Source organism: Paraburkholderia sp. EG287B (assembly GCF_040965595.1).
GTDB lineage: Bacteria > Pseudomonadota > Gammaproteobacteria > Burkholderiales > Burkholderiaceae > Paraburkholderia.
On the sequence record NZ_JBFRCG010000019.1, the window covers coordinates 56,729 to 168,820 of the forward strand.

98 protein-coding genes and 3 pseudogenes (1 of these 101 running past the window's edge) are annotated in these 112,092 nt (G+C 64.3%); 62 read left to right on the forward strand and 39 right to left on the reverse strand.

Features of this window, described 5'->3' with window-relative positions; genetic code table 11:
• The 6 genes from AB4Y40_RS31610 to AB4Y40_RS31635 form a co-directional block, all read left to right on the forward strand.
• A protein-coding gene (locus AB4Y40_RS31610; protein ID WP_368691218.1) for a hypothetical protein crosses the window boundary here: on the forward strand, window positions 1–12 show its end. It extends 624 nt beyond the left edge of the window; only the last 12 of its 636 coding nucleotides appear in the window; the start codon falls outside the window, past its left edge; the stop codon is at window positions 10–12.
• A gap of 160 nt (window positions 13–172) precedes the next feature.
• Window positions 173–382: a hypothetical protein gene (locus AB4Y40_RS31615; RefSeq protein ID WP_368691219.1), complete on the forward strand. Its 210-nt coding sequence runs from the start codon at window positions 173–175 to the stop codon at window positions 380–382.
• Between the two features lie 97 nt (window positions 383–479).
• Window positions 480–1,814: a hypothetical protein gene (locus tag AB4Y40_RS31620; protein ID WP_368691220.1), complete on the forward strand. Its 1,335-nt coding sequence runs from the start codon at window positions 480–482 to the stop codon at window positions 1,812–1,814.
• A gap of 1 nt (window position 1,815) precedes the next feature.
• Entirely contained in the window at window positions 1,816–2,103 is a 288-nt protein-coding gene (locus AB4Y40_RS31625) for a PAAR domain-containing protein (protein ID WP_368691221.1), read from the forward strand.
• A 10-nt stretch (window positions 2,104–2,113) separates the two neighbouring features.
• The gene (locus tag AB4Y40_RS31630) at window positions 2,114–3,571 is read left to right on the forward strand and encodes a hypothetical protein (RefSeq protein WP_368691222.1); all 1,458 of its coding nucleotides are present in this window, start codon (window positions 2,114–2,116) and stop codon (window positions 3,569–3,571) included.
• A gap of 406 nt (window positions 3,572–3,977) precedes the next feature.
• Complete coding sequence (locus AB4Y40_RS31635) at window positions 3,978–5,393, forward strand: sugar efflux transporter (protein WP_368691223.1); 1,416 nt, start codon at window positions 3,978–3,980, stop codon at window positions 5,391–5,393.
• 82 nt (window positions 5,394–5,475) lie between these two features.
• Here AB4Y40_RS31635 and AB4Y40_RS31640 read toward each other — a convergent pair.
• A pseudogene (locus AB4Y40_RS31640) lies at window positions 5,476–5,868 on the reverse strand (hypothetical protein); the annotation flags it as partial.
• Window positions 5,869–5,909: 41 nt separating this feature from the next.
• Window positions 5,910–6,389: a hypothetical protein gene (locus tag AB4Y40_RS31645; RefSeq protein WP_368691224.1), complete on the reverse strand. Its 480-nt coding sequence runs from the start codon at window positions 6,387–6,389 to the stop codon at window positions 5,910–5,912.
• 751 nt (window positions 6,390–7,140) lie between these two features.
• Between AB4Y40_RS31645 and AB4Y40_RS31650 the strand changes: the two genes are divergently transcribed.
• The 5 genes from AB4Y40_RS31650 to cyoD all read left to right on the forward strand — a co-directional run bounded on the left by AB4Y40_RS31650 (window position 7,141) and on the right by cyoD (window position 12,894).
• Window positions 7,141–8,685 (forward strand): NADH-quinone oxidoreductase subunit M, encoded by a 1,545-nt coding sequence (locus AB4Y40_RS31650; RefSeq protein WP_368691225.1) that lies wholly within the window; start codon window positions 7,141–7,143, stop codon window positions 8,683–8,685.
• Between the two features lie 339 nt (window positions 8,686–9,024).
• Window positions 9,025–9,912, forward strand: a complete 888-nt coding sequence (cyoA, locus tag AB4Y40_RS31655) for a ubiquinol oxidase subunit II (protein ID WP_069267482.1) — start codon at window positions 9,025–9,027, stop codon at window positions 9,910–9,912.
• 7 nt (window positions 9,913–9,919) lie between these two features.
• Window positions 9,920–11,953: a cytochrome o ubiquinol oxidase subunit I gene (gene cyoB / locus AB4Y40_RS31660; RefSeq protein ID WP_368691226.1), complete on the forward strand. Its 2,034-nt coding sequence runs from the start codon at window positions 9,920–9,922 to the stop codon at window positions 11,951–11,953.
• Complete coding sequence (cyoC, locus tag AB4Y40_RS31665; protein WP_133184817.1) at window positions 11,953–12,564, forward strand: cytochrome o ubiquinol oxidase subunit III; 612 nt, start codon at window positions 11,953–11,955, stop codon at window positions 12,562–12,564. The genes cyoB and cyoC overlap by 1 nt, the downstream gene beginning before the upstream one ends.
• Window positions 12,565–12,894 (forward strand): cytochrome o ubiquinol oxidase subunit IV, encoded by a 330-nt coding sequence (gene cyoD, locus AB4Y40_RS31670; RefSeq protein WP_324159288.1) that lies wholly within the window; start codon window positions 12,565–12,567, stop codon window positions 12,892–12,894.
• Between the two features lie 121 nt (window positions 12,895–13,015).
• On the opposite strand, the gene AB4Y40_RS31675 is transcribed toward cyoD, so the two are convergent.
• Window positions 13,016–13,666, reverse strand: coding sequence for an SGNH/GDSL hydrolase family protein (locus AB4Y40_RS31675; protein ID WP_368691227.1), 651 nt, complete (start codon window positions 13,664–13,666; stop codon window positions 13,016–13,018).
• 115 nt (window positions 13,667–13,781) lie between these two features.
• Between AB4Y40_RS31675 and AB4Y40_RS31680 the strand changes: the two genes are divergently transcribed.
• The 4 genes from AB4Y40_RS31680 to AB4Y40_RS31695 all read left to right on the forward strand — a co-directional run bounded on the left by AB4Y40_RS31680 (window position 13,782) and on the right by AB4Y40_RS31695 (window position 16,835).
• Window positions 13,782–14,384 carry a TetR/AcrR family transcriptional regulator gene (locus AB4Y40_RS31680; RefSeq protein WP_368691228.1) on the forward strand — a complete coding sequence of 201 codons (603 nt, stop codon included), beginning with the start codon at window positions 13,782–13,784 and terminating at the stop codon, window positions 14,382–14,384.
• 147 nt (window positions 14,385–14,531) lie between these two features.
• Window positions 14,532–15,215, forward strand: coding sequence for a type 1 glutamine amidotransferase domain-containing protein (locus tag AB4Y40_RS31685; protein WP_368691229.1), 684 nt, complete (start codon window positions 14,532–14,534; stop codon window positions 15,213–15,215).
• A 180-nt stretch (window positions 15,216–15,395) separates the two neighbouring features.
• Window positions 15,396–16,493 (forward strand): NADH:flavin oxidoreductase/NADH oxidase, encoded by a 1,098-nt coding sequence (locus AB4Y40_RS31690; protein ID WP_368691230.1) that lies wholly within the window; start codon window positions 15,396–15,398, stop codon window positions 16,491–16,493.
• A 42-nt stretch (window positions 16,494–16,535) separates the two neighbouring features.
• Window positions 16,536–16,835, forward strand: coding sequence for a putative quinol monooxygenase (locus tag AB4Y40_RS31695; protein WP_368691231.1), 300 nt, complete (start codon window positions 16,536–16,538; stop codon window positions 16,833–16,835).
• A 102-nt stretch (window positions 16,836–16,937) separates the two neighbouring features.
• On the opposite strand, the gene adhP is transcribed toward AB4Y40_RS31695, so the two are convergent.
• Window positions 16,938–17,966: an alcohol dehydrogenase AdhP gene (gene adhP, locus AB4Y40_RS31700; protein ID WP_368691232.1), complete on the reverse strand. Its 1,029-nt coding sequence runs from the start codon at window positions 17,964–17,966 to the stop codon at window positions 16,938–16,940.
• A 227-nt stretch (window positions 17,967–18,193) separates the two neighbouring features.
• Between adhP and AB4Y40_RS31705 the strand changes: the two genes are divergently transcribed.
• The 4 genes from AB4Y40_RS31705 to AB4Y40_RS31720 all read left to right on the forward strand — a co-directional run bounded on the left by AB4Y40_RS31705 (window position 18,194) and on the right by AB4Y40_RS31720 (window position 28,104).
• Entirely contained in the window at window positions 18,194–20,548 is a 2,355-nt protein-coding gene (locus tag AB4Y40_RS31705; protein WP_368691233.1) for a tetratricopeptide repeat protein, read from the forward strand.
• Between the two features lie 225 nt (window positions 20,549–20,773).
• Window positions 20,774–26,671 (forward strand): excinuclease ABC subunit UvrA, encoded by a 5,898-nt coding sequence (gene uvrA, locus AB4Y40_RS31710; protein WP_368691234.1) that lies wholly within the window; start codon window positions 20,774–20,776, stop codon window positions 26,669–26,671.
• 305 nt (window positions 26,672–26,976) lie between these two features.
• On the forward strand, window positions 26,977–27,207 hold the full coding sequence (locus AB4Y40_RS31715) for an H-NS histone family protein (protein ID WP_254315634.1): 231 nt from the start codon (window positions 26,977–26,979) through the stop codon (window positions 27,205–27,207).
• Window positions 27,208–27,525: 318 nt separating this feature from the next.
• Window positions 27,526–28,104, forward strand: a complete 579-nt coding sequence (locus tag AB4Y40_RS31720) for an NnrU family protein (RefSeq protein ID WP_368691235.1) — start codon at window positions 27,526–27,528, stop codon at window positions 28,102–28,104.
• Window positions 28,105–28,272: 168 nt separating this feature from the next.
• Here the strand turns inward: AB4Y40_RS31720 and pcaG are convergent, their stop codons facing one another.
• Window positions 28,273–28,860, reverse strand: a complete 588-nt coding sequence (gene pcaG / locus AB4Y40_RS31725) for a protocatechuate 3,4-dioxygenase subunit alpha (RefSeq protein ID WP_368691236.1) — start codon at window positions 28,858–28,860, stop codon at window positions 28,273–28,275.
• Window positions 28,861–28,863: 3 nt separating this feature from the next.
• Window positions 28,864–29,568: a protocatechuate 3,4-dioxygenase subunit beta gene (gene pcaH / locus AB4Y40_RS31730; protein ID WP_069267444.1), complete on the reverse strand. Its 705-nt coding sequence runs from the start codon at window positions 29,566–29,568 to the stop codon at window positions 28,864–28,866.
• A 142-nt stretch (window positions 29,569–29,710) separates the two neighbouring features.
• Here pcaH and pcaQ point away from each other — a divergent pair, with 142 nt between their 5' ends.
• On the forward strand, window positions 29,711–30,727 hold the full coding sequence (gene pcaQ, locus AB4Y40_RS31735) for a pca operon transcription factor PcaQ (RefSeq protein WP_368691237.1): 1,017 nt from the start codon (window positions 29,711–29,713) through the stop codon (window positions 30,725–30,727).
• A gap of 41 nt (window positions 30,728–30,768) precedes the next feature.
• Here pcaQ and AB4Y40_RS31740 read toward each other — a convergent pair whose 3' ends face one another.
• On the reverse strand, window positions 30,769–31,431 hold the full coding sequence (locus AB4Y40_RS31740) for a helix-turn-helix domain-containing protein (protein WP_368691238.1): 663 nt from the start codon (window positions 31,429–31,431) through the stop codon (window positions 30,769–30,771).
• A gap of 354 nt (window positions 31,432–31,785) precedes the next feature.
• Here AB4Y40_RS31740 and AB4Y40_RS31745 point away from each other — a divergent pair, with 354 nt between their 5' ends.
• A complete protein-coding gene (locus tag AB4Y40_RS31745; RefSeq protein WP_368691239.1) occupies window positions 31,786–31,989 on the forward strand; it encodes a hypothetical protein in 204 nt (67 codons plus the stop codon).
• A 205-nt stretch (window positions 31,990–32,194) separates the two neighbouring features.
• Here AB4Y40_RS31745 and AB4Y40_RS31750 read toward each other — a convergent pair whose 3' ends face one another.
• The 3 genes from AB4Y40_RS31750 to AB4Y40_RS31760 form a co-directional block, all read right to left on the reverse strand.
• The gene (locus AB4Y40_RS31750; protein WP_368691240.1) at window positions 32,195–32,701 is read right to left on the reverse strand and encodes a metal-dependent hydrolase; all 507 of its coding nucleotides are present in this window, start codon (window positions 32,699–32,701) and stop codon (window positions 32,195–32,197) included.
• 131 nt (window positions 32,702–32,832) lie between these two features.
• Window positions 32,833–33,189 (reverse strand): sugar ABC transporter ATPase, encoded by a 357-nt coding sequence (locus AB4Y40_RS31755; RefSeq protein ID WP_069267449.1) that lies wholly within the window; start codon window positions 33,187–33,189, stop codon window positions 32,833–32,835.
• A gap of 194 nt (window positions 33,190–33,383) precedes the next feature.
• A complete protein-coding gene (locus AB4Y40_RS31760; RefSeq protein WP_368691241.1) occupies window positions 33,384–34,547 on the reverse strand; it encodes a porin in 1,164 nt (387 codons plus the stop codon).
• A 670-nt stretch (window positions 34,548–35,217) separates the two neighbouring features.
• On the opposite strand from AB4Y40_RS31760, the gene AB4Y40_RS31765 reads away from it, so the two are divergent.
• On the forward strand, window positions 35,218–35,739 hold the full coding sequence (locus AB4Y40_RS31765) for a hypothetical protein (RefSeq protein WP_342923819.1): 522 nt from the start codon (window positions 35,218–35,220) through the stop codon (window positions 35,737–35,739).
• A gap of 18 nt (window positions 35,740–35,757) precedes the next feature.
• On the opposite strand, the gene AB4Y40_RS31770 is transcribed toward AB4Y40_RS31765, so the two are convergent.
• Complete coding sequence (locus tag AB4Y40_RS31770; protein ID WP_342923818.1) at window positions 35,758–36,192, reverse strand: hypothetical protein; 435 nt, start codon at window positions 36,190–36,192, stop codon at window positions 35,758–35,760.
• 219 nt (window positions 36,193–36,411) lie between these two features.
• On the opposite strand from AB4Y40_RS31770, the gene AB4Y40_RS31775 reads away from it, so the two are divergent.
• The 4 genes from AB4Y40_RS31775 to AB4Y40_RS31790 are packed head-to-tail and all read left to right on the forward strand — an operon-like array spanning window position 36,412 to window position 39,728.
• Window positions 36,412–37,113 (forward strand): CDP-alcohol phosphatidyltransferase family protein, encoded by a 702-nt coding sequence (locus AB4Y40_RS31775; protein ID WP_368691242.1) that lies wholly within the window; start codon window positions 36,412–36,414, stop codon window positions 37,111–37,113.
• Window positions 37,110–37,913, forward strand: a complete 804-nt coding sequence (locus AB4Y40_RS31780; protein WP_368691243.1) for a 2OG-Fe(II) oxygenase — start codon at window positions 37,110–37,112, stop codon at window positions 37,911–37,913. Before AB4Y40_RS31775 ends, AB4Y40_RS31780 begins: the two co-directional genes overlap by 4 nt.
• Entirely contained in the window at window positions 37,910–38,920 is a 1,011-nt protein-coding gene (locus tag AB4Y40_RS31785; protein WP_368691244.1) for a flippase-like domain-containing protein, read from the forward strand. Before AB4Y40_RS31780 ends, AB4Y40_RS31785 begins: the two co-directional genes overlap by 4 nt.
• Before the next feature lie 28 nt (window positions 38,921–38,948).
• Window positions 38,949–39,728, forward strand: coding sequence for an NTP transferase domain-containing protein (locus tag AB4Y40_RS31790; protein WP_368691245.1), 780 nt, complete (start codon window positions 38,949–38,951; stop codon window positions 39,726–39,728).
• Between the two features lie 39 nt (window positions 39,729–39,767).
• Here AB4Y40_RS31790 and AB4Y40_RS31795 read toward each other — a convergent pair whose 3' ends face one another.
• A complete protein-coding gene (locus AB4Y40_RS31795) occupies window positions 39,768–39,911 on the reverse strand; it encodes a hypothetical protein (protein ID WP_368691246.1) in 144 nt (47 codons plus the stop codon).
• A 46-nt stretch (window positions 39,912–39,957) separates the two neighbouring features.
• Here AB4Y40_RS31795 and AB4Y40_RS31800 point away from each other — a divergent pair, with 46 nt between their 5' ends.
• The 3 genes from AB4Y40_RS31800 to AB4Y40_RS31810 all read left to right on the forward strand — a co-directional run bounded on the left by AB4Y40_RS31800 (window position 39,958) and on the right by AB4Y40_RS31810 (window position 44,123).
• Window positions 39,958–41,361, forward strand: coding sequence for an MFS transporter (locus tag AB4Y40_RS31800; protein WP_368691247.1), 1,404 nt, complete (start codon window positions 39,958–39,960; stop codon window positions 41,359–41,361).
• Between the two features lie 136 nt (window positions 41,362–41,497).
• Window positions 41,498–43,228 (forward strand): gamma-glutamyltransferase, encoded by a 1,731-nt coding sequence (gene ggt, locus AB4Y40_RS31805; protein ID WP_368691248.1) that lies wholly within the window; start codon window positions 41,498–41,500, stop codon window positions 43,226–43,228.
• Window positions 43,229–43,577: 349 nt separating this feature from the next.
• Window positions 43,578–44,123, forward strand: a complete 546-nt coding sequence (locus AB4Y40_RS31810; protein ID WP_368691249.1) for a LuxR C-terminal-related transcriptional regulator — start codon at window positions 43,578–43,580, stop codon at window positions 44,121–44,123.
• A gap of 18 nt (window positions 44,124–44,141) precedes the next feature.
• Here the strand turns inward: AB4Y40_RS31810 and AB4Y40_RS31815 are convergent, their stop codons facing one another.
• From AB4Y40_RS31815 to AB4Y40_RS31825, 3 genes are all read right to left on the reverse strand, one after another.
• Window positions 44,142–44,333, reverse strand: coding sequence for a hypothetical protein (locus AB4Y40_RS31815; protein ID WP_368691250.1), 192 nt, complete (start codon window positions 44,331–44,333; stop codon window positions 44,142–44,144).
• 34 nt (window positions 44,334–44,367) lie between these two features.
• Window positions 44,368–46,071, reverse strand: coding sequence for an FAD-dependent oxidoreductase (locus tag AB4Y40_RS31820; protein WP_368691251.1), 1,704 nt, complete (start codon window positions 46,069–46,071; stop codon window positions 44,368–44,370).
• 178 nt (window positions 46,072–46,249) lie between these two features.
• Entirely contained in the window at window positions 46,250–47,068 is an 819-nt protein-coding gene (locus tag AB4Y40_RS31825) for a helix-turn-helix transcriptional regulator (protein ID WP_368691252.1), read from the reverse strand.
• A 229-nt stretch (window positions 47,069–47,297) separates the two neighbouring features.
• Between AB4Y40_RS31825 and AB4Y40_RS31830 the strand changes: the two genes are divergently transcribed.
• Window positions 47,298–48,320 carry a VTT domain-containing protein gene (locus tag AB4Y40_RS31830; RefSeq protein ID WP_133184787.1) on the forward strand — a complete coding sequence of 341 codons (1,023 nt, stop codon included), beginning with the start codon at window positions 47,298–47,300 and terminating at the stop codon, window positions 48,318–48,320.
• 39 nt (window positions 48,321–48,359) lie between these two features.
• On the opposite strand, the gene AB4Y40_RS31835 is transcribed toward AB4Y40_RS31830, so the two are convergent.
• Window positions 48,360–49,787 carry an MFS transporter gene (locus AB4Y40_RS31835; protein WP_368691253.1) on the reverse strand — a complete coding sequence of 476 codons (1,428 nt, stop codon included), beginning with the start codon at window positions 49,785–49,787 and terminating at the stop codon, window positions 48,360–48,362.
• A 288-nt stretch (window positions 49,788–50,075) separates the two neighbouring features.
• Between AB4Y40_RS31835 and AB4Y40_RS31840 the strand changes: the two are divergent.
• Window positions 50,076–50,709: pseudogene (locus tag AB4Y40_RS31840) on the forward strand (aldo/keto reductase).
• Window positions 50,710–50,736: 27 nt separating this feature from the next.
• Here AB4Y40_RS31840 and AB4Y40_RS31845 read toward each other — a convergent pair.
• The 7 genes from AB4Y40_RS31845 to AB4Y40_RS31875 form a co-directional block, all read right to left on the reverse strand.
• A complete protein-coding gene (locus AB4Y40_RS31845) occupies window positions 50,737–50,913 on the reverse strand; it encodes a hypothetical protein (protein ID WP_154677984.1) in 177 nt (58 codons plus the stop codon).
• Between the two features lie 570 nt (window positions 50,914–51,483).
• A complete protein-coding gene (locus tag AB4Y40_RS31850; protein ID WP_368691254.1) occupies window positions 51,484–52,185 on the reverse strand; it encodes a carbonic anhydrase in 702 nt (233 codons plus the stop codon).
• Window positions 52,186–52,529: 344 nt separating this feature from the next.
• Window positions 52,530–53,363 carry an ABC transporter ATP-binding protein gene (locus AB4Y40_RS31855; protein ID WP_368691255.1) on the reverse strand — a complete coding sequence of 278 codons (834 nt, stop codon included), beginning with the start codon at window positions 53,361–53,363 and terminating at the stop codon, window positions 52,530–52,532.
• 37 nt (window positions 53,364–53,400) lie between these two features.
• Window positions 53,401–54,234 (reverse strand): ABC transporter permease, encoded by an 834-nt coding sequence (locus tag AB4Y40_RS31860; protein ID WP_368691256.1) that lies wholly within the window; start codon window positions 54,232–54,234, stop codon window positions 53,401–53,403.
• A 42-nt stretch (window positions 54,235–54,276) separates the two neighbouring features.
• Window positions 54,277–55,140 (reverse strand): ABC transporter permease, encoded by an 864-nt coding sequence (locus AB4Y40_RS31865; protein WP_368691257.1) that lies wholly within the window; start codon window positions 55,138–55,140, stop codon window positions 54,277–54,279.
• Window positions 55,141–55,161: 21 nt separating this feature from the next.
• Window positions 55,162–56,238: an ABC transporter substrate-binding protein gene (locus AB4Y40_RS31870; protein ID WP_368691258.1), complete on the reverse strand. Its 1,077-nt coding sequence runs from the start codon at window positions 56,236–56,238 to the stop codon at window positions 55,162–55,164.
• Window positions 56,239–56,529: 291 nt separating this feature from the next.
• Window positions 56,530–57,777: an MFS transporter gene (locus AB4Y40_RS31875; RefSeq protein ID WP_368691259.1), complete on the reverse strand. Its 1,248-nt coding sequence runs from the start codon at window positions 57,775–57,777 to the stop codon at window positions 56,530–56,532.
• A 107-nt stretch (window positions 57,778–57,884) separates the two neighbouring features.
• Here AB4Y40_RS31875 and AB4Y40_RS31880 point away from each other — a divergent pair, with 107 nt between their 5' ends.
• Window positions 57,885–58,766, forward strand: coding sequence for a LysR substrate-binding domain-containing protein (locus AB4Y40_RS31880; RefSeq protein WP_368691260.1), 882 nt, complete (start codon window positions 57,885–57,887; stop codon window positions 58,764–58,766).
• 480 nt (window positions 58,767–59,246) lie between these two features.
• Entirely contained in the window at window positions 59,247–59,645 is a 399-nt protein-coding gene (locus AB4Y40_RS31885) for a BON domain-containing protein (protein WP_368691261.1), read from the forward strand.
• Between the two features lie 172 nt (window positions 59,646–59,817).
• Here AB4Y40_RS31885 and AB4Y40_RS31890 read toward each other — a convergent pair whose 3' ends face one another.
• A complete protein-coding gene (locus AB4Y40_RS31890) occupies window positions 59,818–60,771 on the reverse strand; it encodes a LysR family transcriptional regulator (RefSeq protein WP_368691262.1) in 954 nt (317 codons plus the stop codon).
• A gap of 345 nt (window positions 60,772–61,116) precedes the next feature.
• Between AB4Y40_RS31890 and AB4Y40_RS31895 the strand changes: the two genes are divergently transcribed.
• On the forward strand, window positions 61,117–62,643 hold the full coding sequence (locus AB4Y40_RS31895) for a CoA-acylating methylmalonate-semialdehyde dehydrogenase (protein ID WP_368691263.1): 1,527 nt from the start codon (window positions 61,117–61,119) through the stop codon (window positions 62,641–62,643).
• A 51-nt stretch (window positions 62,644–62,694) separates the two neighbouring features.
• Window positions 62,695–63,585: a 3-hydroxyisobutyrate dehydrogenase gene (gene mmsB, locus AB4Y40_RS31900; protein WP_368691264.1), complete on the forward strand. Its 891-nt coding sequence runs from the start codon at window positions 62,695–62,697 to the stop codon at window positions 63,583–63,585.
• Window positions 63,586–63,648: 63 nt separating this feature from the next.
• Here the strand turns inward: mmsB and AB4Y40_RS31905 are convergent, their stop codons facing one another.
• The gene (locus AB4Y40_RS31905; protein WP_368691265.1) at window positions 63,649–64,704 is read right to left on the reverse strand and encodes a phytoene/squalene synthase family protein; all 1,056 of its coding nucleotides are present in this window, start codon (window positions 64,702–64,704) and stop codon (window positions 63,649–63,651) included.
• Between the two features lie 71 nt (window positions 64,705–64,775).
• Between AB4Y40_RS31905 and AB4Y40_RS31910 the strand changes: the two genes are divergently transcribed.
• The 3 genes from AB4Y40_RS31910 to bamA all read left to right on the forward strand — a co-directional run bounded on the left by AB4Y40_RS31910 (window position 64,776) and on the right by bamA (window position 68,613).
• Window positions 64,776–65,522 carry a hypothetical protein gene (locus tag AB4Y40_RS31910; protein WP_368691266.1) on the forward strand — a complete coding sequence of 249 codons (747 nt, stop codon included), beginning with the start codon at window positions 64,776–64,778 and terminating at the stop codon, window positions 65,520–65,522.
• Between the two features lie 238 nt (window positions 65,523–65,760).
• Complete coding sequence (locus AB4Y40_RS31915; RefSeq protein WP_028205068.1) at window positions 65,761–66,159, forward strand: hypothetical protein; 399 nt, start codon at window positions 65,761–65,763, stop codon at window positions 66,157–66,159.
• Window positions 66,160–66,297: 138 nt separating this feature from the next.
• Window positions 66,298–68,613, forward strand: coding sequence for an outer membrane protein assembly factor BamA (gene bamA, locus AB4Y40_RS31920; RefSeq protein ID WP_368691267.1), 2,316 nt, complete (start codon window positions 66,298–66,300; stop codon window positions 68,611–68,613).
• 49 nt (window positions 68,614–68,662) lie between these two features.
• Here bamA and AB4Y40_RS31925 read toward each other — a convergent pair whose 3' ends face one another.
• Entirely contained in the window at window positions 68,663–69,613 is a 951-nt protein-coding gene (locus AB4Y40_RS31925; RefSeq protein ID WP_368691268.1) for a LysR substrate-binding domain-containing protein, read from the reverse strand.
• Window positions 69,614–69,730: 117 nt separating this feature from the next.
• Between AB4Y40_RS31925 and AB4Y40_RS31930 the strand changes: the two genes are divergently transcribed.
• The 3 genes from AB4Y40_RS31930 to AB4Y40_RS31940 all read left to right on the forward strand — a co-directional run bounded on the left by AB4Y40_RS31930 (window position 69,731) and on the right by AB4Y40_RS31940 (window position 72,791).
• Window positions 69,731–70,906 carry a M20 aminoacylase family protein gene (locus AB4Y40_RS31930; RefSeq protein ID WP_368691269.1) on the forward strand — a complete coding sequence of 392 codons (1,176 nt, stop codon included), beginning with the start codon at window positions 69,731–69,733 and terminating at the stop codon, window positions 70,904–70,906.
• A gap of 63 nt (window positions 70,907–70,969) precedes the next feature.
• Window positions 70,970–72,295: an MFS transporter gene (locus AB4Y40_RS31935; protein WP_368691270.1), complete on the forward strand. Its 1,326-nt coding sequence runs from the start codon at window positions 70,970–70,972 to the stop codon at window positions 72,293–72,295.
• A 121-nt stretch (window positions 72,296–72,416) separates the two neighbouring features.
• The gene (locus AB4Y40_RS31940) at window positions 72,417–72,791 is read left to right on the forward strand and encodes a hypothetical protein (protein ID WP_368691271.1); all 375 of its coding nucleotides are present in this window, start codon (window positions 72,417–72,419) and stop codon (window positions 72,789–72,791) included.
• A 211-nt stretch (window positions 72,792–73,002) separates the two neighbouring features.
• Here AB4Y40_RS31940 and AB4Y40_RS31945 read toward each other — a convergent pair whose 3' ends face one another.
• A complete protein-coding gene (locus AB4Y40_RS31945; protein WP_368691272.1) occupies window positions 73,003–73,200 on the reverse strand; it encodes a hypothetical protein in 198 nt (65 codons plus the stop codon).
• On the opposite strand from AB4Y40_RS31945, the gene AB4Y40_RS31950 reads away from it, so the two are divergent.
• The 3 genes from AB4Y40_RS31950 to AB4Y40_RS31960 are packed head-to-tail and all read left to right on the forward strand — an operon-like array spanning window position 73,199 to window position 79,453.
• A complete protein-coding gene (locus tag AB4Y40_RS31950; protein WP_368691273.1) occupies window positions 73,199–74,830 on the forward strand; it encodes an efflux RND transporter periplasmic adaptor subunit in 1,632 nt (543 codons plus the stop codon). The genes AB4Y40_RS31945 and AB4Y40_RS31950 overlap by 2 nt on opposite strands.
• A gap of 3 nt (window positions 74,831–74,833) precedes the next feature.
• Window positions 74,834–77,998, forward strand: a complete 3,165-nt coding sequence (locus AB4Y40_RS31955) for an efflux RND transporter permease subunit (RefSeq protein ID WP_368691274.1) — start codon at window positions 74,834–74,836, stop codon at window positions 77,996–77,998.
• A 3-nt stretch (window positions 77,999–78,001) separates the two neighbouring features.
• Window positions 78,002–79,453 (forward strand): efflux transporter outer membrane subunit, encoded by a 1,452-nt coding sequence (locus AB4Y40_RS31960; RefSeq protein WP_368691275.1) that lies wholly within the window; start codon window positions 78,002–78,004, stop codon window positions 79,451–79,453.
• A 67-nt stretch (window positions 79,454–79,520) separates the two neighbouring features.
• Here the strand turns inward: AB4Y40_RS31960 and AB4Y40_RS31965 are convergent, their stop codons facing one another.
• The 4 genes from AB4Y40_RS31965 to AB4Y40_RS31980 form a co-directional block, all read right to left on the reverse strand.
• Window positions 79,521–79,745 carry a hypothetical protein gene (locus AB4Y40_RS31965; protein ID WP_368691276.1) on the reverse strand — a complete coding sequence of 75 codons (225 nt, stop codon included), beginning with the start codon at window positions 79,743–79,745 and terminating at the stop codon, window positions 79,521–79,523.
• Window positions 79,746–79,899: 154 nt separating this feature from the next.
• The gene (locus AB4Y40_RS31970) at window positions 79,900–80,265 is read right to left on the reverse strand and encodes a hypothetical protein (RefSeq protein ID WP_028205078.1); all 366 of its coding nucleotides are present in this window, start codon (window positions 80,263–80,265) and stop codon (window positions 79,900–79,902) included.
• Window positions 80,266–80,521: 256 nt separating this feature from the next.
• Window positions 80,522–81,097, reverse strand: coding sequence for an ankyrin repeat domain-containing protein (locus tag AB4Y40_RS31975; RefSeq protein ID WP_368691277.1), 576 nt, complete (start codon window positions 81,095–81,097; stop codon window positions 80,522–80,524).
• A 191-nt stretch (window positions 81,098–81,288) separates the two neighbouring features.
• Window positions 81,289–82,680 carry a short-chain fatty acid transporter gene (locus AB4Y40_RS31980; protein ID WP_368691278.1) on the reverse strand — a complete coding sequence of 464 codons (1,392 nt, stop codon included), beginning with the start codon at window positions 82,678–82,680 and terminating at the stop codon, window positions 81,289–81,291.
• A 501-nt stretch (window positions 82,681–83,181) separates the two neighbouring features.
• Between AB4Y40_RS31980 and AB4Y40_RS31985 the strand changes: the two genes are divergently transcribed.
• Window positions 83,182–83,838 carry a peroxiredoxin gene (locus AB4Y40_RS31985; protein WP_069269301.1) on the forward strand — a complete coding sequence of 219 codons (657 nt, stop codon included), beginning with the start codon at window positions 83,182–83,184 and terminating at the stop codon, window positions 83,836–83,838.
• Between the two features lie 107 nt (window positions 83,839–83,945).
• Here AB4Y40_RS31985 and AB4Y40_RS31990 read toward each other — a convergent pair whose 3' ends face one another.
• From AB4Y40_RS31990 to AB4Y40_RS32000, 3 genes are read right to left on the reverse strand one after another with little or no spacing between them, the layout of a single operon-like run.
• Complete coding sequence (locus tag AB4Y40_RS31990; RefSeq protein ID WP_133184759.1) at window positions 83,946–84,809, reverse strand: ABC transporter permease; 864 nt, start codon at window positions 84,807–84,809, stop codon at window positions 83,946–83,948.
• 17 nt (window positions 84,810–84,826) lie between these two features.
• Window positions 84,827–85,621, reverse strand: a complete 795-nt coding sequence (locus tag AB4Y40_RS31995) for an ABC transporter ATP-binding protein (protein WP_368691279.1) — start codon at window positions 85,619–85,621, stop codon at window positions 84,827–84,829.
• A 37-nt stretch (window positions 85,622–85,658) separates the two neighbouring features.
• Window positions 85,659–86,678 (reverse strand): ABC transporter substrate-binding protein, encoded by a 1,020-nt coding sequence (locus AB4Y40_RS32000; RefSeq protein WP_368691280.1) that lies wholly within the window; start codon window positions 86,676–86,678, stop codon window positions 85,659–85,661.
• Between the two features lie 197 nt (window positions 86,679–86,875).
• Here AB4Y40_RS32000 and AB4Y40_RS32005 point away from each other — a divergent pair, with 197 nt between their 5' ends.
• The 8 genes from AB4Y40_RS32005 to hutG all read left to right on the forward strand — a co-directional run bounded on the left by AB4Y40_RS32005 (window position 86,876) and on the right by hutG (window position 96,111).
• On the forward strand, window positions 86,876–87,553 hold the full coding sequence (locus AB4Y40_RS32005) for a response regulator (RefSeq protein WP_110384766.1): 678 nt from the start codon (window positions 86,876–86,878) through the stop codon (window positions 87,551–87,553).
• Between the two features lie 18 nt (window positions 87,554–87,571).
• On the forward strand, window positions 87,572–88,981 hold the full coding sequence (locus tag AB4Y40_RS32010) for a sensor histidine kinase (RefSeq protein WP_368691281.1): 1,410 nt from the start codon (window positions 87,572–87,574) through the stop codon (window positions 88,979–88,981).
• Window positions 88,982–89,088: 107 nt separating this feature from the next.
• Entirely contained in the window at window positions 89,089–89,802 is a 714-nt protein-coding gene (gene hutC / locus AB4Y40_RS32015; protein WP_342925242.1) for a histidine utilization repressor, read from the forward strand.
• A 396-nt stretch (window positions 89,803–90,198) separates the two neighbouring features.
• The gene (gene hutU, locus AB4Y40_RS32020; RefSeq protein WP_368691282.1) at window positions 90,199–91,887 is read left to right on the forward strand and encodes a urocanate hydratase; all 1,689 of its coding nucleotides are present in this window, start codon (window positions 90,199–90,201) and stop codon (window positions 91,885–91,887) included.
• Complete coding sequence (locus tag AB4Y40_RS32025) at window positions 91,884–92,582, forward strand: HutD family protein (protein ID WP_368691283.1); 699 nt, start codon at window positions 91,884–91,886, stop codon at window positions 92,580–92,582. The genes hutU and AB4Y40_RS32025 overlap by 4 nt, the downstream gene beginning before the upstream one ends.
• On the forward strand, window positions 92,582–93,814 hold the full coding sequence (gene hutI / locus AB4Y40_RS32030) for an imidazolonepropionase (RefSeq protein ID WP_368691284.1): 1,233 nt from the start codon (window positions 92,582–92,584) through the stop codon (window positions 93,812–93,814). Before AB4Y40_RS32025 ends, hutI begins: the two co-directional genes overlap by 1 nt.
• 14 nt (window positions 93,815–93,828) lie before the next feature.
• Complete coding sequence (locus tag AB4Y40_RS32035; protein ID WP_368691285.1) at window positions 93,829–95,247, forward strand: formimidoylglutamate deiminase; 1,419 nt, start codon at window positions 93,829–93,831, stop codon at window positions 95,245–95,247.
• Window positions 95,248–95,289: 42 nt separating this feature from the next.
• A complete protein-coding gene (gene hutG, locus AB4Y40_RS32040) occupies window positions 95,290–96,111 on the forward strand; it encodes an N-formylglutamate deformylase (protein WP_368691286.1) in 822 nt (273 codons plus the stop codon).
• 72 nt (window positions 96,112–96,183) lie between these two features.
• On the opposite strand, the gene AB4Y40_RS32045 is transcribed toward hutG, so the two are convergent.
• Window positions 96,184–97,704, reverse strand: coding sequence for an FAD-dependent oxidoreductase (locus AB4Y40_RS32045; protein WP_368691287.1), 1,521 nt, complete (start codon window positions 97,702–97,704; stop codon window positions 96,184–96,186).
• A gap of 331 nt (window positions 97,705–98,035) precedes the next feature.
• On the opposite strand from AB4Y40_RS32045, the gene AB4Y40_RS32050 reads away from it, so the two are divergent.
• The 3 genes from AB4Y40_RS32050 to AB4Y40_RS32060 are packed head-to-tail and all read left to right on the forward strand — an operon-like array spanning window position 98,036 to window position 103,867.
• The gene (locus tag AB4Y40_RS32050) at window positions 98,036–99,613 is read left to right on the forward strand and encodes an efflux transporter outer membrane subunit (RefSeq protein ID WP_368691288.1); all 1,578 of its coding nucleotides are present in this window, start codon (window positions 98,036–98,038) and stop codon (window positions 99,611–99,613) included.
• 37 nt (window positions 99,614–99,650) lie between these two features.
• A complete protein-coding gene (locus tag AB4Y40_RS32055) occupies window positions 99,651–100,802 on the forward strand; it encodes an efflux RND transporter periplasmic adaptor subunit (protein WP_368691289.1) in 1,152 nt (383 codons plus the stop codon).
• Between the two features lie 11 nt (window positions 100,803–100,813).
• Window positions 100,814–103,867, forward strand: a complete 3,054-nt coding sequence (locus AB4Y40_RS32060) for an efflux RND transporter permease subunit (RefSeq protein WP_368691290.1) — start codon at window positions 100,814–100,816, stop codon at window positions 103,865–103,867.
• A 15-nt stretch (window positions 103,868–103,882) separates the two neighbouring features.
• Here AB4Y40_RS32060 and AB4Y40_RS32065 read toward each other — a convergent pair whose 3' ends face one another.
• The 4 genes and pseudogenes from AB4Y40_RS32065 to AB4Y40_RS32080 all read right to left on the reverse strand — a co-directional run bounded on the left by AB4Y40_RS32065 (window position 103,883) and on the right by AB4Y40_RS32080 (window position 105,529).
• Complete coding sequence (locus tag AB4Y40_RS32065; RefSeq protein ID WP_028208948.1) at window positions 103,883–104,047, reverse strand: zinc ribbon domain-containing protein; 165 nt, start codon at window positions 104,045–104,047, stop codon at window positions 103,883–103,885.
• Window positions 104,048–104,133: 86 nt separating this feature from the next.
• A complete protein-coding gene (locus AB4Y40_RS32070) occupies window positions 104,134–104,289 on the reverse strand; it encodes a hypothetical protein (protein ID WP_342925275.1) in 156 nt (51 codons plus the stop codon).
• Window positions 104,290–104,610: 321 nt separating this feature from the next.
• Window positions 104,611–104,719: pseudogene (locus AB4Y40_RS32075) on the reverse strand (oxidoreductase); the annotation flags it as partial.
• 45 nt (window positions 104,720–104,764) lie between these two features.
• A complete protein-coding gene (locus AB4Y40_RS32080) occupies window positions 104,765–105,529 on the reverse strand; it encodes an SDR family oxidoreductase (RefSeq protein ID WP_368691291.1) in 765 nt (254 codons plus the stop codon).
• A 138-nt stretch (window positions 105,530–105,667) separates the two neighbouring features.
• Here AB4Y40_RS32080 and AB4Y40_RS32085 point away from each other — a divergent pair, with 138 nt between their 5' ends.
• From AB4Y40_RS32085 to AB4Y40_RS32110, 6 genes are all read left to right on the forward strand, one after another.
• Window positions 105,668–106,579: a LysR family transcriptional regulator gene (locus AB4Y40_RS32085; protein WP_368691292.1), complete on the forward strand. Its 912-nt coding sequence runs from the start codon at window positions 105,668–105,670 to the stop codon at window positions 106,577–106,579.
• 287 nt (window positions 106,580–106,866) lie between these two features.
• The gene (locus tag AB4Y40_RS32090) at window positions 106,867–107,520 is read left to right on the forward strand and encodes a cysteine hydrolase (RefSeq protein ID WP_368691293.1); all 654 of its coding nucleotides are present in this window, start codon (window positions 106,867–106,869) and stop codon (window positions 107,518–107,520) included.
• Between the two features lie 197 nt (window positions 107,521–107,717).
• The gene (locus AB4Y40_RS32095; protein ID WP_368691294.1) at window positions 107,718–107,981 is read left to right on the forward strand and encodes an acetamidase/formamidase family protein; all 264 of its coding nucleotides are present in this window, start codon (window positions 107,718–107,720) and stop codon (window positions 107,979–107,981) included.
• 262 nt (window positions 107,982–108,243) lie between these two features.
• Window positions 108,244–108,528, forward strand: coding sequence for a DUF3303 family protein (locus AB4Y40_RS32100; protein WP_342925270.1), 285 nt, complete (start codon window positions 108,244–108,246; stop codon window positions 108,526–108,528).
• A gap of 409 nt (window positions 108,529–108,937) precedes the next feature.
• Window positions 108,938–110,731 (forward strand): radical SAM protein, encoded by a 1,794-nt coding sequence (locus AB4Y40_RS32105; RefSeq protein ID WP_368691295.1) that lies wholly within the window; start codon window positions 108,938–108,940, stop codon window positions 110,729–110,731.
• Window positions 110,732–111,144: 413 nt separating this feature from the next.
• Window positions 111,145–111,420 (forward strand): hypothetical protein, encoded by a 276-nt coding sequence (locus tag AB4Y40_RS32110; protein ID WP_368691296.1) that lies wholly within the window; start codon window positions 111,145–111,147, stop codon window positions 111,418–111,420.
• Window positions 111,421–112,092: the final 672 nt, after the last annotated feature.

The window sequence follows — 112,092 nt, forward strand, 5'->3', positions numbered from 1 at the left end:
GGAGAAGCATAAATGGAAGGATAAGAATCAGAATTTACGTGATTACCCGGACGCAAACGTCGAAGCGCATGAGTGTGGACATTATTTCAACTTTCCAGACGAATATTACGATCGGGGCGGCTGGCTTCACGAATCTTATATTGATGATAAGGAGTAGATCGATTTTTCATTGGTGGATGCGAAAGCAGGCGCGATGGTGTGGCAAGGACATTCGCAAACCGATGCAACATTCGTTGGTGCCAATGTGATGGGGGACGGCGCCAATGCGGCGTTGCAGGATGGCCGGGTTACGGCAGCTATCAAACCGTATTATCTGGAATATGTGCGGCGGCAGTTCTCGCTTGCAACGAACAGGTTGTGGAGGGTTGGCTATGACTCGTGATTCATGGATTAAACGGTTGAGACTTGTAGCCATCTGCTTGTCTCTGGTTGGAAGTTATGCACATGCAGAAACTGCAAGGGACACGGTGGACCAAGCGATGCATTTTGCCTATACGACAAATGGCGCTGCCGATGGCAGCATCAATAGATATGGAAACAATGAAATCTCGGTTTCCGGGGATGTGCTGACGGTCCAAATTGGTGATTCTGACAACAACAGGAACATTAGTGGGGTTGGTATATTTCAGTTAAAACTCTCAAATAAGAATCTGGAAGATGCCAGGCAGCTCGCGAAGTTGCTGTGTTCTCAAAAAGATCCGCATAGCGACGTGACGCTTCCTACTCTCTATGGCGCGAAATGCGACGGGGAGATGCGGAGTAGCTACATTAATGATTTCAGTCGTCCCGTGGTTAACCAGATAGTTCAGTTGGTGGACTCACTCACGAATGCAGGGGTTCAGAACGGGAGAAAACTTGTGAAACTCGACCTTTCAGTGGTTTCGATTGATCGCGAAAAGGATGGGTTTCTGGTGTCCGCAAGGTTTAGCAATAGCGGCGAGCATCCTATCAAGTTCAAGACACCCGACAGGTGGAATACCAGAATGGGTCGTGATATGGATATCCTGGGTGTGAACGGCTATCGCGTGGGCAGCGCAGGAAATGATGACGATCAACTTGGGCTGGCATTGGCTGGCAAGCTTCTTGTCGATCCGGAACAGTTTCCAGATGGGGAAGTCAATCTTGCGCCACATAGTTCCGTCGTAGTCAAAATGAAAATTGACTCCATCAGCAAATTCTCTGCTGGCGCATACGACTTGAACATTGGCGCATTCATGAACATCAAGGTCATCGGATTCCAGTCCAGCCTGTTGCAGGTCGATTTCCATTCGGACTACAAGAACCCCACCCGTATCACGTTCGACCGCGACTACCCCTCGACACCCCAGGAGCGCGAGCAGTGGGAAGCGATGCACAAGGCAGAGATGTCGTGGCAGCCGGTCAAGCCGGGGCAAACCTTCGCCGAAGACGGCTTGTACCGCGCCGTGCGTACTGGCAACGGCCATCGCGGTCTGTTGCTCAAGCCGTTCAAGGCCGGGGAGGTGGCGCCCACCGGGCGCGTGACGATGCCGATGCAGGAACTGCCCGATGTCAACATCGACGGGCGGGTGCAGTGGGTGTGGGAAGCGATCGCGCCAACGCCCGTCAAGCCATGGTCATTCGACATGATCGCGGACACCGTGCAGTTCTGCGAGCCCGGCGCTGAGTGTCCACGCAGCGGACGCTGGGTCAGACGCATCCAGTCGGATGACCTGTACGGGAGGGCTCCCACCCGGTACGACATCGCCAGCCTCGTGACGCGACGCCGGGGCGAGCGCATGCCCAAGCGCGACGAAGGCACGGGCAGGACCGATTGGGAATGGGTGGGAGCCTGACATGAGCGAACGCGCCCACATCTATGAAGGCGACCATACGACCACAGGCGGGACGGTGATCGATGGCATCGATGGCACCGGCTACAACGGACGCAGGATGGCCTACCTCGGCGCAGCGGTACGCTGCCCCGCGTGCGGCACCACCGGCAGGATCGAGCGCAACGGCGCGCGCTTCGAGCAGGAGTTCTACGGCAAGGTGCCCGCGCTGGAGAACGACTATTGCGCATGTGCCTGCAACCCGAAACCCCTGCTGCGTGCATCGCGAAGCGGTTGGGTTGTTGAAGCTTGACGGAGGCCGGATGAGTTTTCGCTGGGATCAGCGCATGCCGGAAGAATGGCCTGCTGTGAAGCCGCCGCCCGTATGGCTCTATATCTGCCTATTCATCGTCGTTCATGGCGCCGCCCTGGTCATCGTGTTGGCGGACTGGCCGAAAGGCGCGCCCATTTGGTCGGAAAAGCTTTTTCACGGGGCGTTTGCGGTTCCGTTGACGCTTTCGATGGCAATCTGTTTCATGCTGCACATGGTCCTGTATGACGGGCCGGCAATGCAGGCAGCAGCTCACAACACGAAACGCTGGCACCAGATAGCTAACTGGCAGCGGCAGGTCCGCTCGGGTGTCGCCGTGCTCGATAGCGTGGTACTCGCTCCGGAACCGGACCTCGCCGTGCGCATGCTGGGGCTCGAGGGAAAGCCACCGGAGAATCCGGGCAAGGTCAAGGCGCTGGATCTCGGCGCTGGCGAGGAAGGCACACCGCGCCTTCACAGTGTGCTTACGCAACTTTTGGCGCCGCTGTTGCCACGCCTCGCGACGGCGATGCGCAGCGACTCCTTCGAAATCGTGATGCAGTGCGACCAGCCGGAACTCTCGCTTGACGTCCAGCAGGTCTGGAAGCAGATGGAACTGCCTGGGGTGCCCCGCGTCAGGTCGCTGGACAACAGCATGGACGTCGGGTTTGCGGATCACTGGTTCAAGGACTATGTGCAGCCTGCCTACCCCTATGTCTCATACAACGTTGACCGCACGCCGAAATACCGTCTGCTGCTCGCGTGGCATCTGAACAAGGAGGGGCCGGACGCTGCGCCGGCCCATTCAGAGGCGGCGGTGGCGCTCTTGCTGGGTTCGCCCGCGCTCATGCGGGAGAAGAAGGATCTGAGACAGCAAGCGTGGCTGTTCCGCCAGATGACCAGCGACGCCGACCAGGTGGACAGGTCGCTCTCCCTGCTGCTCGACGCGGGGCAGGTGCCACGCGAGCGCATTCATCACTTCTGGCATAGCCGCCTCAAGGGCATTGCCCAGCACGGGACGATGGGCGCGGTACGCGAAAGCGGTCAGACACTCGAAGAACACGCGCTGGAGCAGGCGGTCGGACCGCAGGCACCCGTGGCGCGGTGGCTGCTCCAGGCGCTCGCCGCGAAGATGGCGCACTTCGGGCAGGGGCCGCAACTCATCGCACTGCCTCATGAGCAGGGCGTTGCACTCAATCTGGTCGCAAAGGAACCCGCTCCGGTGAACGTGCCGTGGCAAGAGGAGTACGAGTACTGCCCGGTGTTCGGCCCCGCTCTCGGCATGATCATTTCACTCTGGACGTTTGCGATGCTGGTCTCTCCGAACAAGCTGTGGGGCACCTTCGAGACGGTTGTCACCTGCGGGGCCGTTTTCCTGCTGATTGCGGTTTTCGTCGTCCGCCATCCCCGGCTCGTCGCATCGATGGCGAGATCGACCGGGGAATATGTGGCGGGCGCTATCGGGTTCTGAAAAAGGGGCAACGTTGTTTGCGGGCACGCGAGAAAACAAGCCATTCCCCATGCGCCGCCGAAAAACCTTTGTACGACAAGGACTTGACGCGGATGTCCAGGAGTTGCTCACAGGGCTCTCAACAAAATCTGTGGAAAACCCCCCGCGCCTTTCCCCCCAAAACGCCGCCGCTGCAACAAACGGCAACGCTGCGCACAATCCGATTCGCATCAAGCACTTGGTGCAGTCGTCCCAGGGTTACGCACAAAGCTGTCCACCAAAGTTGTGGATAGCGCACCCAGATGTTGATCGCGGCTGCTTCAACCTTGCACAGTGTGGGAGTTCGGCCCGATAATCGCCGTCGATATGGCCGTCGCGTGACCGCGCGTGCACGGGCAACTCTCTTCTCGCCACTACCCGCCGCGCCGTGCTCAAAAACTCGCGCTTTGCCGGTCTTCTGCGTATTCCTGGTTTCCTGCCACTCGCCGGCGCCACCCTGATGCTCGGCGTGGCAATGTCCTTCACCGCGCCTTACCTCTCGCTGTTCGGCGTCGAACGCGCCGGCATGACGCCGTTCCGGCTCGGCGTGTTCATGACCGCCATCGCCACGAGCGGCGTGATCGCAAGCACGGCAGCGGGCCGCTGGAGCGACGCCACCGGCAAGCACCGAACCCTGCTGCTCGTCTCGCTGTGCGCGGCCACGCTCGGCTATCTCTGCCTGTGCGTCGTCCGCGACTACCGGCTGCTGCTGCTCGTAGGCGTTGCGTTCATCGGCGCGGGCGGTTGCGCGCTCTCGCTCGTGTTCTCGTTCAGCCGCGCGGCGCTGCCCGCGCGCGACGACGCCGAGCGAACCCTCGCGAGCGCGACGCTGCGCACGATCCTCTCCGCCGCGTGGGTGTTCGGGCCCGCGGTCGGCGCGCTCGTGCTGGCCGCCACGAACTTCTACGGGCTCTTCCTGTTTGCGGCGGCGAGCTTCGCGGCTTGCGGCACGATCGTCTGGCGCATGCGCGAGCCGCACCACGACGAACACGCCACGCAACATCTGATGGCGCGTCCCACCGCCGGCGAAGTCGCGCAGGAGATCGATGCGGAAAGCGCGGCCCGGTACGAGGGCCAGCCGCTCACGCAAGCCGAAGTGCAGCCGGGTGCGCCACGCGACCCCGCGACGCTGCCGGCGGCGAAGGCAACGGCAAAAGCGAAGACGAGGGCCGCGCGTGCGCCGGTGGCCGCCGCGGAGGGTTCGCAGAAAGACATCATGCGCGCGATCGTTGCGCTCACACTCATCGGCCTGGCCGCCAACGCGACGATGATCGTGCTGCCGCTCTACATCGTCCATGGCCTGCAGGGCACGCGCATCGACGTGTCGATCATGCTCGGCCTCGGCGCGCTCATGGAGATCCCGATGATGCTCGCGCTCGGCGCGCGCGCCTCGGTGCTGGACAAGTCATGGTGGCTGGCCGCCTGCGCCGTGGTGCATGCCGTCTACTTCGTCGCGATGTCGCTGGCGCCGGGCGTGCACGCGTTGATCCCGATGCAGATCCTCAACGCCTTCGTGGTGGCCGTTACGTCGTGTCTCGGCATGACCTTCGTGCAGGATCTGATGCCGTCGTCGCCGGGCCGGGCAACGGCGCTGTTCTTCAACGCGTCGCGGCTCGGCTCGATACTGTCGGGCGTGCTTTCCGGCATGCTCGTGCAGGCGTTCGGCTATCGCGGCACGTTTCTGTTTTGCGGTGCGCTCGCGCTGTGCGCGCTCGTGTTGTTCGCCGTGCCTGGCGAGCAGTATCCGAAGATGGCGCGTGCCGTGCGGCGTTATCTGCGTGAGCGTTCAGGCAAGCGGGATTGATGCCTGGCATGACTTCGGATGACCAGGCGATTTCATTCGAAGCAAAGGGCGCAGCTGCAAACGCACCGCTCTTCATCGACATTTACTGCACCGTTTCGGCGTCCTGCCCGGCGAGCACTCGTGCGGGCGTTACGGCGTCGAAGTCTTCCGCATCGACGTCATAGCCCGAAGGCTCCCAGCGAATCGAGAGCAGCGCGGTGAGCCCCACGAGCGGCGCGACCGCGATGATCCAGAACACGCGCGCGCCGAAGCGCGGCACGATACGCACGGCGATCAACCCGCTCACGAAGGCGAAGCCGAGGTTGAGCACGAGCGAGGCGAGGATCGTCGTGAGCATGGACTGCGCGAGGAAGCTCGAGATGATCACGGGCAGGCCGAACGCGACCGCGTTGTACGCGAACGAAGAAGCCACGCCGATGACCGTGGCGAGCACCGTGCGCCGCGTGTAGACGCCGCGCAGCAGCGCGCCGTAGCTCATGCCGTGCGGGCCAGTCAGCGCCTGTGTCAGTGCGTGTATCAGTGCATGTAGGTGACGCGGCGCGAGCGGTCGCTCAGCCGCACGCCCGCGTCGACCAGCGCGATGGCGAACCAGCGCGCGGTCTTGAGCATGCCGCTCACGCTCGGCGTCGGCAGCCAGTCGTTGAGCAGTTGCACGGCGGCCTCGCTGCGTGTGGACTGCAGCAGCGCGATCACCTGCAGCAGCGAGCCTTCGTCCTTCGCGAGTTCGGAGGCGCAGCGGCAGCGCGTGTCGAGCGGGCGGCACGAGGCGCGGCACAGGGTGCCCATCAGCAGATCGAAGTAGCCGAAGCCTTCCGCGCCGAGTCCCGCGTCGGCGAGCACGCCGCGCCAGCTTTCGGCCTTGGCGTAGGCGTCGCAATGCGGTCGCAGCCAGGTGCGCACCGCGCGCAGAACGGTCTGCTCGGCGGTGTCGGGGTGATGGACGAAGGTATCGTCGATCAGCGTGTCATTTCTCGCGAAAGGGGCGGTGTAGTTCATGGAGCCTCCGGTCCCGCACAAATCATTCGGGTAGCGCCGGGTCGTCCGGCATGGGGCTCCATTCTGGGGCAAATTTCGTCTAAATGCAAATGATTCTCATTTGTGAAAAGAGGAGCGGCTGCGGAAAGGCGGCCTCGCATAACCGGGAAGGGACTGTTCCAGCCAGCGCCCTTAATTAGGGGGACACAAGTCGCTAAAGTGCCGGCCATGCGTGTTCCAGTGTTCTGGCGCAACGTGAGAGTTGGCCCCGGCCCCATGAAGGCCGGGGCTTTTTTTTGCACCGCGCAAGGGCGCGCGGGGCGGGCCTGGCACGCGGCTTGGAGGCCGCCGGGGGCCATACCCGGATGCATAAGTCATTGAACCGAAAGAAACAAGTAAGGTATTATTTCGGCCGCGCAGCGTGACAGCCTGCCGCGCGTCATGGCGCCCCGGAGGTCGAAAGCGTTGCTTTCGCGATCAAAAAATGGGCTGTAACAGCCCGTTTGTTGTTTTTTCTCTTAGTACGTTATTGAATAAAAACAATGACTTGCGTCAATCTTCGATCCGGCCCGTGTTGTTGCGCTGCAAAACTTCCGTATTCCGTTTACCCTCGTTAACCCTTGAACGTGTGTTGCATTTCGCCTCGTCGCTGACAAATACATTACAGCCAGCCTGGTTCGATTTTCACCCCGCGTCAATCTTTCAAGTTGCTTGCGCACCTGAACGTGCGCCGTGGAAGCTATTTGCTCCGCATTTTTGAGGTCCTGTTGAAATGCAATCCGTTCCATTCCTGAGTCTGGCGATCTGGATTCCCATCCTGTTCGGCGTGGCCGTGCTGCGCCTCGGGTCGGATCGTCATCCGCAGCGTGCCCGTTGGCTGTCGCTGGTTGGCGCCGTCGTCGGTCTGCTGCTGACCCTCCCGCTCATCTCCGGCTTCGACAACCACGCGGCCGGCATGCAGTTCGTCGAATTCCGCGACTGGCTGCCCGAGTTCGGCGTGGCGTGGCGACTCGGGATCGATGGCATTTCGATGTGGCTCGTGGTGCTCACCGCGTTCACGACGCTCGTGATCGTGATCGCCTCGTGGGAATCGATCACGGTGCGCGTCGCCCAGTACTTCGGCGCGTTCCTGATTCTCTCGGGCCTGATGGTCGGCACCTTCGCCGCGACCGACGGCATGCTGTTCTTCGTGTTCTTCGAAGCCACGCTGATCCCGCTGTACCTGCTGATCGGCACGTGGGGCAATGCCCGCCGTACCTACGCCGCGGTCAAGTTCTTCTTTTTCTCGCTCGCCGGCTCGCTCTTGATGCTGGTGTCGATGCTGTACCTCTACAGCCAGTCGCACACCTTCGACATGTCGGTGTGGCACAACCTCACGCTCGGCTTCATCCCGCAGATCCTCGTGTTCATCGGCTTCTTCGCGGCCTTTGCGGTGAAGGTCCCGATGTGGCCGTTCCACACGTGGCTGCCCGACGTCCACCTCGAAGCGCCGACCGGCGCGACCGTGATGCTGGCCATGCTCAAGCTGGGCGGCTACGGCTTCCTGCGCTTCACGCTGCCGATCACGCCTGACGCCGCGCACTTCTTCGCGCCGGCGATCATCACGCTCTCGCTCGTGGCCGTGGTCTACTCGAGCCTGCTCGCGCTCGCGCAGACCGACATGACCAAGCTGCTCGCGTACTCGACGGTCGCCCACATGGGCCTCGTGACGCTGGGCCTGTTCCTCTTCAACCAGATCGGCACCGAAGGCGCGATCGTGCAGATGATCTCGTACGGCTTCGTCTCGGGCGCGATGCTGCTCTCGATCGGCGTGCTGTTCGACCGCACCAAGACGCGCACGATCTCGGCTTACGGCGGCGTCGTCAACGTGATGCCGCGCTACGCCACCTTCATGATGCTGTTCTGCATGGCCAACCTCGGCCTGCCGGGCACGTCGGGCTTCGTGGGCGAGTTCATGGTCATCATGGGCGCGATCCGCGTGAACTTCTGGGTCGGCGCGATCGCCGCGACGACCGTCATTCTGAGCGCTGCGTACACCCTGTGGATGTACAAGCGCGTGATCTTCGGCGCTGTGGCAAACAAGGGCGTTGCGAAGCTGGCTGACATCGGCCGCCGCGAAACGCTGATCTTCGCTTCGCTCGCAGCGTTCGTGCTGGCAATCGGCCTCTACCCGAAGCCGATGACCGACGCGATCGAACTCTCGGCGGCGAACCTCGTCACCCAGGCCGGTCGCAACAAGCAACCCGTCGACGAGGCAGCGCCTGCTGACGCAGTGCGCGCTGGCACGGACGTTCGTGCTCAGCACTCGCCGACGTGATCACTGAAGATTGACGGCGCAACCAACGCGCCGCATCGCCTACGGGCGCTGCGGCGCGTTGTTGCGTCCAAGGGTTTTCGAATTTTGAGATTCGAGAAGTAGCCGCGGCGGGCCGCTGTCAAGGGCAGAGCAGGGCGCGAAGTGCGTGTGTTTCCGAGGCGCGACAAACCTCGCGAACACATGCGACAAAGTGTCTCAATCTTCTTTTGACAAAGGTCATTTTCCACATTCATTGATTGCGAAATATCAAAGCGGCTGTATGATGCGGGCGCGCTTCCTTTGTCGGATGTCAGGGGACGCGTCCGGAACTATTCAATGAATGAATTTCAGGCAAACGTGATGAAAAGAACGACCTTTCAAAGGTTACTGCTTCCCATCAGCGCCGGATTGGCCTTGTGTCTTTCCGGATGCAACATGGAGCTCCTTGACCCCAAGGGAAGTGTGGGCGTGGCGGAAAAGCAGCTGATTGCGACCTCCACCTGGGCCATGCTGATTGTTGTGATCCCCGTGATCGTCCTGACGCTGTGGTTTGCGTACCGCTACCGCGCGTCGAACCGTAGCGCCACGTACGACCCGAAGTGGTCGCACTCGACGGCGATCGAAGTTGTCGTCTGGACCATTCCGACGCTGATCATTCTGTTCCTCGCCGTGCTCACGTGGAAAACCACGCACGAGCTCGACCCCTACAAGCCGCTCGAATCGAACGTCAAGCCGATCAACGTCGAAGTTGTCGCGCTCGACTGGAAGTGGCTGTTCATCTACCCGGATCTGGGCATCGCGACGGTGAACCAGCTGGCAGTCCCGGTCGGTACGCCGGTGAACTTCAGCATCACGTCGGATTCGGTGATGAACTCGTTCTTCATCCCGCAGCTTGGCACCCAGGTTTATGCGATGGCTGGCATGCAGACGCGTCTGCACCTGATTGCCGACCACGCTGGCGACTACGCCGGCCTCTCGGCGAACTTCAGCGGCAAGGGCTTCTCGGACATGAAGTTCCGCACCCTCGCCACCAGCCAGCAAGACTTCGACGCGTGGGTCCAGAAGGTGAAGGCGTCGCAGACGCAGCTTTCCATGGATCAATACGCGACGGTCGCACAGCCGAGCGAGAAGGCTCCGGTTGAGTACTTCTCGACGGTCGACCCGAAGCTCTTCAACAACATCATCGCGAAGTACAACAACGGCCACGTCACGAATTTCAGTGACCCGTCGTGCGTGACCAAGGGGTAAACCAGGCATGTTCGGAAAACTTACACTGGACGCCATTCCGTACCACGAGCCGATTATTCTCGGCACGATGATCGGTATGGCCGTCATCGGCGCATTCGTGCTCGGTGGCATCACTTACCTCGGTAAGTGGAAATATCTGTGGACGGAGTGGCTGACGAGCGTCGACCACAAGCGTCTGGGCGTGATGTACATCGTGCTCGCCCTCATCATGCTGCTGCGCGGCTTCGCCGACGCGATCATGATGCGTACCCAGCTCGCGCTCGCGTACAACGCGCCGGGCTACCTCCCGCCGCACCACTACGACCAGATCTTCACGGCGCACGGCGTGATCATGATCTTCTTCATGGCCATGGCTTTCATGGTTGGCCTGATGAACATCATCGTGCCGCTGCAGATCGGCGCACGCGACGTCGCGTTCCCGTTCCTGAACTCGCTGTCGTTCTGGATGACCGCAGTCGGCGCCATCCTGCTGATGATCTCGCTCGTCGTGGGTGAGTTCGCAATGACGGGTTGGCTCGCGTATCCGCCGCTTTCGGAGCTTGCGTACAGTCCAGGGGTAGGGGTGGACTACTACCTGTGGGCGCTGCAGATCTCGGGTGTCGGCACGCTGCTGACCGGCGTGAACTTCTTCGTCACCATCATCAAGATGCGTGCCCCCGGCATGACGATGATGAAGATGCCGGTGTTCACGTGGACGGCGCTGTGCACGAACGTGCTGATCATGGCCGCGTTCCCGATCCTGACCGTGACGCTCGCGCTGCTCGGCCTCGACCGCTACATCGGCACGCACTTCTTCACGAATGACGGCGGCGGCAACGCCATGCTGTACCTGAACCTGATCTGGGCCTGGGGTCACCCTGAGGTGTACATCCTGATCCTGCCGGCGTTCGGTATCTTCTCGGAAGTTGTCGCGACCTACGCCAGGAAGCCGCTGTTCGGCTACAAGGCAATGGTCTACGCGACCTGCGCGATCATGGTTCTGGCGTTCGTCGTGTGGCTGCACCACTTCTTCACGATGGGTTCGGGCGCCGATGTGAACGCGTTCTTCGGTATCGCCACGATGATCATTTCGATCCCGACGGGCGTGAAGATCTTCAACTGGTTGTTCACGATCTACCGCGGCCGCCTCGAGTTCAACTCGGCGGTGCTGTGGACGATCGGCTTCATGGTCACCTTCACCATCGGCGGCATGACCGGCGTGATGATGGCGATCCCGGGTGCGGACTTCGTGCTCCACAACTCGCTGTTCCTGATCGCGCACTTCCACAACGTGATCATCGGCGGTGTGGTGTTCGGCTATCTCGCCGGCATGAACTACTGGTTCCCGAAGGCGTTCGGCTTCAAGCTCAACGAAAAGCTCGGCAAGCGCGCGTTCTGGTTCTGGCTCTCGGGCTTCTATGTCGCCTTCACGCCGCTGTACGTGCTGGGCTTCATGGGCGCAACCCGCCGTCTGAACCACTACGACAATCCGGCATGGCATCCGTGGATGATCATCGCGTGGTTTGGCGCCGTGCTCGTGGCAATCGGTATCGCGCATCAACTGGCGCAGCTGTACGTGTCGATCCGCGACCGCAACCTGCCGGAAAACCGCGACCTGACGGGCGATCCGTGGGGTGGCCGTACGCTGGAGTGGGCGATTTCGTCGCCGCCGCCGTCGTATAACTTCGCGATCATTCCGCACGTGAGCGAACTCGACGAGTTCCAGCACCTGAAGGACACCGGCCGCGAGACCGTGGACGTCGCGAACACGAAGTACACCGACATCCACATGCCCTCGAACACGAGCGCGGGTCTGTTCATCGGTCTCTTCAGCCTGGTGCTCGGCTTTGCTGGCATCTGGCACATCTGGTGGCTCATGATCGCTGGCTTCGTCGGCATTCTCGCGACGGCGATCGGCTACAGCTTCCAGAAGAACGAAGGCTATTACATCCCGGCCGCCAAGGTTCGGGCAGACGAAGAAGCGCGCGAGCGCGCACTGGTCAAGGCGTTCGCCGACAAGCAACGCAATGGCAAGGTTGAAGCAGCACTGGAGGCCAACTGATGTCGACGCATACTAGTGCGGCCGCACACGCGGAGCACGATCACCACGATCACCCGCCGTCACACTCGGTGTTCGGCTTCTGGCTGTACCTGATGACGGACTGTATTCTGTTCGGCTCGCTGTTCGCAGTGTTCGCCGTCATGCAGAACCAGTTCGCAGGCGGCCCGACGGGCAAGGACCTGTTCGACATCAATGGCGTCGCGATGGAAACGGCAGTGCTGCTGCTGTCGTCCATTACGTACGGCTTCGCGATGATCGGCGCGCACAAGCAGCGCAAGGGTCAAGTGTTCTTCTGGCTGGCGATCACCTTCCTGCTCGGCGCAACGTTCCTGTATTTCGAACTGCACGAATTCGCGAACATGATCGCGGAGGGCAACGGTCCGCAACGCAGCGCGTTCCTCTCGTCGTTCTTCACGCTGGTTGCCACCCACGGTATCCACGTGACGATGGGCATGATCTGGATGGTCGTCCTGATGGTTCAGGCCTTGAAGGCGCCGGTTCTGGGCGAGCGTGAAATCCGCCGCCTGACGTGCCTTAGCCTTTTCTGGCACTTCTTGGACATCGTCTGGATTTGCGTGTTCTCCTTTGTTTATCTTGCGAGCGTGATCTAAATGAGTGCTCATCCTATCCATGAAGAAGAAAGCCACGGCAGCGTAGGCAGCTACCTGGTTGGTTTCGTCCTGGCGGTGGTGCTCACGGCCGCTTCGTTCTGGCTCGTGCTGCATGGCGGCTTTCCGCGCGAAACCGCGCTGCTCGGCCTCGCCGTGCTGGCAGTCGTGCAGATCGTGGTTCACCTCGTGTTCTTCCTGCACATGAACACGTCGTCGGGCCAGCGCTGGAACGTGACGGCATTTGGCTTCACGGTGTTGACGGTCCTGATCGTGGTCGTCGGCACGCTGTGGGTCATGCACAACGTCAGCATGAACATGATGTCGCGTTAAGCGTTCATCGTTGCTGGACTTGCGCTTCGCTCGCATCGGGTGAAGCGCAAATGGAAACGCCGCCAGGCCTTCGGGCCCGGCGGCGTTTTTCTTTTTGCGGCTCTTTCGCTCGCGGATTCGTTTATGCGCCGAAGCGCTGACGCACGACTTCCGCGACGGCCTTGCCGAGCCGGTGGTGTTGCGAGGCTTCGTAGTGAATGCCATCGGTGGGGCTGACGGTGGCGAACTCGCCGGCGTCGAGAAACGCCGAGCCGTACTTCACGGCCACGCGCTCGTAGAGCGGCGCAAGCAGGCGCGATTTCGTGGCGCCGCCCGTGAAGATGTCGCCGAGAAAGCCAATCTCTTCGATCGGCGCCGGCGACATGAGCAGCACATGCGGCGTCGAGCCGCCCGGACCCGCGCGGCACGCGACGAGCGTTTCGAGCAGCACATCGACCGAGTTCGCGATGTCGGTGGGCGTGACGGAAAAGCGGGTCTTGAGGTCGTTGGTGCCGAGCATCAACGCGACCACGTCGACCGGCAACTGGCTTTCGAGGCACGGGCGCAGATAGGCGTGCCCGTTCTTGTGCCGGCCTTCGATGGGATCGTCGTGAACCGTGGTGCGCGCGGGCAGGCCTTCCTCGATGATCGCCCAGCCCGGCCCGAGCGCCTCGCGCAGCACGCCGGGCCAGCGGTCGGCGGGGCCGAATCGCTCGGACACGCCGGGCACGGTCAGCGGCTTCGTGCCGTGCGTATTGGAATCGCCGTAACAGAGCAGGGTGCGTGACGTCATGGGTTGCCTCTTCCTGATTAGCTGGTTGTCTGGTTGCGGGGTGCGATGCAATGCCACTACTCATCATGGGAGATTACTAGACGACTGGTCTAATCGCTCTGTACCATGTCACCTCATGAATGCAGCGGCAGCCGTCGAAGTGCGGCAACACATCCTCGATACCGCCATGCCCATTCTGCTGGGCAAGGGCTTTTCCGCAGTCGGTCTCAATGAGATCCTCGCGGCCGCCGGCGTGCCTAAAGGGTCGTTCTATCACTATTTCGGCTCGAAGGAAGCGTTCGGCGAGGCGTTGCTCACGTCGTATTTCGCCGAGTATGCGGAGCGTCTCGACGATCTGCTCTTGCGCGCGCCGGGTACGGCGGCCGAGAAGCTGATGCGCTACTGGGACGACTGGCGCCTGATCCAGTGCGCCGACGATCCCGTAGGCAAATGTCTCGCGGTGAAGCTGGGCGCGGAGGTGAGCGACCTTTCCGAGGCGATGCGCGAGGCGCTGCGTCTTGGCACCGATGCGACGATCTCGCGCATTGCCGCGTGTCTCGAGGCAGGGCGCGCGGATGGCTCGCTCGCGGGCGTGAACGACGCCGCGAGCATGGCGGTGACGCTCTACGAACTGTGGCTCGGCGCGACGCTGCTCGAAAAGATTCACCGCGACCGCAAGCCGCTCGACGCGGCCATGGCGACCACGCGCATCCTGTTGAACCTGCCTCCGGGCAACTAATCGAACGCGAAGCTGCGGCAGCGCGTGAAGTGCGCGCGCTTGTCGCGCATTGTGCGGGAAAACTAGACGACCGGTCTAATAGCGCGTGAAGAGCCCGGTTTCCAAAGGGTGCGCGAGCGCCCGAACCCAACCCAAAAAGGAACGCCGATGAAGGCACTGATCGTTTTGACCTCGCATGAGGACCTCGGCAACACGGGCAAGAAGACGGGCTTCTGGCTCGAAGAGTTCGCCGCGCCTTACTACGCGCTGCGCGACGCGGGCGCCGAGCTCACGCTCGCGTCGCCCAAGGGCGGCCAGCCGCCGCTCGATCCGAAGAGCAGCGATCCCTCCGCGCAGACCGATGCGACGCGGCGTTTCGCATCCGATACCGCGGCGCAAACGGCGCTTGCCAATACGAAACGCCTCGCCGATATCGACGCGAGCGCGTTCGACGCCGTGTTCTACCCGGGCGGCCACGGCCCGCTCTGGGACCTGGCCGAAGATCCGGTTTCGATCGCGCTGATCGAAACGACGATCGCCGCGGGCAAGCCTGTCGCTGCCGTCTGCCATGCGCCGGGCGTGCTGCGTCACGTGAAGGGGGCGGACGGCCAGCCGCTCGTGGCCGGCAAGTCGGTCACCGGTTTTTCGAATGACGAAGAAGCCGCCGTGCAGTTGACCGACGTCGTGCCGTTCCTCGTCGAGGACATGCTGAAGGCCAACGGCGGCCAGTACTCGAAGGCCGCCGACTGGCAGCCGCACGTCGCAATCGATGGTCTGCTCATCACGGGCCAGAATCCGGCTTCGTCGGAGCCGGTTGCCGAAGCCCTGCTCGCGGCGCTGCGCCGCGCTTGATGTTGCGCGAACGCGCGCGTCTTTGGCGGGTGCGTTCGCTTCCCCGACTTCCTTTCGGCAACGCTGCGAGGCGCGCTCGCAGCGCGTGTGCGGCTGCGCGTCGCCGCAAGGAAATCCCGTTTTTGCCAACCGGCGCAGATGCCGCGCGAGGCGCGACCTGTGCCAAGAAAGGAGCTGTAGATGTCCGCATTGTTCGAACCGTTCAAGCTCAAGGGCGTGTCCCTGCGCAACCGCATCGCCGTGCCGCCGATGTGCCAGTACATGGCCGTCGATGGCGTAATCAACGACTGGCATCACGTCCACTACGCGCAGATCGCGCGCGGCGGCGCGGGCCTCGTGATCGTCGAGGCGACGGCGGTTTCGCCCGAAGGCCGCATCACGCCGGACTGCACGGGCCTGTGGAACGACGCGCAGTTGGAGGCGTTCAAGCCCACCGTCGCCGCGATCAAGGCAGCGGGCGCGGTACCCGGCATCCAGATTGCGCACGCGGGCCGCAAGGCGAGCGCGAACCGCCCGTGGGAAGGCGACGACCACATCGCCGAAGGCGACGCGCGTGGCTGGCAGACCATCGCGCCCTCGGCAACGGCGTTCGGCGCGCATCTGCCGAAGGTGCCGAAGGCGATGACGCTCGACGACATCGCACGCGTGCGCGAGGACTTCGTGGCCGCGGCGAAGCGCGCGCTCGAAGCCGGCTTCGAATGGCTCGAACTGCACTTTGCGCACGGCTACCTCGGCCAGAGCTTTTTCTCGACGCATTCGAACCAGCGCGACGATCGTTATGGCGGCAGCCTCGAGAACCGCAGCCGTTTCCTGCTGGAAACGCTGGCCGCGGTGCGTAAGGTCTGGCCGGAGCATCTGCCGCTGACGGCGCGCTTCGGTGTGATCGAGTACGATGGCCGCGACGAGGAAACGCTGGCCGAATCGATCGAATTGGCCAAGGGCTTCAAGCGCGAAGGCCTCGACATGCTGGGCGTGAGCGTCGGTTTCTCGACGCCCGCCGCGCAGATTCCGTGGGCGCCCGCGTTCCTCGCGCCGATCGCACAAAAGGTGCGTCGCGCAAGCGGTCTGCCGGTGTCGTCGGCCTGGGGTATCGGCACGCCGGAGCTGGCCGAGCGCTCGGTGGCGAAGGAGCAACTCGACGTCGTGATGGTGGGGCGCGCGCATCTCGCGAATCCGCACTGGCCGTATTTCGCGGCTCAGGAACTGGGCGTCGAACGCGCCGCGTGGACCTTGCCCGCGCCGTACGCGCACTGGCTCGAGCGCTACAAGGTCGGCTGAAATTGGCCGACCGGTTCAACCGTTGACGATGAGGGAATGCCAATGACCGTCTATCTATTCGCGAGCATCACGCCGAAGTCCGAGCACGTCGCCGACGTGGAGGCGCTCATGCGCGAGATGGTTTCGCACACGCGCAAGGAGCCGGGCAACTTGCGTTACGACCTGCTGCGCCGCGCCGATGGCGCACCGGGCTTTTATCTTTACGAAACCTATGTCGACGAAGCCGCGGTGCAGGCGCATCGCGATAGCGCGCATTTCGTGGCGTACCGCGCGAAGATCGGTGCGTGGGTGACGGAGCCGCCCGAAGTGAAGCTGCTGAAGGGTGTGGACGTCGCGGACTGAAGCCGCACCATGTGCCGCAATCGTTGCGGCGATCCATTGACGCGCCGGACATCGCTTTGCAGCGGTGTCCGGCGCGTTGTTCATTGAGCGGTCGCGCGCCGCCTAGCCCGCCATATCGAGCACCACGCGGCCTTCGATCGCGCCGCGCTCCATGCGAGCGAACACGTCGTTGATGTTCTCCAGTTTTTCCGTGGAGACGGTCGCCTTGACCTTGCCTTCCTGCGCGAACATCAGCGACTCTTCGAGATCGAGGCGTGTGCCGACGATCGAACCGCGCACCGTCACGCCGCCCAGCACCATGTCGAAGATCGGCAGCGGAAAGTCGCCGGGCGGCAGGCCGTTCAGCGACACCGTGCCGCCCCGGCGCACCATGCCGAGCGCCTGCGAAAACGCAATGGGCGAGACCGCGGTTACGAGCACGCCGTGCGCGCCGCCAATTTCCTTCTTCAGATACGCAGCGGGATCGGTCGTTTTCGCGTTGACCGTCACGGTCGCGCCGAGGCGTTTCGCCAGTTCGAGTTTCGTATCGTCGACATCGACGGCGGCGACGTTGAGTCCCATCGCACGCGCGTATTGCACGGCCATGTGGCCGAGGCCGCCCACGCCGGAAATCACGACCCAGTTGCCAGGCCGCGTGTCGGTGACTTTCAGGCCCTTGTAGACCGTCACGCCGGCGCAGAGCACGGGTGCGATTTCGATGAAGTCGATATTTTTCGGCAGCAGGCCGACGTAATTCGCGTCGGCTTTCGCGTATTGAGCGAAGCCGCCATTGACCGAATAGCCGGTGTTCTGCTGCTGTTCGCAAAGCGTTTCCCAGCCGCCGAGGCAATGTTCGCAATGGCCGCATGCCGAGTAAAGCCACGGAATGCCCACGCGATCGCCTTCCTTCACATGCGTGACGCCCGCGCCCACACCCACGACATAGCCCACGCCCTCGTGACCGGGAATGAACGGCGGTTGCGGCTTGACGGGCCAGTCGCCGTGCGCGGCATGCAGGTCCGTGTGGCACACGCCGCACGCTTCGATCTTCACGAGTAGTTCGCCTGGCCCCGGAGTGGGGACGGCCACTTCCTCCAGCACAAGGGGTTTGCCAAATGCGCGGACTACCGCGGCTTGCATCGTCTTGCTCATCGTCGGGCTCCTGTCGAAGCTGAGTGGCGGCGCGCGGCCGGATGCGTTGCGCATCGCGGTGTCGCCGCACGTCCGCCTGCCTTTCGAGTTTGAAGGAAAGAATTGTCGTGTGCGATGAACTTGCTCAATAGTTGGTAATAAAACGGGTGAGAAGTTTTTGAAAGAAACTGCCGTTAATATTGAATAAGGTTTGGTAACGACTCCGTTGCACGAATTCATTGAGCCCGATGCAGAACGACTCCCTTTACGAGCGCGCCAGTGAGAGCCATTTCGCCGGCGACCTGGCGCGCGCGCGTCAGTTGTACATGCAACTGCTCGAAGCCGAAACAGCGCACGCGGGTGCGTTGTTTCGGCTCGGCGTAATCGGTTTGCAGGAAGGTACGCCGGCTGATGCGATCGGCTGGTTGCAGCGCGCACTCGCCGTCGAGCCCGGTCAGCGACGCTATCGCGAAGCGTTGGGGCAGGCGTATGCCATGGCCGCACGCCATGCCGAAGCGGCGCAGGTCTATCGCGCTCTGCTGGCGGACGACGCGTCGTCCGCCGATCTCTGGTGCGGGCTCGGCTCGGCGCTGCAGGCGCAGGGTGCGCTGGCGGAAGCGGTGGAGGCGTGGCGCGCGGCGCTGGAGAGCGAAGCGAACCGGGCCGGCGCCTGGAACAACCTCGGTAATTGTCTGCGTCTGCTGGGCGATTCCGGCGAGGCTCAGGCCGCGTATCGCCGCGCGCTCGCCTTGCAGCCGGGCGATGCCAGCGCATTGACGAACCTCGGCACGCTGCTGCAGGAAGCAGGTCGGGACGAGGAAGCGCTCGATAGCTTGCGCGCCGCATTGGCGGCCGCGCCGGGCACGGCAGTCGCGATGATCAACCTCGGCGTGCTGCTGACCCGCCTGGAGCGTCTGGACGAGGCGTTGCCCCTGCTCGAACGCGCGGTGGCCAGCGAACCGCATATGGCGCATGCGGCCTACAACTACGGCGTCGCGCTGCAGGCGCGCGGCCGTCTGCGCGAAGCCGAAGCGCAATATCGCCGCGCGCTCGCGCTCGAGCCGTCGCATGCGGAAGCGGCCAACAACCTGGGGAATGTTTGCCGCGATCTCGGCGATTACCCCGCTGCACGCGTGGCGTACGAAACGGCCATCCGCATCCGGCCGGATTTCGTCGACGCGTTCAACAACGCCGCCAACCTGATGCGCACGCTCGGCAGCTTCGACGAGGCGCAAGCGCTGTTGCGCCAGGCCCTCAGCTTCGATCCATCGCGCTCGGCCACGCTCAACAATCTTGGCAACGTGCTCAAGGACTGCGGAGACCTGGACGAAGGCATCGAATGCCTTCGCCGCGCCGTGGCGAGCGAGCCCGGCAACCTCATCGCGCACAGCAACCTTCTGTACGCGTTGTCGTTCCAGGCCGAAGATCCACAGGCGATTCTCGACGAGGCGAGACGCTGGTCCGCGCAGCACGAAGCGCCGCTCGGCGTGCATCGCACGCAGGCGCCTGTCGAACCGGCCGTGCGAAGGCGCTTGCGCATCGGTTACGTATCGGGCGATTTTCGTGAGCATTGCCAGGCATTGTTCATGACGCCGCTACTCGCCCATCACGACCGCACGCGCTTCGAGATTCATGCGTATTCGAGCGTGGTCAGGCCCGATGCGACGACCGCGCGACTTGCCGCGCACGTCGACGAGTGGCACGACGTGCGCACGTCGAGCGACGCGGCGCTGGCGGACCAGATCCGCGCGGACGGCATCGATATCCTCGTCGATCTCACGATGCACATGGCCGATGGCCGGCCGCTGCTGTTTGCGCGCAAGCCGGCGCCGGTGCAGGTCGCGTGGCTTGCCTATCCTGGCACGACCGGAATTGGCGCGATGGACTGGCGGCTCACCGATCCCTGGCTCGATCCGCCTGCGCACGATGGCCACTACAGCGAAAAGTCGTGGCGTTTGCCGCACACGTTCTGGTGCTATGACCCGCTTGCTTCGGAACCCGAAGTGAATACGCTGCCGGCATCGAGCGCCGGCCACGTCACGTTCGGCAGCCTGAACAACCCGTGCAAGCTCACCGATACGACGCTGAACCTGTGGGCCCGTGTATTCGCCCGTTTGCCTGCGGCGCGCCTCGTGCTCATGGCCGCCGAGGGTGAAGCGAGGCGCCGCCTCGCGCTTCGGATCGCGCGGGCCGGCATCGACCCGGCGCGCGTGCGCTTCCTGCCGTTCCGGCCGCGTGCCGATTATCTGCGCAGCTATCACGAGGTCGATCTCGGGCTCGACACGTTGCCGTACAACGGCCATACCACCTCGCTCGACGCGCTGTGGATGGGGGTGCCCGTCGTCACGCGCATCGGGGCGACCGTGGCGGGGCGCGCGGGCTTGAGCCAGCTCGCGAACCTGGGTCTTGCCGAACTGGCCGCCGATTCGGACGACGCCTTCGTGGAGACGGCGGTGAATCTCGCGAGCGACTTGCCACGCCTCGCGAACCTGCGCGCGACGCTGCGCGAACGCATGGTGCACTCGCCGCTCATGGACGGCGAACGCTTCGCGCGCGGCGTCGAGGCGGCGTACGAAGGTATGTGGCGCGCTGCAGCGCAATAGGGCCATCTGGCGCGTAAATACGGGGCAACCGGCGGCCGGGACTCAGCCGAACGGCCATCCAGCGTGCTGTATAAATATACAGTAGAATCCTAGCCTGACAGCCAGGGCCGCGCGCCGATTTCCCGCGCGCGCTGCGCTGCAAGTTGCCGGGCCGCGCCGCGTATTTGCCCCATTTCGCGCGCCGTCCGGCCCCACGCGTGTGATCCAGCCGGAATGCCAGCGCAAGTGAGCGATAACCGATCCATCCGAATCCGTGGTGCCCGCCAGCACAACCTCAAGAACCTCGACCTCGACCTGCACACCGGCGAAATGACGGTCGTCACCGGGCCTTCAGGCTCGGGCAAGTCGAGCCTCGTTTTCGACACGCTTTACGCGGAAGGCCAGCGCCGTTACGTCGAAACGTTCAGCGCCTACGCGCGCCAGTTCCTCGACCGCATGGACCGGCCGCAGGTCGATCGCGTGGACGGCGTGCCGCCCGCCATCGCCATCGACCAGACCAACCCCGTGCGCAGTTCGCGCTCCACGGTCGGCACGATGACGGAGCTGAACGACCACCTCAAGCTGCTCTACGCGCGCGCCGCGAATCTGTTCGACCGCGTCACGGCGCAGCCCGTGCGGCACGACACGCCTGAGACGATCTACGCCGAGCTGATGGCGCGCACGGCCACGGGCGACCCGCGTCTCGTGGTCACGTTTCCGGTCGAGCTGCCCGATACGACCACCGAGGAAGAAGTCGCGCAGTGGCTCTCCGCGAGCGGCTATACGCGCGTGCAGGCACAGCGCGAGGTGAAGACCGCCGAAGGCACGCGCAAGCTGCTCGACGTGGTCGCCGACCGTTTCCGCATGCAGAACGTGGAGAAAAGCCGCGCGATCGAGGCGATCGAAGCCTCGCTCAAGCGCGGCAGCGGGCGCGTCAACATTTACGTGCTCGAGAGCGGCGACGCCGAAGCCGCGGCCGAGCCGCAGATCTGGCGCTTCTCGACCGGGCTGCACTGCCCGGACAGCGATTTGCGCTACGCCGATCCGCAGCCCGCGCTGTTCTCGTTCAACTCGGCCTACGGCGCCTGCGACGCGTGCCGCGGCTTTGGTCGCGTGATCGGCGTGGATTGGGGCCTCGTGATACCCGACGAGCGCAAGACGCTGCGCGGCGGCGCGATCAAGCCGCTGCAAACGCCGGCGTGGAAGGAATGCCAGGACGACCTGATGCGCTATGCCGCGAAGGCCGGCATTCCGCGCGATACGGCATGGTCGGAACTGACGCAGGCGCAGCGCGACTGGGTCATCGACGGGGCGCCGGACTGGAAGGGCAGCTGGCAGACGCAGTGGTACGGCGTGAAGCGCTTCTTCCAGTATCTGGAATCGAAAGCCTACAAGATGCACATCCGCGTGCTGCTGTCGAAGTACCGCAGCTACACGCCGTGCGAAACCTGCGGCGGCGCACGCCTGAAAACCGAGGCCCTGCAATGGCGCCTCGGCACGCAGCAGAACGCGGACGACGTGCTCGCGCCATCGGGGCGCTTCCTGCCGCACGGCGTGGACTGGACACGCGCGCAGCTCGAAGCGTTGCCGGGCCTTACCGTGCACGACGTGATGCTGCTGCCGATCGAGCGCATTCGCCGCTTCTTCGACAATCTTTCGCTTTCCTCAGCACTGCTCGATGATGCGCTGAAGCTGCTGCTCGAAGAAGTGCGCACGCGCCTGAAGTATCTCTGCGACGTGGGCCTCGGCTATCTGACGCTCGATCGCCAGAGCCGCACGCTGTCGGGCGGCGAAGTGCAGCGTATCAACCTGACCACGGCGCTCGGCACGTCGCTCACGAAAACGCTGTTCGTGCTCGACGAACCGAGTATCGGCCTGCATCCGCGCGACCTCAACCGCATCGTCGAAGCGATGCAACGTCTGCGCGACGCGGGGAACACGCTCGTCGTGGTCGAGCACGATCCGTCCGTGATGCTCGCGGCCGACCGCCTCATCGACATGGGTCCCGGTCCAGGCGAACGCGGCGGCTCGATCGTCTACGACGGCACGCCGAACGATATCCGCTCGTCGGGCACCCTGACGGGCGAGTACCTGGGCGGCCACCGCGCCGTCGCCGACGCTTCGCACTGGGAGCGACGCCCGGTTGACGCGTCCACGCCGAATCTTCTGCTCGAAGGCGCGAGCGAGCACAACCTGCGCGACGTGACCGTGCAGATTCCGCTGCAACGCCTCGTGTGCGTGACCGGCGTCTCGGGCTCGGGAAAATCGACGTTGGTGCAGGACGTGCTCTATCCCGCGCTCGCGCGGCATCTGGGCAAGGCGACCGAAGCGCCGGGCACGTTCCGCAAGCTGAGCGGCGCGGAGCAGATCAGCGACGCCGTGTTCGTCGACCAGTCGCCGATCGGCAAGACGGCGCGTTCGAATCCGGCCAGCTATGTCGGCGCGTTCGACGAGATCCGCAAGCTGTTCGCCAAGGCGACGCTCGCGAAGCAGCGCGGCTACACGGCGGGCATGTTCAGCTTCAACTCGGGCGAAGGCCGCTGCCCGACTTGTGGCGGCTCCGGTTTCGAGCACATCGAAATGCAGTTCCTGAGCGATGTGTACCTGCGTTGCCCCGATTGCGACGGCAGCCGTTATCGCGCGGAAGTGCTCGAAGTGAAGATCGAGCGCGCGGGCCGTACGCTTTCGGTCGCGGACGTCCTCGACCTCACCGTGAGCGAAGCGGTGCAATGCTTCGCTGAGGATGCCGAAGTATTGCGCGTGCTGCAGCCTATCGTGGACGTGGGCCTCGAATACGTGAAGCTCGGCCAGCCGGTGCCGACGCTCTCGGGCGGCGAGGCGCAGCGCCTGAAGCTCGCGGGGTATCTCGCGGAAACCGCGCAGTCGCGCGGCAAGGAGGCGGGCGGCCGCCTCTTCATGTTCGACGAACCGACCACGGGCCTGCATTTCGACGACATCGCCAAACTGATGCGCGCCTTCGGCAAGCTGCTCGTGGGCGGTCATTCGCTGCTCGTGATCGAGCATAACCTCGACGTGATCCGCGCCGCCGACTGGCTGATCGATCTCGGCCCCGAAGGCGGCGATGCAGGCGGCGAAGTGGTGTGCGTCGGCACGCCCGAGGACGTGATCGCGTGCCCGCGTTCGCATACCGGCGCGGCGCTCGAGCGCTACGAAGCCGCGCTTGGCAGCGGTGTCGAACTGCTGGCGGAAGAAGAGGGCGTGGCGCTGCAAACCGCGTTGCGTGCCGCGCAGGCGCGCCGCGAGGTGCAGGGCGAGGACGTGGTGCGCATCGTGAATGCGCGCGAGCACAACCTCAAGGCGCTCGATGTCGATATTCCGCACGGCCGCTTCAACGTCATCACGGGCGTGTCGGGCTCGGGCAAGTCCACGCTCGCGTTCGACATCCTCTTTCACGAAGGCCAGCGGCGCTACCTCGAATCGCTCAACGCGTATGCGCGTTCGATCGTGCAGCCCGCGGGCCGTCCCGAAGTCGATGCCGTGTACGGCATTCCGCCGACCGTCGCGATCGAGCAGCGCCTTTCGCGCGGCGGCCGCAAGAGCACGGTCGCCACGACCTCCGAGGTGTGGCACTTCCTGCGTCTGCTTTACGTGAAGCTCGGCGTGCAGCACTGCGTGCATGACGGCACGCCCGTCACGTCGCAGAGCGTCGATGCGATCGTCGCGCAGCTGCTGCGCGAACATCGCGGCCAGCATGTCGGTTTGCTCGCGCCGCTCGTCGTCAATCGCAAGGGCGTCTACACCGATCTCGCGAAGTGGGCGAAGGCGCGCGGCAACACGCATCTGCGCGTGGATGGCGAATTCGTGCCCGTCGCGCCGTGGCCCAAGCTCGACCGCTTCCGCGAGCATACGATCGAGTTGCCCGTGGGCGACCTCGTGATCGAGCCTGAAAACGAGGCGCAATTGCGCACGCTGCTCGCCACGACGCTCGAAGCGGGCAAGGGCATCGTGCACCTGCTCGCGCCGCTCGACGGCCTCGATCACGTGATTGGCAATGGCGGTTCGACGGCGAGCATCGGCGAGGTGAAGGTGCTGTCGACGCGGCGCGCCTGCCCGGTGTGCGGCACGAGCTATCCCGAACTCGATCCGCGTATGTTCTCGTACAACAGCAAGCACGGCTGGTGCACGACCTGCGTGGGTACGGGCCTCGCGCTCACGCGCGAGCAGCGCGCCGCCTACGACGACACGATCGTCGCCGAAGACGGCCGTGGCCGCGAGCAAACCTTGCCTTCGGAGGAGCAGGAACCCGACGGCATGGTCGACGAGCCGTGCCACGATTGCGGCGGCACGCGCCTGAATCCGGTGGCGCGCGCCGTGACGTTCGACGCGCATGCCATCGTCGACGTCGCGCAGTGGACCGTGGCGGATACGCGCCGCTGGATCGATACGCTGAAGCTTGGCGGCCGCGACGCGCAGATCGCGCGCGACGTGGTGAGCGAGATCCGCAGCCGGCTGCAGTTTCTGGAAGAAGTGGGGCTCGGCTATCTGAGCCTCGATCGCGCCGCGCCGAGCCTTTCGGGTGGCGAGGCGCAGCGCATTCGTCTCGCGGCGCAACTGGGCAGTAACTTGCAGGGCGTCTGCTACGTGCTCGACGAACCGACCATCGGCCTGCATCCGCGCGACAACCAGATCCTGCTCGACGCGCTGCGCAGCCTCGGCGAGAAGGGCAACACGCTCGTCGTGGTCGAGCACGACGAGGACACCATCCGGCGCGCCGATCACATCATCGACATCGGTCCGAGCGCGGGCAAGCGCGGCGGCCGCGTGGTCGCGCAGGGCAGTGTGGCCGATCTCGCGGCGCAGGCCGATTCGCTCACGGGCCGCTATCTCGCACAGCCTATCCGGCACCCGCTGCAGCCGCGCCGCGAAGTGCGTCCGGCGCGCGCGGGACGCGAGGCGGTGCCGGGCCAATGGCTCACCGTGCACGGCGGCAAACTGCACAACCTGCGCAACGTCACCGCGCAGATTCCGCTCGGACGCCTCGTGGCGATTACGGGCGTGAGCGGCTCCGGCAAGTCCACGCTCGCGCGCGACGTGCTGCTTTCCAATCTGCTCGACGCCGTGGGGCGTTCGGTGCTGTCTTCGCCTGCCGAGCGCCGCGCACGCAAGGCGGTGAAGGAGAAAGCGCCGAGCGCGGCGGAACGCCGGTCGAGCGTGCTCGCGCGCACGAGCGCGAAGCCGAAGCTCGAGGTTTCGCATACGTGGCAGGGCTGCGATTCGATTAGCGGATGGGAAAGCATCGACCGCGTGCTCGAAGTCGACCAGACGCCGATCGGCAAAACGCCGCGTTCGTGCCCCGCGACCTATATCGGCGTGTGGGACGCGATCCGCCGCCTTTTCGCCGATACGCTCGAGGCGCGCGCCCGCGGCTATAGCGCGTCGCGCTTCTCGTTCAATACCGGCGACGGACGCTGTCCCGCGTGCGAAGGCCAGGGCGTGCGCACCATCGGCATGAGCTTCCTGCCCGACGTGAAGGTGCCGTGCGACGTGTGCCACGGCCAGCGCTTCAATCCGGAAACGCTGGCGGTGACGTGGCGCGGCCGGAACATCGGCGAAGTGCTGACGATGGAAATCGACGAGGCCGTGGAGTTCTTCGGCTCGATCACGAGTATTTCGCACCCGCTGCAACTCATGAAGGACGTGGGTCTCGGCTACCTCACGCTCGGCCAGCCTTCGCCCACGCTCTCGGGCGGCGAGGCGCAGCGCATCAAGCTCGTGACCGAGCTCTCGAAGGTGCGCGACGACATCACGCGCCGCGGCCAGAAGGCGCCGCACACCCTCTACGTGCTCGACGAGCCCACGGTGGGCCTGCACATGGCCGACGTGGCGCGCCTCATCAGCGTGCTGCACCGGCTCGCGGACGCGGGGCATAGCGTCGTCGTGATCGAGCACGACCTCGACGTGATCGCCGAAGCCGACTGGATCATCGATCTCGGGCCCGAAGGCGGCGTGGGCGGCGGCACGATCGTCGCCGCAGCCGATCCCGAAGCGCTCGCGAAGGTGCGGGCGAGCCATACCGGCGCGGCGCTCGCGCCCGTGCTGGCGCGTGGCCAGGGCGACGTGAACGCCGCCGAAAGCAAACCTGCACCAGAGCGGCGCGCAACGGGCGCAGCGGCTTCAAGCTAAAGGAACGGAGCGGGCCGCAGAGGCCCGCTCTGCCTTGAAACCGCTTGATCTGTGCCGCGCGCGCAAGGTATCATGGGTTCCGCTTGCAGCAAACGTTCGCTCACCTGTAGCGGCGTCACCTGAGAGCGGGGCAGCGGACTGCAGATCCCCTCCGCACCGGTCGCGGGCTCCACACCCAGGCTACCTCATCAGTGCAGCAAGGCTTCGCAGTTCGTGCGCGAAGCCTTTGTCTTTTCAGGGAAGACCATTCTTTGCCGATCGTTGTATCGGTGCCTTGCCCTTGACGAAGCGAGAGGAATTAATCGATGTTCGACCTCGATGGAGAGGCGCGCGAACGGCTCATCGTGTGGATTCGACGCCGCATGGAAGAGTACGGCATTACGTTCGAAGAGCTTGAAGCGTCTATTGCCGAAAGCGAAAAAATACCCAAGTACCGCGACGCATACGGGAATACGTGGAATGGCGAGGGCGATATGCCGGCCTGGCTGTTGCGCTATAAGCACGCGGGACAGGATATCGAGCATTTTCGCTGCTAGCCATGACGGTGCGTGAGTGCGCGCCGGTGTTGCCCTTCGACTGCCAGACCGTTCGCGGCGCATGCCGCAAAGCCCGCGCATTGGCGCGGCGCCCGGTATTATTCAGCATAGTTTTAAAATGCCTTTCGGCGCGAGCCGGGATTTAATTGCGCCTCCTAATGTGCCGTGCCGGTTTAGGCGCGCAATGATTTATGCATTCTTTTTTGCCGGCATTTGCGCGCGTAATTAGTCAGCTTTTTTGAAAACTCCGGTTGGCTGCGCGATCAAGCTGCGCGACAATCTCGCCCATTGCGTTCTTGCTACGGCAGGGAGGTAGTCATGGCGATACTCGTGCTGGGCCTCGTTATTTTCATTGGTGTCCATTCGATCCGCATCGTGGCAGGGCCCTGGCGTGCCGCGCAGATCGAGCGCCTGGGGCCGCGTGCCTGGCGAGGCGCGTTTGCGTTGCTCTCCATTCTGGGCTTCGTGCTGATCGTCTATGGCTACGGTCTGTCACGCCGCTATCCCGTGCCGATCTGGCTGCCGCCGTTCTGGATGGCGCATGTCACGGCACTTCTCACCGCCATTGCCTTCATCCTGATCGTCGCGGCCTATGTGCCGGGCAATCACTTCAAGCGCGCGGTCGGCCAGCCATTCGTGAGCGGCGTCGCGCTTTGGGCGTTCGCGCATCTGCTCGCCAACGGCACGCTCAACGACATCATTCTCTTCGGGGTGTTCCTCGTCTGGGCGTTGTTCGAGCTGCGGGGCGAGAACCGGCGCGATCGCGAAGCGGGGGTGGTCTATCCGCCGGGAGAAGTATCGCGCGATGCGATCGTCGTCGTGGTCGGGCTCGTGGTCTGGGCCGTGTTCGCCTTCTGGCTGCATGGCGTGCTGATCGGCGTGCGCCCGCTCGGCTGAGCGTGCGGCGGGCCGCAGGCGCGCTGCAAAAAAGAAGCCTGCGCATGGCAGGCTTCACAAGGTACAGCTCGGAGTTCCGCGATCAGATCGCAGCGGCACGATCATAGGGCCAATTCATGAAAGCCACGTGAAAGTCCGCGCGACTCGGCTCGCATCGCCGCCGATGCATCAAAGATCGAAGAACACCGTTTCCTGTTCGCCCTGCATGCGGATGTCGAACGTGTAGACGATGCTGCCGGCCTGCTCGCTACGGCGCGCGATCAGCGTGTCGCGGCGCGCGGCGGGCACGGCCGAGAGCACCGGGTCCGCGGCGTTCGCGGCGGCTTCGTCTTCGAAGTAGATGCGCGTGAAGGTGTGCGTGAGCATCCCGCGCATCATCACGATCACGTTCAGATGCGGCGCTTCGCCGGCGTTCTCGACGCCCGGCTTCACGGTGTGCACGATGAAGCGGTGCTGCGCATCCGTACCCGTGCCCACGCGTGCAAAACCGCGGAAGCCGTCTTTGGCGATTGCCTCGCGCGAAGCCGGATAACGGCCGTTTGCGTCGACCTGCGAAAACTCGAGCATCGCGTCGAACACGGCGTTGCCGTCGCCGTCGATCACGCGGCCGATCAGCGTAATGTGCTCGCCCGGCGTTTCGGGCTCGACCACGTTGGCCGTGAAGAGGCTCTTCAGGTCGAAATCGTATTGCTGCGGACACAGGCCGTAGGCGAAGTACGGGCCGACCGTTTGCGAAGGCGTTTCCTTGAGTGCCATGGTTCAACGCTCCGTGGGGGTTTGGTTCGGGCCGCGCAGCACGATGTCGAATTCGTAGCCGAGTGCGTAGCCTTCTTCGGTGGTGTCGAGCGAGAAGCGCGAAATCATGCGCTCGCGTGCGTCTTCGGGCGTGCCCTGATAGATCGGGTCGAACGCGAGCAGCGGGTCGCCGGGGAAATACATCTGCGTGACGAGACGCGAGCCGAAGTAGTCGCCGAACAGCGAGAAGTGGATGTGATTCGGACGCCACGCGTTCGGGTGATTGCCCCAGGGATATGCACCCGGCTTGATCGTGAGGAAACGATAGCGGCCGTCGTTATCGGTGATCGCGCGGCCGGCGCCGAGGAAGTTGGGATCGAGCGGCGCGTCGTGCTGGTCCTGCTTGTGGACATAGCGGCCGGCGGCGTTGGCCTGCCAGATCTCGACGAGCGTATTGCGCACCGGCTTGCCGCCTTCGTCGAGCACGCGGCCCGTCACGATGATGCGCTCGCCGAGCGGCGCGCCATTCCTGGCCGCGTTGCGCGTGAGGTCGTGATCGAGCGCGCCGAGGTCGTCGGTGCCGTACACGGGCGCGTGCTGGTTGCGCAGCTTTTCCTTCAGGGGGATGAGCGGGAGCGTGGGGCCGCGTTTGACCGACGAACGGTACGGCGGATAAACGTACGCGGGGTGCGAGTCGAAGTCGCGCGGCGACAGGATGGACTCGTCCATGGGGTGTCTCCTGGGTTGGATTATTGGGGGAAGGGGGCCTGGCGCCGGCAACGGTTGGCGGTGCGACCCGATGCCGCCACTTTATCCAAAGCGAAAAGTTATGCAAAATGATGTTTTTTCGCAGCTCGTATAACGAACCGTTATGCAAAACCGGCTCGCGGACGGACGCGTCAAATTCCGTCATCTCCAGTGTTTTCTTGCCGTGGCGCAGATGGGCAGCGTGCAGCAGGCCGCCGAGAGTCTTTCGGTCACGCAGCCCGCCGTGTCGAAGACGATCGCCGAGCTGGAACTCGTGCTGGGCGTGAAGCTGTTCGAGCGCGGCCGGCACGGCGCGGTGCCCACGCGCGAGGGGCAGCTTTTCATGCCGCACGCGAGCGCCTGCATGAGCGCGCTGCGCCAGGGCGTGGCCTTGCTCGCGCGCGACGAAGGCGCGGTGGCCGCGACGCTCGATATCGGCGTGCTGCCGACTGTGGCGACGGCGTTGCTGCCCGGTGCGTTGCGCCACTTCGGCGAGGAATGGCCGCGCGTGAGCGTGCGGCTGGTGACGGGGGCCAACACCGAACTGCTCGAGCGGCTGAAGACAGGCGCGATCAGCTTCGCGGTGGGCCGTCTGGCCGACCCCGAGCGCATGGTGGGCCTGAGCTTCGAGCAGCTGTACAACGAGCCGCTCGCCGTGGTGGTGCGCGCGGGGCATCCGCTCGCGCAGGGGGCGGGGCTGCCGGCGCAACTCGCCTCGTTTCCACTCGTGTTGCCGCCGTTCGGCACGTTGATCCGCCAGGCGGCTGACAGTCTGCTTGCCGCCTGGGGCGCGCCGCCGCTGTCGGCGTTCGTCGAGTTGCTGTCGGTTTCCGTGGGGCGCGCGCTCGCGCTCCAGAACGACGCGGTGTGGTTCGTGCCCGCCGGCGCCGTCGAGTACGACCTGCGGCGCGGGACGCTGGTGCGGTTGCCGTTGCCTTCCGCGGGCGGCGAAGAGCCGGTGGGGGTGATTCAGCGGACCGATACCCAGCCCACGCCTGCCGGTCGCGTGCTGATCGAGGCCGTGCGGCGTGCGGCGCGCGAGCGCGACGTGCGGCCGGATGGCTCAGCGGCGCCGCGGACGCGGCGTGCGCGCGCTGCCAACCCTTCCGCTGGCAAGCGTTCGCCCGACGCCGGGGGGTGAGGGCTTCACGGTTCCCGCAGACCCGACACTGCGCGCCGGATTCAGCCGGCCGTGAGCTTCGTCCTGGCGCGTGACTTCGAGGTTGCCGACGCTTCCGGCGCGACGCCGGGCAGGCGCGCGCTCGTGGCCATCCACAGCACTTCGGCGTCTTCCTCGCTCGTCGAAATGGCCGCGTGGCCGGTGCGGCTGTCGAAGTAGAGGCTGTCGCCGGCTTCCAGATAAGTGGGCGCGTAGAGCTCCGAATACAGGCACACGCTGCCGCTGATCACGTAGAGAAACTCTTCGCCTTCGTGGCGGCCCCAGTCGTCGAACGCGTCGAGCGAATGCGCGGTGATGCGGATGCGAAACGGCAGCATCGCCTTGTGCGCGAGATCGGTGGCGAGCAACTCCATCTGATAGCCGCGATAGGCGTGGCGCTGACCCGCGCCGTTGCGCGTGAGCGCGCGGCGGCCGCCGGCATTGAGCCTGGGCGGGGTGCCGAACAGCTCGGCCAGGTCGATTCTGAGCCCGCCGACGATCTTTTGCAGCACGTCGAAGGTCGGCGACATGAGGCCGTTTTCGACTTTCGACAGGGTCGAGCGCGAGACGCCGCACAGGCGGCTGGCCGTATCGAGCGTCAGGTCCTGGGCGACGCGCGCGGCGCGCACGCGGCGGCCGAGGTCGGTGGTCGCCGTGCTGGCGGATGGGGTGAGCGTGGAATCCATGGGCTACGTTCGAATGCTGACGAAAAGCCCTGGTTGGGCCCCGCGATGTCTTACCGATCATATCAAACGGTTGCCCGCGCGAAGCGCTGACCTCGCCTGGCCGGCCGGTCTGCGACGTTGGCTCGGCGGTATGGGGCGAGCCGTCACGCATCGACGCCCTGTTCAATTGCGAATTAAAACGATTCGATTTAACGATCTTTAAAAATTAATCCGTCGATGTTTTAACAAATTTTAAAGATTTACTGGGTTTGATATTAGAATAAGGCCTCAATATGCGTCCATGCGCCGCGGCTCCCACGGATTTTGATATTTATCATTGTAATCAGATGATGTAGATCAAGTGGAGAGCGCAAAATGCATGACGAACGACTCGAATTGTTGATGGCAATCTCGCGAAGAACGCTCGGAATCGAGAGCTTCGAACTGACCGGGAAGCCGACCACCGACGCGCACCTCGTGAGCGCCGAGGATATTGGCCGCGCGCTGGAGTCGGCGTACGACGCCGGGTTGATCGTCGGCTACCGCATGGGGCGCGCGGAGTGCGAAGAGAACGCCTGAATACCGCGTGACGCGATTCAGAAGCGGCGTCCTTTACAAGGGCGCCGTTTTTATTTTGGCCTGGATTAACACGATAATAAACGTCGCCTGATTAATGGGCGATGTGGCGCCTGATCAGTCCCGACGATTGTTAATCGGCGCTGCATCGGCTGCATGACTCCCGGCGTTTCCGCACCGGCGCCGGCTACCAGGCAAACCTGACCAATCAGACGAGCCGTCGCAACGGCGCGAGCGACCAGTCGTGCGGCACCCCATGCACGGCGAAAAACCACGCGGCCACCCATGACGCGGCGACGACGATCAGGTCGCAACGTCCGCTGCGCCACCAGTTCAGCGAGTGCCGCTGAAAGATCCACGGCACACCGAGCGGATTGGGCCAGTCGGCGAACAGGTGGATCACGCCTCCGCAGGCGAAGCCGAACGCGGGCGCCGCGAGCGGCAGGTGCCCGAGTTTGTGATACGACCACACGAGCAACGCGATCCAGCCGATGCCCCAGTGCGTGAACGTGCGATGCGTGATCCAGAGGCGCCGCTTCTTGCGCCACCAGGCGACCTCGAGCCAGTCGGGCGCCGAACCGCCCGCGACACCCGCCGCGAACGCGAGCGCGGCGTAGAGATGCCAGGCGCTATCGGCGCCCTGACGCGTGACGATTGCGGCGGCGATGACGCCGGCGGCCCAACCCGTGGCGTGATGTGCGGTGCCTGATGCCATGAAGCGGTGAGTTGCGAAGTCGAAGGGGGCGCAATCTTCGCAGATGTGTCGCCGTTATGACAGGGGTGACACGCGGGCGACATGCGGAACGTCGTGTGGCGCGTGCGGTGCACGCGCCAGCCGTTCGCGCGTCAGGTCGTGCAGCGCGCTACGTCGAAGCGCAGTTCTTCTTCGGGCGGATCGTTCGACGCGGACGCGCCGTGCGTGACGCGAATGACCGAGCCGTGGCCGTTCGGCGTGAGCGTGACGAAGTACGACGCGTCCGAGCGCGAGCCCACGCTCAGTTCGGTCGTATTGCCGTCGCGCGAACTGTGCACGTGCGGCAGGCGGTCTTCGAGGCAACTCGCGACCGACGAAGCCGATCGCGCCGACGAAGCGTAGATCATCGGTTCGCCGTTCGAAGCGGTGCCGGACGGCGGTGTCGATCCACAAGCGGCGATGAGCGCGAGCGGAGTCGCGGCGAGGAGTCGTTGCGTGAGCGTTTTCATAGGCGACGTGACAATATCGAAGCAGCGGATTATGCCAATAAGTATACGCACGCTGATCTGAATCAAGGCCCACGCAGACGTAAAAAGATGCAACAGGTAACAGGAAAAAACGCACATGCGCTTGTGGCGCATGTGCGTTTCGCAAAGGCAGGGCAGCGCGGCGGGTCGCGCCGCATTTGCCCAACTCCGAGCGATCAGAAGCGGTGACGCAAACCGACTGTCGCGGCCACTTGGTTGTTCGTCGAAGAAGGCGAGAGCGTATTGATCGCAGCGACGTTCGCGATGCCCGAGCCGTCGGCGTTATAGCCGAGCGAGCCCGAAGCGTGCTGATAGACGCCGGCGAGATAGACGTCCGTGCGCTTGCTCAACGAGTAGTCGGTGCCAACCAGCACGGTGTGCCACTTCGGGCTGTTGCCGCCGCCGTTGCCCGTGACCGTGCCGTCGGTAAATGTGTAGGAGCCGACGAACGCGAGGGCGGGCGTCAGATGGTAAGCGCCGTTGATCTCGTAGTTGTCGACGTGCAGGTTCAGGCCCGAGAGGCCAGGCAGCGGCGCGCTGCCGCCACTCGAGAGACTCTGCATGCCGTCGATCTGCGAGTGCGTCCATACGAAGCCAACCTGTGCCGGGCCGTAGGTGTAGTTCACACCCGCGCCGAACGAGCGCTGCAGCCGTGCCGAGATGTTCTGGTCGGCCGAAGCCGCGCTGTTCGCAGCGCCGAGGCCGCCGGAGTTGTTCTGTTGCGAGTAGGCGGCTGCGAAGTTCAGCGGGCCGTTGCCATACGATGCGCCCACGCTCCATGCGCGGCCATTCGCGAAGCCGCTCGCGTCGTTGCTGAAGCCGTACAGGCCGCCGAACTGGAAGCCCGCGTAGTTCGCGCTGGCGTACTTGACCGAGTTCTTGATCGAATAGCTTTGCGCGAGGTTGTCGTTGTCGAACGGGTGGCCCGCGAGATTGTTGCCGAAGCCCGCGCCGGCTTCCGAAAGCGGCGAGAGGTAATCGACCATCGAGTCATATTGCCGGCCGAGCGTGAGCGTGCCGAACCGGTCGCTCTGCAGGCCGACCCAGGCCTGGCGGTTGAAGCCGCTGTCGCCGTTCTTGTAGCCGCCGTTGTTGAGATTGAAGCCGCTCTCGAGGGTGAAGATCGCCTTCAGGCCGCCGCCCAGGTCTTCGGCGCCGCGAAAGCCGAAGTAGTTGTTCGAGAGGGCGCCGCTGCCCTGAGCCCACAGGCTGTGGCCGCCGACGTTGTTCGCGTAGACGATGCCGGCGTCGAGCGAGCCGTAAAGGGTGACGGTGCTTTGCGCATGGGCGCTGATGGCAAATGCACTGAGGACGCCTGCAGCAATGAGTGCTTTTTTCATGTTTTTCTCCGGTCAGAACTTGGGGAATCTCAGGCCGAATATTCTGAAAATCGATTTCGTGCCCGGATGATTCGCAACGAAGTGTAGGCCCGGTATTCGATGTATTTACGCAAATCGACGCAACAATGCATCCATCTCATTTCGCGATTGGCATTAATAGCCGTAAGTGACTGCATATAAAGCGTTTTTCTATTGGATTATCGGGTGCGACAAAATGGTCGATCTGGATAATCCGTTGTGCACCCGCGACGATGCGGCAAACGCGCGCAGGAGCTGGCCTAGCGCGAATTCAACGCTTTTTCAAGCGCGATTCTTGTCGTTTGGTGAAAGGTACTGTTCCAGATCATGAAGTGAACACACGCATTGTGCGGCGGTACAATTTCTGCAGCCCTCGACCAAGGGTGGTCTTTTTTCATCTGTTTTTACGCGGCTCTCGGGCCGCGTTTTTTTGCCTGCGGGAAATATTTTAAATTAATGCGCAAGGCGGAATGGTGCGTTGCGGAAAACGCAATGATTAAAATCGCCGGCCGATATTCTGGTTTGGTGGCGCGATAATCCGAACCGGCTGGATAGAAAGACGTGGCGCCCGACGCGCGACGCGATCCGGGTAGAATCTTGCCCTTGCCCCGCGACGGGCAAGTCCCGCGCAGAACCCGATGAAAGCCCCGCCATGACCGATTCCTCACCCGCAACCGATCCCGATTTCCCCGCCGATGACCTCGCAGCCGAAGCCGAGGTGATCCAGGAAGCGCGCCTGTGGCGCAAGGACGGCTGGACCGCGCGCGTGATCAAGAACGAGGACGACGACGGCTGGGCCGTCGAAATGATCAAGGACGGCGAGCCGGAGCCTGCACTCGTCGGCCCGTGGACCATGGGCCGTGACAAGAAGAATCCCAAGCCGCTCGATACGTCGGCGTTCAACACGCTCGTGAAGACCGCTTCGGAGGTGCTGCGCCGGCACGAGCAGCAATTGCGCGCGCTCTTGCACAAGCGCGTGAGCGTACAGACCGCCGAAGGCGACGTGGACGTGACGCTCGACATCGTTCCCGACGAGTACGAGCCCTACGCGCTCGTCAGCGCGATCGACGCGTTCGGCGAGCAGCTCGCTCAGGCGCGCGTCGCGCCGAACTTCAAGCTCACGAAAGCGCGCGCCGAAGCCTGGGCCGAAGGCGGCTTCGGGCGTATCGAGTAAATCTCAGAGCCTGCCCGCTTACTCCTGCTTGCAGAAGATCGCAGTCAATAGCGGTCCGGCATGGTGGACGATGGCGTTATTGCCTGCCGCCGTGAGGGCCGCCTGCACCCTGGCCTGGGTGCCGACCACGACGGCCCCGTAGGCGGAAGGGGCGATGGGCGTGCCGTCGCCGGTCTTGAAGAGCGGGTCGTCCTTCTGGAAACCCACGATGGCGAACACGCTGAAGCCATAGGCGGTCATCCGCTGGCCGTGCGCGGGCCAGAACGCGTTGATCGAATTGCTTTCGACCTTCATGGGCTTCGGATCGATCAGGTTTTGCGTGATCAGCCCCGAGATGAAGTCGTGTGCGGACTCGCTACAGGTCAGTGAATCGTCGATGGCGGCGGCGTGAGCGTTGCCGGCGAGAAGCGTCAGGACAGCAAGAAAAAGGGCGGCGAAGGTAAAGCGTTTCATTACGTGAATGGCGAAAGTGCGTGCGCCGGGGCCGGATTGCGGCGGGCGCAAAACGCCCGGGCTGGCGCGAAGGGTTGCACTCTACGCGTGTTCGCGCGATTCCGCTTGCGGCGCCGCGGAAGCCGGTCTGGCGCTTTGCCTTACAGAACCACAAGCAAAAAGTGGGACGAACGTCGGAATACCTGCAAGATTTCTGGAAGGCGTATATATTGCGCGGTTATGACCGAAAAAGATAAATCTGTAAAAATGGCTCCGAAAGCGGTGCCGCTGCCGCGCACGTGGGACGCTCGCGCGGCGCGATGGCTCGTCACTCCGCTAGTACCCACGCGCGTTACCCCGAATCATCTGACCACGCTGCGACTCCTGATTGGCGTTGCCGGCGGCATTTTTCTGGCGCGCGGAGACTTTCTGCACGTCAATATTGGCGCGTTTCTGATCGTGTTGTCGAATTTTGTTGATCATACCGACGGCGAACTGGCGCGTATCAGCGGCAAAACCAGCCGCATCGGGCATTTCTACGATCTCGCGGCGGACGCGCTCGTCACCGTCCTGCTGTTCCTCGGCATGGGCTACGGCCTCGGCGTCGTGGCCGCCCATTCCGGCACCGAATGGCGTGTGCCGCCGGCCGTGCTCGGCGGCATCGCGGGCGTCGCGGTCGCCGTGATCTTTTTCCTGCGCATGCGCATCGAGGAAATGGCCGGCAAGGCGGGCACCCAGCAGGCGTTCGCCGGCGGCTTCGAGACCGAGGACGTGCTGTATCTGCTACCCCTTGTCACGCTGACGGGCGTCGTGTCGCCATTCATTATCGCGGCTTCGATCGGGGCGCCGTTATTTGCCATCTGGGTGGTGCTCGACTATGTGCGCGTGACGCGCCGCCTGCGCCCCGCCAAGGAAACCTCCCAGGTGTGGAGCAGCCGATGAGCTTGCAAGCAGAACAAGAACCGGTCGTAGCGCCCCCGCGCCAGCCCGCGCCAGCCCGCGCGGCGGCCGGCGAGCCGGACGGCGCAATCGGCCGCGCGCTGCAACCGCTGAACACCGCGCGCCTGCGCGACGACTACCAGAGCCAGGGCTCGTTCCTGTACCTCTCCGATTTTCTGCCCGCCGACGCCACGCAACAGTTGATCGACGCGGCCGACGCGCTGCTTCCCGAAGTCAACCGCAACTATCTGCCGGGCCACAAGGCGGGCGGCAGCGTGAGCCGTCACACCATCGACCGCCTCGCGCCGTACATCGCCGAGCTTTACCGCTCGCCGCAGCTCATCGCGTGGCTCGAAAAGATCACGGGCGACCGCCTGCAGCTTTCGCCCGAAGACGACCCGCACGCTTACGCGCTCTATTACTACACACGCGCCGGCGATCACATCGGCTGGCATTACGACACGTCCTATTACGACGGCCGCCGCTATACGGTGCTGCTCGGCGTGATCGACGAGTCCTCGTGCAAGCTCGACTACGAGCTGCACACGAAAGACCCGAACAAGGCGGATGAGCCGGGCTCGGTGCAGTACCCGCCGGGCGCGCTCATCGTGTTCGACGGCGACAAGCTTCGCCATCGCGTCACGCCGAGCCTCGAAGGCGAAGTGCGCGTGTCGCTCACGCTCGAATACGTGACGAACCCGAACATGCGCCCGTGGCGGCGTTTCATTTCGAACATGAAGGACGCCATCGCGTACTTCGGTTTCCGCCAGGTGTTCCGCAAGGCATTGGGAGGCAAGGTGTGAGCCGTGCTGCCATCCTGCTGCTGTCGATCGGCACGGCACTCTTCATCGCGCTGCTCGCCTGGCAGGGGCTCGGCTCGGTCACGGGTGCGCTCGCGGCCGCCGGCTGGGGCCTCGTCCTCGTCGCGGCGTTCCACGTCGCGCCGCTCGCACTCGACGCGGGTGCGATCGCCGTGCTCTTCGGCAAGGACGAGCGCGTCGACCAGCGCGATGCACTGCTCGCGCGGTGGACCGGCGAATCGGTCAACAGCCTGTTGCCTGCGGGCCAGATCGGCGGCCCCGTAGCGATGGTGCGCCAGCTCGGGCAACGCGGCATGCAAATGCGCAACGCGGCAGCGGCCATCACCGTGAGCACGACGCTGCAAGCCGTCGCGCAGATTGTCTTCGCCGTATTCGGCATCGTGCTTTTTTCGGCCTACGCCGCGAATGGCGCGCCGCGCGACCTCGGCGTCGCCGCGCTGATCGCGACCGCCGTGCTCGGCGGCCTGATCGCGCTGTTCTATGTCGCGCAGCGCCGCGGTCTGTTCGGCCGCCTGCTGCGTCTCGCCTCGAAAGTGTTCGGCAAGCGCGACTGGTCGGCGCTTGCCACGCGCGCCGACGCCATCGACGAAGCCGTGAAGTCGCTTTACGCCCGGCGCGGCCGTGTGGCGGCCAGCTTCGCGCTGAGCCTCGCGGGCTGGCTCGTGGGCACGGTGGAAGTGTGGCTCGCGCTGCGCTTTCTCGGCCATCCCGTAGGCTGGATCGATGCGCTGCTGCTCGAGAGCATCGGCCAGGCGATTCGCGGTGCGGCCTTCGCCATTCCCGGTTCGCTGGGCGTGCAAGAGGGCGGTTACCTGCTGCTCGCGCCGCTCGTCGGCCTGCCGCCCGAGGCGGCGCTCGCGCTCTCGCTCGCCAAGCGGGCGCGAGAAATCCTGCTCGGCTTGCCGGGCCTTCTGTATCTGCATTTCAGCGAACGTAGCTGGCAACGCCGGCGCGCCTTGCGCGTCCCCGCTGTCGAAGTCGCCGATTGACCTTTTTTCTCCCAAGGAACGTTTGCGCATGCGCGCCATCATTCTCGCGGCAGGCCTCGGCCTGCGCCTTCAGCAACAAGCTGGAGAACAGTTTCCGAAATGTCTGCTGCAGTTCGAGGGCGTGACGCTGCTCGAACGCCATCTGCAATTGCTGGAAGAGGCGGGCGTGACGGAAGTCGTGCTCGCGCTCGGCTTCCAGCCTGAGCTGGTCGAGGCCGAACTCAAGCGCATCGGCTGGCCGCACAAGGTCGAGGTCGTGATGAATCCGCGCTTCGACCTGGGCAGCGTGCTCACGGTGCATCGCACGGCCGAGGCGCTCACGCGCGGCGGCGACGTGCTGCTCATGGACGCCGACGTGCTCTACGACGAGCGCGTGTTCGCACCGCTCGTGGCGGGCGAGGCGCCGGCCAACCGTCTCCTGATCGACCGCGACTTCGAAGCCGGCGACGAGCCCGTGAAGCTGTGTCTGCGCAACGGCGTGCCCGTCGAACTGCGCAAGCAGCTGGCGGTCGGTCTGCAATACGACACGATCGGCGAGTCGGTGGGCTTCTTCCGCCTCAACGAAGCGACGGCGCGCCGCTTTGCGCAGATCGTCGAAGGCTACGTCGATACGGGCCGCGCGAACCTGCCGCACGAAGAAGCGCTGCGCGACCTGCTGCTCGAACGCGGCAGCGAGTTCGAAACCGCGGACGTGACCGGCGCGCCGTGGATCGAGATCGACTTCCCCAATGACGTCACGCGCGCCGCGGAGCAGGTGCTGCCGCAACTGCGTCCCGTGGTGAGCCGCGTGAAGCAGCCCGCGATCTAAAGCGCATCTTTGCGGATTGCCCGACGCTGATTGCTTGAATCAGGCCGCGAGGTCTGTCTCCGCTTGAAAGCGGCGGCGGGCTTCGCGGTTTTTGTTTTTGCGCGCGCTTTCGTTGCGTGCCGCCTGCACGAAGCGCGCCGCTTCATCTGTTGCCGGGTTCCCGTTTTCCGCAACAAGGGCCATAATGGCAGCTTTACGCCATCAGCCGCGCTGATCGTCGTTCCTGCCCATGCCATTAGCCCTCGGCACCTTCATCGTTCCGCTCATTGTCGCGTGCTCGATGTTCATGGAGAACGTGGACGGGACGGTCATCGTCACCGCGCTCCCCGCACTGGCCCGCGATCTCGGCCAGGACCCCATCACACTGAAGCTGGCCGTCACGAGCTACGTGATCGGCCTGGGCGTGTTCATCCCGATCTGCGGCTGGGTGGCCGATCGCTTCGGCTCGCGCAATGTGTTTCGCACTGCCATCGGCATCTTCATGGCCGGGTCGCTGTTGTGCGCGGCTTCGCGGTCGCTCGAGATGTTCGTGGCCGCGCGCTTCGTGCAGGGCATCGGCGGCGCGATGATGGTGCCGGTGGGCCGGATCATCATCTTCCGCTCGCTGCCCAAATCGGACTTCATTCGCGCGGTCAACTATCTCACGGTGCCCGCGCTGCTCGGCCCGGTCGTGGGGCCGCCGCTCGGCGGCTTCATCACCACGTATCTGCACTGGCGGCTGATTTTCTTCATCAACATTCCGATTGGCGTGCTCGGCATCTGGCTCGCGAACCGGCATATCGAAAACATGCATGAGGAGCATCCGGGGCGGCTCGACTGGGCCGGCTTCGTGCTCTCCGCGGGTGGGGCGTCGCTGTTCATGCTCGGCCTCTCGCTCGTGGGCGGCGAGATCGTCGCCACCGGCACCGCGGTGGCGATGTGCGTGATCGGGGCGTTGTTGCTGGTGGCGTATTGGTTGTATGCGCAACGTGTCGAGCGGCCCGTGCTCGATCTGAAATTTCTGCGTATCCCCACGTTCAATGCGAGCGTGGCGGGCGGGTCGCTGTTTCGCATCGGGCTCGGTGCCGTGCCATTTTTGTTACCGCTCACGCTGCAGGAAGGGCTCGGCATGACGGCGTTCGCTTCAGGCGCCATCACCTGCGCTTCGGCGTTCGGCTCGATCTTCATGAAGGCGATCGTCTCGCGCGTGCTCGGGCGCTTCGGCTTTCGCCGCACGCTGATGGTCAACGCGGTGCTCGCGGGCACGGCCATCGCGATATGCGGCTCGTTTTCGCCTGGCATGCCCGTGTGGCTCATCTGGGTCGTCGTGCTCGCGGGCGGGATCTTTCCTTCGCTGCAATTCACCGGCCTCAATTCGCTCGCCTATGCCGATATTCCGACGCGCGACATCGGCCGCGCCACGAGCGTGGCAAGCGTGATCCAGCAGGTGTCGCTCGGCCTCGGCGTGACGATCGCGGGCCTCGTACTGCAGATTTCGCATCGGGTGCAAGGGCATTCGGCCATCGTCTGGTCCGATTTCTGGCCGGCGTTTCTCGTGGTCGGGCTCTTTTCGGTGGCGTCGATTCCGGTGACGATGCGTTTGCCCGCGAATGCGGGCGAAGAAATTGCCCGCGGCCGGCGCGGCAACGCCTGATCCAGTCCAGGACGGGACGCCGTCTTGCACGGCAGCGGAATCAGCGGATCGCCGGATCGCAATCGTTAGCCTGGCGTGCTATAAGGCCAAGGCAGGTTTCCGGTAGGCCAACAAACCGAATCATGGGGTGAACTCGATGAAGCTGGTTGAAAAAACGAAAATTTCCGCTGCCGCTCTCGCACTGCTTTCGCTATCCGCCTTGTCCACGGGCTTCCTCGAAGTCACGCCGGCCTTTGCAAAGGATACGCAGCAACGCCCTGCGGTCCTCAATGCATCGGCGGTGGCCGTTGCCGACAAGTACGCGGCCGACGCCGCCGAGCAGATCTTCAAGGAGGGCGGCAACGCCGTCGACGCGGCGGTCGCCATCGCCTTCTCGCTCGCCGTGACGTACCCCGAAGCCGGCAACATCGGCGGCGGCGGGTTCATGACGCTCTATGTGAACGGCAAGCCGTACTTCCTCGACTATCGCGAACGCGCGCCGCTCGCCGCCACGCGCACGATGTACCTCGACGACAAGGGCAACGTGATCCCGGGCAAGAGCCTCTACGGCTACGACGCCGTGGGCGTGCCGGGGACGGTCGAGGGCATGTGGGAAGCGCAGAAGCGCTTCGGCAGGCTGCCATGGAAGCAGGTGCTCGCGCCGGCGATCAAATACGCGCGCGACGGCTTCGTCGTGGACGAGCAGCTCGCGAAGCGCCGTGAGGCCGCCGAAAAGGACTTTGCCGACAAGACCAATTTCGACGACTACTTCGGCAACCTGAAGGAGGGCGTGACGTTCAAGCAGCCCGATCTCGCCAACGTGCTCACGCGCATTGCGAACCAGGGCGCGAAGGACTTCTACGACGGCAAGACCGCGGACCTGATCGCCGCCTCGATGAAGGGCCACGGCCTCATCACGAAGCGCGACCTGCAGGAGTACAAGGCAGTGTGGCGCCAGCCCGTGGAGGCGAAGTGGAACGGTTACGAGATCATCACCGCGCCGCCTCCGAGTTCGGGTGGCGTGGGCCTCGTGCAGCTGCTCAAGATGAAGTCGATGCTGGCGCCGCAATTCAAGGACGTGCCGCTCAATTCGCCGCAGTACATCCACCTGATCTCGGAGATCGAGAAACGCGTGTTCGCAGACCGCGCGCAATATCTCGGCGACCCCGACTTCTACAAGGTGCCGGTCGCGCAGCTCACCGACGACCCGTACCTCGCGAAGCGCGCCGCCGAAGTCGATCCCGACAAGCCATCCGACACCAAGAGCGTGCAGCCGGGCCTCGGCACCTCGATGCCTGAGAAGGCGGAAACGACGCACTTCTCAGTGGTCGACAAGTGGGGCAACGCCGTCTCGAACACGTACACGATCAACGGCTACTTCGGTTCGGGCGTGGTCGTGCCGGGCGCCGGCATCGTGCTCAACGACGAGATGGACGATTTCGCGTCCAAGCCCGGCGTGCCGAACATGTTCGGCGTGGTGGGCAGCGACGCGAACGCAATTGCGCCGAAGAAGCGTCCGCTTTCGTCGATGACGCCGACCATCCTCACGAAGGACGGCAAGGTGGCGCTCGTGATCGGTACGCCGGGCGGCTCGCGCATCTTCACCTCGGTGTTCCAGGTCATCAACAACAACTATGACTTCGACATGCCGTTGAAGGACTCGGTGGCGGCCATGCGCTTCCACCATCAGTTGCTGCCGCCCAACACGATTTTCTGGGAGCCGTATGCGCCGATCGACGGTGAACTCGCCAAGCAGGTCGAGGCGAAGGGCTACGTGCTGAAGGCGCAGAACTTCAACGGCGACATTCAGGCGATCCGGATCAACGGCGATACGCCCGACGCGGTTTCCGATCCGCGCGGCCGTGGCGTGTCGCGTCTGATTCAGTAAAACCGCGACGCCGATGCGAAACGATGCGCCACGCATGAGCGCCAACCTTTTCGCATCGGCAAGCCGGCATGAGGCGGGAATAGTTTGCATGACATGAGCGTTTGTCCTCAAATTTGGGGATGCCGCTCCGCTGTTCATCGCGTACTATGCAACCTCCGGCGGAAGACAGCCCTTTGCCGGCGTGTGTTTTTCTTGGGGCGGCATTTGCCGCCCCATTTTCTTTTCGGCATTTCCGCTGCACGCTTCAGAGTCGCGCTGCATATTGAATCCGTCAGGCGAGGTCACCAGGCTCTGACGTTTGCGCCGCCCCGCAGGCGAGGCGTGCGCCCACTTTTCATCGCAACCGAGCATGGACCTGACGAGCCGCGAACTCGCGTTGATCGCCGACGTCTTCAAGCTGCTGGCCGACCATATCTTGCCCGAGGGCGCCTTGTGTCTCGAGGTGGGGCGGCGTCTGCTCGAACTGCTGCGCGCGGATGGCCTGCATGCGGGCGCGGACCTGTTCGTCTGGTCGGGTGAAGAGCATCTCGATCATCTGCGCATTGGGCGCGGCAAGCGACGCGAGCACTTCTCCGATCGGGAGCTGGTGCTGTTCGACCTGGTGCGCCCGGCTTTCATCGCTGCGCTGGCGCGCTCGCGCGCGCAGACGGGGCAGGTTCAGCCGCCGCCGGGCGGCGACACCTGCACTGCGGATAACGAAGCAATCAACCGCCTGACGCGGCGCGAGCGCGACGTGGTCGCGCTCGTGGTGGAAGGGCTGCTCGACAAGGAGATCGCCGAGCGGCTGGGCATTTCCTATACGACCGTGCGCACCCATCTCGATCGGTCGTTTCAGAAACTCGGCGTCAGCAACCGCTCGCGCCTGGCGCGGCTCGTGCAGTCGACGCAGAGCTGAGGCGCAACGCGCGTCCCCTCATTCCGGCACGGCTGCGAAAACGTTCTTGCCTGCGGCGTCGATCAACTCGAGGCAGGTTTGCGCGTTGCCGATCCGCTCGATCGCGAGCAGCGCGAAGCGCGCGAGAAAGAGCGGGCCGTTGGCTTCGCCCAGATTGGTCATGGTCTTGCACAGCTGCGTGTAGACGGCGTCGAGTTCGCTGTCGGTCATGGCTTTCTCCATCTTTACGTGTATCCGCCAGCGCTCAGGCGCACAGCGCGTGATCGAGGGCGGCGAGCGCCTGCGTGGCGACAGTGCCGGCTGCGCCGTGCCAGCGGCCGAGCACGTGGCCGTCCGGGCGCACGAGGTAGAGCGTGCCGGGCTGGGCGCCGTACATCGGGAACAGGCGTCCTGTGCGATCCCAGCCGCCGCGGCGTGATGCGTCGCCGGGCTGGCGCTGTGCGAGCGGCACCAGCGCGAACGGCAGTGCGCGGGCGGCCAGCGTCGTTTCGAGCGCGGCGATCGGGGCCGGCGTCGCGCCATCCTCGCTGAAGTAGAGCGCCGTGAAGCTTGGCGCGATCAAGTCGGTCACGTGGCCTTCGTGCGCGCCGGCCTGGTCGACGATCGTGAGCGGACATTCGGGCAGCGCCGTGCCCGGCGCCGGGCCGTTCGCGAAGACATCGGAGGCCGTGTTGAGCGGCGAGGCCGCGTAGGCGATGGCCGAAGTCTGGCGCGGATTGATCAGCGAGCGCACGGCGGCGTGCTCGCGCGCGAGGCTCAGCACGGCGGTGCGCATCAGGTCGAAGGCGAACGACGGCGGCGCCATGAACTCCGTGCTCTTCGTGCCGTAGCTCAGGTTTTCGTGCGCGGCGTAGACGCGCTCGTCCGAGTAGCTGTCGAGCAATGCATCGCTCGCGAGCCCCTTCACGACATACGCGAGTTTCCACGCGAGGTTGTCGGCGTCGTCGATGCCCGAGTTCGCGCCGCGCACGCCGAAGATCGGCACGAGGTGTGCCGCGTCGCCCGCGAACAGCACGCGGCCGTGGCGATAGCGCTCGAGCGTGAGCGCGTTGGCCTTGTAGATCGTGATCCAGACCGGCGACCACGCTGCCGTCTCGCCCATCATGTCGAGCAGGCTCTGCACGCGCGGCATGACGTTTTCGGGCTTGATCGCTTCATCGGCGTCCTCGCCGTCGCGCAGCTGATAGTCGATGCGCCAGACGTTGTCGGGCTGCTTGTGGACGAGCACGGTCGAGCCGGGATTCGACGCCGGGTCGAAATACGCAAGCCGTTCCGTGGGCCGCGCGCTGTCGAGCAGGATGTCGACGATCACGTAACGGCCCTCGTAGCTCGTGCCCTGAAGCTTCAGGCCGAGCGACTCGCGCACCGTGCTGCGGCCGCCGTCGGCGGCGATGAGCCAGTCGGTCTGCGCGGTGTAGGCGCCTGCGGGCGTGGAGAGCGAGAGCGTCGCGCCATGCGCGTCGTCCTGCAGCGCCGTCACTTTCGTGCGCCAGCGAATGTCGATGAGATCGGCGCGCCGCTCCGCTGCATCGAGCAGGAACTGCTCGATGTGGTACTGCGCGAGGTTGACCATGGGCGGCAGCTTCTGGTTTTCGTCCTGCGGCATCGTGAAGTGCAGCACTTCGTCGTTGCGATAGAAGCTGCGCCCGCCGGTCCAGGGGAGGCCCTTGGCGAGGAAGCCGTCGAGCGCGCCGAGGCGCTCGATGATCTCGAGGCTGCGGCGCGAGATGCAGATCGCGCGGCTGCCATAGCAGACCGATTCGTCGGCTTCGATCAGCACCGAGCGCACGCCGTGCTTCGCGAGGCCGAGCGCGATGGCGAGGCCCACCGGGCCGCCGCCGACGATCGTCACGGCATGGCGTTGCGTTTCGCGGCCGCCTTCGAGTTCGGGCAGGCGGGCGGCGTACTGCTTCGCCTCGAACGGATAGGGTTTGAATCCGGCGCTCATGGGGATTGCGTCTCCGATACGTAAGTCTTGTGCTTGCCGGCTTGCCCCGGGCGGGGGCGCCGGCGATGAAGGCAGTATGGAGCGCGAGGCGCGGCCCGCTGTCCTCAATTTGGGTACAGGGGGCTTACGGGGGGAGATTTTGCGCAGTCGTTCTTCTGCGCGCGCTGGCGGCGGGTGGTTAGCTCTGATCGGTCGCCAGACAAAGCGCAAAAAGCTGCCGCTGGCTCGAAATGCCCAGCCGCTGATACGCGCGTTTCTGATACGTCACCACACTGCTGGGCTTCACGCCCATGCACTCGGCGATTTCAACCGCGCTGCGTCCTTCGAGCACGCCGCGCAGAGCGTCGAGTTCGCGTTTGGAAAGCGTGGGGCAGAGTCCGCGCAGGCGCGCGAGCATCATCTGAGGAATGCCGAGCTGGCTCTGGCCGCGAATCGTGTAGTGATGCCGCGCCGACTCGCCGATCAGCGGCGCGAGCGATTCGACCAGTTCCACTTCGCCCGGCTGAAAATTACCGGCGTCGCTTTCGCGGTACAGGTTCACGGACAGCCAGATGTCGGCGGCCGGCTGCAGCAGCAGCGAGAGCCGGTCGGACACATTGGGCGTGGCGTAACAGGCCGTGCGGTAACCGTCGTGCGCGATGTCGGCGCTGCTTTGCCAGTGCAGCACGAGCGACGAGCCGGGTTTGTCGGCCGAGCCGCCGCTGACGATCTGCTGATTGCCGTCGAGCGCGTAGAAGAGGCGCGCGTAGGTGTCGGCGACGTCGCGCAGAAAGCGCCCGCCGCGATGGTCGGCCACGGAAACCGTGCGCGGCCGGTTGCCGAATTCGTAGGCGAACACGGTGCACTGCGTGACCGATGTCGCCGGGCCAAGCATGTTCAGCACTTCGGCGGCGAGTGCATTGGCATCGTCGCGGCCGATGGCCGAAACGAGGCTGGTGACGCGCGAGAGGTCGAATTGACCTGTCTGCCTCGGTCGATCGAGATGCCAGTAACGCATGTTTCTTGACGGAAAACGGCTGGGAAAAGCAAGTTTGATGAGATTAGCATCGTTTCGCATCGGCGCGAAAGCGCCAGCAGCGGGGCCGGATCGCCCGCAGGATGCCGCCGCGAAGCCTGCGTCAACGAGAGCAAGGAATGGCACGTTGGGGTAATCTCCACCCTCGGCCGGCGCGGTATGCGCGCCATGTTTCCTTACCTGAATATCCCTGCGCGCAGGTTATCTCGAAATGTTGACGCTCCCCACCGCGATTCCACCCGATTTCGGCGCCGGAGCGGTCTTTCTCAGCGTACTCGTCACGCAACTGGGCGTGCCGGTGCCGGCCGCGCCGGTGCTGATTCTTGCGGGCACGATGGCGGCGAGCGGCGAGACATCCTACGGGAGCCTGCTGGCGGCGGCCGTGATCGCCACGCTGCTCGCGGATTCGCTGTGGTTCGCCGCGGGCCGCAAGCGCGGGCGGCGTCTGCTCAACGGGCTCGTGCGGTTTTCGCTGTCGCTGGACACGACGATCCGCATCGCGCGCAACGTATTCGAACGCTACGGCGCGCCTATTCTCGCCGTGGCGAAGTTCGTTCCGGGGCTCGGCCTGATTTCCGCGCCGCTGCTCGGCACGACGACGGTGGCGGTCCACGTCTTCCTGCTGTGGGACACGGTCGGCGCGGCGTTGTGGGCGGGCACCTGGCTGCTCGGCGGCGCGGCGCTGCATGCGGAAATCGTCCGCTTCGCGGCGTTCGTGCGCGCGAACGGCATGACGATTTTCGACGTGCTCGCCGTGGCAGGCGTGCTGTTCCTCGCCTGGCGCTGGCTGCGGCGCATGCAGTTCCGCCACTGGCTGGCGACGCACCGCATTTCGCCCGATCAGCTCGACGAGATGATGAAGTCGAGCGCGCCGCCCATCGTGCTCGACGCGCGCCCGCAATCCGTGCGCGCGAAGGAGGCCTACCGGATTCCTGGTGCGCGTCCGCTGAATCTCGATTCGAGCGAAGAACTCTCACCCGAGCTGATCGGGCGTCCAATCGTCGTGTACTGCGTGTGCCCGAACGAGGCGACGGCCAAGCGCATCGTCGATCAGTTGCGCAACAAGCACATCTACCACGCGCGCGCGCTCAGGGGCGGCCTCGACGCCTGGGAGCGCCACGGTTATCCGGTCGAGCCGCTGTCCAACGAGTTCCACGCGGCGCATGCCCATGCCGATGAACTCGAGGCGGGCGAGGAAGCGGAATTCACCGTGCGGGCAAGCCTTTCCAAATAACGGCAGTTCCGCCGCGCGTCGCCAGGCGCGCGGCGTGACCTACGCGCGCTGCCTGTGCGAGCCGCCGCCCACGTTCTGTCCCGCATCGCGCGCCATCTGCGCATAACCCCACACCGAAATCAGCGTGAGCACGCCGGCCGCGAGAAAGGCGAGCCGGAAATCGTCGAGCGTGAACACGTGGCCCGTGGTTTCGCCGTTCAGGTTCGCGGCCACGCGCAGCGCGAGCGCGCCGAACGCAATGCCGAGGCCGATGGTCATCTGCGCCGCCGCGCTCCAGAGCGTGCTGGCCGCGCTCATTTGCGGCTGCGCGACGTCGGCGTAGGCCAGCGTGGCGAGGGTCGAAAACTGCATGGAGCGCGCCATGCCGTAGACGAACACGACGATCAACACGATGGCGAGCGGCGTGCCGGGCGTGAGCAGGCCGCACGCGATCAACGAGACGCCCGCGACGCTGACGTCGACGACGGAAACGAGCCGGAAGCCCCAGCGTTCGAGAATGCGCGTCGTGAGCGCCTTCATGCCGAGATTGCCGAGCGCGCTCGCGAGCAGCAGCAGGCCGGACTTGAACGCCGAGAGACCGAAGCCGATCTGGAACATCAGCGGCATCAAATACGGCGCCGCGCCGATGCCGATACGCGTGATCGAGCCGGTCACGATCGTGACGGAAAAGGTCGGAACCTTCAGCGTGGAAACATCGACGAGCGGGTGCGGATGACGTTTTGCATGCACGAACGCGACGACCCCAATCGCGACGCCCGCCGCCACGAGCGCCATTGCGCGCCAAGGATTCTGGCCGACCTGGCTCGCGAGTTCCGCGCCGTAAAGGATGGCGGTGAGCGCGGCGCCGCTCAGCACGAGACCCGCCACGTCGAGCGGCCGGCGCTGTTCGCCGCGCAGGTTCGGCACGATGGCGGCGATGGCCGCGAGCACGGCGATGCCGAACGGCACATTTAACAGAAAGATCCAGCGCCACGACGCATACGTCGTGATGAAACCGCCGATCGGCGGTCCCACCACGGGTGCGGCGATGGCGGGCCAGGTGATCGTCGAGATCGCCTGCATGAGCTTGCTTTTCTCGGTGCTGCGCACGACGATCATGCGCCCGACCGGCACCATCATCGCACCGCCAATGCCTTGCAGAATGCGCGCGGCCACGAACTCGTCGACGTTCTGCGAGATCCCGCACAGCACCGACGCCACCGTGAACGTGACCACGGCGCTGAAGAACACGGTGCGCGCGCCGCAGCGGTCCGCCACCCAGCCGCTGGCCGGAATGAAGATGGCGAGCGCGAGCATATAGGCGGTCACGCCGAGACTCAGGCTATTCGGGCCGATGCCGAGCGAGCGCGCCATCTGCGGCAGCGCCGTGGCGATCACGGTCGTGTCGAGGTACTCCATGAAGAACGTGGCGGCGACGAGGTACGGCAGCCAGCCGACGCCGGAGGAACGTTGCGCGGGAGCGGTCATTGCGCCCCCACGCGACAGAGGCGAATCAATCTGATCCTGGTACGGAGCATGGGCGGGCAGCGGAGAGAGTGCCGATCGGAACAGTGCGGACCGGATAGTGAAGCCCAAAGCCCGCGGCGAAAGGCGACAGTTTCCATCAGGCAAACGCGTCTGTACAGCCGCGCGGCGGTCGGCGGCGTTGCGAGCCCTTCGCCGTGAGACCTTCGCGGCAAGCCCGAATCGAAGCGCGTAGACTCGTCCGCCGTCGGCAACTCATCGTCAACCCCTTGACTAAAGGAGGATCGGAAAATGGAATACCGTTTTCTCGGTGCGTCCGGAATGAAGGTGCCGGTGCTGAGCTTCGGCACCGGCACGTTCGGCGGCAAAGGCGAGTTCTTCGAGGCCTGGGGCGCAACCGATGTCGCCGAAGCGCGCAAGCTCATCGACATTTGCCTCGACGCCGGCGTGACGATGTTCGACACGGCCGATATCTATTCGAGCGGCGCGTCGGAGTCGGTGCTCGGCGAAGCGCTCAAGGGGCGCCGCGACAAGGCGATCATCTCGACCAAGGCGACCTTCCGCTTCGACGCGGCGCGGCCAGCCGCTGCCGGAGAAGAGCCGTCTACACAAGACGGCGGAGCAGGGGCCGCCGGTGCCGGACGAATACCTCTTTCGCGTGCTCGACGCCATCGACGGGATCGCGCAGGAAACCGGCAAGACCGTGCCGCAGATCGCGCTGAACTGGCTGCTGCAGCGGCCGACGGTCGCGACGGTGCTGATCGGCGCGCGCGACGAGGCGCAGTTGCGCCAGAACCTCGGCGCAGTCGGCTGGAACCTCACGCCCGAGCAGGTGGCGAAGCTCGACGCCGCGAGCGCGGTGCGGCCTGTGTATCCCTACTGGCACCAGGAGGGTTTTGCCGAGCGCAACCCGTCACCGGTGTGACGGGTTGCTTCGCCCGCTGAGGCTTCGTCAAGCCGCTTCGGTCTGGCGCAGGATCTGGGTCGCGCCCAGATGCAGCGCCAGCGCGAAGAACTCGCGCTCCGCGAGATTGAGGGTCTTCGCGGCGGCCATCGCGCGGTAATGATCTTCCGGGTGCAGGAACAACTTCACTTCGACTTTCGACTGACGGTTCTGCGCGGACTCCATGGATGCTTCTCCTTCGGTAACCGGGCGCTCGGCCCGTGACGGGTGCGAAGCCCATTACCGGGCGTCCATACGCGCAAGGGCGCGCGCCGTTTGCCGCCATGAGAGCGGCGGCGTGAAACGGCGATGACGCGGAGTGGGCCTTTCAAGTTCGCCTGCCGCGGCGCGTGCGCGACGGCAGGACACGCGCGCTGAACTAGCGAAGCGTGGGACGACGCAATGCGCCGGTAGTGCGGTTGAAGCCGGGATGAGACAAGTGATGCGACGGCGGGGCAACGTGCTGCATAGCGACCAACCTCCGGAATTCTTCTTCTTGTGCGACAGGGCGCCGCATGTAGTACGGCCGAGAGTGTAGTCCGGTTTTTTCCTAGGGTAAACCCCTAATTCGCAAAGAATTATTACGTAGATTGAGAAAGTCGCGCGACAAGACCGGAAATACGCTGTGGAGGCACTTCAATTCATGCGGAATGCATATGGGGAGAGTGATGGGGCGGCGTGAACCGCCGCCCCGGCGCTGGCCTGAAGTGAGCCTGACAGCCAGCGTGAAGGCGTGGGCGCGTCAGCGCCCGGCCATTATTCCTCGACGCGCTTGCGCAGGCGCGCACGCGCTTCGCCGAGCGACAGGAACTTGCCGTGTGCTTCGTCCAGCACGGTGACCTTGCCGTGGCCGATGTCATAGACCCAGCCCTGCAGTTCGAGCTGGCCCTGGGCCACGCGCGCCGCCACGGCGGGGTGCGTGCGCAGGTGCGTGAGCTGCAGGCGGACGTTTTCTTCCACGAGCGCCTGAACGACCTGGTCGTCGTCCAGACCGCGGGTCTTCACCACGCTGCGCGCGGCTTCCGCGTTGCGCAGCCACGCGTGCACGGTGGGCATGTCGGCCGTGGCTTCCGCGCCCGATGCGAGCCCCTTCATCGCGCCACAATCGGTATGGCCGCACAGCACGATCTGCTTCACGTTGAGCGCGAGCACCGCGAACTCCACGACGGCCGAAACGCCGCCGAGCATTTCGCCATACGCCGGCACGATATTGCCGATGTTGCGGCAAACGAACAGGTCGCCGGGCTTGGCCTGCGTGATCATTTCCGGCGAAACACGCGAGTCGGCACAGGTGATGAAAAGCGTGTGCGGCGCCTGGCTGTGGGCGAGGCTGTGGAACAGCTCCTTGTTGCCCGGGAAAACGTGATGAGTGAATTCGTCCACGCCGTCGAGCAGGTGTAACAGGTCGCAGCCGCACGACTCGGAGTGACCGTCGTGCGGGTGGGTGTTGTCTGGCATGGATGTTTCTCTCTTGATCATGAATCGACACTATCGAATGGCAACAGCGGGAGTTTACGCTGAGCCGACCCCTTGCGGATCGGAAAACTTCGCGTCACGTTGCCCCGGACAGCCGTTTCCCCGGTACTCAATCGTCGAATCGGCGGGATATGTCGATAAACCGGTAGAAAAGACGGCTAATTACGGGAAAGCGGGCTGCTGCGAAGACGCTGACGCGTCGTGCGTTTCCGTTCGAAAAGAGATTTTCTCACGCCGGGCGCAATTGGCACATCCGGGTGTCGCCGGTGGTGTCGGGATCATGAGGAGGGGGGAGGCGCGACCGACCAGTCAGTCGGTCGGCGCGCTTACCACGCCATGCGCCATTGACCTGAAGATTGGGCAGGGGTGTCGGGTAACAGCGTGTCGCCGGGCGGTGTCGTGGCGTCGGAGAAGTCGGAGAGTATCTCGTCGCGCAGTCGCACGAAGCGCGGATCCGCGCGATCGCGCGGGCGCGGCAATGCCACGTCGACGATGCGGCGAATGCGGCCGGGGCGCGGCGCCATCGTCACGACACGCTCGCCCAGGTAGATCGCCTCGTCGACATCGTGCGTGACGAGGATCATCGTGATGCGTTCGCGTTCCCAGATGCGCAGCAGTTCGTTTTGCAGACGGCTGCGCGTGAGAGCGTCGAGCGCGCCGAAGGGTTCGTCGAGCAGCAGCACGCGCGGACGATTGACGAGTCCGCGCGCGATCGCCACGCGCTGCGCCATGCCGCCCGAGAGCTGATGCGGATACGCCCGCTCGAAGCCCGTCAGGCCCACGAGTGCGATGTGCTCGGCCACCGCTGCGTGCTTTTCGCGTGCGGAAAGCGGGGCGTTGCGCAGTGCCGCCAGGATGTTCTGTTCCGCCGTGAGCCAGGGAAACAGCCGATGATCCTGGAACACGATGCCGCGCTCGAGCGAGGTGTCGCCCACACGTTCGCCGCGCATCATGATGGCGCCGCTATAGCCCGCGTCAAGGCCGGCGATCAGGCGCAGCAGGGTGGATTTTCCGCATCCGCTCGCGCCGAGCACGCTCACGAATTCGCCGGGGCGGACATGCAGCGTCACGTCGTCGAGCACGACGAGCGCGGACTCGCCCGCGCCGTAGCGCTTGCTCACGTGCAGAATGTCGAGTCCAGCGGGTTCAGTGGCGCTCATCGGTTTTTCTCCCATGGTTATTGATTTGCAGTCCGGATCATTGGGCGGTGATGTGCAACCGCGCCAGCACCGTTCGCTCAATTCGCCGCGCGAGCGCGTTGAGCGCCCAGCCGATCGCGCCCACGACAACGATGCCGAACAGCACGAGGTCCATGCGGAACTGCTCGCTGCCGTCGATCAGAAGATTGCCGATGCCGCTGCCCGCAACGAGCAGATACTCCGCGCCGAGGGTGGCCAGCCACGAATAGATGAGCGCGAGATAGAGGCCCGTAAAAATCGAGGGCAACGCGGCCGGCAACAATACGTAGCGCACGAGCTGCAGGCGCGAATAGCGCAACGCCTGCGCGAGTTCGACGTATTGGCGCGGCACGGCGTGAATGCCGTCACACGTATGGGCGGCAACCGGGAGCAGCGCCGCGAGCGAAAGGAAGACCACCTTGGCGGCGTCGCCGAGCCCGAACCATACGGAAATCAGCGGAATCCACGCGAACAGCGAGATCTGTTTGAACGTGTCGAAGCTCGGCCCCACGACGCGTGCGGCGATGCGCGAGAGCCCCAGCGCGCCGCCCAGCAGGAACCCCGCCGTTGCGCCGATGGCAAACCCGCAGGCTTCGCGGGCGAGCGACGCCGAAAGCGCGCGGAACAACGCGCCGCTCCCGATCTGTTCGTGAGCGGTGCGAATCACATCGGCGGGACTCACGAGCAGGCCGCTCTTCACGAGATGCGAGGCGCTCAAGGCCCACCACAGCGCAATGGCGACGAGGGGCAGGGCGGCGCCACGTAGATCGACGCTTCGTCGCGGCCGGGCTGCGGTGGCCGCGTCACAGGCGCAATCGGGACGCGCGGACGCTCGTGCAAACGATATCTTCATGGCGAATTCTCCCTTGTCCTCAATGGCGGCAATCACGCGCCTTCAGCCGCGAAACGCCGAAGGTGTGCCGCGCCGCAAACGCCGCTCCAGCACATCGAGCAGACGATTGATGACGAGGCCGACCGCCCCCACCACGACCACCGACGCCATCACGAGATCGAGCTGAAAGAGCTGGCGGCCATACACGATCAGATAGCCGAGCCCCTCTGACGACGCCACGAGCTCGACCACGACCAGCGCGAGCCACGCCTTCGTGAAGGCCAGGCGCACGCCGGTAGCGAGCGTCGGAACCGCCGCGGGCAGCACGAGCTTCACGATGCGTTGCCAGCGGGTGTAGGCGAACACGCGCGCGACTTCGTCCAGTGCGGCGGGCGTCTGCCGAAAGCCCTGCATGGTGCTGAGCGTGACGGGCACGAGCGCCGCGTGAGCGATGAGCAGATACTTGAGTGGCTCGCCCACGCCGACGAGCAACAGCAGAAACGGCAGCCAGCCGAGCACGGGAATCTGCACGATCGCGTTGAAGCTGGGCAGCACCCACGCTTCGAGCGTGTGGGAGAGCCCGAGCGCGCCGCCGATCAGGAAGCCGAGCGCGGTGCCGCCTGCGAAGCCCAGCAGTACGCGTTGCAGGCTGATCAGCGTATTGCGTGCAAGCTCGCCACTCTGGGCGAGGTCGACGAAGGTTTCATAAACGCGCTGCGGCGCAGGCAGGATTTGCGGCGCGATCCAGCCACGCGCGCATCCGATGCTCCATAGCAGATACAGCATTGCAGGCAGCAGCCAGGGCGCGAGATGCCACGCGCATGCGCGCAGTACGCTGCGCCAGCGCACGTGCGCGCTCGTCGTGTCGATACGCGGTGTTGCTGCACGCGACGTGTCCGAAGCAATCGTGATCGCGGTTTCCGTCATGATGCGGCTCCTCTCGCGCGCTCAGCCAAGCGGCTTGCCGGCGGCGTCGTAACGGGTCCAGTAGTGTTCGAGCTTTTGCGCGCGCAGCGCGTTGTCGAGATAGCGCGGTTCGAACCACGAATCGACGTCCACGGGCTGGCGGATCAGCTTCAGGCGCAGCGCGTCCTGCGCAACGGCTTTGTAGCGCGCCACGATGAACGGATCGATCAACGGCGAATTGCGGTACTTCAACGGCTGCTCGCCGAATTCGGCTTGCCAGGACGAATAGCTCACGCCGCTTTTGGCCCAGAGCTTGAAGAGCGCGTCGCGGTTGGCTTCGTCGGACGACCATTGTGCCGCTTGCACGAAGACATTGACCACGCGCTGCACGATGTCGGGGTGCACTTTCTCGAAGCCGTCGAGCACGAGCAGATGCGCCTGGCGCGTCAATTGCGGGCCATCATGCTGCGATTCGTAGACAATGCGAGCGAGCCCCTGATCGCGCAGCCGGTAGAGGTGATAGTCGTTCACGGAAGCATCGATGCCTTTCGATGCGAGCGCCGCGAGAGAGCTTGCGGTGTCGAGATTGATCACGCGTAGCGCGCGCTCGTCGAGCTGGTTCTCAGCGAGCGCGTTGTCGGCCACGAGTTGCAGATTCGTACCGCGAAAAATGGCGACGCGCCGGTCCTTGAGGTCCTTGATCGATTTGATGTCCGAATCGGCGGGCACACCCACCTTCACGCCGGAACGCACGCCCGACTCCAGCAGGATGCGAGTCTTGAGACCGTTGGCGCGCGCGAGCACCGAGGGCAGATCGCCTTGATACGCGAAGTCGAGTGCATTGTCGGCAATGGCTTCGTTCACTGCCGGGCCCGCGCCCTTGAAGAAGAGCCATTCGACCTTGATGCCGTCGGCGGCGAACTCCTTTTCGAGCAACTGCTGGCCGCGCACCGTGGCGGCGGTCGAACCGCCGAACGTGGGCGGGTCGCCCGCGCCCTGCTGCGCGACGCCGATGCGGATCACGGCAGGCTTCTCGGCCGCGGCATGCAGTGAGATGAACGAAAGCGCTGCATAAATCAGAAACCGGGGCAGATACTGCAGAACGCGATGTGAACGCATGGGCAGGTCGGATTTGAGTGACGAAACGGGGTGCGCGGACTGGCGAGCTTGCTTCGCTGTCGTTGCCGTTGGGTCATTCTTTTCCGGGTATGCCGATCAGGACAACCAATGATTCGAGATTTGCATTTCTCGACAAAGGCGCTGCGTTCTATGGGGAAAGCGAATGGCAGGGCGGCTTCATGATAGTGGAGCGCGGCCCGTGCCGAAGGAAGAAATCGTGCTATCGATGTGAGCAGAAGCGCAAAGCCGCACCGCGCGCCGGGCGCGGTGCGCTGTGCGCGAAAACGCGCCTTATTGCGTTTCCACCGCGTGGCGCGGGGCAGCGGCACGCCGTGACGGCATGAAGTACCACACCGCGCAGAGCACTTGCATCCCGACGAGGACAGCCCACACGGTCTGATGCGCGACCGCCGGGTAGTGGCCGTCGAGTGCCGGCCAGTGCGCGAGCGCGGCGCCGATCGCGATCTGCAGAAGGAAGATGCCGATGAAGATGACGAGCGTGAAGGTGGTGTTCACACGGCCGATCAAGCGCGGCGGGAAATATTCGGCGAGCACGGCATAAGTCAGGATGCCGGTGCCGCCGAACGCGCCGTAAGCCGCCCAAAGCAGGGACGCGGGAAGCGGCACGCGCGCCGCGAGCAAGGCTTGCACGAGCACGAAAACGAGCATCGTGACGCCGGAAAAGAGCTGGACGCTCACGCCGCGCCGCTCGAAGCTGCGTGCGAGCGCGCCAAAGCCGATGTTGCCGACGATGAATGCGCCGCCCAGCACGGAAACGAGCGAGGCCGCGCGCGCACCGACATCGGCGGTGCCGGCCGGCACGACGTCGCGCAGAAACGCGCCGACCCACAACGACTGCATGGCGTAGAACACGGCCTGGGTGAGGCCCGAGAACGTCGCGGTCTTCCAGAATGCATGGCTGCACAGGATGTGCGCGGTGCCCTTGAACTGCTCGAGCACGCTCGCCTGGTGGTGGGTGTCGCGCGTGCGCGGCCCGCCAGTCCAGATGATGGCGGCCACGAGCACCGTGAGCGCCGCGAGCCCGAGGCTCACCGCGCGCCAGGGCGCGATCGAGAGCAGCCACGAGAGCGGGGCGCCCACGGCCACGCCGCCCAGGCCGCCCACGGCCATCACGAGGCCGTTCACGAGCGTGAGCTGCGCGACGGGAAAGTGCTGCGCCGTCGCCTTGAACGCGCCGCCCAGGCAGACCGATACGCCCACGCCGATCAGCAGCCGGCCCGCCATCATCGCGGCCATGTTGTGCGAGACGCCGAAGATCAACGCACCCGCCGCCGCCACGAGCATGACGCACGCGGTGACGCGGCGCGGGCCGTAATGGTCGAGCAGCACGCCGCCAGGAATCTGCGCGCCCGCGAAGCCGAGGAAATAAAGGCTCGTGAGCGTGCCGAGATCGGTTGCCGTGAAGCCCATTTCACGCGAGAGAAACGGTGCGAAGCCGAGATTGACGCCGCGAAACAGGTACGAAATGAAGTAGCCGAGCGCGAATACGGCGAAGACGCGCAGTCTGAGTGAGGTCATGTTGGGGGGCGAAAGCGGATTGAATGCCTGGCTGTCGATTATTGGCGATTGCCCTGTGTGAGGCCAGCGAGAGATTTCAGACGGCATTGTGAGTAAAATTTGACGTCATGGCCCGACCTCTCCCTCCTTTGCAGGCGCTGCGCGCCCTTGAAGCCGCTGCGCGGCGGCGCAGTTTCAGCCGTGCCGCGGAAGAATTACATTTGACGCACAGCGCCGTGAGCCATCACCTGCGCGCGCTCGAAACGGAACTGGGCGTCGAGCTGTTCCGCCGCGCGGGCAGCCGCATGATCCCCACGGCGGCGGGCGCACAGCTGGCCGAGCGCGTGCGCCGCAGTCTCGACGACCTGCGCGACGCGCTCGACGCCACGCGCCCCGGCGTGAGCGGCGTCACGCGGCTGGAACTGAGCGTGATGTCCGATTTCGCTTCTGTCTGGCTGATTCCGCGCCTGGGCGACTTCTACGACCGCCATCCCATGGTCGACCTCTCGCTGCGCATGCACGCCGACGTGACGCCGCCCGATCCCTATCCCTTCGACATCGGCATTTGGCATCGGCGCGTCGACGAGCCCGGCTTCCAGATCCGCAAGCTGCTGGACGACCAGGTCGTTGCGGTGTGCAGTCCGGCCTTGCTCGCACGCCATCCCGACTTTCGCATGGAAGATCTCGCGAGCATGCCGCTCCTGCGTTTTTCGCGCCGCTCGTGGCGCGACTTCTTCGAAGCCGCGGGCGTGGCCGGCGACGAACCGGAGCGCGGACCGGTGTTCGACGACGCGGGCCTGCTGCTGCAGGCAACGGTGGCTGGGCAAGGGGTGGCTACGGCCCGCCTGCAGCTCGCGCGCGGATTCATCGAACGCGGCGAGCTGGTGCAGTTGGGGCAGGTCCGCATTCCCGCTTCGCTCGACTATTACTTCACGTGGCGCGAAGGGCATCCGCGCGAGGCGGCGATCCAGCAGTTCTATCGATGGATAAAGGCGCAATTGGCCAATTGATGCCGGCCTCCCGTATTGCGCAATGGGTATTCGGGTTAACCGCCGACCGTATTGTCAACGCTGCTTGCGTGATGCGCGTTGCTGTTTGAATAAAGCGGCTCAATCCCGATCTGGATTACGTGATTAGTCATTGTATTCATATCGCATGCACCAGAGCGGATCATGGCTGAAAGCATGGCACCGGACGTTTATGAACGGCAGTGAAACGCCGGTGAATGGCCGTAAACGGGCTTGTGAAGCGATTCAATTGCGGTCTTGCGCAATGGCTTCACTATTTGGACAATCAACGGTATTCGTCTGCGGAAAGCGCCAGGAAGTGTGGCGTGGAATCACGGATTGGGCGCGCTTCGTGTCAAGAATGAAATAGTTGCGGTATTGTTACTCCCCATCGCCGCTTGGCGCGTGAATGTTTTGTAGTCAATGGTGTAGTTAACGGCCCATTCCTGGGCCTGCAATAAGACTGACAACAGGAGAAACTGCATGAAGGCTATTCAGATGTTCAAGCTTGCCGCAGCCACGGCACTCGTGGCGGCCTCGTTCCAGGTCTACGCGCAGGACGCTTCGGCCCCGGCGGCCGCAGAAGCCCCTGCCAGCGGTCCGACGGCCGCAGCCCAGCACAACGTCAATCAATCGAAGGCAGCACTGCGTCAGGCACGCGCAGCGAACCGCGCGCTCGGCCGCAAGGTCCGTGCGGCGCTGGCGCGTGAAAAGAACGTGAGCGTCTCCAACATCACCGTGCGTGCGAAAGACGGCGCCGTCACGCTGCAAGGCACCGTGCCCGATGCGTCGCAGATCCAGCGCGCTGGCGATGTCGCCAAGGGCGTCGAAGGCGTGACCTCGGTGCGCAACGCGCTGACCATCCGCCCGGTTGGGACCTGAGCATCGGCTAGCCGGCGCGCGTCCATCGCCCTTCGAGGTGCGGGCGGCGACGCCGGAGCGGGTGTCTTCCTTCCTGAAGGCCGCACATGCAGTCCCGTTCGTGGACTGCATGTGCGGCTTTTTTTATTGCCTGGCGAAACGGTGAAGCGTTATGCCGTCAAGCGCGTTGCGTTCACGGCTCGACGTAATGCATTTCCGGCGATTCGCCCATCAGCAGCGCGCGATTGGCGTCGGCGGCCGCGCGCAGGTAGTCCCAGAGCGACGTGATGCGCCGCAACTTGCGCAGGTCCTCGCGGCTGCACAGCCAGAAGCGCCGCGTCACCATGACTTCGTCGGGCAGGATCGGCACGAGGCGCGGGTCGGGCTCGGCCATGAAGCAAGGCAGGATCGCGAGCGCGCTGCCCTGCAGCGCAGCATGGTATTGCGCGATCACGCTGGTGCTGCACAGGTTCGCGGTCACGTTCGGCGCCGTGCGTTCGAGGTAGAGCAGCTCATGGCTGAACGCCAGATCGGCGACATAGCTGATGAAGGCGTGATTGCGCAAGTCGGCGGGCGTGCGTATGCGCGCGTGGCGCTCGAGATAGGCCGGCGTGCCGTACAGGCGCAAGCGGTAGTCGCATAGCTTCGTGTAGACGTACTGTCCGCGCTCGGGGCGCTCCAGCATGATCGCGAGGTCGGCCTCGCGCTTCGAAAGGCTCACGAAATGCGGCACCGGCAAGAGGTCGATCGACATGTCGGGATGCTGGCCCGTGAAGCGCGCCAACTGCGGGGCAAGAAAGAAGCAGCCGAAACCCTCCGTCGAACCCACGCGCACATGGCCGGAGAGCGACTGCGCGCCGATCGCGAACTGCTCGCTGGCCGATTGAACCGTGGTTTCCACGGCGTCCGCGTAGGCCAGCAGGCGCTGGCCTTCGGCCGTCAGCACGAAGCCGCCCGAGCGCGATTTGTCGAACAGGACGGTGCCTAGCGCCGCCTCCAGCTCGCGCACCCGGCGCGCAACCGTGGTGTGGTCGACGCCCAGGCGTTTCGCGGCGCCGCTCGCACGCTGCGTGCGAGCGACTTCCAGGAAGTAGCGCAGATCGTCCCAGTTCAGTGTCTCCATGCTACTCGTTGTGTTTTTTTGCATATCGGATGGGCTTTTTCATCTCTATGCCGTGGATATTCGAATAACTATACTCGTTGAAGAACGCGACTGAAACAGCCACGGTCGCAACACAACAAGGATGGAGACAGACGATGCAAATGCAGTCGCTCCCGGCGCGGGCGCCGCAGGCATGCACGCCGGCGCGCCCGTGCTCAGCAGGACTCTCCTTTACCGCGCCCAGCTCCATTCCCGGCACGCTCGACATGACCGCTCGCATCTGCACAGCGTGCTTGCGCGCGTGCTGCGATTGAAGATTTCGCTGGTTCCACAGCTTTCGCTATATCCGGCCACGGCCGGCCCGTTCGAATCCATCAGGGAGAGTTCACGATGAACGCAGTGACCCAGGCATCCAACGCGCAAGCTTCGACCGTCAAGCTGCTCATCGACGGCGAGTTCGTCGAATCGAAAACGAAGGAATGGCGCGACATCGTCAATCCGGCCACGCAGGAAGTGCTCGCGCGTGTGCCGTTCGCGACCGTCGAGGAAGTGGACCAGGCCGTGAAGGCCGCGCACGCCGCGTTCGCCACGTGGAAGAACACGCCGCTCGGCGCGCGCCTGCGCATCATGCTCAAACTGCAGGCCTTGATTCGCGAGCATATGCCGCGCATCGCGCAGACGCTCACCGCCGAGCAGGGCAAGACGCTGCCCGACGCCGAGGGCGACATTTTCCGCGGCCTCGAAGTGGTCGAGCACGCCTGCTCGATCGGCACGCTGCAGCAAGGCGGTTTCGCCGAGAACGTGGCGGGCGGCGTGGACACCTATACGCTGCAGCAGCCGCTAGGCGTGTGCGCCGGCATCACGCCGTTCAACTTCCCCGCGATGATTCCGCTGTGGATGTTCCCGATGGCGATCGTTTGCGGCAATACATTCGTGCTCAAGCCTTCGGAGCAGGACCCGCTCTCGACCATGCAGCTCGTCGAACTCGCCATCGAAGCCGGTATTCCCAAGGGCGTGCTCAACGTCGTGCACGGCGGCAAGGAAGTCGTCGATGCCATCTGCACGCACGACCTCGTGAAGGCGATTTCGTTCGTCGGCTCGACGGCCGTGGGCACGCACGTCTATCGTCTGGGCAGCGAGCACGGCAAGCGCGTGCAGTCGATGATGGGCGCGAAGAACCACGCTGTCGTGCTGCCCGATGCGAATCGCGAGCAGGCGCTCAATGCGCTGGTCGGCGCGGCGTTCGGCGCGGCCGGTCAGCGCTGCATGGCGACTTCGGTGGCCGTGTTCGTGGGCGCCGCGCAGCAATGGGTGGACGAGCTGGTGGAAAAGGCGAAGACGCTCAAGGTCAATGCGGGCCATGAGGCGAAGACCGACGTCGGACCAGTCGTTTCGCGCGCCGCGAAGACGCGCATTCTCGGTCTGATCGACTCGGGCGTGAAGCAGGGCGCAACGCTCGCGCTGGATGGCCGCGACGTGAAGGTGGCGGGTTACGAGAACGGCAACTTCGTCGGCCCCACGGTGTTCACGAACGTGAAGACCGACATGGACATCTACACGAAAGAGATCTTCGGGCCGGTGCTCGTGGTGCTCTCGGCGAAGACGCTCGATGAAGCGATCGCCATCGTCAATGCGAATCCGTTCGGCAACGGCGTGGGCCTCTTCACGCAGAGCGGCGCGGCGGCGCGCAAGTTCCAGAGCGAGATCGACATTGGCCAGGTCGGCATCAACATTCCGATTCCGGTGCCGGTGCCTTATTTCAGCTTCACCGGTTCGCGCGGCTCGAAGCTCGGCGACCTGGGCCCGTACGGCAAGCAGGTCGTGCAGTTCTACACGCAGACCAAGACGGTCACCGCGCGCTGGTTCGACGACGCGACCGTGAGCGACGGCGCGAACACGACGATCAGCCTGCGCTGATGCGCTGCCCGGCATCAACATGCAGTACTGAACAATAAGGGGGAAAGGCTCATGAAAATCGGATTTGTCGGGCTGGGCCACATGGGCGCGCCGATGGCGCTCAACCTGCTCAAGGCGGGACATACGGTGACGGTGTTCGACTTGAGCGCGAGCGCGATGCAAACGCTCGCCGAGGCCGGCGCGCAGCGGGCCGCATCGGCGAAGACGGCGGCAAGCGGCGCGGAGTGGGTCATCACGATGCTGCCCGCCGCGGCGCACGTGCGCAGCGTGCTCACGGCGGAAGACGGCGTGCTGGCGGGCATCGCGAAGGGCGTGACGATCATCGATTCGAGCACGATCGATCCTGCGAGCGTCAAGGAGTTCGCGAAGCTGGCCGAGGCGCAGGGGAACGCGTTCGTCGATGCGCCGGTGTCGGGCGGCACGGGCGGCGCGGCGGCGGGCACGCTCACGTTCATGGTGGGCGGCAGCGCCGCGCACTACGAGAGCGTGAAGCCGGTGCTCTCGGGCATGGGCAAGAACATCGTCCATTGCGGCGAGACGGGCACGGGGCAGGTGGCGAAGATCTGCAACAACCTCGTGCTCGGCATCACGATGGCGGGCGTGGCCGAAGCGATGGCGCTGGGCGAGGCGCTCGGCATCGACCCGAACGTGCTGGGCGGCATCATGAACACGTCCACGGGCCGCTGCTGGAGTTCGGATACGTACAACCCGTATCCGGGCGTGATCGAGACGGCGCCTTCTTCGCGCGGCTACACGGGCGGCTTCGGCACCGACCTCATGCTCAAGGACCTGGGTCTCGCCACCGACGCTGCCAAAGGCGTGCACCAGCCCGCGTACATGGGGGCGCTTGCGCAGCAGCTCTATCAGGCCATGAGCAGCCACGGCGACGGCAAGCTCGACTTCTCGGCGATCATCAAGCTGTATCGCGCAGAGAAAGGTTGAGGCGCGTTGGTTCGAGTCGCGAAAGGCGCGCTGCGAAGCGCGCTTTTTTTTCGACCGGACTTTTTAGGCCTTGATACGCGCCTCGATGCGCGCGAAGAGCCGCTTGAACCAGACGCCGAGCAGCGCATTCGACGGCGCGAGCGCGGTGGAGCAGGCAAGAATGCGATAGACATCGTTGCGCGTGACCTTCGAGGTCTTCGCGGGATCGAGCCAGTCGTCGTTGTCGACGAGGCGTTCGAGCGTTTCGAGGCCGATGAGAATGGGCCACAGGCAGGCGAGGCGCAGACGGACCGAAAGGCGCGGCAGCGCGAACGTATAGTCGATGGCCGCGCGGAAATGATCGAGCGCGATGCGCACGAGTTCGAGCATGATCGGCCGTGCGCGCGCCGAGGCGCCTGGCTGCAGCAGGTCCTGCGCGCTGAGCCCCGCCTGGGCCAGCATCGAAGCGGGCAGATAGCAGCGGCCGATGCGCAGATCCTTGCCGCAGTCCCGCAGCACGTTCACCATCTGCAAGGCCTTGCCGAAGCGGATGCCGCGCGTGTACATGGTTTGTTCCAGCGAGGGCGCGAGCGTGCCTGGCAGGTGCATGTAGGTCATCTTCGTCCAGAACTCGCCTACGCAGCCCGCCACGAGATACGTGTAGCGGTCGAGTTCGTCCCACGTGTTGAGCGCGGCCACCTGGCCCGAGCGCTCGTCGGGGAACGTGCGTAGATCGAATTCCATGCCTTCGGTGAGCGTCGTGACGATCTCGCGCACGGCCTGGCGGTCGGCATCGTCGAGTTGCGCGAGCACGTCGAGCGCGCCGCCCAGCGATTCGAGCAGCAGCTTCTCGTCCGATTGCGTTTGCTGGCCCGCAACCTCGCCTGCGAGATCGGCGAGCAGGGTGTCATGGTTCGTCGCGCCGTTCACGCGCTCGCGCAGCGCGAGCAGCAGGGCGAGCCGCCGCTCGGGCGGGATCAGCGCGGTGTCGGCAATGGTGTCGGCGGCGCGCGCGAGCAGATAGGCTTCGCCCACGGGGTCGCGCATGCCGGCGGGCAGCACGCGCATCGTGAGGTAGAACGAACGGGAAACGCCTTTGAGCAACGGGCCCAACAGGAAGGCCCGGATAGTATTCTGCATGTTGGATAGGGGCAGCGGGGGACGGATCGGACGCAGCCGCATTGTATCGTGGACGAAGGAGACGAGGCCCGTTGAGACCCGAACGCGCGTTTTACGACCTCCAGGTGCGCTTCGCGCGCACGGCGGCGCGCCTCGCGGACATCCCGCTCGCGGCGGCGTTGCTCGACTGTACGAATCTATATGTGCGCTTCGGCGCGGGGCGGACCTTCGATCGCACGCACCCGCACTGGGCCGCCTATGTCGATGGTCTCGATGAGCACGCAAGCGTTGCAGAGCAGTGCGAGTGGACGTGGCGTTACTTGCAGTGCTGCCCAACGCATCAGTCGGCGCCTGAGGTCACCGTCACGGTCGGCTGCTTCTCTTACGCGCAGGAACCGCATGGCGGGGTGCGTTTACATTTCAATGCCCAAACCGACAACAACGGCATGTCGCCGCTCGATGCCGGGCAACTTGCCGCGCGGCAAGGCGAGTTGCGGAGCTTGATCGATCAATTGTGCGGGCAACTGCGCGAAAGCGGTCGTGCGTCGAGCAACGTGCTCGTCCACGGCACTTCCTGGCTCTACAACGTGCCCGCTTACCGGCGCATCTTTCCCGCAGCCTATATTGCGAGCGCGCAGCCCGTCGCCCGCCTGCGTGCGCTTTCGCTTTGGGGCCAATTTCTCGACCGTCACGGCTGCGTGCGCGACGACGCAGCCGCGCTGCTGCTTGCGCGCATCGAACGCGCGAGTGCCTTCGCCGATCTTTTGTCTTGCTTTCCCTTACAGGCGCTCGCGGTGCAGGCGAGCGTCGCGGTGTTTGCCGATAGAAAGCGAACGTAACCGCTACGGTTACCAAAAATTTATCCCGATGGCGGTGACAGTGTGCAGGCGAGAGGAGATTGAAAGCCGCTGCATGCACACACGGTATTGGCGTGACGCAGAAATCGGTGCGTGCGAAACGACTGAACTCAGTCACGGCGCAATATTGATGAAAGTAATCCCTGTAATGCAGGGGTAACGCCCACACCGCGCCCAGCGCACTAGACTCCGCCGATGCTTTTGTAACGGAGCGCCACACATGCCCTCGTCCCCGGCTCTTGCCATTCATTCCCTGCGCGATTTCGAGCTGACTGCGGACGGCCAGTACCTGATGGTGAACGGCAATCAGCCGGATAGCGTCGCGCTGCATTGCTCGGTGATGCATGAACTGCTCGCCGCACTTTCCAACGCGATTGGCCGCTCCGAGCGCATTCGCCACAAGACCGCTAGCGTGAAATTCACCATGCCTTGTGAGGCCTGGGAGGTTGGCCGCGAGTCGGGCGACGTGCAGCATCTCGTGGTGAGTTTTCGTCTGCCCGGCGGCGCCGAACTGTCGTTCCGTCTGCAGCCCGCGCAGGCCGTGCACATGACCGAGGTGCTCTCGCTCGCAACAGGGCTCGCGAAGATGCGCCTGCCTGGCCGCGCGAGCATGCAATAGGCGTGGCGCGCCGGCCTCGCCTGGCGCACCCGTTGTACACCCCGCATCCGTGGATGCCGGCCGCGCGCGTCTCGCGCCGGTCATGGCGCATTCGGCACTCTCACGGCTCCTTCGTTGGCTTCACATTCGACCTCCCGCATGACGGCATCAACTACCACGGCGCGCTATGCACGCGCACTGACTCTCGCCGGCTTCGGCATCGGCGTGACCGCTGCGGCGCACGCCACCGAGCCCTTCGTGGTCCAGGACATCCGCATCGACGGGCTGACGCGCATCGAGCCGGGCACCGTGTTCGCCTATCTGCCGATCAAGCAGGGCGAGACCTTTACCGACGACAAGGCCTCCGACGCCATTCGCACGCTGTACGCGACGAGCCTCTTCAGCGACGTGCGCATTTCCACGCAGGGCGGCACCGTGATCGTGCAGGTTCAGGAGCGGGCCGCCATCGGCACGATCGATTTCGCGGGCATCAAGGAATTCGATAAGGATAACTTGACGAAGGCGCTCAAGTCGGTCGGGCTCTCGCCGGGACAGAGCTACGACAAGGCGCTCGTCGACAAGGCGGAGCAGGAACTCAAGCGCCAGTACCTCACGCGCGGCTACTATGCGGCCGAAGTCACGACGACGGTCACGCCGATCGACCGCAATCGCGTCGGGCTGCTGTTCTCCGTGGTCGAGGGGCCGAGCGCGAAGATCCGCCAGATCAATTTCATCGGCAACAACACGTTCAGCGGCGGCACGCTGCTCGATGAAATGCAGCTTTCCACGCCGAACTGGTTCTCGTGGTACACCAAGAACGACCTGTACTCGAAGGAAAAGCTCACGGGTGACCTCGATAACGTGCGCTCGTACTATCTCGACCGCGGCTATCTCGAGTTCAATATCGATTCGACGCAGGTTTCGCTGTCGCCCGACAGGAAGGACATGTATCTGACGATCGGGATTCACGAGGGCGAGCCCTATACGATCTCGAGCGTGAAGATGGCCGGCAATCTGCTCGACCGCGAGGCGGAGTTGAAGAAGCTCGTGGGCGTCAAGCCGGGGCAGCGTTTTTCGGCGCAAAAGCTCAAGGACACGACCAAGGCGATCGTCGACAAGCTCGGCGAATACGGCTACGCGTTCGCGACCGTGAACGCGCTGCCGGAGATCGACCAGAAGGACCACACGGTTGCGCTCACGCTGCAGGTGGACCCGAGCCGCCGCGTGTACGTGCGGCGCGTGAACGTCACCGGCAATACTCGCACACGCGACGAAGTCGTGCGCCGCGAAATGCGCCAGCTCGAAAGCTCGTGGTTCGATTCGAACCGTCTCGCGCTTTCGAAAGACCGTATCAACCGCCTTGGCTACTTCACCGACGTGGACGTGACCACGGTGCCGGTGGAAGGCACGCCGGACGAGGTGGACGTGAACGTGAAGGTGACCGAGAAGCCCACCGGCACGCTTTCGCTAGGCCTCGGCTATGGATCGGGCGAAGGGCCGATCATCTCGGCGGGCATTTCGCAGGACAACGTATTTGGCTCCGGCAACAGCCTCTCGCTGAACGTAAATACGGCCACGACGTACCGCACGCTTTCGGTCACGCAGGTCGATCCGTATTTCACGGTGGACGGCATCAAGCGCATTACCGACGTCTATTACCGCACGACCGAGCCGCTTTACTACTCGAGCACGAACGACACGAGCTTTCGGATCATTTCGTACGGCGCGGATATGAAGTTCGGCATTCCGTTCTCCGAGACCGACATGGTGTATTTCGGCCTCGGCGTCGAGCAGGACCGCCTTGATGTCGACGCCAACACGCCACAGACCTATAAGGACTACGTGAACGATTTCGGCCGCGTCTCGAACACGGTGCCGCTCACCGTGGGCTGGTCGCGCGACAACCGCGACAGCGCGCTGGTGCCGAGCCGCGGCTACTACGCGCAGGCCAATGCCGAATACGGCACGCCGGCGGGCACGCAGTACTACAAGGGCGATGCGCAAATGCAGTATTACTACTCGTTCGCGCGCGGCTTCGTGCTGGGGCTGAACTTCCAGGGCGGCTACGGCAACGGACTGGGCGGCAAGCCATATCCGATCTTCAAGAACTACTATGCGGGCGGGATCGGGTCGGTGCGCGGCTATGAGTCGGGCTCGCTCGGGCCGCGCGATACGACGACGAACGATCCTATCGGCGGATCGAAGATGGTGGTGGGCAATATCGAGCTGACGTTTCCGCTGCCTGGCACGGGTTATGACCGCACGCTGCGTGTATTCACTTTCGTGGATGGCGGTAATGTGTGGGGCACGGAGGGCAGCAGCACCGGGGCGAATGGCTTGCGTTACAGCTATGGCGCGGGGCTTGAATGGATCTCGCCGATTGGACCGCTCAAGCTTGATCTGGGGTTCCCGATCGTCAGGCACGCCGGTGATCAGTATCAGAAGTTTCAGTTTCAGATTGGGACTTCGTTCTGAGTTTTTTTGCTGTGTTTTTTGCGGCCCAAACAGCCAAAACAAAAACAAATCAAATCAGCAACTCGAGCGAGTGATAAAGCCGCCTGCGCTCAGGATTAGCAGAAGCCTCGCCGGCATGAATCGCCTCCTTGAGGCACTCCAGAAAGCACTCAGCCGCGGCAGAAAGCGGCACGCCACGCCGTGCGACCACGCTCACCACCGTCCGATCCACCTCCTCCTGAAGCGCGAGCGCACGCAAGTTATCACGCGCAAAGCGTGTCTCCACCAGCGGCCACGGAAAGATACTCACCATATCCGTGTTCATGATGAGCCCCATCGCCACCACGAACGAATGCGCCAGGTGCACGTTGTCCGGCATCGGCAACCCGTGACGCAGGAAGACGTCGTCGGCGATCATCTCCTTGCTGGCCGGGTCCCAGTTGAGCAACCATTCGCAATCCTGAAGTTCTTTCAGCGATTGTGCCTGCGAGAGCGGATGGTCCTTGCGTACCACCACGGCCGACTCTGTGGCGAAGATCGGCGTCTGCGTGAATTCTGCGTGCAGCGAAGCAGGCCCGGGCTTGCCTAGCGAAAAGTCGAGCGAGCCGTCGCGCAGGCGTGGCATCACGATATTGAGCAGGCCTTCGTAGAACTCCAGCTGCATGCCGGGCATGCGCTCGCGAAACAGCGTGACGGCGTCGGGCAGAAAGGAGAGGGCGAGCCACGGCGTCACGCCGATCGCGAGCTTGCCGCCGCCGCGCCCGCGCCGCGCATCGAGTTCGTCCTGGGCGCGCGACATCTGGTGCACGACCAGCCGCGCATGGACGAGCAGCGCCTGGCCCGCTTCCGTGAAGGCGATGCCGTTCGCATTGCGCGTGACGAGCGCGATTTGCTGCTCGGCTTCGAGCTCGCGCACCGCTTTCGTCGCCGCCGCCGGCGAGATGCCGAGCGCACGCGCGGCCGCGCGAATACTGCCGGTATCGGCCATGGCGACGAGCGCGCGGAACTGGTGGAACTTCATAAGGGATAACCCGAGTGCGCACTTCTGGTTGGCGGGCCAACTATTTTAGGGCTGTCGGCGCCAAACAGACGTCATTATTCTCGAGCGAATTCGTCGTCCCCTCTGGAGAGAATTCGTATGAACACGATGGCTATCCCGGCCGCAATCGCCGCGATCGAAGAAGAGATGATCGCGCTGCGCCACGAGATCCACGCGCATCCCGAACTGGGCTTCGAAGAATTCGTCACGAGCGGCCTCGTCGCGCAGCGCCTCACCGAGTGGGGCTACGAGGTGCACCGCGGGCTCGGCGGCACGGGTGTCGTGGGCACGCTCAAGGTGGGCGACGGCAAGCAGCGCCTCGGCCTGCGCGCCGACATGGACGCGCTCCCCATCCACGAAAACACCGGCCTCGATTACGCGAGCCGCATTCCGGGCAAGATGCACGCGTGCGGCCACGACGGCCACACCGCCATGCTGCTCGCGGCGGCGAAGCATCTCGCGCAGTCGCGCAACTTCAGCGGCACGCTGCACCTCATTTTCCAGCCCGCCGAAGAAGGCCTGGGCGGCGCGAAGCGCATGCTCGACGAAGGCCTTTTCGAGCGCTTTCCCTGCGACGCCGTGTTCGCCATGCACAACATGCCGGGCTTCCCCACGGGCAAGCTCGGTTTTCGCGCGGGCCCGTTCATGGCTTCGTCGGACACGGTGATCATCGACATCGACGGGCGCGGCGGTCATGGCGCGGTGCCGCATAAGGCGATCGACCCGGTGGTGGTGTGCGCCAACGTCGTGCTCGCGCTGCAGACCATCGTGTCGCGCAACGTGCCGCCGCTCGACATGGCGATCGTCACTGTGGGCGCGATCCATTCGGGCGACGCCCCCAACGTGATTCCGCAAACCGCGCAGATGCGCCTCTCGGTGCGCGCGCTGCGCCCCGAAGTGCGCGACCTGCTGCAGGAGCGCATCACCGCGCTCGTGCACGCGCAGGCAAGCGCCTACGGTGCGACGGCGCGCATCGACTACCAGCGCCGCTACCCGGTGCTCGTGAACGACGCGGCGATGACGGCGTTCGCGCAGGATGTGGCGCGCGACTGGCTCGGCGAAGACGGCCTCATTCACGACATGGCGCCGCTCACCGGCAGCGAGGACTTCTCGTTCCTGCTCGAGCGCTGCGCGGGCAGCTATCTCATCATCGGCAACGGCGACGGGGAGGGCGGCTGCATGGTGCACAACCCCGGCTACGACTTCAACGACGACTGCCTCGCCACCGGCGCGGCATACTGGGTGCAGCTCGCCGAACGCTTCCTGCTCGGCTGAAGCCCGCAGCCAGCGGGCGCACGCACCACGATACGAGACACGAGACACACGAGGAGACACCCGATGAACGCCACGTCGATTCAGGCGCCGACCGCTGCCGCCCCGGCTTCCACGCGCCGCTCGCGCGCGAAGGCCATCTTCGCGATCACGCTCGGCAACGGGCTCGAGTTCTTCGACTTCACGGTCTACAGCTTCTTTGCCTCGATCATCGGCTCGCTGTACTTCCCGGTGCATGGCTCGCTGAACCAGTTGATGCTCGCCGTCGGCAGCTTCGGCGTGGGTTTCGTCGTGCGTCCGGTCGGCGGCATCGTGATCGGTGCGTTTGCGGACCGCGTGGGCCGCAAGGCCGCCATGACGCTCACGCTCTGGCTCATGGCGCTAGGCTCGGCGCTCATCGCGTTCGCGCCCACCTATGCGCAGATCGGGCTCGCGGCGCCCGCGCTGATCCTGCTCGCGCGTCTCGTGCAGGGCTTCGCGGTGGGCGGCGAAGTGGGCGCCTCGACATCGCTCCTGCTCGAATACGCCGACGACCGTTCGCGGGGCTTCTACGGCAGCTGGCAGTTTGTGAGCCAGGGCCTGAACACGGTGTGCGGCGCGCTCATCGGCGTGGCGCTGTCCACCATGCTCTCGCAGGCCGCGCTCGAAAGCTGGGGCTGGCGCGTGCCGTTCGTGATCGGCATGCTGGTCGTGCCGGTGGGCGTGTATATCCGCCGCCATCTCGACGAAACGCTCGCGAACCCCGTCGAAGTCGAAGACGCCGAACCCGTGGCCGACATGGCGCGGCCGCTGCGCGAGATTTTCGGGCGTCATCGCACGGCGCTCGTAGCCGGCGTCGTCACGACCATCGGCGGCACTGCAGCGAACTATATTGTGCTGTTCTACATGTCGACCTATGCGATCAAGATTCTAGGCCTGCCGATGTCGGTCGGCATGAGCGCGGCCCTCGTCGCCGCGCTCGTCACGGCGATCTGCTCGCCGTTCGCCGGCTCGCTTTCCGACCGCCTGGGCCGCAAGTGGGTGATGGGTGTCTCGCGCGTGCTGCTGATCGCCGTGATCTATCCGGCCTTCATGATCATCCACGCCATGCCGAGCGTCGCCACCGTGCTCGCGGTCGTGGCCGTGCTGGGCGCGATCGTCGCGTTCACGGCGGTCCCCAATATCGTGATGCTGCCCGAACTCTTTCCTCAGTCGATTCGCGTGACGGGCATGTCGGTGGTGTATTGCGTGGGCGTGTCGATCTTCGGCGGCTTCGCGCAGTTCTTCGCGACCTGGCTCATCAAGCTGCTCGACAATCCGCTCGCGCCCGCCTGGTATCTGATCGGCTGCGGCGCGGTCTCATTGCTCGCATTGCCGCTCATTCGCGAGCCGGCGGGCCGTCCGCTCGATTGAGACCTCTCTTCGGCCGCTACGCACTTTTAGCGGCCGTGTCCTGTTTATTTACCAGACGTTTACGCGGCGCTGCCTAGAATCGGTTCGTGTTCAACTCAAGCGCGCCGCCCCGAACGGCGGCGTGCGCACAACACGTATGCCGTCTATCGTCTCGCAGGGCCCGATTTCCCGAGGTGCCCGCTCCGCCGCCGCGCCGCGGCCCGTCATCTCGCTGCGCAATGCGCGCAAGCCGCTTCACCCGGCAACTCATCGCGCAACGGTGCAACTGGTCGTGCGCGTGCCCACGAGTGAAGCGCAACTCGCTCGCTGCACGTTGCATGGTCTGGTTGGCAGCGCGCTCGGCGTGCATACAATCGATATCGATCGCCGCAGCGATCTCGCTTGCCTGCACGTCGAACTCGATCGCCGCCGCGTGGCCGAGGCCATGGCGCTGCTCATGCGCACGCTTTCGTGTGCGGAATTCGGCACGGTGCGCCGGCTCGATCGCGCCGCCTGATTCGCAACGCGTGTTGCAGCCGCCGCTGCGACGGCTGCGACACGCCTCTAAGTTCTCCCGTCGGCAGTTCACGCGACGCATTTTCCGTGCGTCCGCAATCTCCGCTTCACGCGCTCTCCCTTTGTCCCTACGCAAGCGTGGCGCATATTCATGCGCACGTTAACGAACCATTAGCGCACCTTCGTTTCGGATTTCGAAACGATTTCGGTCACTATTGCTCCACGAGTGCCGTCTCGTCATCGCGTGCGACTTTTTGGCCGTCCTGATTCAGCGTTCTCCCGAAAAACAGTAGTATCTGTTCGAGCACCAAAGTCAGTTTGGCGATTTGATCCGACTCGATCGCCCGCGCGCGCCTGATTTGGGGTTCGTCGGTCCAGCGCAGATCGTCGATAACAACGGAGAACAGCATGACTCACGGATTTCGGGTGGCCAGCTTGTGTCTGTCGCTTGGATTGCTGGTTAGCGTCGTTGCATGTCATGACAACAAACCTGCTGCTGAAACACGACCTGCCGCAAACGTCGACGTGATCAATGTGGCGCTGCGCGACGTGCCGGTGGTCTTTGAATACGTAGGGCAGACAGAAAGCTCGCAGCAGGTCGAAATTCGCGCGCGCGTGAACGGCTTCCTCGAAAAGCGCGTGTATACAGAAGGCTCGCTGGTCCATGCGGGCGACGTGATGTTCGTCATGGACCGCAAGCCCTTCGAGGCCGCGCTCGACGCCGCGCAGGCCGAGCTTGCGCAGCAGAAGGCGCGGCTCGTCACCGCGCAGGCCAACCTCAATCGCGTGCGTCCGCTCGCCGCGAAGAACGCGTTGAGCCAGAAGGATCTCGACGACTCGGTCGGCCAGGAGCAGGCGGCCGCCGCCGCGGTCGAAGGCGCGCGGGCGAATGTCATCAGCGCGACGCTCAATCTCGGCTATACGAAGATCGTTGCGCCCGTCACCGGTCTTTCGAGCTTTGCGAAGAAGCAGGACGGTTCGTATATCGATGCGACCAATAGCCTGCTCACCTATGTGGCGAAGCTCGATCCCATGTGGATCAACTTCTCGCTCTCCGAGAACGAGATGCTCGATCTGCGCACGCAAACGCAGAACGGCACGCTCAAGCTGCCGCCCGTCGGTAAGCTCGAAGCGGTGATCGTGCTCGCCGACGGCAGCATCTATCCCGAACGCGGTCACATCGCGTTTACCGATGCCTCGCTCAGTTCGGAAACCGGCACCTACCTGATTCGCGCCGCCATGCCTAACCCCACGGGGTCGCTGCGGCCCGGTCAGTTCGTGCGTATCAAGCTGCTGGGCGCGCTGCGGACTTCCGCGGTGGCCGTGCCGCAGTCGGCGGTGCAGCAGGGGCCGCGCGGCGCGTATGTGTGGACCGTCGACAAGGACGGCAAGGCGCAGCAGCGTGTGGTGGAAACGGGTGAATGGAATGGCAACGACTGGGTGATCAAGTCGGGTTTGCATCCGGGCGATCATGTCGTCATCGACAATACGCTGCGGCTCATGCCCGGTGCGCCGGTCAAGGCGAACCTCGTGGCCACGCCGCCCGCAACTGTCAATATCGGCGGGCCCGGCGCCGGCGCAGGCGGCGGGGCGCAAGCGGGCGCGGCCGGGGCTTCCGGCCCGGCGGCTGCGAATGCCAGCGCCAACGCGCAGGCCGGCGCGGGCACGATCGCCGCGCAACCGCGCGCGGCATCCGGCGCTGCCGACGTGATGGGCGAACGCACCGCGCTTTACTTCGCGTCGGGCAGTTCGAGCCTCGACGCCCAGTCGGCCGACGCGCTTGCGGCCGTGGCGCGCCGTCTCGTCGCCGAGCCGGGCATGCGCGTGGTGATTTCGGGCTACACCGATTCGAGCGGCTCGCAAGCCGCGAACCAGCGTCTCGCGGCCGCCCGCGCAGGCACGGTGCGCGCCGCGCTGGTCGTGGCCGGCGTGAAAACCGAGCGCATCGAAATGCGCAAGCCGGCGCAGATCGTCGCCAACGATCCGCCCGACAAATCCCGCCGCGTGGACGTCACGTTCTCGCCCGCCGCGGGAGGCTGAACGATGAAGTTCTCCCACTTCTTTATTGACCGGCCAATTTTCGCGTCGGTCCTCTCGATCGTGCTCGTCGTCGCCGGTCTGGTGTCGATGTTCAACCTGCCGATCGCGCAGTTTCCGGACATCGCGCCGCCCACCATCACGGTGAGCGCGACGTATCCGGGCGCGAGCGCCGATATCGTCGCGCAGAACGTGGCCGCGCCGATCGAACAGCAGGTGAACGGCGCGGACAACATGATGTACATGAACTCGTCGAGTTCCTCGACGGGCAACATGACGCTCACGGTTTACTTCAATATCGGCACCGATCCGTCGCTCGCCCAGGTGGACGTGCAGAACCGCGTGAACCTCGCGCTGCCTTTCCTGCCCGACTCGGTGACGGCCCAGGGCGTGTCGGTGCAGAAGCGCTCGTCGGCGTTCATGATGGTGATCGCGATCTATTCGCCCGATAACGCCTACGATGCGTCCTATGTGGCGAACTTCGCGAACGTCTACGTGCTCGACGCGCTCAAGCGCATTCCGGGCGCGAACCAGGCGTCGATCTTCGGTTCTGCCGACTATGCGATGCGCGTGTGGCTCAAGCCCGACCGCATGGCGAAGCTCGGCATTACCGTGGCCGACGTGCAGAACGCGATTGCGCAGCAGAACCAGCAGTTCTCCGCGGGCCGGCTCGGCCAGGCGCCGACCGACAAGCCCGTGAACCAGACCTTCCCGGTGACGACGAAGGGCCGTCTCACCGAGCCCGCCGATTTCGACAACATCATCCTGCGCGCGGCGTCGGGCGATGCGGCGATCGTGCGCCTCAAGGACATCGGCCACGCGGATCTGGGCGCCAAGGACTATTCGCTGCGCGGCCGCTACAACGGCAAGACGGCCACGCTGCTCGCCGTGTATCAGCAGCCGGGCGCGAATGCGCTGCAAGTGGCCAAGCAGGTGCGCCAGACGCTCGAGCAGTTGAACAAGAACTTTCCGCCCGGTCTCAAGTATGAAGTCGCGCTCGATACGACCGAGTTCGTGCACGAGTCGATCAACGAGGTGGTCCATACGCTGCGCGATGCGGTGATTCTCGTGATCATCGTGGTGTACATCTTCCTGCAAAGCTTCCGGGCGACGCTCGTGCCGCTGCTCGCGGTGCCCGTGTCGATCATCGGCGCGTTCATCGGCATGGAGGCGTTCGGCTTCTCGATCAACATGCTCACGTTGTTCGGCATGGTGCTGGCCATCGGTATCGTGGTGGACGACGCGATCGTGGTGATCGAAAACGTCGAGCGCAACATGAGCGAGTTCAAGCTGCCACCCAAGGAAGCGGCCAAGCGCGCGATGGACGAAGTGAGCGGACCGGTGGTGGCGATCGTGCTGGTGCTGCTCGCGGTGTTCATCCCGGTGGCGTTTCTCTCGGGCATCACGGGGCAGCTCTACAAGCAGTTCGCGGTGACGATCGCGGTCTCGGTGGTGCTTTCGGGTATCGTCGCGCTCACGCTTTCGCCCGCGCTCGCGGCCATCCTGCTCAAGCCGGGCGAGCACAAGAAGAACCACTTTTTCCGCTGGTTCAACGAGAAGTTCGATAACCTGACCAACGGCTATGGCAGCTGGGTGCAGACGGCGATACGCCGCGTGATCCTCTCCATCGGGCTGATCGTCGTGATGCTGATCGCAACCGTCGGCCTGTTCAAACATATTCCATCGTCGTTCCTGCCCGTGGAGGATCAGGGCTATCTGTTCGGCGCGGTCGTGATGCCCGACGCGGCGAGTCTGGACCGCACCGGCGACCTTTCGAAGAAAGCGGAAGACTGGTTCGCGAAACAGCCTGCCGTGAGTTCGGTGGCGGCGCCGATCGGCTACAGCCTGATCGACTCGCAGTACAAGTCGAACGCGGGCACGCTGTTCGTGACGCTCAAGGGCTTCAAGGATCGCGGCGAGAACGGCACCGCGCAGGACTTGATCCGCGACGCCACCAAGGCGTTCTCCACGTTCAAGGACGGCGTGGTCGTGCCGCTCAATCCACCGTCGATTCCGGGCCTCGGCACAACGGGCGGCTTCGAGTTCTGGCTGCAGAGCACCGGCGACGGCAGCTATCAGCAGCTCGAAGACAAGGTGCGCCAGGTGATTGCGAAGGCGCGCCAGAACCCGGCGCTGCGCGGCGTGAATTCGACCATCAACACGAATTCTCGCCAGTTGCTCGTGGAAGTGGACCGCGAGCGGGCGGAGACGCTCGGCGTTCCGGTTCAGGACATCTATTCTGCACTCCAGACGATGTTCGGTTCCTTGTACGTGAGCCAGTTCCCGAAGGGCAGCCGTCTGTTCCAGGTGATCATCCAGGCCGAACCGCAATACCGCTTGAGCCCGGACGATATCCAGCAGCTCTATGTGCGCAACCGCAACAACGACATGGTGCCGATCAAGGCCGTGACGACTTCGCGTTTCGTGCCTGGACCTGACATCGTCAACCGCTTCAACAACTTCCCGGCGGCGAAGATCACCGGCGACGCGGCGCCGGGCCGCAGCTCGGGCGAGGCGATCGCGGCGATGGAGCAGATCGCCAACGAAGTGCTGGGCGACGGCTACAGCTACGAATGGAGCGGCCAGGCGTACGAAGAGAAGAAGGCCGGGTCGACGGCGGCGCTCGTGTTCGGCTTCGCACTGCTGATGGTGTTCCTCATTCTCGCGGCGCAGTACGAGAAGTGGTCGCTGCCGGTTGGCGTGCTGCTGGCCGTGCCATTCGCGATTTTCGGGGCGCTGGTGGGCATCCTGTTGCGCGGCATGGAAAACGACGTCTACTTCCAGATCGGCTTGACCGTGCTGATCGCGCTCGCGGCGAAGAACGCCATTCTGATCTTCGAGTTCGCCGTCGAAATGCGCGAGAAGGAGAACATGTCGCCGTACGAGGCGGCGCTGCATGCCGCCAAGCTGCGTCTGCGGCCGATCATCATGACCTCGCTCGCGTTCATCCTGGGCTGCGTGCCGCTCGCCATCGCCAGCGGCGCATCGGCCGCGAGCCGGCGCTCGCTCGGCACCGGCGTGATCGCGGGTATGCTCGGCGCCACGGTGATCGCGCTGTTCTTCATTCCGATGTTCTTCTGGGGACTGGAAACGCTCTCGTCGCGCAAGAAAACGGACGCCACGCCGCATCCCGGCACGCCCCCCGTGGCGCCGCCTTCGCAGGAGGGCTGAGCGATGAAGACACGTTTGAATCTCGCCAATCGCAAGCTGCGGCCGCTCGGGCTGGCCATTGCGACGGCTTGCCTTGGCGCCTGCGCGGTCGGGCCCGACTATCATCGCCCGGCGGTCGAGACGCCGTCGACGTTTCGCTACGCCTCGCCGCAGGCGGAAGCCGTCGATACTACGCTCGACTGGTGGACGCAGTTCAACGACCCGGTGCTCAACGACCTCGTCGCGAGGGCGCTTACGCAGAACAAGGATCTGCTGATTGCGGCGGCCCGCGTCGAGGAGTTCTACGGGCGTTACGTCGTGACGCGCGCGGGCCTGTTCCCGCAGGTGTCGGCGAACTTCGGTGCGTCGCGCAGCCGTGGCGTGCCGGCGCCCGGCTTCCCGCCCGTGGTCGGCAACCAGGTGGAGCTGAACGGCGCAGTGTCCTGGGAACTCGATTTATTCGGCCACTTGCGCAGGCTCACCGAAGCCGCGCGCGCCGATTACATGAGCACGCAGTCCGCGCAGCAGGCCACGCGCATCGCCATCATCGCGAACGTGGCCACGTCGTATCTGCAGCTGCGCGACTTCGACAATCAGCTCGTCATCGCGCAGGACACGCTCGAAAGCCGCAAGGGCGCGCTCGATCTCTTCAACGAGCGCTATGCGGGCGGTGTCGTTTCGCGGTTGCAGGTGAGCCAGGCGCAGTCGGAGTACCAGTCGGCGCAGACCTCCGTGTACTCGATCCAGCAACAGATCGCGACCCAGGAAGACGCCATTTCGCTGCTACTGGGCCAGAATCCGGGGCCGATTCCGCGCGGCAAGTCGATCACCGAGCTCACTGCGCCCGCCATTCCCGCCGGCCTGCCGTCGACGCTGCTGGAGCGGCGGCCCGATATTCTGCAGGCCGAACAAACGCTCGTTTCGGCGAATGCGTCGATCGGCGCGGCGCGCGCGCTGTATTTCCCGCAGATTTCGCTCACGGGTCTGTTCGGCGCGGCGAGCACGGCGCTCTCGGGGCTCTGGACCGGCCCCGCGCGGGTATGGTCGTTTGCGGGCGCGGTCACGCAGCCGATTTTCGAGGGCGGCGCGATCGCGGGCGGCGTGCATCAGGCCGAAGCCGTGCAGCAGGAAGCGCTTTTTAACTACGAGCAGGCGATCCAGCAGGCGTTCGCCGATGTCGAGAATGCGCTCGTGGGCGTCGCGCGCACGCGCGATCAGCTGGATTCGACGACGCGCCAGGTGGCCGCGCTCACGGAATACACGTCAGTCGCGCGCGATCTGTACGAAGGCGGCTACACGAGCTATCTGGAAGTACTCGACGCCGAGCGCAGTCTCTTCAACGCGCAATTGCAGCAGTCGTCGCTGCAGGACCAGGAACTCGCGCAGATCGTGAGCCTGTACAAGGCGCTCGGTTATGGCTGGACGCCGGCAACTCCGCCGCCGGCGGCAGACAGCGCGAAGCCGTCGCAGTCCTGAGCTGCGACGGCTGCGCTTCGAGGCGGGGTGGCGAGGGGCGAACCTGGCGCGGGCGCGCCGGTTCGTTTCATGGAGATTCGGACATCAGCCAGCGCAGCGATTGCGGAACGGGCTTGGTGGCTTTCGCGGTTGCCTGGGCTTTGGGCGCCGGCTTCGCGACTTTTTGCAGCTGAATGGGCCGGGCGGCGTTGAGGGCGGTTGTGTGGCCGCCGGTTTGCGCGAGCGCAGCAGGGCTCGCCGACGCCAACGCGAGCAGCGCGGCGGCGAACGTCAGGGCGAGGGGGCGAGTCATCTGGGTTCTCCCGCGTGGGCGAGCGGCCGGCGAAGAGGAAAAGGGGGGCCGGCGCTGCAAGCGGGAGTATGTTCTGAGGATAACCGCCACGCGTCCATCATTTGATGGAGAAACGCGTGGCCTGTGTGGGGAACCCCGCTTATCGGATTCCGTTCTAGTCGGCGGGGCGGCGGTCGGCGAGCGCGCGTTCGCAGTCCTTGAGCACTTGCAGGACGAGCTTGGCCTGGTAGTTCAGGTCGTCGGTGTCGAGAATTTCCTCGACGGCGTCGCGCGCCCAGACCGCGTCCACGAACCATGCGTGCTGCTGCGCGATGTCCTGCGCCATGGCGGCGAGGCGCGCGATCGCGAGCCAGTCGGCCTCGCGCGCGTGACGGTCGAGCCACTTGTGCGCCGCCTGGACGTGAAAGGCAGCGTTGGGCCAGGATTCGTTGAGATAGTAGGCCCCGAGGCTCCCGCAGGTGAGCCAGCAGAGCAGCTCCACGCGATCGCGCGGACTCAGATGGTGGCGTACATCACTCATGGCGACGCTCGCGAAAGTAACAGAGTTCGATTGACGGGTGCGTGCAGACTTCGAATCCGATGACAAAACGATATCACGGCTCGTGGAAAATCGCCTGCCCCGCACTGGCGCTGCACGCACGGGTGTTACATGGATAGCGTCGCCTGGCGGCGCGTTGTATGCAAACCAGGAGTGACACCAGGATCGCGCGTGCCGTTATGCGTTTTGCAGCGTTTCGCGTGCCTGCCCATCGCGCCCCAAGATTCACGCGCTCTTTTCACGCGTTTTTGCCGCCGCTTTTCCCGGCGAGCTGGGTGGCCGTGTCCACCGCGCCCATCGCGTTCGCCACGTCGAGCGCGGTGTTGCCCGCGGCGTCGTGCGCCGCCGGGTTCGCGCCACGCGCCAGCAACAGGTCGACGATGTCGGAGCGGTTGAACATGGCGGCGATCATCAGCGCCGTGCGGCCGTCGGGAGAGGCGCCTTCCACGTCGGCGCCGTTTTCCAGCAGGGTGCTGATCACGTCGGCGTAGCCCTTGAAGGCCGCGCCCGCGATCGGCGTTTGCCCGTTGTCGTTGCGCAGATTGGGGTCGGCGCCGTGCTGCACGAGCGTGCGCACGGCGGCGGCGTGGCCGTGATAGCTCGCGAGCATCACGAGGCTGTCGCCTTTTTCGTTGCGAAGGTTCGGCGGCAGGCCTTGTTCGATGAGCGTGGCGAGCGTGTTGGCTTCGCCGCGGCGCGCGGTGTCGAACACCTGGCGCGCGAATTCGACGAAACGCGGATCGAGCTCGCCGCCGTCTTCGCCGGAGCCGGACGATGACGATGAGGGTGGGTTGGGCGGCGCGCTGGCGGTCATGGCAGTCTCCTGGTTCGCATCGCAGATCGATTCGGGGCGGCGTGCCGCCGTCGAGGCTTGCCCATTGTCGCCGATCTTCGCGAGCCGCGAGGCCAGCGCGGCTCACGCGCGCCGCATGAAAAAAAGGCGCTGCCCGAACCGCTAAGAGCGGCAGGCGCAGCGCCTTCCTTCGTGGCGCAACCGCTCGACGCTCAGGGCACGAGCCAGAGCGCGGCGGCGTAGATCACGAGCGACACGGCGAACGTCACCGCGGTATAGCCCATCACGCGCTGGATGCGGATGCCCGCGATCGCGACGATCGGCACGGCCCAGAACGGCTGCAGCATGTTCGAGACGTTCTCGGCCATCGCCACGCCCATGGCAGTGCGCGGCACCGAGGCGTGCAGGCTCAGCGCGGCGGGCAGCACGAACGGCCCTTGCACGGCCCAGTGGCCGCCCGCGCTCGGCACGAGCAGCGTGATGATGAGCGAGCTCAGATAGCTCCAGAGCGGCAGCGAAAGCGGCGTGGCGATCGTGACGAAAGCCTTGGCGATCATCGAGGCGAGGCCCGTGCCCTTCATCACGCCCATGATGCCGCCGTACACGGGGTACTGCAGCAGCATGGAGCCGGTCTGGCGCGCGGCGCGGCGAATGGCGTTCGCGTAGGCGATAGGCGTGCGCTGCAGCGCGAGGCCGATCAGCAGGAAGATCAGGATCGTCGTGTTGATGTCGAGATCGAAACCCTTTTCGCTCCATTCCATCGCCAGATAGCCCGCGCCGAGCACGATCAGCAGCAGCGTGCCGAGCATCGACTGCTCGAGGCGCGATGCGAACGAAGGCGTGCCGTTGCCGACGCGCGCGTGCGGGTCGTCGCTGGCGCCGGCATCGTTCGCTTCGGCTTCGGCCGCCTGGCTGAACGGCGCCACGTGCTCGGGCTTCGGATGCATGCGGATGAAGATGAACGTCATCACGACCACCACGAGCACGGTGGGGATGAAGACGAACGGCGCGAAGACGGTCTGGCTGAGCGGAATCACCTGGCCCGTCGCCTTTTCCACGAGATTGAGCGCGTTGCCGTGCGAGGCCTGCGAAAGGGCGATCGAGCTGGAGAGCCCGCTATTGCAGATCGACCATGCCGAATAGCTGCCCGCCACGAGCCACGCGAAATCCACGTTCACGCGCTTCGCGATTTCGCGCGAGAGCAGCGCGCCCACGATCAGGCCCAGGCCCCAGTTCAGCCACGCGGCGATCGCGACCACCGGAAACACCAGCAGCGCGGCGCGCGCCGGCGTTTGCGCCTTGGCCGCGAGCGCGCGCAGCACGCGCTGGATCACGGGCGCTTCGGCAATGGCGTAGCCCGTGGCGAGGATCAGGATCATCTGCAGCGCGAAGCCGAGAATGCCGAACGTGCCTTCGTACCAGGAGCTGAGCAGCGTGGGGAGATTGCCGTGCGGCGCGATGACGAGCGCGAGCACAGCGACGAAGAAGGTGAGGCAGATGGACAGAACGAAGGGGTCGGGCATGACCCGCTCGAAAACATACACGAGGGCGGCGACGACACCCTGGCGGGAATCGCGCGTTTCAGTCTGGAGGTCTCTTTTCATGCTCTTTGCGCTAGTTCGTAGCGTGTGGCTACTGGCTGGCCGGAGCGGACAGGAGGCGTTGCATGCGGGTGGTCCCGGCACCGTGCGGCTGGCGAGCCAGGCGCGTGGTGGGCGGGGAGGCAGGTGCGGCTCCTCCATCAGCGAGAGGCGATGCCGCCCCGGCGCAGCGGGTTCATATCACGCCTTGCACGCGCGCATTTGCACGGCAAGACGGCCAGCCCGTTATTGTTGTTCTCGTGTTCGCAATTCGAACACGGTTTCGCTTATCGAACGACGCATTATTCGCTTCATGCTGAGTGGATGTCAAGGCTGCGATAGCGTGCCGATGCAGGTTTTTAATGCTAAATGAGGCCTGAATGTATGGTTGTGGTAATTAAAATGAAATCATAAAGAAATTTCATAAGCGTCACGCGGACTACCTAAAATGCAGAAGCGGGAACCACTTTCTGCGCGCAAGCAGACCCTCACGAACTGTAAATCACTGCATTCAGGAGACAGAAGATGACGATTCGTCTTGGAGAAGATGCACCCGATTTCACCGCGGAGACCACCGAAGGCAAGATCCGTTTCCACGAATGGATCGGCGACCAATGGGCCATTCTGTTCTCGCATCCGAAAGACTTCACTCCCGTTTGTACGACGGAACTCGGCTATATGGCGAAGCTCAAGCCGGAGTTCGACAAGCGCAACACGAAGATCATCGGTCTGAGCATTGACCCGGTCGACGACCATGCGAGGTGGGCGAAGGACATCGAGGAAACGCAGGGGAGCGCCGTCAATTATCCGATGATCGGCGACCCGGATCTGCACGTCGCGAAGCTCTACGACATGATCCACCCGAACGCAAGCGGCGCCAGCCCGCGTACGGCGGCCGACAACGCCACGATACGCGCAGTGTTTCTCATCGGGCCGGACAAGAAGGTGAAGGCGATGTTCGTCTACCCGATGAGTTCGGGCCGCAATTTCGACGAGGTGCTGCGCCTGCTCGATTCGCTGCAGCTCACGGCGAAGCACTCGGTGGCGACGCCGGTGAACTGGAAGCCGGGCGACGACGTCATCATTCCGACTTCGGTTTCCGACGATGCGGCCAGGCAGAAGTATCCGCAGGGCTTCAAGACGCTCAAGCCGTATCTGCGTACCGTTGCGCAGCCCAAGTAGCGTTTGGCAGGCCCAAAAAAAACGCGGCGCACTGGCAGTGCGCCGCGGATCACGGACCAGGCAAGCTCTCGCGTCTCACGCGGTCCGGACAGGGGAAGCTGACTGAATCAGTTCGAAGGCGTGGGCCGCCACTTGAGCAAGCGATGCTCGAGCGCGGTAAGCACATAGTCGGCGGCCAGCGCGACCACAGCGAGCACGATCATCGCGGCGAACACGCCGCTCGCATTGAACGCGCCCTGTGCCGTCGAGATCAGCAAGCCGATGCCTTGCTTCGAACCCAGGAATTCACCCACCACGGCGCCGACCAGCGCGAAGCCGAAGCTCACGTGCAGGCTCGCGAGAATCCACGAAAGCGCCGAGGGAATCACGACCGAGGTCGTCACCTGGCGGCGCGACGCGCCGAGAATCTGCGCATTGGCGATCATGTAGCGGTCGGCCTCGCGCACGCCCTGGAACGCATTGGCGAACACCACGAAGAACACCATCACCACGGCGAGCGCCACTTTCGACGCCATGCCGAGCCCCAGCGCGATCACGAACACCGAGCCGAGCACCACGCGCGGAATCGAGTTGGCGATCTTGATGTAGAGGCTGAACACGTCGGAGAGCAGCTTGTTGCGGCCAAGCACGATGCCGCAGAACACGCCGGCCACCGAGCCGATGATGAAGCCGAGGCCCGTTTCTTCCAGCGTGACCCAGACCTGCGTGAGCAGCGGCCCCTGCGAGGTGCCGTTCACGAACCAGTCGATGATCTGGTCGAAGATCGCCGTGGGCATCGAGAAGAAGAACGGGTCGATCCATTTGAGGCGCGCGGCGAGTTCCCAGCCGCCGAGCACGACGACGAGCACGAGAATACGCAGCGAAATGACGAGCAGATTGCGCTGACGAATGCGCTTCTGCGCGGCGCGCTCGACGGCGTCGAGCGAGGCGGTATCGAGGCCTTGCGGCAGGGTTTGTTGCGGGGTGGACATAGTGAACGGCTCCGGTGTTAGGCGATCTGCACTTCTTCGCGCAGGTCGTGCCAGATCTGGCGCGACAGTTCGACGAAGTGCGGCGCGTAGCGGATTTCGGACGTTACGCGCGGGCGCGGCAGATCGATCTCGTAGACCTTCTTGAGCGTGGCCGGGCGCGCGGTCAGCACGAACACGCGGTCGGCGAGCGCAATGGCTTCTTCGAGGTCGTGCGTGACGAACACGACCGAGCCCGTGCCGCCCCACAGCTGCAGCAGCTCGTCCTGCATGAGCGTGCGCGTTTGCATGTCGAGCGCCGAGAACGGCTCGTCCATCAGCAGGATTTCTGGCTTGTTGATGAACGTCTGCGCCAGCGCCACGCGCTTGCGCATGCCGCCCGAAAGCTGATGCGGATAGTGCTTGCCGAAGTTGGCGAGGCCCACGCGGCGCAGCCATTCGTTGGCTTCCTCGTAGGCCGCCGACTTCGAGCGGCCGCGATAGAGCGGACCGGCCGCCACGTTGTCGAGCACCGAGCGCCACGGGAACACGGCGTCGGCCTGGAACACGAAGCCGATGCGCGGATCGATGCCGTTCACGGGCGCGCCCATCACGCGCACTTCGCCCGTGGTGGGTTTGAGCAGGCCCGTGATCATGCTGAGCGTGGTGGACTTGCCGCAGCCCGTGGGCCCGACGATCGCGACGAACTCGCCGCGCGCGACCGACATGCTGAAGTCGCGCAGGGCGACAGTCGCCTTGCCGTCCGGTGAAATGAAGCGGCACGACACATTGCGCAGCTCGATGGCCGGCGTGCCTTGGGAATGGGAGGAAGTCATTGTCTCAGTGGGCTGAACGTGGGGCCGGTTGCGTGGTTTACTTCGACGCCGTGGCGGTCGCAGCCGGCAGATAGTCGTTCGAGTAAGTCTTCGCGAGGTCGATGTGCTTGCCCTTCACCGAAGGATTGAACGCCGAGAGCACCTTGAGCACCGTATCGGGGCCGTCGGCGGGCATGCGGCCGTCCTTCGTGAACATCGGCAGCGAAGACTTCAGCGCGGCCACGTAGAGATCCTTGTTGTTGCCGTAGTAGTCCTTCGGCATCTTCGCGGCGATTTCGTCGGCGCTATGCGTGGCGATGAAGTTGAGCGTACGTGAGAACGCGTGCGCGAGCTTCGTCGCTTCGTCCTTGTGCGACTGCGCCCAGGCGCGCTGCACGTAGAAGCTCGAAGCGGGGTAAGTGCCGCCGAGCGCCGCGCGCGTGCCTTCGAGCGTGCGCATGTCGACGAGCACCTTGGCGTCGCCGGTTTGCAGCAGACGCGAGACCGTGGGCTCCGTGGTCATGCCGGCGTCGATGCGGTTCTGCTTGATCGCCGCGATGAAGGTGTTGTCCGCGCCCACCGGCAGCAGCGTGTACTGGTTGGAGGGCACGCCCGAGCGCTGCGCGAGGTACTGCGTGAGGAAGCTCGTGGAGGAGCCGAGGCCCGTCACGCCGAGCGTCTTGCCCTTCACGTCGGCCATGCTCTTGACCGTGCCGGCCGCCGCGTTCGACACCATTTCCACTTCGCCCGGCACCTGGCCGAACACCACGAGCGTCTGCACTTCCTTGCCCTTGCTCTGCAGGTCGATGGTGTGATCGTAGAAGCCCACCACACCTTGCACCGCGCCCGCGAGCAGTTCGTTCTCCGCGTCCACGCCGGCCGGCTGCGACTGGATTTCGACGTCGAGGCCCTCGTCCTTGAAGTAGCCGAGCTGCTCGGTCAGTTTGGCGGGCAGATAGATGATCTTGGTTGCGCCGCCAACCATGATCGTGATCTTTTCCGCGTGGGCAGCCGTGGAGCCGGCGGCGAGGGCGAACGCGACACTCGATACAGCGGCGATCTGGCGCAAGGTAGGCATCGTGGAGTCTCCTGAAGGTGTGCGCCGTCCATGCGGGCGCTTTTTGGTGGATGCAGCCGATTATAAAAACCGTAAGCCTTCTGCCAGCCTTCGGGCGCCGTGCAAAATCGTCCGTGTTAACCCGCAGGGCGGCGGCGCGCCGGCAGCGGCACAATCGATTCCCCCGAAACGGCCTTCGCCTTTGCCCGTACCCGCCCATGAAGTTGCTGCTGATCGAAGACAATCCCACGCTGGCGCACTGGCTCGTCAAGACGCTGGAGGAGCAGGCGTTCGCCTTCGACGCCGTGCAGGACGGCGAAGCCGCCGACCACCTGCTGCAGTCCAACCACTACGATGTGGTGCTGCTCGACCTCAATTTGCCGAAGCTCTCGGGCAAGAACGTGCTGCGTCGGCTGCGCCAGCGCGGCGACGCGACGCCCGTGATGGTGCTCACGGCGAGCGGCTCGATCGACGAAAAGGTGGAGCTGCTCGGCGCCGGCGCCGACGACTATCTCGTCAAGCCGTTCGAGGTGCGCGAACTGGTGGCGCGCATCAAGGTGCTGATTCGCCGGCAAACGCCCGCGCGCGCGAACGAGATCGGCTGCGGGGACCTCGTGTTCGACCTCAACACACGCCAGTTCACGCTGAAGGGCGCGCCGCTGAACGTCACGCCGCGCGAGCGCACGGTGCTCGAAACGCTGGCGCTGCGCCTCGGCCAGACCGTTTCGAAGGCCGCGCTCGTCGATGCGATCTTCACGCTCGCCGACGAACCCAGCGAGGACGCCATCGAAATCTACGTGTCTCGGCTGCGCAAGAAGCTCGAAGGCAGCTCGGCCGTGATCGTGACACTGCGCGGCCTCGGCTATTTGCTGCGCAGGAAGGATGAAACGCTATGACGACTTGCGCGTGCCGACATGACGGGTAGCCTGCGCGTTCGCCTGCTGTGGTGGATGCTCGTGCCGCTCGCGCTCTACGTGAGTTTCACGGCGACCTCCGAGTACCGCGCTGCGCGCCATACCGCCGATCTGGTGCAGGACGGCCGGCTGCTGTCGTCCGCGCGCATGATCGCCGGTTCCGTGCAATGGGCCGATGGCGCGCTGCGCGCCGACGTGCCGCCCGCGGCGCTCGAACTCTTCGCCTCGCCGCAGCAGGATCAGGTGTTCTACAACGTGCACGTGGAGGGCGGCTCGCTGCTCGCGGGCATGCCCGATTTTCCGCATGCGGCCTCGGCGCCCGCCGTCGATTCGCCTGTGGCGTACGACGCGGATCTGCGCGGCCAGGCCGTGCGCGCCGTGAGCGTGGTGCGCTCCATGTACGACAATGGCCGCATCTGGCGCGTGCGTGTCTCGGTTGGCAAGACCGAGCGCTCGCGCGACGCGATGGTGGAGGCGCTGTGGCGTCCCCAGCTCTATCGCCAGATCGGCATGGTGATGCTGGCCGTGGCGCTCGCCTGCATCGGTCTCACGTTCGAGCTGCGTCCGCTCATGAAGCTCAAGAACGACGTGGCGGACCGCGATCCTTCGCACCTCGAACCTATTCGCGCCGAAGGGCTGCATGCCGAACTGCGGCCCGTCGTGGAAGCCATCAATCAATGCATTGCACGCCTTTCGGCGCAGACGGCGGCGCAGCGCCGCTTCATCGCCGATGCCGCGCACCAGCTGCGCACGCCGCTCACGCTGCTCGGCACGCAGTTGCAGTACGCGCGCCAGCAAAAGGCCGTCGATCCCGCGCTCGACGAAGTGCTGGCGGCCATGCACGTGAGCAACCGCTCGATGGTCGCGCTCACGAACCAGTTGCTGCTGCTCGCGCAGGCCGAGGCGCTCGACCCGGCGCAGTTGCCGGCCGCGCCCGTCGACATGGCGCAGCTCGCGCGCGAAGTGGTCGAGGCGCTCGCGCTGCTCGCGCAGACGCGCGGTATCGATCTCGGCGCGGAGCTGCCGCGCGAGATGGGCGAGGCGGTGGTGCAGGGGCATCGCGAACTGTTGCGCGCGATGGTCAGCAATCTCGTGGACAACGCGCTGCGCTACACGCCGGCTGGCGGGCATGTCACCGTGTCGGTGCGGGCGAGCGGCGCGACGGTCGCGCTCGAAGTGCTCGACGACGGCCGCGGCATTCCCGCGGAAGCGCGGGCGCGCGTTTTCGAGCCTTTCTTCCGCGCCGCCGCGGAGACGGAGGGCACCGGTCTGGGTCTCGCGATCGTGCGCGAGATCGCGCAGTCGCATCGGGGCGCGGTGAGCCTGAGTCCGGGCGCGGACGGGCGGGGCGTGCGCGCCTGCGTGGTGCTCGCGCGCTGGCAGCCCGCGCTCGTGGCCGAGCCTGCGTAGGGGCCGCTTTAAGGGGCGGTACAATGTGGCCGCCTGAAGCTGCAAGCCCACGCCGCAACTGGCGGCCATCGCTGCGGCGACCACCCGTTCATTCGAAGATCGAGACCATGCAAAAGAAGACGGTCCGCAGTGCCCCGTTGCCCGCCTATGAGCAGATCAAGCGCCATGTGCTCGCGCAGATCGAAAGCGGCGCCTTGGGGCCCGGCGACGTCGTGCCTTCCGAAACGGAACTGGTGAAAGAGTTCGGCGTGGCGCGCATGACGGTGTCGCGCGCGCTGCGCGAGTTGATGGCCGAAGGCGTGCTGAACCGCGTGCGCGGCTCGGGCACGTACGTGGCGCCGCGCCAGTACGAATCGACGGTGCTGCAGATCCGCAATATCGCCGACGAAATCGCGGCGCGCGGCCATCGGCATGCGGCGCGCGTGCTGGGGCTGGAGGCGAGCGACGATCCGAATGCGATCGCGGCGCTCGAACTCGACGCCGGGCCGGTATTCCACTCGCGCATCGTGCACAGCGAGGAGGGCGAGCCGATCCAGTACGAGGATCGCTACGTGAATCCCGAGGTATTCCCCGACTACCTCGCCCAGGACTTCACCGTCGAAACGCCGAATCACTACATGGTGCGCCTCGCGCCGATCCAGCGCGCCGAGTTCCGCATTTACGCGCAGAAGCCCGACGCGCGCGTGCGGCAGTATCTGGAGATGGAAATCGGCGAGCCCTGCCTGCTGTTGCTGCGGCGCACGTGGGTGGGGCGTCATGTGGCGACTTCCGTGCGCCTGTGGCACCCGGCTTCGCGGTTTCATCTGGCGGGTACCGTTTGAACCCGGGCGGCGAGGCCGCCCATTGCCCGCAGCCTTGCTGAGAACCGCAGTCCACCGGCCTGGCCCTCTGCGCTCCGTCCCTCCTGATCCCTACCTGCCTTGATCCCGCCTTTTTCGCTTGCGCGAGCGGTCTGACCGCGTCCACGCGCCATGCGTCGTGTCTGGCTGTTTGCAGACTTCTTGTCTAGACAAAGTTTTGCAGCCTCGCTACCGGTTCCTCGCTCACGCAGGCCATTCTCTGCCATTTTCGCCAGGGTAACTACTAACCCGCGTTTGATCGAAACGAGTTGTATATACAACTTGGCGGCGGTAGACTTAACCCACGTTGCAGCGCTCATTGGACCTCCGCGGGCGCAGCCCTCCAGCTTGCTATCCAGACTCGACGGACCCGAACAAATGAACCAACCGAACTTCACCGACCCGCGCCTCGACCCGACCCGCACGATCCGCGCGCCGCGCGGCAGCGAGAAGGTCTGCAAGACCTGGCTGGCGGAAGCCGCCTACCGGATGCTCCAGAACAATCTGGACCCCGAAGTCGCCGAGCATCCGCATGCGCTCGTGGTGTACGGCGGCATTGGCCGCGCCGCGCGCAACTGGGAGTGCTTCGACCAGATCCTCGCCTCGCTCAAGGACCTGAACGAGGACGAGACGCTGCTGATCCAGTCGGGCAAGCCGGTGGGCGTGTTCCGCACGCATGCGGACGCCCCGCGCGTGCTGCTCGCGAACTCGAACCTCGTGCCGCACTGGGCCACGTGGGAACACTTCCACGAACTGGACCGCAAGGGCCTCATGATGTACGGCCAGATGACGGCGGGCAGCTGGATCTATATCGGCTCGCAGGGCATCGTGCAGGGCACCTACGAGACGTTCTATTCGGTCGCGAACCAGCACTTCAACGGCGACCCGAAGGGCCGCTGGATTCTCACGGGCGGTCTCGGCGGCATGGGCGGCGCGCAGCCGCTCGCGGCGACGATGGCGGGCTTCTCGATGATCGCGGTGGAATGCGACGAGACGCGCATCGACTTCCGCCTGAAGACGCGCTACGTGGACCGCAAGGCCAAGACCATCGACGAGGCGCTGGCCATCGTCGAGGAAGCGAAGAAGACGGGCAAGCCGGTTTCGGTGGGCCTGCTCGGCAATGCGGCAGACGTGTTCGCCGAGTTCGTGAAGCGCGGCATCACGCCGGACTGCGTGACCGACCAGACGAGCGCGCACGATCCGATCCACGGCTACCTGCCGCAGGGCTGGACCGTGGAGCAGTGGCGCGAAGCGCAGAAGGTTGCGCCGGAAAGCATCGTGAAGGTCGCGAAGGAGTCGATGGCCCACCAGGTGCGCGCGATGCTCACGCTGCAGGAGCGCGGCGCGGCCACGCTCGACTACGGCAACAACATCCGCCAGATGGCGCTGGAAATGGGCGTGGAAAACGCGTTCGATTTCCCGGGCTTCGTGCCGGCGTATATCCGCCCGCTGTTCTGCGAGGGCAAGGGCCCGTTCCGCTGGGTGGCGCTCTCGGGCGACCCCGAGGACATCTACAAGACCGATGCCAAGGTCAAGGAGCTGATCCCCGACGATCCGCACCTGCACAACTGGCTCGACATGGCGCGCGAGCGCATCGCGTTCCAGGGCCTGCCCGCGCGTATCTGCTGGGTGGGCGTGAAGGATCGCTACCGTCTGGGCCAGGCGTTCAACGAAATGGTCAAGAACGGCGAGCTGAAGGCGCCCATCGTGATCGGCCGCGACCACCTCGACACCGGCTCGGTGGCGAGCCCGAACCGCGAGACGGAATCGATGAAGGACGGCTCGGACGCGGTGAGCGACTGGCCGCTGCTCAATGCGCTGCTGAACACGGCGGGCGGCGCGTCGTGGGTGTCGCTGCACCACGGCGGCGGCGTGGGCATGGGCTTCTCGCAGCACTCGGGCGTGGTGATCGTGGCGGACGGCACGCAGTCGGCGCACGAGCGTCTGGGCCGCGTGCTGCTCAACGATCCGGCCACGGGCGTGATGCGCCACGCGGACGCCGGCTACGAACTCGCGCAGCAGACGGCGCGCGAGGCGGGCCTCAAGCTGCCGATGCTCGGCCGATGAGCGGCGCGAAAGCAGTAGGCGGCGCGGTGCAGGCCGCGAGGCTCACGCTGCTGCGTGGCGCGGCGCTCGTGGCGTCGCCCTGGAAGAACGGCGGCGGCGTCACGCGCGAAATCGCGGTGGCGCACGTGACATCGCGTGCCGGTGCATCACTGGACGCGTTCGCGTGGCGCGTGAGCGTGGCCGATGTCGCGCAGGCGGGGCCGTTCTCGCGTTTCGAGGGCGTCGATCGGACGCTGGTGCTGCTCGAAGGCGCGGGCATGCTGCTCGACGAAGCGGGTCGCACGCATGTGCTCACGCAGCCCCTCGACGTCGCGCATTTCGCGGGGGAAACGGCGATCGACGCGCGCCTCGTGAACGGCGCCACGCGCGACTTCAACCTGATGGTGCGCCGCGATGCGGCACGCGGCACGCTCGAAGTATGGCGCGCGAACGAGCGGCGCAGCATGCATGCGCAAACGGTATTGCTCTACTGCGCGCAAGGCGGGCAGGACGTGCGCGTGGATAACGAACGCCACGAACGCCACGTGCGCCTCGAAACGGGCGACACGCTGCGCATCGATACGCTCGACGCGAAACGCCCCTTGCATATCGAAACGCGCGGCGCGGGCGCCTTGCTCGCCGTGGCGCTCGATGTGCTGGACGCACCGCGGCAAGACACTATGGAAACGGCATCGCGCGATGCTGTGCATACCTGATGAAACGCACTCTCTGGCAAAACCTCAACCTGTGTCCGCATGGCGATCCGGGCCACGTCGTCGAGAATGCGGCGATTGCCGTGGAAGACGGCGAGATCGTATGGCTCGGCGCCGCTGCCGAACTGCCCCCGCCATTCGCGGAGTGGCCGTGCGAGGACCTGGGCGGCGCCTGGGTCACGCCCGGTCTCGTGGATTGCCACACGCACCTCGTCTACGGCGGACAGCGCGCCGATGAATTCGCGCAGCGTCTTGCGGGCGTGAGCTACGAAGAAATCGCGCGGCAGGGCGGCGGCATCGTCTCGACGGTGCGCGCCACGCGCGCAGCCGACGAAGCCGCGCTGTTCGCGCAGTCGGCCACGCGCCTCGAAGCGTTGCTCGCCGAGGGCGTAACGGCCGTCGAGATCAAATCGGGTTATGGCCTCGATCTGGCGAGCGAGCGCAAGATGCTGCGCGTCGCGCGTCAGCTCGGCGAGCGTTATCCGGTCACGGTGCGTACGACGTTTCTCGGCGCGCATGCGTTGCCGCCCGAGTTTGCGGGCCGCGCCGACGACTATATCGACGAAGTGTGCGAACGCATGCTGCCCGCGCTCGCCGACGAGGGGCTCGTGGACGCCGTCGATGTGTTCTGCGAACGAATCGGCTTCTCGCTCGCGCAGAGCGAGCGCGTGTTCGAGGCGGCCGCGCGGCGCAAGCTCGCGGTCAAGATGCACGCCGAGCAGCTTTCCAATAGCGGCGGCGCGGCACTCGCGGCGCGTCACGGCGCGTTGTCCGCGGACCATCTCGAGTTTCTCGACGAAGCGGGCGTCGCCGCCATGAAGCAGGCGGGCACCGTGGCGGTGCTGCTGCCGGGTGCGTACTACTTCATCCGCGAAACGCAGCTTCCGCCGCTCGACTTGCTGCGGCGCTACGAGGTGCCGATCGCCATTTCGACCGACAGCAACCCGGGCACGTCACCGGCCACCTCGCTGCTGTTCATGATGAACATGGCGACCACGCTGTTCCGCATGACCGTGCCCGAGGTGTTGCAGGGCGTGACGCGGCATGCCGCGCAGGCTTTCGGCGACGCCGGGCGTCACGGCACGCTCGCGGCTGGCCGTCCCGCGGACTTTGCCGTGTGGACGGTGCAGTCGCTCGCGGAACTGGCTTACTGGATCGGCCGTCCGCTCTGCGCACGCGTGGTGCGTGGCGGCGAGACGGTCTTTGAGCGTCGCGCATTTGAGCGCCGCGTTTGAGCGCTATTTCAAGCATGAATCACACCATCGAAACGAATCCGACTTCGCGTGCGCTCTTCGCCGAGTACGCTTATTTGCCCGACGGCTGGCGCCGCAACGTGCTGCTCGAATGGGACGCCGCGGGAATGCTGCACAACGTGACGCCCGATCTGGCGCAAGCGCCTCGAGGCGTCGCGCATGCGGCGGGCCCGATCACGCCTGGCATGCCTAATCTTCATTCGCATGCGTTTCAGCGTGCCATGGCGGGCCTCACCGAATATCGCGCGAACCCCACAGACAGTTTCTGGAGCTGGCGCGACCTGATGTACCGCTTCGCGGCGCGCATCACGCCCGACGATCTTGCCGCGGTCGCGAGCTGGCTCTACGTGGAAATGCTCAAGGCGGGCTACACGTCCGTCTGCGAGTTTCACTACGTGCATCATGCGCAGGACGGCCAGCGTTATGCGAGCCCCGCCGAACTGGCGCAACGCGTGGTGGAGGCAGCGGGCGTGACGGGCATCGGCATGACCATGCTGCCCGTGCTCTATCAATACAGCGGCTTCGGCGCGCAAGCGCCGCGCGACGATCAGCGGCGTTTCATCAACACGCCGGAACAGTTGCTCGGCATCGTCGAGGCGCTGCGTGCGTGGCGGCCCGAGCACGGCGCGCTGCGCTACGGCGTTGCGCCCCATTCGCTGCGCGCCGTGTCGCACGACTCGTTGCGCGCGCTGCTCGAAGGCCTGGATCACGCGCTTCCTGGCGCGCCCGTGCATATTCACATCGCCGAGCAGACGGCCGAAGTGGAGGCGTGTCTCGCGACCGAAGGCGCGCGGCCGGTGCAATGGCTGCTCGACCGGTTCGACGTGAGCGCGCGCTGGTGCCTCGTCCATGCCACGCATATCGACGCGCGGGAGACCGCCGCACTCGCCCGGAGCGGTGCGATCGCGGGCCTGTGCCTCACGACCGAAGCGAATCTCGGCGACGGCATTTTCCCCACGCGCGAGTATCTCGATGCGGGCGGCGCATTCGGCGTGGGCTCGGACAGTCATATCGGCGTGGACTGGCGCGCGGAGCTTCGCTTGCTCGAATACGGCCAGCGGCTTTCGCGGCGCGAACGCAATGTATTGGCCGCGACGCATCAGGCACAGGTTGCCGACCGGCTATTCGACGCGGCGCTCGCCGGCGGTGCCGCTGCAACGGGGCGCAAGGTCGGCGCATTGAAGGAGGGCGCGCGCGCCGACTGGCTCGTGCTCGACGCCCAGCATCCGAACCTCGCCGAACAAAAGCCGCTCACGTGGCTCTCGTCGGTCGTCTTCTGCGAGCATGGCGAAACGCCGGTGCTCGACGTCTATACCGGCGGCGTCAAGGTCGTGGAGGCGCGACGCCATCGCGACGAAGCGCGCCTGTATGCCGACTATCGCGCGGCGCTCGCCAGGCTGCTGGCTGATGACTGAACGCGGGCCCGAACGCACGCGCCATTCAAGAGACAACTTTCCATGACCGATATCTTTTCACTGGAACGCGGCAACGCGCCGCTCATCATTTCGATCCCGCACCTGGGCACGCACATTCCTGCTGCGATGCACGGCGAGTACACGGACGTGGCCCTCACCGTCGCCGATACGGACTGGCATCTCGATCGCCTTTACGCATTTGCGAAGGAGCTGGGCGCGACCGTGCTCGGCGCTCGCGTGTCGCGCTATGTGATCGACCTGAACCGCCCGCCGAACGACGAGAGCCTCTATCCCGGCCAGACCACCACGTCGCTGTGTCCGACCGAAACGTTTCGCGGCGAGCCGATCTACCGCGACGGCTGCGTGCCCGACGCGTCGGAGCGTCAGCGTCGCGTGGAGACATTCTGGCGGCCGTATCACGACACGCTCGCTGCCGAACTGAAGCGCCTGCGCGCGGCGCACGCGAATGTGCTGCTGTGGGAGGCGCATTCGATCGCGAGCGTGCTGCCGCGTCTGTTCGACAACAAGCTGCCTGACCTGAACATCGGCACCCAGGACGGCCGCACGGTGAACCCGGCGGTGCAGGCGCGCGCAGAACACGCGGCGGCGGCAAGCGGCTATACGTGGATCGCGAACGGACGCTTCAAGGGTGGTTACATCACGCGCCAATTCGGCGCGCCGCAGGACGGCGTGCATGCGATCCAGCTGGAGATGTGCCAGTCGGTTTACATGAACGAAACGGCGCCGTTCGATTACGTGCCCGCGCTCGCCGAGAAAGTCCAGCCCGTGCTGCGCGAGATGGTGGGCGGGGCGCTTGCGGCCATCGATGACCTGTCTCGTTCGCGGCCGCAGGCTGGCTTGTGAAGACGGCGGCGGTCTGCTGCGAACGATCCCAGACTGGCGAGAGTCCGTTTGCGATGCGTTCCAGCGTCAACGTCAGTCGCGCTCCATCTCGGCTTCCGCCCGCAGACTCTCTGTATCGCGATAAATGGAGGCTACGGCGACGACACGTCCGTCTCGCTTGTAGCGCAGGAAACAGTCGCGTCCTGCAATATCGCCGTCAACTGAAATCTCGTCCCAGCTGTCCGCGTGCCCGAGATAGTTGATCGGGACATCGTAGTGCTGGCTCCAGAAGAATGGCACGGCGTCGAACTTCTCACGTCCGCCAATCAGGTTCAGCGCCGCCGTTTGGCCCTGGCGCTGCGCGACGACCCAGTGCTCTACGCGCATTGCCGTGCCACTGTGCGGGTCGGGCCAGCGAGCGATGTCGCCGGCAGCGAAGACGCCTGGCGCGCTGGTCTGCAGGCAGGCATCGACCACCACGCCGCGGTCGATCGCGAGGCCGGCTTGCTCGGCCAGTGCCAGTCGTGGCCGCACACCGACACCGACCACCACCAGATCGGCCTCCAGGCTGCCACCCGCTTTGAGCGATACCTGCTGCGTATCGATCGCGCTGGCGGTGTTGCCGAGGTGGAAGACGACGCCGTGTTCTTCATGCAAGCGCTGCACGAATTCACCCATCTGTGGCCCCAGCACACGTTCCATCGGCCGCTGCTCCGGCGCCACGACGTGTACCTCGAGTCCACGCGCGCGCAACGATGCCGCCACTTCCAGTCCGACGAAGCTGGCGCCGATGACAACCGCGCGCCGCGAGTTCTCCGCGCGAGCGATGATGGCGCGGCAGTCGGCCAGTGTGCGAAGGGTATGCACATGCGGCAAATCCATACCGGGGACAGGCAAGCGAACCGCTTCGGCTCCCGTGGCTAACAGCAGGCGGTCGTAGGGGACCTTGCTCCCATCCGCGAGCTCCACTTCCTGCGCGGCGATGTGAAGGCGCGAGACGCCGGCGTTGAGCCGCAGGTCGATGCGTTGGTCTGCGTAAAAAGCCTCATCTCGAAGCGGCACCCACTCCTCGGGCGCGCTGCCGGCCAAATAGTCTTTGGAGAGGTTGGGCCGGTCCACCGGCGGGGCCGCGTCGTCGCTCAGCATCGTGAGACTGCCCGCGTAGCCGAGGCGCCGCAGACGCTCAGCCGCAGCAAAACCTGCAGCCCCCGCGCCGACGATCACGATCTTCTGCGGCGCTCCGGCCGGCGAGGTCACGGAACCGGCGGGCGGCGCTTTTTTGTGCAGTACGACAATCTTGTCACCCCGGATCTCCGTAGCCCAGCAGGCGACAGGGCTGAGCGCAGGCGCCCGTAGCGCTTCCCCCGTACGCAGGCTGAAGCACGCGTGATGCCATGGGCACCGTACCGTGTCCCCGACGATCAACCCTTCGGCGAGCGGGCCGTGGTAGTGAGTACAGGCAGCGTCGATAGCGAAGAATTCATCGCCGCGCCGCGCAATCAGCACCGCATCATTACCGACGTGTCCCGACAGCAGGCCAGCTTCGCCGAGCGATTCGATGGGCACGCCTTTTGCCAGATCCGGACCGCTTTCATTCGATGCCTCACCACTCATGTCGACCTCCGCGGGTACGTGACCCAGCTAATGCATCACCACCGGCGTCCTGGGCAGAGGCCGCCGCTTTCAATGGTAGTCCACGTTGATCAGAACACTGTCACGGGCGGCAGCCACAAACAGCACCTGACACCGGGAGATATCTGTCCGCTTTCGGAACCCTTTCGTTCATCGGAAAGCTTCGTGATTCCGGCATTCGGCTGGCATTTGCGGTAAGGCGTGGGCCTCTCGGGAAATCCGTTCGCGGGTCGCGTGAACATGTTGTGGCATGATTTCAAACTCTGCATCTGCCGTTTCGTTCGTTTTCCGCGCAGTGAAACAAGGTGGATCGATGATCGATGACGTCAACCACGGTTTCAGTCGCAGCCGCTCGCACTGGCATTCGCGCAGTGCGTCTCTCCGCCATGCAGCCGGCGATACGCTCACGCGTGCTGCATGGATCACTGTCCTGATCGCCTTGTCCGGCTGCACGGTCGGCCCCGATTACCACACGCCCGCGCCGCCCGCGACCGGCACCTACACGTCCACGCCGCTACCCGATCAAACGGCCTCGGCGCCGGGCGCTTCGGGTGTCCCGCAACAGTTCGTGGCCGGCCTCGACATTCCTGCCCAGTGGTGGACGCTCTATCATTGCGAGCCGCTCGACGCGCTGATCCGCGAAGCGCTCGCCAACAGCCCCAACGTGGCCGCGGCGCAAGCGGCGCTCAGGCAGGCCGGCGAAAATCTTCGTGCGCAAATGGGCACCACGCTGTATCCGTCCGTCGATGCGAAGGCCAATGCGACGCGCGAGAAGTTCAACGGCGTCACGTTCGGCGAGCCGCAGCTCACGGAACTGCTGAACCTCTATAACGCATCGGTGAACGTGTCGTACAACCTCGACGTGTTCGGCGGCGGAAGGCGCGAGCTCGAATCGTTGCGCTCGCAGGTCGATTACCAGGGTTTTCAGTTGAAGGCGGCGTATCTCGCGTTGTCCGCGAACATTGTGACGGCGGCCATCAAGGAAGCCTCGCTGCGGGAGCAGATCGACGCGACCGCGCGCATCGCCGACGACGAAGACGCGCAGCTCCGCATCATGCGCCAGCAGCTCGCGCTGGGCGGCGTGAGCCGCGCAGCGGTGCTCGCGCAGGAAACGCTGGTGGCGCAGACGCGCGCGACATTGCCGCCGTTGCATCAGTCGCTCGACCAGACGCGTCACCAGCTCGCGGTCCTCGCGGGCAAGCCGCCGAGCGATACGGACGTGCCCGAGTTCCGGATGTCGATGTTCACGCTGCCGCAAGCGTTGCCCGTCAGCGTGCCGTCTTCGCTCGTGCGGCAGCGGCCCGATATTCTCGCCGCCGACGCCACGCTGCATCAGGCGAGCGCCCAGGTCGGCGTGGCGACGGCGAACCTGTATCCGCAGCTCACGCTCTCCGCGAGTTACGGCCCCGAGGCGCTGACGCCCGCGGGCCTTCTTAAGTACGCCGACATGATCTGGAGCATCGGCGCAGGCATCACACAGCCGATCTTTCACGGCGGCCAGTTGAGCGCCCAAAAGCGCGCAGCAGAAGCGGCATTCGACGAGGCCAACGCGCAATACCGTCAAACGGTGCTGCTCGCATTCCAGAACGTCGCCGATACGTTACGCGCGCTCGAGCACGATGCAACCGGCCTGAGCGCGCAGACACAGGCATGGCGTGCTGCGAGCGATTCGCTCGACCTGACGCGCGGCCAGTTTCGCATCGGCGGCGTCAGCTATCTGGCGCTGCTCGATGCACAGCGTCAATATCAGCAGACCGTCGTGAATCTCGCGCAGGCGCAGGCCGCGCGCTATGCGGACACGGCGGCACTGTTTCAGGCGCTCGGCGGCGGCTGGTGGAACGACACGGCGACGAGCCAGGCAGCCCAGCCCACTGCGGCGACGCCGAAATGAATCCTTTTGCAATGGCCGCCCCCGCCAGGACATGACGATGACGACGAAAAAGCCGATGGCAAAGCGGATGATCATCATGCTGATCTGCGTGGGCATACTGCTCGCCGCGCTGGTCGGCTTCAATCTGTTCAGGGCGCACATGATCCAGAAGTTCATGGCGGGCAACGCCGCACCGCCCGCCACCGTCACGGCCGCTATCGCGAGCTATCAAACATGGCAGCCGCAGCTTGCCGCAGTGGGCAGCCTGCGCGCGGTGCGCGGGGTCGACGTGACGACCGAAGTGGCCGGGCTCGTGCGCGAGATCGCGTTCAACTCGGGCCAGGAGGTGAAGTCAGGCGAGGTGCTCGTGCGCCTGAACGACGATTCGGACCGCGCGCAGCTCGCGTCGCTGCAGGCAGCGGCGGACCTTGCGCAAACGGTCTACACGCGCGACAAGGCGCAGTTCGACATTCAGGCGATTGCGAAGGCGCAGCTCGACGCCGACGCCGCGGACCTCAAGAGTAAAAGAGCCCAGGTCGATCAACAGGCCGCCCTCGTCGTCAAGAAGACGATCCGCGCACCGTTCGCGGGACGCGTCGGCATCACGACCGTCAACCCCGGCCAGTACCTCAATCCGGGTGACGCCATCGTCACGCTGCAGGCCATCGACCCGATCTACGCCGACTTCTTTCTGCCCCAGCAGCAGCTCGGCCAGCTGCAAGTTGGCCAGACCATCGTCGTCGATACGGATGCGTTCGGCAACCGCACGTTCGACGGCAAGATCCGCTCGATCAATCCGCGTGTGGACAGTACCACGCGCAACGTCCAGATCGAGGCGACCGTCGACAATCACGAGCGCAAGCTGCTGCCCGGCATGTATGCGAACGTGAAGATCGAGGCGGGCGGGGCGCAGCGCTATCTGACCTTGCCGCAAACGGCGATCACCTATAACCCGTATGGCGCGACCGTGTTCGTCGTGAAACCCGGCGAACAAAAGAATGCACAAGGCAAGACCATGCCCGTCGCGCAGCAGGTGTTCGTCACGCCGGGGCCGACGCGCGGCGACCAGGTTGCGATTCTCAAGGGCATCAGCGAAGGCACGCAGGTCGTGACGAGCGGCCAGCTGAAACTGAAGAATGGCACGCCCCTCGTGATCGACAACCGCGTGCTGCCTGCGAACAGCCCGAACCCGACGCCTCAGGAACAATAGAAGAGCGCGCGATGAAATTCACCGACATCTTCATTGAGCGGCCGGTCCTCGCATCGGTGGTGAGCCTGCTGATACTCGTGCTCGGCTTGCGCTCGCTTGCGGCGCTGAAGGTCAGCGAGTATCCGCAAACCGAAAACGGCGTGGTGACGATCACCACCGCGTACTATGGGGCGAGCGCTGACACGATGGCGGGCTTCATCACGCAGCCGCTCGAAGCCGCGATCGCACAGGCACAGGGTATCGACTACATGTCGTCGACGAGCACCACGGGCGTCTCGACGATCACCGCGACGCTGCGGCTCAATTACGACTCCAATCGCGCGCTCACGGAAATCAACACGCAGATTGCATCGGTGCGCAACCAGTTGCCGCCGCAGGCGCAACAGCCCGTGCTGACCGTGCAAGTGGGGCAAACCACCGACGCGATGTACATGGGTTTTTACAGCGACGTGCTGCCGAGCAACAACGTCACGGATTATCTGCTGCGTGTCGTGAAGCCGAAGCTCGATTCGGTCCAGGGCGTGCAGACGGCGGAAGTGCTCGGCGGCCGTCAGTTCGCGCTGCGTGCATGGCTCGATTCGAGCAGGCTCGCCGCGCACAATGTGACGGCCGCCGACGTATTCACGGCGCTCGGCAACAACAACTATCTGGCGACGCTTGGCACGACCAAAGGGCAGATGATCAGCGTCGATCTGAATGCGGGCACCGACCTGCATTCCGTCGAGGACTTCAAGAAACTCGTCGTCACGCAGAAGAACGGCGCGATCGTTCGCCTCGAAGACGTCGCGAACGTGGTGCTCGGCGCGGACAATTACGACTTCAACGTCGCGTTCAGCGGCAAGCGATCGGTGTTCATCGGCATCAAGGTGGCGCCCGATGCGAACGTCCTCGACGTCGCGAAGCGCGTGAAAGCGATCTTTCCGGATCTGCAGAGGCAGTTCCCGACGGGCATGACGGGCGACATCGTCTACGACGCGACCGACTTCATCAACACGGCGATCGCGGAAGTGGTGAAGACGCTCGTCGAGGCGCTGCTGATCGTCACCGTCGTGATCTTCCTCTTCCTTGGGAGTTTGCGCGCGGTGATCGTGCCCGTGATCGCGATGCCGCTCTCGCTGATCGGCACGTTCTTCGTGATGCAGGTGCTCGGCTATTCGATCAATCTGCTGACACTGCTTGCGCTCGTGCTCGCCATCGGCCTCGTCGTCGACGATGCGATCATCGTGGTCGAGAACGTCGACCGGCATATGAAGGAGGAGGGCAGGCGGCCTTTCGAAGCCGCACTGATCGCAGCGCGCGAACTCGGTGGCCCGATTCTCGCGATGACGGTCGTGCTGATCGCCGTGTACGTGCCCATCGGTTTTCAGGGCGGACTCACTGGCGCGCTTTTCACCGAGTTTGCGTTCACACTCGCGGGCGCCGTCACCGTGTCGGGCGTGATCGCGCTGACGCTTTCGCCGATGATGTGCTCGCGCTTTTTCCGCATGGACCAGCAGTCGGGCCGCTTCCCGCGCTTCGTCGACCGGCAGTTCGAACGTGTGCATCACGGCTACCGGCGTCTGTTGCATGCGATGCTCGACACGTGGCCCGTGTTCGTCGTGATGGGCGCGCTGCTCCTGTGCGGCACCGTCTATCTCTTCATGACGTCGCAAACGGAGCTTGCCCCTCAGGAGGACCAGGGCATCGTTCTGTCCCAGGTCCAGGGGCCGCCGAACGCGACGATCCAGCAGATGCAGACCTACGCGGACCAGGTCTTCGACATCTCGAAGCAGTTGCCCGAATACGCGCAGATGTTCCAGCTCACGGGCGTGCCGACGCTGAACCAGGGCATCGGCGGCGTGCTCTTCAAGACGTGGGACAAGCGCAAGAAGGGCGCGACCCAACTACAGCAGGAATTGCAACAGAAGTGGAACGGCATCGCGGGCGCGCGTGTCGCCGCATTCCAGTTTCCGCCGCTGCCGGGCGCACAGGGATTGCCCGTGCAATTCGTCATCAGCACGACGGAGCCGTTCGAGAACCTCAATGAAGTTTCGCAAGCCGTGCTGCAAAAGGCCCGCGCGAGCGGCATGTTCTTTTTCGTCGACAGCGATCTGAAGATCGACAAGCCGGAAAGCGTGTTGCTCGTGGACCGCGACAAAGTCGCTTCGCTAGGCCTGACGCAAAGCGATGTCGGGCAGACGCTGGGCGCGGCGCTCGGCGGCAATTTCGTCAACTACTTTTCGATTGCCGGCCGCTCGTACAAGGTGATTCCGCAGGTGCTGCAAACGGACCGGCTGAACCCGTCGCAAGTGCTCGACTACTACTTGCGCACACCCAATGGCAGCGTGATTCCCGCATCGACGGTCACGCATCTGAAACACAACGTCGTGCCCGAGTCGATCAATCACTTCCAGCAGCTCAATTCGGCCACGATTTCCGGCGTGCTCGCGCCGGGCATCTCGCAGGGCGAAGTGCTCGACTTCCTGCGCAAGGCCACCACCGACGTCGCGCCGGCGGGATATACGGCCGATTATTCGGGTTTGTCGCGCCAGTTCGTGCAGGAGTCTGGCGGCTTCGTGACCACGCTGCTGCTGGCGACGATCATCGTGTTTCTCGCGCTCGCCGCTCAGTTCGAGAGCTTTCGCGATCCGGTCGTGATTCTCGTGTCGGTGCCGATGGCGCTGTTCGGCGCGCTGATCTTCATCAACGTGGGACTCACGACGCTCAACATTTACACGCAGGTGGGGCTCGTCACGCTAATGGGCCTCGTCAGCAAGCACGGCATTCTGATCGTGCAGTTCGCGAACGAACTGCAACGCGCGGGGCGCGCCAAGCGCGAAGCACTCGAAGAAGCGGCGGGCGTGCGCTTGCGGCCGATCCTGATGACGACGGCCGCGATGGTGCTGGGCGTCGTGCCGCTCGTGATCGCATCGGGTGCGGGTGCGGCCGGCCGCAACGCGATGGGACTCGTGATCTTCACGGGGATGTCGATCGGCACGCTGTTCACGCTGTTCGTCGTGCCGGCGATGTATATGTTCCTCGCCGCGGACCATCATCGCGACAGGGAGCATCCGGAGCAGACCTGAGCAACGGAAGCGATTTCAGGACTTTCTGGACGTTTTCGCCACGAAGGGTGTGGGGATGTGCTGAACCTTCTCGCTGCCACACTTCGGGCAAGGCGGATGAGCGGATTCATGTTCAGCAAGATGCTCGGCATGCTCGAACATCTCACCACACTTTTCGCACCTGTACTGGTAAGTCGGCATGGTATTCCTCTAACGAGAATCCGGGCGAGGACCCATTCCAGTGCAGGCAACGGGTCCGCTATTCGGTGTCGGCTTGCGCCGCACAGCTAGTGCTTGCGATGCATCCAGCTCATATGGTGCGTGTCGAGCCACTGGCTCAGGTTCTCGCCCGGGTGTTCGCGCCTGTAGCGACGGGACAGGGCCATGGCAACGACAACGAGAACCACAAGGCCAACCCAGAAACTGATCATTGACTGAGTCATGGCAGCCTCCTTTGGGAATGCAACCATGCATTGAATTCTAGTGCCGAGGCGGCGGAATTCGCCTCGAAAGTTGTCGTAGCGGTCATTTCCGGCCAGAACGCGCAGCAGGGCCGTACCCCACGCGGCTCTCTTGAACGTTGGCGAGTTATGTAGTGCTTGCACAATTCACCGGGCAGGGCAAAGGCCACATTGCGGCAAGCCAACACGTTCGGCAGCGCCATCACACCTGACTCGACCGCGCGCATTCGCGTGACGATCGATGAGATCGTCTTTGCGTTCGGTGGATAGCGGCAATCGGCGCCAGCCATTCTGGCGTATGTCTGTCGGCCCGGGCAGGACGCTAGTGACGAATGCCCGTGCCGGCAACGGCTTCGGCCAGCCCGCGCGAGACCGCAAGCTGCGCCGTTTTCGTCATCCCGTAATGGATCATTCAGTGGGGATCTCGGGTCTTGATCGCGGGATGCCGCCGGGAGGTTCAGGTGCGCGTAATCGAGGCGCCGCCATCGACGAGCGATGCGGTGCCGGTTACGAACGACGAATCGTCCGACGCGAGGTAGAGGACCGAACGTGCGAGTTCTTCCGGCTTCGCGACGCGCTTGAGCGCATGCAGTCCGGTCACGAACGCCTGCGATTCGTCGGTGTCGTTCATGCCGCGATACATGTCCGTGTCCACGGCACCCGGCAACACCGCGTTGACGCGCACGCCTTGCGCGCCATACTCTGCCGCGAGCGCCTGGGTGAGGCCGATCAGCCCGGCCTTGCTCGCCGCGTACGCTGCGGTGCCCGGAAACGCGAACGAATAGCCGACGAACGTCGACGTGAAGATGATCGATCCGCCGCCGCGCTTCAGCATTTCGGGAATCTGGTGCTTCGCACCGAGGAAGGCACTGGTCAGATTGGTTGCCAGCGCAGCATGCCAGCCAGCCTCCGAAATGCCGGTGCTCGGGCCCATTTCGCCCAGCGTGCCGGCGTTGTTGTAGGCAATGTCCAACCGGCCGAAGCGGTCCACTGCGAGCGCGACCAGCGCCTTCGCGAAGTCCTCCGACTGAACGTCGCCGGCCAGATGCACGGCTTCGCCGCCTTCGCCGGCGATCTCCGCAGCGAGCGTTTCGAGTTCCGCCGCGCGCCGCGCCGCAAGGACCACCTTGGCGCCTTCCTTCGCGAACAGCTTCGCCGTTGCACGGCCAATCCCTGAACTGGCGCCGGTCACGATGGCGACTTTTCCTGTCAAGCGTTGCATTTTCAATCTCCTGAAGTCCTGCGTTGGCCAGTGCCCTGTGCCCCGGCCTGTGAGCGAAATATAGGCTTCAGTTCTACTTGCAGAAAGGCATAAAACATGGTCCTATCATTCAGCTTTAATGAATGTTCGGAGACGGTTATGGACCGTTTGCGCGCCTTTGAGGTTTTCGTGACGGTGGTGAGTCGCGGCGGCTTCGCGCGCGCAGCCGATGCGCTCGACACTTCGCCCGCCAACGTCACCCGCTACGTGAATGAACTGGAAGCGCATCTGGGCACTCGCCTGCTCAATCGCACGTCGCGTACGCTGTCCCTGACCGAGGGCGGCGAGATGCTCTACGCCCGCTGCAAGTCCATTCTCGACGATGTCGCGGAGACGGAAGGGCTTGTTTCATCGGGGTCGGTCGAACCGCGTGGAAGGCTGCGCATCAATGCGCCCGTCAGCTTTGGGATTTTGTATCTGGCACCGCTGTGGCCCGGGTTCATGCGCAAATATCCCGGTATCGAGCTTGACGTCGCGCTGATCGACCGCGTCGTCGATATCGTCGATGAAGGCTACGATCTCGCGATTCGCATCTCACGCGCCGGCTCCACGAGCCACGCAGCCCGCAAGCTGGCGACGTCGCAAAACATCCTGTGTGCGTCGCCGGCGTATCTGGCCCGGTTCGGACAACCGGCCATACCCGCGGACCTGATGCAGCATCGCTGCGTCGGGTACACCTATGCGGCCACCGGCGATGAGTGGCAACTCATCGACCGTAGCGGCAAGACCCACGCTGCGAGGGTCGACTGCCATATGCATACCAACAACGGCGACACGGCACGCGCGGCAGCGCTCGCCGGGCAAGGTGTGATCTGGCAACCGACGTTCCTGATCGGCAGCGATCTGCGTGCCGGCAACCTCGTTCGCGTGTTGCCGGAGTATCGCCTGCCTGAGATCGACGTACTCGCTATGTATCCGAGTCGTCGACATCTGAGCGCCAGAGTGCGCGTCATGATCGATTTCCTGGTCGAAGCATTCAGCGGCGTGCCGCCATGGGATCGGGGCGGCTGAACTTGTGCAGTGGTCGCACCAGGCTTGCAGGCAGAAGTGGTCATCCGAACGACAGTGCCACACATTACCGGTGCCGGCCAACAAGCGTCGTCTGCTAAAAATCTGTCGCGCATCTGCCGATTTGATCGCCCTGCGCCTATAGTTCATGAAGCCTGTCTGAATGGGCATTCGTGCGCCAGACCGCGTGGTCATCGGATTCCGGTGTAGTTGCTACGGGGAGCGCTTCAACGCGACAGTTCCGACGCGCGCATCCAACATCCCTGTCTACACTCATTGGAGTGCGAATCATGACCTATGATCCCGCCGACACTGCGGTAGTGTTCACCGATCCACAGATCGACGTACTCAGTCCACACGGGAAGAATTGGGGCGTTCTTGGTGCAAGCGTGACGGAAAACAGGACCGTAGAAAACATGCTGGCAATCTTCAAGGCAGCGAAAGCCGGGAAGTTCCGCGTCTTCATCTCCCCCCACTATTTCTACCCAACTGACTCTCGATGGCAATTCAATGGCCCGCTTGAGACGGCTGAGTTCGAAACGGGAACGTTCGCACGAACGGGAGCGCTGAACCTGAGCGGGTTCGAGAGATCGGGGGCCGACTGGCTGGAGGAATTCAAGCCGTTCATCGACGATGGTGAAACGATTGTTGTGAGCCCACACAAGGTCTTCGGTCCACAGACCAACGACCTTGCGCTACAACTTCGCAAGCGCAATGTGCAGAAAGTCGTGCTGGGCGGCATGCTAGCCAATATGTGTGTCGAAGCACATCTGCGCGATCTGATCGAGCATGGTTTCGAAGTGATCGTCGTCGCTGACGCGACGGCGGGGCCGCGCCATCCAGTGTGGGGTGACGGCTATAAGGCCGCACTCGTCAACTACGCGTTTCTCGCACATGCTGTCGTCACGACGCAGGACGTCGTGCAAGCCATGGCGCAAAGATAGTTGCAGTGGCGGCCGATGCAGGCCTCCATCGAGCACGGCACACGACGCGCTTGGCGCCGGTATCGGTGGCGGACCGTGGTTGGGCGTTTGAATTTGCCGGACTGCCTGGGAGTCGGTAATGAGCGGAATACCTTTCCCAACCAAGGTGGCTCTGATGCTCATAAATCGAGTGGCGTGCCAACCAGACGCTACAGCCTGTGTTGACCGTGGCTCCTGGCCCTGTCAGCCGTCATCTCGATGCAAAGGGCTACGAAGTCACCACTGGCATCGGTCCAGATCTGATGGAAGGCGCCCGGGCTGCCGTCTCCGGAATGATCGACATTCTGGCGCGACAACATCACATCAGCGCAATCGATGCTTACCTGTTGTGCAGCGTTTGCGCCGACCTGCGCATCAGCGAGATCGTCGACCGGCCCAACTGGGTTGTTTCCCTCTACTTCCCGCGAATCGTATTCGAGTGAGTTCTCAAAAGCGGTTCTCCGTCTCCTGGCAAGCCAGCGGATCCGTATGTGCGGCTTCGCACACTACGCTCACCCGGTTGGAGCCGCGACCTATCGGGTTTACCTATCCTCGATGGTATCTCGTGGCTTCGCCCGACGGCATGGACGATGCGAAGAATCCATCCCGGCCAGTGGGCGACGAACCGTCGCGATGTCGAGGCGTCCGCCACGAAGAGCGGGCGTGCCACGAGTCGGCATCGCCATCGTGGAGGGGACATTCGCCATGAAATTTATTGTTCAATGGAAAGGTGAGCCGGCAATGCAGCAGGCTGCAATTGAGCGTTTCATAAAAACAGGCGGTCAGCCGCCTGACAACGTCACGATGCTGGGCCGCTGGCATGCAGCCGGCGAGTTCAGGGGCGTTGCAATTGTTGAAGCGACGGACGCCAGCGCAGTCGCGGCAATGACAGTCCAGTGGGGGGATGTCTTCACCTTCACAACGGCGCCTGCACTAACCGACGAGGAACTCGGTGCTGTTCTGGCATCTCAGCAACGGTCGGCAAACTGAGATCCACAAGCGTTGGATGGCCGGGCCTGGAGCGCGTCGGGAGGGCGCGCTCGGAGCATATCCACGTGAAGCCTTTGTAAGCACCCTGACGTCCGGCGTCAATGCGGTTGAGCAGGGGGCATCAGAGCAGTGACAAAACATTACCAAGTCCAGGCCTACGTCAGGATGCACCCGGCGCAGGACTGCTCCGGCATGACGCGCAAGCCCGCCGTGTCGTGGTTCTTGTTCGCCCCAACGGGATCCCAATCCTCGAAACCTGGTACCTGCGGATTTGTAAACACAGCAGGGCGCCAGGCGGGTAGGATGCGCAGTTGAGTACTGCATGCCAGTTCACGAGCCATCTCCAGATTTCGGAAGACGGACGACCTCCACGGTTTTGTGACTTCCAGACAGGGCTACAGGGCGGACCATGGACACGATGTATTCGATTTCTGGCGGTCTCCGATTCTCTCTCGTCCTCATCAAGCCGACCCATTACGACGACGACGGCTACCCGATCCAGTGGCTCCGCTCGGTCATGCCTTCCAATACACTCGCCTGCATGTATGCGCTCGCTGATGACGCGCGCAAGCGAAACCTGCTGGGCCCTGGCGTCCATTTCGAGATCGAAACATACGATGAAACCAACCAGCGGGTGTGGCCAGAGCGCATCATTCGTGACCTGAAGGCAAAGGGCGGGCGATCGATGATTGGTCTGGTGGGTGTCCAGTCGAACCAGTACCCGCGCGCACTCGACCTCGCCCGCCAGTTCCGTGCCGCGGGCTTGCCGGTTGCGATCGGTGGCTTCCACGTTTCTGGCTGCATCTCGATGCTGCCTGAGATGCCCGCTGAACTTACGGAAGCGCAAGCAATGGGGGTGGCGCTCTTCGCTGGGGAGGCCGAGGAGCGGCGTCTTGATGAGGTCCTTCTCGACGCGTGGAATGGTGCAATGAAGCCCCTGTACAATTTCATGGACACGCTACCCTCGCTCGAAGCGGCTCCCCAGCCCTTCTTGCCGCGCAAGCATATCGAACGCACAGCAGGTACCTATACCTCGGTTGACCTCGGTCGCGGCTGCCCGTATCAGTGCTCGTTTTGCACCATCATCAACGTGCAGGGGCACAAGAGTCGCTTTCGCACCCCCGACGATCTCGAAAAGATCATCCGCGAGAACGCAAAGCAGGGCATCGACCGGTTCTTCGTCACGGACGACAATTTCGCCCGCAACCACGACTGGGAAATCCTTCTCGACCGCGTCATCGAACTTCGGGACAAGGAAGGCATTCACTGCGGCTTCACGATCCAGGTCGACACGCTCTGTCACAAGATTCCGAACTTCATCGAGAAGGCAACGCGCGCGGGTGTGCGTCGCGTGTTCATCGGGCTTGAGAATATCAATCCCGAGAATCTGATCGCGGCCAGGAAGCGGCAGAACAAGATCACCGAATACCGCGCCATGCTGCAGAAGTGGCGCGCCCACGGCGCGATTACCTACGCTGGCTATATCATCGGATTCCCGGCCGACACGAAAGAATCGATCCTGCGCGACATCGAGATCATCAAGCGTGAATTGCCAATCGACATTCTGGAATTCTTCATGCTCACCCCGCTTCCGGGCTCCGAGGATCATCAGACGATGGTGAGGAACGCTGAATGGATGGACCCGGACATCAACAAATACGACACCAACCACCGGGTCACGCACCACCCGAAAATGCCGGACGCTGAATGGGAAGAAGCGTATCGGTGCGCCTGGAGCGCGTTTTACTCGTACGAGCACATCCGCACGATCGTCAAGCGGGCAGCGCAGATTCCGAATGGCCGACCGAAGACGATCATGCGCACAATCGCCTGGTTCAGGCTGATGATCGAGCACGAGGGTGTGCATCCGCTCGAAGGGGGAGCCCTGCGAATGAAACACCGCCGTGACCGCCGTCTGGGGTTGCCGGTCGAATCGCGGCTTCGCTTTTATCCGCGCTACTGGAGTGAGACCGCTGCCAAGTTGACAAGATATCTGCGCTTCTACCTCAGGACAGAAGCGATCCTCAGGGACGTCATGAAGGCACCGGAACGCTATGCCTACACGGATATTGCCATCACGCCGCTGCAGGAAGAGGAGTTCGAGCAGCTCGGACTCTTTCACGCCACGAGCGGCGGCGAGGCAGCGTTGGCTGTCCACCACCGGCGTATTGCCATCCGGTCATCGGGCCCGTCTGCAGCTTGATGAGAAACTACCTGGTTTCTGATCTGGCGGGCTGCTGAAACAGCTCCCGCCGTCGTCATTGGAGCGCGCAGCGGATGGCTTCACCGAGGCGACGGCATCAATACGATGCGAAGCCTAACCGACGCGGCGAGTGCCCTCGCTGCAATCCGTAAATTTCAGTTAATCGATACGTAAACGTGGCGTCCTGGACTGCCGTAACAACTTAGGATGACCAATAATCAGCCTGTCCGATGCATGCTCAACGGTCAGGTCATCGCCGGACTACTCAGGTCTCTTCTCCCCATCGTTATTAATGCAGTGAATGGCGGTTACGCCGAGGGGGTCTGCCGTGAACGTCCAGGCCACGCACCGGCGGGTTGTTGCAGCCCCGCGTTCTTTTTACTCATTTCCCGATTAAAATTGCGGCGCAAATAATGGCAGCCGCGCTGTGCTTCACTGCGGGTTGTGCTTTCGCTGCCTGCGAAAAAGAGGCGGCGGCAATGTGTGCGCAAGGTGATCCGCAGTGCCTCGATGGCGCAGCGAAATCGGTTGAGCAAGCAGTCAACGATTGCAAAACGCCGGAAGGGCGAATTCAAAGCGCCTCCTTGTGGCAGGCAACGCCAAGCTTCTTCGACAACGCACCGCACGAGCACGAGTTCTGGCGATGCGTGGCCCAGCAATGCGACACGCCCCAGTCACCCGGGAAATAAAGTCGAGTCTGCATTTTTGGTTGCTTTGGCGAAGTCCCTCGTGGGTGTTCGAGTGCTGCCTCGGTGGGCAGACGAGTGTCCATGGGTATAGCCGCCCCTGACGGCAGGTCGGCGCTGGTGCACGCCCAAGAATAGGATGAGGGCGCGGGGTATGTTTGGTTCTATCAGCGTGCTCCCCCATCCGTAGTGGGTGGCGGAAAAGCCGAACTGCTGCTGCAGCACAAATGGACTCGAACTGGCAGACCTGGCTCCTGCGAAGCGTCGGCTCGCGCAGGTTGCGGGCTGTCGCAGTTCGTCGCGCGTATATCACGGCCACCATATAAAGTGGTAGAGGAGCGGGCTTCCGACCTCCCATCTTTCGAATCGATTTTCGTTTCTTCGGCGTGGGTCTGGGGAAATGCGTGTTACGTAAAGCAATGTAGCGGCCCCAAAAATAATATTTCAGATTCTCTTGACGAGCGGATCTTGGAGCTGCATAATTCGCCTCCCTTCTGATGCGGGGCGCAAAAAAGCGGCGAATAAAAACGCTGTTTTGAGTGAAGCGATCTTTAAAAATTTACAGCCGATAAGTGTGGGCGCTTGATGCGGTGGCGACCTGACGTCGTTCTTCGGAGCGAAATCAGGAGCAGCAAAAGTATCAAGAGTCTCACACTAAAGTAAGTCAGGTTTTTG

Excerpts from the sequence above, each read along its gene's own strand:
- AB4Y40_RS31770 (WP_342923818.1), bottom strand. The coding sequence starts at position 36,192 with ATGAAACGCTTTACCTTCGCCGCCCTTTTTCTTGCTGTCCTGACGCTT.
- AB4Y40_RS31740 (WP_368691238.1), bottom strand. The coding sequence starts at position 31,431 with ATGGATTCCACGCTCACCCCATCCGCCAGCACGGCGACCACCGACCTC.
- AB4Y40_RS31980 (WP_368691278.1), bottom strand. The coding sequence starts at position 82,680 with ATGAAAAGAGACCTCCAGACTGAAACGCGCGATTCCCGCCAGGGTGTC.
- AB4Y40_RS31855 (WP_368691255.1), bottom strand. The coding sequence starts at position 53,363 with ATGAGCGCCACTGAACCCGCTGGACTCGACATTCTGCACGTGAGCAAG.
- AB4Y40_RS32090 (WP_368691293.1), top strand. The coding sequence starts at position 106,867 with ATGACCTATGATCCCGCCGACACTGCGGTAGTGTTCACCGATCCACAG.
- AB4Y40_RS31860 (WP_368691256.1), bottom strand. The coding sequence starts at position 54,234 with ATGAAGATATCGTTTGCACGAGCGTCCGCGCGTCCCGATTGCGCCTGT.
- AB4Y40_RS31915 (WP_028205068.1), top strand. The coding sequence starts at position 65,761 with ATGCCCTCGTCCCCGGCTCTTGCCATTCATTCCCTGCGCGATTTCGAG.
- AB4Y40_RS31950 (WP_368691273.1), top strand. The coding sequence starts at position 73,199 with ATGACTCACGGATTTCGGGTGGCCAGCTTGTGTCTGTCGCTTGGATTG.
- pcaQ (WP_368691237.1), top strand. The coding sequence starts at position 29,711 with ATGCAAAACCGGCTCGCGGACGGACGCGTCAAATTCCGTCATCTCCAG.
- AB4Y40_RS31935 (WP_368691270.1), top strand. The coding sequence starts at position 70,970 with ATGAACGCCACGTCGATTCAGGCGCCGACCGCTGCCGCCCCGGCTTCC.
- AB4Y40_RS31630 (WP_368691222.1), top strand. The coding sequence starts at position 2,114 with ATGAGTTTTCGCTGGGATCAGCGCATGCCGGAAGAATGGCCTGCTGTG.
- AB4Y40_RS31810 (WP_368691249.1), top strand. The coding sequence starts at position 43,578 with ATGGACCTGACGAGCCGCGAACTCGCGTTGATCGCCGACGTCTTCAAG.
- AB4Y40_RS31705 (WP_368691233.1), top strand. The coding sequence starts at position 18,194 with ATGCAGAACGACTCCCTTTACGAGCGCGCCAGTGAGAGCCATTTCGCC.
- AB4Y40_RS31775 (WP_368691242.1), top strand. The coding sequence starts at position 36,412 with ATGACCGAAAAAGATAAATCTGTAAAAATGGCTCCGAAAGCGGTGCCG.
- AB4Y40_RS32070 (WP_342925275.1), bottom strand. The coding sequence starts at position 104,289 with ATGACTCAGTCAATGATCAGTTTCTGGGTTGGCCTTGTGGTTCTCGTT.
- hutG (WP_368691286.1), top strand. The coding sequence starts at position 95,290 with ATGACCGATATCTTTTCACTGGAACGCGGCAACGCGCCGCTCATCATT.
- AB4Y40_RS32000 (WP_368691280.1), bottom strand. The coding sequence starts at position 86,678 with ATGCCTACCTTGCGCCAGATCGCCGCTGTATCGAGTGTCGCGTTCGCC.
- AB4Y40_RS31880 (WP_368691260.1), top strand. The coding sequence starts at position 57,885 with ATGGCCCGACCTCTCCCTCCTTTGCAGGCGCTGCGCGCCCTTGAAGCC.
- AB4Y40_RS31790 (WP_368691245.1), top strand. The coding sequence starts at position 38,949 with ATGCGCGCCATCATTCTCGCGGCAGGCCTCGGCCTGCGCCTTCAGCAA.
- AB4Y40_RS32065 (WP_028208948.1), bottom strand. The coding sequence starts at position 104,047 with ATGCCGACTTACCAGTACAGGTGCGAAAAGTGTGGTGAGATGTTCGAG.
- AB4Y40_RS31755 (WP_069267449.1), bottom strand. The coding sequence starts at position 33,189 with ATGAAAACGCTCACGCAACGACTCCTCGCCGCGACTCCGCTCGCGCTC.
- AB4Y40_RS31895 (WP_368691263.1), top strand. The coding sequence starts at position 61,117 with ATGAACGCAGTGACCCAGGCATCCAACGCGCAAGCTTCGACCGTCAAG.
- cyoA (WP_069267482.1), top strand. The coding sequence starts at position 9,025 with ATGAAAAGAACGACCTTTCAAAGGTTACTGCTTCCCATCAGCGCCGGA.
- cyoC (WP_133184817.1), top strand. The coding sequence starts at position 11,953 with ATGTCGACGCATACTAGTGCGGCCGCACACGCGGAGCACGATCACCAC.
- AB4Y40_RS31825 (WP_368691252.1), bottom strand. The coding sequence starts at position 47,068 with ATGCGTTACTGGCATCTCGATCGACCGAGGCAGACAGGTCAATTCGAC.
- AB4Y40_RS31905 (WP_368691265.1), bottom strand. The coding sequence starts at position 64,704 with ATGCAGAATACTATCCGGGCCTTCCTGTTGGGCCCGTTGCTCAAAGGC.
- cyoB (WP_368691226.1), top strand. The coding sequence starts at position 9,920 with ATGTTCGGAAAACTTACACTGGACGCCATTCCGTACCACGAGCCGATT.
- AB4Y40_RS31890 (WP_368691262.1), bottom strand. The coding sequence starts at position 60,771 with ATGCAAAAAAACACAACGAGTAGCATGGAGACACTGAACTGGGACGAT.
- AB4Y40_RS31780 (WP_368691243.1), top strand. The coding sequence starts at position 37,110 with ATGAGCTTGCAAGCAGAACAAGAACCGGTCGTAGCGCCCCCGCGCCAG.
- AB4Y40_RS31620 (WP_368691220.1), top strand. The coding sequence starts at position 480 with ATGCATTTTGCCTATACGACAAATGGCGCTGCCGATGGCAGCATCAAT.
- ggt (WP_368691248.1), top strand. The coding sequence starts at position 41,498 with ATGAAGCTGGTTGAAAAAACGAAAATTTCCGCTGCCGCTCTCGCACTG.
- pcaG (WP_368691236.1), bottom strand. The coding sequence starts at position 28,860 with ATGGCACTCAAGGAAACGCCTTCGCAAACGGTCGGCCCGTACTTCGCC.
- AB4Y40_RS31885 (WP_368691261.1), top strand. The coding sequence starts at position 59,247 with ATGAAGGCTATTCAGATGTTCAAGCTTGCCGCAGCCACGGCACTCGTG.
- bamA (WP_368691267.1), top strand. The coding sequence starts at position 66,298 with ATGACGGCATCAACTACCACGGCGCGCTATGCACGCGCACTGACTCTC.
- hutU (WP_368691282.1), top strand. The coding sequence starts at position 90,199 with ATGAACCAACCGAACTTCACCGACCCGCGCCTCGACCCGACCCGCACG.
- AB4Y40_RS31715 (WP_254315634.1), top strand. The coding sequence starts at position 26,977 with ATGTTCGACCTCGATGGAGAGGCGCGCGAACGGCTCATCGTGTGGATT.
- AB4Y40_RS31865 (WP_368691257.1), bottom strand. The coding sequence starts at position 55,140 with ATGACGGAAACCGCGATCACGATTGCTTCGGACACGTCGCGTGCAGCA.
- hutI (WP_368691284.1), top strand. The coding sequence starts at position 92,582 with ATGAAACGCACTCTCTGGCAAAACCTCAACCTGTGTCCGCATGGCGAT.
- AB4Y40_RS32025 (WP_368691283.1), top strand. The coding sequence starts at position 91,884 with ATGAGCGGCGCGAAAGCAGTAGGCGGCGCGGTGCAGGCCGCGAGGCTC.
- AB4Y40_RS31765 (WP_342923819.1), top strand. The coding sequence starts at position 35,218 with ATGACCGATTCCTCACCCGCAACCGATCCCGATTTCCCCGCCGATGAC.
- AB4Y40_RS32005 (WP_110384766.1), top strand. The coding sequence starts at position 86,876 with ATGAAGTTGCTGCTGATCGAAGACAATCCCACGCTGGCGCACTGGCTC.
- AB4Y40_RS31795 (WP_368691246.1), bottom strand. The coding sequence starts at position 39,911 with ATGGCCCTTGTTGCGGAAAACGGGAACCCGGCAACAGATGAAGCGGCG.
- AB4Y40_RS31960 (WP_368691275.1), top strand. The coding sequence starts at position 78,002 with ATGAAGACACGTTTGAATCTCGCCAATCGCAAGCTGCGGCCGCTCGGG.
- AB4Y40_RS31850 (WP_368691254.1), bottom strand. The coding sequence starts at position 52,185 with ATGCCAGACAACACCCACCCGCACGACGGTCACTCCGAGTCGTGCGGC.
- AB4Y40_RS31720 (WP_368691235.1), top strand. The coding sequence starts at position 27,526 with ATGGCGATACTCGTGCTGGGCCTCGTTATTTTCATTGGTGTCCATTCG.
- AB4Y40_RS31800 (WP_368691247.1), top strand. The coding sequence starts at position 39,958 with ATGCCATTAGCCCTCGGCACCTTCATCGTTCCGCTCATTGTCGCGTGC.
- AB4Y40_RS31970 (WP_028205078.1), bottom strand. The coding sequence starts at position 80,265 with ATGAGTGATGTACGCCACCATCTGAGTCCGCGCGATCGCGTGGAGCTG.
- AB4Y40_RS31680 (WP_368691228.1), top strand. The coding sequence starts at position 13,782 with ATGAATGCAGCGGCAGCCGTCGAAGTGCGGCAACACATCCTCGATACC.
- AB4Y40_RS32060 (WP_368691290.1), top strand. The coding sequence starts at position 100,814 with ATGAAATTCACCGACATCTTCATTGAGCGGCCGGTCCTCGCATCGGTG.
- AB4Y40_RS31645 (WP_368691224.1), bottom strand. The coding sequence starts at position 6,389 with ATGAACTACACCGCCCCTTTCGCGAGAAATGACACGCTGATCGACGAT.
- AB4Y40_RS31930 (WP_368691269.1), top strand. The coding sequence starts at position 69,731 with ATGAACACGATGGCTATCCCGGCCGCAATCGCCGCGATCGAAGAAGAG.
- AB4Y40_RS31690 (WP_368691230.1), top strand. The coding sequence starts at position 15,396 with ATGTCCGCATTGTTCGAACCGTTCAAGCTCAAGGGCGTGTCCCTGCGC.
- AB4Y40_RS32045 (WP_368691287.1), bottom strand. The coding sequence starts at position 97,704 with ATGAGTGGTGAGGCATCGAATGAAAGCGGTCCGGATCTGGCAAAAGGC.
- AB4Y40_RS31820 (WP_368691251.1), bottom strand. The coding sequence starts at position 46,071 with ATGAGCGCCGGATTCAAACCCTATCCGTTCGAGGCGAAGCAGTACGCC.
- AB4Y40_RS31745 (WP_368691239.1), top strand. The coding sequence starts at position 31,786 with ATGCATGACGAACGACTCGAATTGTTGATGGCAATCTCGCGAAGAACG.
- AB4Y40_RS31695 (WP_368691231.1), top strand. The coding sequence starts at position 16,536 with ATGACCGTCTATCTATTCGCGAGCATCACGCCGAAGTCCGAGCACGTC.
- AB4Y40_RS31845 (WP_154677984.1), bottom strand. The coding sequence starts at position 50,913 with ATGGAGTCCGCGCAGAACCGTCAGTCGAAAGTCGAAGTGAAGTTGTTC.
- AB4Y40_RS32055 (WP_368691289.1), top strand. The coding sequence starts at position 99,651 with ATGACGACGAAAAAGCCGATGGCAAAGCGGATGATCATCATGCTGATC.
- AB4Y40_RS31945 (WP_368691272.1), bottom strand. The coding sequence starts at position 73,200 with ATGCTGTTCTCCGTTGTTATCGACGATCTGCGCTGGACCGACGAACCC.
- AB4Y40_RS31835 (WP_368691253.1), bottom strand. The coding sequence starts at position 49,787 with ATGACCGCTCCCGCGCAACGTTCCTCCGGCGTCGGCTGGCTGCCGTAC.
- AB4Y40_RS31760 (WP_368691241.1), bottom strand. The coding sequence starts at position 34,547 with ATGAAAAAAGCACTCATTGCTGCAGGCGTCCTCAGTGCATTTGCCATC.
- AB4Y40_RS31750 (WP_368691240.1), bottom strand. The coding sequence starts at position 32,701 with ATGGCATCAGGCACCGCACATCACGCCACGGGTTGGGCCGCCGGCGTC.
- hutC (WP_342925242.1), top strand. The coding sequence starts at position 89,089 with ATGCAAAAGAAGACGGTCCGCAGTGCCCCGTTGCCCGCCTATGAGCAG.
- AB4Y40_RS31830 (WP_133184787.1), top strand. The coding sequence starts at position 47,298 with ATGTTGACGCTCCCCACCGCGATTCCACCCGATTTCGGCGCCGGAGCG.
- AB4Y40_RS31985 (WP_069269301.1), top strand. The coding sequence starts at position 83,182 with ATGACGATTCGTCTTGGAGAAGATGCACCCGATTTCACCGCGGAGACC.
- AB4Y40_RS32035 (WP_368691285.1), top strand. The coding sequence starts at position 93,829 with ATGAATCACACCATCGAAACGAATCCGACTTCGCGTGCGCTCTTCGCC.
- cyoD (WP_324159288.1), top strand. The coding sequence starts at position 12,565 with ATGAGTGCTCATCCTATCCATGAAGAAGAAAGCCACGGCAGCGTAGGC.
- AB4Y40_RS31875 (WP_368691259.1), bottom strand. The coding sequence starts at position 57,777 with ATGACCTCACTCAGACTGCGCGTCTTCGCCGTATTCGCGCTCGGCTAC.
- AB4Y40_RS31650 (WP_368691225.1), top strand. The coding sequence starts at position 7,141 with ATGCAATCCGTTCCATTCCTGAGTCTGGCGATCTGGATTCCCATCCTG.
- AB4Y40_RS31995 (WP_368691279.1), bottom strand. The coding sequence starts at position 85,621 with ATGACTTCCTCCCATTCCCAAGGCACGCCGGCCATCGAGCTGCGCAAT.
- AB4Y40_RS32105 (WP_368691295.1), top strand. The coding sequence starts at position 108,938 with ATGGACACGATGTATTCGATTTCTGGCGGTCTCCGATTCTCTCTCGTC.
- AB4Y40_RS31975 (WP_368691277.1), bottom strand. The coding sequence starts at position 81,097 with ATGACCGCCAGCGCGCCGCCCAACCCACCCTCATCGTCATCGTCCGGC.
- AB4Y40_RS32010 (WP_368691281.1), top strand. The coding sequence starts at position 87,572 with ATGACGGGTAGCCTGCGCGTTCGCCTGCTGTGGTGGATGCTCGTGCCG.
- AB4Y40_RS31870 (WP_368691258.1), bottom strand. The coding sequence starts at position 56,238 with ATGCGTTCACATCGCGTTCTGCAGTATCTGCCCCGGTTTCTGATTTAT.
- AB4Y40_RS31685 (WP_368691229.1), top strand. The coding sequence starts at position 14,532 with ATGAAGGCACTGATCGTTTTGACCTCGCATGAGGACCTCGGCAACACG.
- AB4Y40_RS31675 (WP_368691227.1), bottom strand. The coding sequence starts at position 13,666 with ATGACGTCACGCACCCTGCTCTGTTACGGCGATTCCAATACGCACGGC.
- AB4Y40_RS31815 (WP_368691250.1), bottom strand. The coding sequence starts at position 44,333 with ATGACCGACAGCGAACTCGACGCCGTCTACACGCAGCTGTGCAAGACC.
- AB4Y40_RS31990 (WP_133184759.1), bottom strand. The coding sequence starts at position 84,809 with ATGTCCACCCCGCAACAAACCCTGCCGCAAGGCCTCGATACCGCCTCG.
- AB4Y40_RS31955 (WP_368691274.1), top strand. The coding sequence starts at position 74,834 with ATGAAGTTCTCCCACTTCTTTATTGACCGGCCAATTTTCGCGTCGGTC.
- adhP (WP_368691232.1), bottom strand. The coding sequence starts at position 17,966 with ATGAGCAAGACGATGCAAGCCGCGGTAGTCCGCGCATTTGGCAAACCC.
- mmsB (WP_368691264.1), top strand. The coding sequence starts at position 62,695 with ATGAAAATCGGATTTGTCGGGCTGGGCCACATGGGCGCGCCGATGGCG.
- AB4Y40_RS31625 (WP_368691221.1), top strand. The coding sequence starts at position 1,816 with ATGAGCGAACGCGCCCACATCTATGAAGGCGACCATACGACCACAGGC.
- AB4Y40_RS32085 (WP_368691292.1), top strand. The coding sequence starts at position 105,668 with ATGGACCGTTTGCGCGCCTTTGAGGTTTTCGTGACGGTGGTGAGTCGC.
- AB4Y40_RS32050 (WP_368691288.1), top strand. The coding sequence starts at position 98,036 with ATGATCGATGACGTCAACCACGGTTTCAGTCGCAGCCGCTCGCACTGG.
- AB4Y40_RS32080 (WP_368691291.1), bottom strand. The coding sequence starts at position 105,529 with ATGCAACGCTTGACAGGAAAAGTCGCCATCGTGACCGGCGCCAGTTCA.
- AB4Y40_RS32110 (WP_368691296.1), top strand. The coding sequence starts at position 111,145 with ATGGCAGCCGCGCTGTGCTTCACTGCGGGTTGTGCTTTCGCTGCCTGC.
- AB4Y40_RS31965 (WP_368691276.1), bottom strand. The coding sequence starts at position 79,745 with ATGACTCGCCCCCTCGCCCTGACGTTCGCCGCCGCGCTGCTCGCGTTG.
- pcaH (WP_069267444.1), bottom strand. The coding sequence starts at position 29,568 with ATGGACGAGTCCATCCTGTCGCCGCGCGACTTCGACTCGCACCCCGCG.
- AB4Y40_RS31925 (WP_368691268.1), bottom strand. The coding sequence starts at position 69,613 with ATGAAGTTCCACCAGTTCCGCGCGCTCGTCGCCATGGCCGATACCGGC.
- AB4Y40_RS32100 (WP_342925270.1), top strand. The coding sequence starts at position 108,244 with ATGAAATTTATTGTTCAATGGAAAGGTGAGCCGGCAATGCAGCAGGCT.